Genomic DNA, 110,811 nt, shown 5'->3' with positions numbered 1-110,811 from the left:
AGTGGTGCACGAAGGGCAGGGTATCCGCTTCACCATCAGCCTCGGGGTGGCGGACCTGAGCCGGCCTTCGATCAGTCACGCCGACCTGATCGCCTGGGCGGACCACGCGTTGTACGCGTCGAAGAAGGGCGGGCGTAATCGGGTGACGGTGTACGAATAAAGGATGGGCCGCAGGTTCAGGCCCGCCGTGCCATCAACAGCACCGAGGCCGCCCCCGACAACAGCAGCGCGCAACCGCGATTGAACAGGCGCTTGCCCTTGGGTTCGGCGAACCAGCGGCGCATGTGCACGCCCATGTAGGCGTAGGCACTGATGGCGATCCATTCCAGAATCAGGAACAGGCTGCCCAATACGGCGAACTGGGCGGATACGCCCTGGGCCGGGTCGACGAACTGGGGGAGGAAGGCGGTGAAGATGAGGATGGCTTTCGGATTTCCCACGGCGACCAGGAACTCCTGGCGGGCGAGGGCGGGCAAGCTGGCCGTTGCTCGTTCCGTGGCGGCTTCGGCATCGGGGTTGGCGCGCCAGAGCTGGATGGCGAGGTAGATCAGGTAGGCCGCGCCGAGCATCTTGATGGCGTAGAACAGCAGCTCCGAGGCTTGCAGCACCACCGCCAGGCCCGCCGAGGCCAGGGCGATCATTCCGGCGAAAGCCAGCAACCGCCCCAGGCCTGCCAGGCAGGAGGTGCGAAAGCCATAGCGCGTCGAGTTGCTGACCGACAGCAGGTTGTTCGGGCCGGGGGCCATGTTCAGGGCGAAGCATGCCGGGATAAAGAGGATCAGGGTCGACAGGTCCATGGCAGGCTCCGGGATCGAGGGGCGGAAAACTCGACGATAACGTCAAGCCCTGGCCATGCGCCAGAGTGCCTGAGGCTTTGCGCATCTGTACCTGAAACTTGTCGCGCAGGTGTACCGTATCGGGTCACCGAGCGTAGGGCGATACCCGATTTACAGGGGGCGCTGGTGGCTCAAAAGCCCCCGAGAGGAGGGGACTGGGCCGTGATCAAGAATAAGTAGCTGTTTTCAAACAAATTTGTGCGTTTGGGGGCTTCCCAGGCGAAGCGAAAATTGATAAATTTCCGCCCACTCTTGCAGCGACCCTCTTCGGGTCGGCACGCTGCAAAATCAACAAGCGGGTGTCAAGCACTCGTCGCAACAGATACAGGGGCGTCGCCAAGCGGTAAGGCAGCAGGTTTTGATCCTGCCATGCGTTGGTTCGAATCCAGCCGCCCCTGCCATTTTCCTTATCTCTCGATATTCAGTCGCTGACGCATCTGCTCACTGGCTACAGGCCCGGCCTGTACGGTACTGCGGTCCAACGGCACCTGACGACCATCGGCGATATCCGCCATCATCAATTGCAGCGGTCGCCCGCTCTCGCGTTCGACGATCTGCACGCTTTCGCCTTCCGGCGCGTAGTGACGATTGCCCCACTCCACGAACGCCATGAGCACCACGCGAAAATCCTCGCCCTTGGCGGTCGGCACATACTGATAGCGCAGCGGGCGCTGGCTGTAGGGCTCACGTTCGAGCAGGCCCGCATCCACCAGCGCATTCAGGCGCCGGGTCAGCATGTTCGGGGCAATCTCCAGGCTGCGGGAGAATTCGTCGAAGCGCTTCAGGCCATGCAGGGCATCGCGCATGATCAGGATGCTCCACCACTCGCCAACCCGCTCGAGGCTGCGGGCAACCGGGCATTCGGCATGGATCAGGGTCTTGCGCTGCATGGTGGCTCCTGTAGGTCACTCGGACATTTGTGAGGCGGGTATGTTACTTTCATGTTGATAGTAACGTCCATAAGCCATTACCTCGTTCAATAACCTGAAGGAGCTGGACCGTCATGAACAAACGCATCGTCGTCACGGGCATGGGCGCGCTGACCCCGCTGGGCTGTGGAGTCGAACCGAGCTGGCAACGCCTGCTGGCCGGACTGTCCGGTATCCGGCAGTTGCCGGCGGAGTTGATCGGCGATCTGTCGATCAGCATCGGTGGCCAGGTCCCGGACCGCACACAGGACCCGGAAGCCGGCTTCGATCCGGATCAACTGCTGGCCGCCAAGGAGCAGCGCAAAATGGACCGCTTCATCCTGTTCGCCCTGGCGGCGGCGGATGAGGCCCTGGCCCAGGCCGGCTGGGCCCCCGACTCCCCAGAGGCGCAGGAGCGCACGGCAACCATCATTGCCTCCGGGGTCGGCGGTTTTCCCGCCATCGCCGAGGCGGTGCGTACCACCGACAGCAAGGGACCCAAGCGTCTGTCGCCGTTCACCATTCCCTCGTTTCTCAGCAATATGGCGGCCGGTCACGTCTCGATCCGCTACGGTTTCAAGGGGCCGCTTGGCTCCCCGGTCACCGCCTGCGCCGCGGGTGTCCAGGCCATTGGTGACGCCGCGCGGATGATCCGCGCGGGGGAAATCGATGTCGCCATCTGCGGTGGCGCGGAAGCCTGCATCCACAGGGTCAGCCTGGCAGGCTTCGCGGCAGCCCGGGCGCTGTCGAGTGACCACAACGACACTCCGCAGCTCGCCTCCCGGCCCTTCGACCAGGCGCGCGATGGCTTCGTCATGGGCGAGGGCGCCGGTCTGCTGGTGATCGAAGAGTTGGAGCATGCCCTGGCGCGTGGCGCCAAACCGCTCGCCGAGTTGGTGGGTTATGGCACCAGTGCCGATGCCTACCACATGACAGCAGGGCCCGAAGATGGCGACGGTGCCCGTCGGGCCATGCAGCAGGCATTGCGCCAGGCCGGCGTCGAGCCGTCCCAGGTCCGGCACCTGAATGCCCACGCCACCTCGACGCCGGTGGGCGACAAGGGCGAGTTGGCGGCCATCAAGGCGCTGTTCGGGACTGCGGGTGGCCCGGCCATCAGTTCGACCAAATCCGCCACGGGGCATCTGTTGGGCGCTGCGGGCGGGGTCGAGGCGATCTTCACGGTTCTGGCGTTGCGCGACCAGGTGGCGCCGGCGACGCTCAATCTGGACAACCCCGATGCCGCCGCCGAAGGCCTTGACCTGATTCGCGGCCAGGCCCGGCCGTTGCCCATGGAGTATGCGCTCTCCAATGGCTTCGGTTTCGGCGGGGTCAATGCCAGTGTGCTGTTCAAGCGCTGGGCGTAGGGATAGTTTTGCCTGAACGCTGCAGGCGCAGGGAAACCGGCGCCTGCAGGGCAACCTACCTGGAGAATTTCCTCGCGCCGGCCACGCAAAGGATCACGACCACCGTGACCCCCAGCATGCCCAGGCTGACCTGCTCGTGGAGCAGGGTCGCCGCCAGCGCCAAGCCGAAAAACGGCTGCAGCAGCTGCAACTGTCCCACGGCGGCTATGCCGCCTTGGGCCAGCCCGCGATACCAGAACACGAAACCGATCAACATGCTGAACAGCGACACATACGCCAGGCTCAACCAGGCGGGTGTGCCGATGCCCGTGAACGAGGAGGGGGCCAGCAACCCGGTCAGCGCGAGCATCACCGGCAGCGACAGGACCAGCGCCCAGGAAATCACCTGCCAGCCGCCCAGCGTCCTGGAAAGCCTTGCCCCTTCGGCATAACCCAGGCCGCAGACCAGCACGGCCAGCAGCATCAGGATATCGCCCTTGGGAGAGGCGCTCAGGCCCTGGGATACGGCGAACCCCACCACCAGCAGGCTGCCCAGCACGGAAAAGAACCAGAACACCGGCCGCGGCCGCTCGCCACCGCGCAGGACACCGAAGACGGCGGTCGCCAGCGGCAACAGGCCGAGGAACACAATGGAGTGCGCGGAGGTCACGTACTGCAACGCCAATGCCGTCAACAGCGGGAAGCCGAGCACTACGCCGATGGCCACCACCACCAGCGACAGCAACTGGCTACGGGCCGGGCGTTTTTCCCTGAACAGCAACAGCAGGCACAGGGCAAGAACCCCGGCGATGCTCGCCCGGGCCACGGTCAGGAAGACCGGGTCGAACGCCAGGACCGCCACCCGTGTCGCCGGCAGCGAGCCGCTGAAGATCAACACACCGATAAAGCCATTGATCCAGCCGCTGGTGCTTTTGGCGATCGCCGGGGTGTTCAGGGGCGAGGTACGTTCCATTTTCGATTCACGCTCAAGGTTCGGGTTGCTTGAGGCGCATGCTATGACCGACTATTGATACAATCAAAAAATTGTCATGGATACATCTCGTCATGCCTCGTTCCCGGTACAAGTCGCTGGTTGACGTTTTTGCCGCCGATATCCGCTCGGGGCGGCTGCCGCCCGGCGCCCGCTTGCCGACCCATCGCCAGCTGGCCGCCCGCCATGGCCTGGCCCTGGCGACGGCCAGTCGGGTCTATGCGGAGCTTGAGGACATGGGGTTGGTCAGTGGGGAAACCGGTCGCGGCACGTTTGTCCGGGAGACGGCCCTGCCTTCCGGCCTGGGCATCGACCAGCCCGACGTTGCCCAGGGGATGGTCGATCTCAACTTCAACTATCCCTCGTCGCCGGGACAGGCCGAACAACTGCGTACGGCCTTGCGCCAGCTGGCGTTGTCCGGTGACCTGGAGTCCCTGTTGCGCTACCACCCCCATGCCGGGCGCCTGCATGAGCGGGCGGCGGTCGCGCGTCACCTGGGGGCACGCGGGTTGAACGTATCGGCCGAGCAGGTGCTGATCGTCAGCGGGGCCCAGCATGGATTGACGGTGATCCTGATGGCGTTCCTGCAGCCCGGGGACGTGATCGCCGCGGACGCCTTGACCTACCCGGGCTTCAAGGTGCTGGCGCAGGCGCTGCACCTTGAGGTCGTGCCCATCCCCGTCACGGACGAGGGGCCTGATCTCGATGCCCTGGAAAAGCTCTGCCGCAGCCGTCCGGTGCGGGCCGTCTACAGCATGCCGACCCTGCATAATCCGATGGGCTGGGTGATGGCGGCTGACGCGCGGGAGCAACTGGTGTCGATCGCGCGCCGGCATGATCTGTTGATCATCGAGGACGCGGCCTACGCGTACCTGGCGGAGAAAGCGCCGCCACCATTAGCCGAGTTGGCACCGGAAAGAACCCTCTACGTTTCCGGCTTGTCCAAGAACGTGGCCGCTGGGTTGCGGGTCGGATTCGTTGCCGCGCCGCTGCAGCGGGTGGCGGCGCTGGAGCGAATCATCCGGGCGACCACCTGGAACACCCCGGGTGTGTTGACGGCCATCGCCACCGCCTGGATCGAGGATGGCACTGTCGCCCGGCTGGAGGCGCAAAAGCGCAAGGACGCACAGGCCAGGCAGGCCATGGCCGACGAGTTGCTGGCTGGGCTGCGCACCGTTCGCCATCCGTCTTCCTACTTTCTCTGGCTGCCCCTGCCGGAGGAGGCGCGGGCGGATCAGATCGCCATGGCGCTGATGCGCGAGCAGATTTCGGTCTCCACCGCCCAGCCTTTTGCCACCTCTGTGCAGGTGCCGCATGCGATCCGCCTGGCGCTGGGCTCCGTGGACATGGACACCCTTCGCGCCGCGCTGGTGAAAGTGCAGCGGGTGCTGGGGCCGCTGTTCTGATCCGTATTTTTCGTCGCCATCTGCCTCTGTAATGAATTCGGCCCGCAACGGACAATAGCCCTACGGATCAGCCTTCGGCGGGTGTCGAGGACTACGGCCCGTGATGTTCGGTCACTGTCTGTTTGCTCTGCTCCGTAAACTCATTACGCAACCCGCGTTATGCCCTGACCTTATAGTTGAGGAGGCCTTATGGCCAAGATGGCGATGTTCCTGGGTGGATTTCTCATACTGACGATTGCGATTGGCCTCCTGGCCACGATTTCTCCGACCTAGCGCTAGACCAGATACCGCCGGAACCAGCCCAGTGTCCTGTCCCAGGCCAGCTTGGCGGCGGCCTCGTCGTAGCGGGGTGTGGTGTCGTTGTGAAAGCCGTGGTTAACCCCGGCGTAGACATGTGCTTCATAGATCTTGCCGGCCGCTTTTAATGCCTGTTCATAGGCGGGCCAGCCATCGGTGATGGGCTTGTCCAGTTCGGCGTAGTGCAGCAGCAGCGGCGCCTTGATCCGGACCACGTCCTCGGTCTTTGGTTGACGGCCGTAGAAGGGCACGGCGGCACTGAGTTCCGGATAGGCCACGGCCGCGGCATTGGCGACTCCACCGCCATAGCAGAAGCCGGTGATGCCGACTTTCCCGGTGGTCGTGTCGTGGTTCATCAGCCACTCGATGGCGGCGAAGAAGTCGTTCATGAGCTTTTCCGGATCGACCGTCTGCTGCAGCTCCCGACCCTTGTCGTCATTGCCGGGATAGCCGCCGACCGACGACAGGCCATCCGGGGCCAGGGCGATGAATCCGGCCTTGGCCACGCGTCGGGCAACGTCCTCGATGTAGGGATTGAGCCCGCGGTTTTCATGCGCGACCACCACCGCGGGTACCTTGCCGTTGGCCTTGGCGGGGCGTACCCGATAACCGCGCACTTGTCCGTGGCCCTTGGGGAGGGGTAGGTGATGTACTCGGCGACGATGTCCGGGTCGGTAAACGACACCTGCTCGGCCAGCGCATAGTTCGGGCTCAGCGCCGCCAGGAGGCTGCTGGCGGCGAGGCCACCCAGGGTGAACTTCGCCGCTCGATCGAGAAATTCCCGGCGGTTGATCCGGCCGTGGACGTAGTAGTCGTACAGCTCAAGCAGTTCAGGGGCAAAGTCTTTCGCGGTGAGACGTTCCATCTGTGCGCTACCTTTGGCGTGGTTCGAGTACCGGTCCAGTGTAGAGCCTGAACATCGGCTCCCGGCGTTGAGTCGAATCATTAAGGCATCCTTGGAATTCATCCTGGCTTGAACAGCTTTCACATGGCAAATATCACGTCAGTGATCATGAATAAAACTTGTGGTCATCTGGATTAGAATGAGTTTGTCTCAGTATGCCCTGAGTGTCGACAATAGCTCCCATCAACTAGATTGGAGTTTTTTGTCATGGCACTGGCCCATTCCCTGGGATTTCCGCGCATTGGTCGCGACCGCGAGCTGAAGAAAGCCCAGGAGGCTTTCTGGAAGGGCGAATTGAGCGAAGCGGGCCTGCGTGCCGTTGGCCGTGAGCTGCGCAAGGCCCATTGGGACCTGCAGAAGAACGCCGGCATCGAGCTGTTGCCGGTCGGCGACTTTGCCTGGTACGACCAGGTCCTGACCCATTCATTGATGTTCGGGGTGATCCCCGAGCGCTTCCGTCCACAACAAGGCCCGGCCACCCTGCAGACCCTGTTCGGCATGGCTCGCGGCGTCGGCGACAGTTGCTGCGGCGGTGCCCACGCCGAGGAAATGACCAAGTGGTTTGACACCAACTACCACTACCTGGTGCCGGAGTTCAGCGTCGACCAGCAGTTCCAGCTCGGCTGGGATCAACTCTTCGAAGAAGTCGAGGAGGCGCGCGCACTGGGCCATAACGTCAAGCCGGTGGTCATTGGTCCACTGACCTACCTGTGGCTGGGCAAGGCCAAGGGGGGCGACTTCGACAAGCTCGATCTGCTCGATCGCCTGCTGCCGCTGTACGGCCAGATCTTCCAGCGCCTGGCTGCCCACGGTGTCGAGTGGGTCCAGATCGATGAGCCGATCCTGGTCCTGGATCTGCCACAGGATTGGAAAAACGCCTTTGAGCGCGCTTACAACCTGATCCAGCGCGATCCCTTGAAGAAACTGGTCGCCACCTACTTTGGCGGCCTGGAAGAGAACCTCGGCCTGGCGGCCAACCTGCCGGTCGACGGTCTGCACATCGACCTGGTCCGTGCGCCTGAGCAATACCCGACCATTCTCGATCGCCTACCGGCCTACAAGGTGCTGTCGCTGGGGCTGGTCAATGGTCGTAACGTCTGGCGCTGCGACCTGGAAAAAGCCCTGGCGGTCTTGCAGCACGCCCATGAGCGCCTGGGCGAGCGCCTGTGGGTGGCGCCTTCCTGCTCGTTGCTGCACAGCCCGGTAGACTTGGGACGTGAAGACCAGCTGGACGCCGAACTCAAGAGCTGGCTGGCCTTTGCGCTGCAGAAGTGTGAAGAGATCGCCATTCTGGCCCGTGCCGTCAATGAGCCGGAGGCCGCTGCGGTACTGGAAGCCTTGACCCGCAGCCGTGCAGTGCAGGCCAGCCGTGCCGCTTCGGCGCGTATCCACAAACCGGCTGTCCAGGCTCGCGTTGCTGCGATTACCGCGAAGGACAGCCAGCGCCACTCGGCATTTGCCAGCCGTATCGACAAGCAGCGCGCCGGCCTGGATCTGCCGCTGTTCCCGACCACTACCATCGGTTCGTTCCCGCAAACGGCGGCGATCCGCCTGGCGCGTCAGTCGTTCAAGCAAGGCAAGTTGAGCGAAGCCGAATACACCGAGGCGATGCAGAGCGAGATTCGCCATGCCGTGCAGGTGCAGGAACACCTGGGTCTGGACGTGCTGGTGCACGGTGAGGCCGAGCGTAACGACATGGTCGAGTATTTCGCCGAACAGCTCGACGGTTATGTCTTCACCCGCTTTGGCTGGGTGCAGAGCTACGGTTCCCGTTGCGTGAAGCCGGCGGTGATCTTCGGCGACCTGAGCCGTCCGAAGGCCATGACCGTGGAGTGGATCCGCTACGCCCAGGGGCTCACCGACAAAGTGATGAAGGGCATGTTGACCGGCCCGGTGACCATGCTGATGTGGTCCTTCCCGCGTGAAGACGTGTCGCGTGAAGTGCAGGCCCGCCAACTGGCCCTGGCGATTCGTGATGAGGTGGTGGATCTGGAAACCGCCGGTATCAAGGTCGTACAGATCGACGAAGCGGCCTTTCGCGAAGGTTTGCCGCTACGTCAGGCGCAATGGCAGCACTACCTGGACTGGGCCACCGAGGCCTTCCGCTTGTGCGCCTCCGGTGTGCGCGATGAAACCCAGATCCACACCCACATGTGCTACAGCGAGTTCAACGATGTGATCGAGTCCATTGCGGCAATGGATGCCGACGTCATCACCATTGAAACCTCGCGTTCGGACATGGAGCTGCTGGATGCGTTCGAGGCCTTCGCCTACCCGAATGAAATCGGGCCAGGCGTCTACGACATCCACTCGCCCCGCGTGCCAGATGCGTCGGAGATGGCCAACCTGCTGCGCAAGGCCGCCCAGCGTATTCCCGCCGAGCGTCTGTGGGTCAACCCGGACTGCGGCCTGAAAACCCGTGGCTGGGCGGAAACCGAAGCGGCCCTGGTGCATATGGTCAGTGCCGCTCGCCAACTGCGTAAGGAGCGGGCGTGACACGGTAGGCGCCTGCTCTGAACCTCCAGCCGGAACACGTCAGCGTGCTCCGGCTTTTTTATGGCTGCTATCGGTTCGAACGCGTAGACTGCCGAGGTTGTATCATTTTCTTACTAGAAAATTTTACAACTCGTTCCGAAACAGGAAGCCGGTTGAAATCCGGCGCGGTCGCGCCACTGTATTCGGCTGTTTGTCAGCCGTAAGCCAGACCCTGTTTCACCCACTCGCAATCCGTACTGGGACGCGTCTTCCCTGGAGGTTCACATGGCTTATAGCGCTGCTACGCAAACCGATGTTTCCCTGCCCATCATTCCACTGGGCGAAATTCTTCCCTGGGCCATTTTTGGCGGCCTGCTGTTGATGCTGGCGATCTATTTCGTCGGTGCGGAGCAGGGGGCCACGGCCTTGTTCAAGGGCATGTATGTCCATGAGTTCGTGCACGACGGACGCCACTTGCTGGGCTTCCCCTGCCACTGACTCAAGGAACACGAGATGACGGGTCAATTATTGGTTCGCGGCATGCTGGTGGGCTTGCTCGCCGGGGTGCTTGCCTTTGGTTTCGCCAAGGTGTTTGGCGAGCCGCAAATCGACAAGGCGATTGCCTTCGAAGAACACATGGCGCAGATGCACGGTGATGCTCCGGAAGAGGAGCTGGTGAGTCGCGAGGTGCAGAGCACTTTCGGTCTCTTCACCGGTATCGTGACCTATAGCGTTTCGCTGGGTGGGATCTTCGCCCTGGTGTTTGCCTACTCCCTCGGGCGTGTCGGCAAGATCGGGCCGCGTGGCTTGGCCGCGCTGCTGGCGTTGGCGGCCTTTGTGACGCTGATTCTGGTGCCGGGGCTGAAATACCCGGCCAACCCGCCGTCCATTGGTGATCCGGAAACCATCAAACAGCGTACCAAGCTGTTCTTCCTGATGTTGCTGGTATCGGTCATTGCCGGGGTGATTGCGATCAACGCCGCTCGCAAACTGATTCCCGCCCTCGGTAGCTGGAATGGTTCGATCCTGGCGGCGGCGCTGTACATCCTGATCATGGCGGTGGCCGGCTCGCTGTTCCCGACCGTCAACGAGGTGCCGCACACCTTCTCGGCGGTCCTGTTGTGGAAGTTCCGCGTGGCCTCCCTGGGCATCCAGCTGGTGCTCTGGACGACCGTGGGCCTGACGTTCGGCTGGTTGGCCGAGCGAGCGCTGAGTCTGCCCGGGTTCTCCACCCGCGCCTGAAGTTGAAGAACAGTGCCGTGCAAGCGGCACTGTTTGAACCGCGTCCTTATCCTGTTCTGTCCTCTCCAGAGTCTCGCCAGCCGCTGTGCGAGCGGTCTTTGCGTGTCTGATTCCGACTTGTGTCAAAACTGAAATAAATTGAAACAATTCGTTGACGTCATGGTTCTGTCTCTCTAGCATCGCGCCATCGTTTTGATATCAAGCTTTTCTTCGAGGGATCGAACATGTCTCAACTCGTCTTCAGGACGAGGCTGTGTCTTGCGCTGTTGTGCATTTTTGCTCTGAATACCGCTCACGCTGCCCCCCCAACTCCCGGTGACACCGACCTGATCCGTGATCGCCAGGATCGCCTGCTCGAAGAGCAGCGTCGTCGTCTCGAAGAACTCAAGGAACTGCCCGGTAAAGCGGCGGCTCCCGTGGCGCCGACGGCCCCGGCCGAGAATCGTTGTTTCCTCATCAAGAGCATCGACCTGCAAGGTGCCGACGCCCTGTCCGCGGGCGAGCGCGAACGCCTGCTCAAGCCTTACATCGGCCAGTGCCTGGGCGTTCCTCAGCTCAATGAGCTGCTCAAGGTCATCACCGATCGCTACATCGAAAAGGGTCTGGTCACCAGCCGCGCCTACTTGCCGCAGCAGGACCTGTCCACCGGCAACCTGAAGGTGCTGGTGGTCGAAGGCAAGCTTGAGGGCCTGAAGGGCGCTGACGGCAGCGGCCTGTCCGATCGCGAACTGTTCATGAGTTTTCCGGGCAAGCCGGGCGAGTTGCTCAACTTGCGCGAGATCGAACAGATGGTCGACCAGTTGAACCGTCTGCCATCGAACCAGGCGCAGATGGAACTGGCGCCGGGCAAGGCCGTGGGCGGTAGCGAGGTGTTGGTCAAGAATACCCCGCAGAAACCTTGGCGAGCCGGGCTGTCGCGCAGCAACGACGGGCAGAGAAGCACCGGCGAGCAACAGCTGGGGGCGACCTTCGATTGGGACAATCCGTTGGGGCTGGCCGATCAGTTTTCGTTGCGCGGTGGGCATGACATCGTGAGCAATCAGGAGCAGAACTCGCGCAACGCCATGCTCTATTACAACCTGCCATTCGGCTGGTGGAACCTGAGCTACACCTACAGCGAAAGCGATTACCGCTCCCTGGCCCAGGCCAACGGTTTCAACTTCCAGCAGACCGGCGACAGCCAGAATCACCAGTTGAAACTGGAGCGGGTGATCTACCGCGACGCCGTGAGCAAGACCTCGCTCAATACCGGCCTGACCTACCTGCGCACCAACAACTTCATCGAAGGCAGCAAGCTGGCCGCGAGCAGTAACCGCCTGAGCGAAGCGCAGTTCGGCATCAACCACGGTCGGCGGGTCGGCAGCGCCTTCGTCAACCTCGACCTGGGGATGCAGGACGGCATCAGCGCCTTCGATGCCCAGGACAATGGTCCGAATTTCACGCGGGGATTACCCGACGCCCGGTATCGCAAATACACCGCGACGCTCAGCTACCTGCAGCCGTTCAAGCTGTGGGGCGAGTCGTTCAGCTTCAGCAGCGTGATGACTGGCCAGCGCAGCCAGGATGTGTTGTTCAGTTCGCAGCGCATGAGCCTGGGTGGGCTGTCGTCCATTCGTGGCTACAAGGATCAGACGTTGTCGGGCGACAGCGGCGGTTACTGGCGCAATGACCTGCGCTGGAGCCGGCCGGTGACCTGGGACTGGTTGCTGCCAGTGCTCTCCGAGTACGGCACCAGCATCGGTTACGACCAGGGCGTGATCCGTCATGACCGCTACAACGCCGAACAGCATGGGCGCATGACCAGCGATTCGATCGAGCTGTTTGCCCGGGGCAAGCATGTCGCCGCCACTGTGACGTTCGCCAACTCCCTGGAACGACCGGCACCGATTGCCGAGCGCGAAGCGCCGATTTATTTCCGGATGGATTTCTTCCTTTAACTCCCTTTATCGCCTTCGTTGCATCGAGATTCCGACATGGATTTTCGTCAGTCTGGGCTTTATCGCGGCTGCTTCGATGGCCCCAATGCCAAGCCGTTCCGCCAGTCAAAAAAAGGTGTCGCCATCCAATCGGTTGGCTACCCACAACACCCGTTTGTTTGAAAGGAAGCACAATGCTCAAAATTAAAAAGTCGTGGCGCGTTTCGCTCATCCTCCTGTTCGCGCTGCTCGGTGGCTGTGTCGCCCATTCAAGCTTTGTCCCTGAGGAAAACACGCTTCACCAACAGCGGGCGCAGATTCAAAACCTCTATGTGTATTCGTTCCTTGATGCGAGGGCCGATTTCTTCGGTGATGCGTTCCTGAAGGAGCTCGAGGCGCAGATCAATCGCCGCCTGGCGTCCGAGGGAGTGAAGTCCGAATGGCTGTGGTATCAGGCGTCGACGATTGGCTCGACGAGCTCGCTACAGGAAGTCGCCTCTCAGACAGGCAGTGCCGTGCAACTGCCCGTGGCAATGACCGTATTGACGAACCTACGCGCTGAAACGCAGGCAAAAGCGACTCATCGGCTGATCATCTTTCCTCGCAGCGTAGGCCTGTCCGGCGTGCAGATCGCTGAAAGGGCTTACGCTGCAACCATTGCCTGGACATTGATCGACATCAACACCGGAAAACTCGTGCTGCGTGGCCGTTCAGACACTTGGGGCAAGCCGGTGCAGGCTGATAGCCAAATTGCGAATCAGGTTGCGGGAGTGGTCAATGATTTCATGGTCGTCCCATTTCCCGTTTCGGGGCCGGCCAAACCGTAGCGAAACGTGGTTAGCCATACGCAAGCTGGGAAGATCGCGATGACCACAAATGAGCGCAAGGCGGACCTTCACCGATTGATGCTTGAGGCGGCTGAAACCGGGCTGAGCATCAACGACATAACGCCCGTTTGTGCACAGCTAAAGGTTGACCCTCATCAGATTGTTAACGAGCTCGCACTCGCGGTGGCGAAAGGTTTTAACGCGATGACCCTCGACTTCGATTTCTGTATCCAGGTCATGAATGGCCTGGAAGGCCTTGTAGCTCAACTGGCCGTCGATGGCGAAACGCCGGAAACCGCTCTTTCGATCTATCTGGCTTTCGATGCCGGTGAGATCAAACGGTCCGGCGATCCGATAGAAGTTTGCCCTGCTGAGAAATACACCAGGCCAATGATTGAACGAATCCTGCTTGAGTCCCCGGATGATCGGGGCTGAACCACACCGTCATTGCGACTCTTTTCGCCCGCACTTGACCGGTGACAACCCCATAATCTGACTCGAGGTTCTTTAGGCATCCACTTAGCCGACAGAAAGTGCCTCGGATAAAATGACGTCTTCTGCCAACACATTGAAGGCTAAATTTTCCCCGTTGGGTCGTCCCCGTTGGGTCGAAAAATGGAACACTGACCAAGGGGGTTGCTGGTGTGGACCGTGAGTCAGGGCAGTTGATCATCGCGAAGTTGAAGTGAGGTTTGTAGCGTGAGTGTGTGGAGCACATACGGTGCGGCAGCTGCCAAGGCCGAGGCCAGGTTGGAACATATCAAGTCACATATTGAGGGTGGTTTTGATGTGCAAGGTTATGTGACGAATATAGAAAATCATCAGGGAAATCCTGCTGCGTGTGCCGAAAGGCTTTCGTCCTATGCATTTGCCCGGGGAATGCTCGCTTGGTTTGAGACCGCTGATCTTGAGGAGATGAAGCGCTGGTTCTCTGTCGCTGAGTCATTGCATCGATATCAGTTCTCGTTGCAGAGCGACAAAATGAACTTTCTTCCTAAAGCGCTAGATTTCATGAGGGCACTGGTTTCGGACAATGAAATACTCATCGATTGGTTCTGTCAGTGCCGCGATATAGTCGATGAAAAGCGAATTCAATCAACCACCACGGCAGACTTTCTGGCTTATCAGATTGTATTGGCAGCCAAGGGGGATATGAGGCGATTGAGTGAGCGCTGTCTATTAATGAGCGAAAAGCCGCCTAAGGGGGCGAAGCAGATGTTCTTGTTGGACAATGAGTTCTTCATGGCTCTAGCCAATGGTGACAAGCCTGCCATGGAGCAAGTTTTGCTTGAGTTGACGTCGGCGGCATCCATAAGAAAAAGGCTCAGTAGCGAAAACGGATATTCCGAGGGATTAATTTCAACCTTCGGCATCATTTACGCCAAAATTGCCTGGCGTAGTGGTTATGAGGTGAAATGTGAGACGCCTTTCATCCCGGCGCAATGGCTTCCGGTCAATTCACTGAACCACTATGATCCGTATTTTAGTTTTTTGAGAGCGATATGAGCGAAAAGGGGACGGATTTATTTAATTTTGCAGAAAGCCAGCAAGTATCGATAGTAGGTGGTTGAGAAAATAAATCTGTCAACTTTTGGTCGCTCTCTCGGGAGCAAAACAGAAAAAATCCAAAAATTAAGGCTAGTAATTATGACGATAGGAGATTGGCAATTTAGTGATCCTCTGAATGTCGCGGTCATTGCAAATCAGAAAATAGTTTTATCGGGTGACTGGATAGCATACGTTTCGCATGATAGCGATGATGGCGCTTGGCAGTTTCATACCAATCAGTCTGAGCCTGTCAGTGAAGAAGATGCGGTGATGGTGAGTTTGCGAAGCATCGTGGTGCTAGATCCAACTATTATGGAATTGGCTGATCTTCCGCTTGGATGGCATGCGTGGCGAGACTCCAAAGCCAGTGTTTGGCAAAGAGGGAAGATGTCGGTTTGATTGTTACTTGGTGCAAAAGGACCTGCGACCGATTTACTGTTTGGTGAAGCGAAAGTAGTAGGTGACGGAGCAGCAGCGGCTATTGGGCGTCCCCTTTGGGTCCAGACTCTGGGAATCTATTAATTGCTCGGCTGAAGTGAGAATGTGATGTCTATTGACTTTAAATATCAGGTGCGTGCCGAAAAGCGCCTGGAGCATATCAAGTCTCATGTTGAAGGCGGCTTCGATATTGATCGTATGGTTGATTTCATTTCTACCCGCACTGGCGATCCTAGAGCTTGTGCGAGCGGATTGTCTTCTCATGCATTAGCCAGTGCAATGCTTGCATGGTTTGAGGGGCATGACTTGGAGTTAATGAAAAATTGGTATTACGTGTCTGCCGAGCTTAATAGGTTTGCCTACGGCCTGGAAATCGATACGATAAGCCCATTGGCGAAAAAATTGCAGCTTTTGAAGCCTCTGTTATCGGATAATTCAGAGATCATAGATTGGTTTTCGACTAAAAATGAGGCCAGTTTTAATGTAAAAAAAATTGAAGCCAGAAATACGTTGGACTACTTTGCCTATCAGGTGCTATTGGCCATTCGAGGTGAGTGGGTACGTTTAGCTGAGCGTTGTGAAAGTATTCTTGAAAGTCCGCCCGCTAATCTAAAATTCTATGTGCCGGATTTTGAGTTCTATTTGGCACTTGCTATGGCGGATAAAGAGAGAATGCAGAAGGCTATTTTGGATATTGTATCGCCTAAGCGGATGACAGGTCGTTCAAGTAGTGAGGGTGGGTACACGGAGGGATTGATTTCAAGCTATGCTGTTATATATGCAAAGATAGCTTGGCGTCACGGTCATGAGATTGTTGTAGATACGCCTTATGTGCCAATGGAGTGGCTTCCGGTTAAACCGTTGAGTTGTTATGAGTCTCATTATGATTTTTTGAAATAACAACGAAAGGGGATCGGTATTTTCATTTGTGCCGTACGCTCAGATTCAGATTTTTGACTGCAACCGAGAACATGAAAACGGGACAGATTTATTTTTTTTTGCCGTCTACTGGTGATGCTTGGCGAATCTCAACAAAGTTAAATAAATCTGTCCCCTTTTCTCATGGTGCAAAAGGTGTAGGAGCCGCAGGCCAAAAGCTGCCATCTGCTTTACCGGATAACTTGACTGGTTATGCGAACCCGAAAGATATCCGGTTCACGCAAGATAGTGTTTCGAATACCTTCAAGGATGGCTAAACTCTCCATTCAACAATTGACGGGCTGAAATCAGGGAGAATTTCTCCAGATGACTTGCCTCCTATCCGGGTGTTTGAGAAGGGCGGAGCGGTTTACAGCTTAGGTGAAAACGGGACATGAAAACTGGACAGATTTATTTTTTTGGCCGTCTACTGGTGATGCTTGGCGAATCTCAACAAAGTTAAATAAAACTGTCCTATTTTCTCCTTCGGGGTGTATAAGTTTTATTTCAGAAAAAATGGTTTTTCCAAGTTGTAGTAGTGTGGTCGCTCAGTTTAGCTAGCGATATCCTAATATTCAATTGAATATATTTGCCATGGGGAAGTAGTGATGGCGTCCGATTTGGCTGTGGAAGAAATTTATGCGGTAGTTTCTAGGCTTTATGAAAAGGCGATATCTCAGATTTGTCTTCGGCCAGAGCAAGCTTTTGCATACGTTCAAGATGAAGCAGGCTCCCTTTGTACGTCTGCTAATGTTGGTTTGTTCGCAGTGCTGCAAACTGCAATATTTAAAGAGGGTATGAAGTATGGTTTAGAGCTATCTAAAGAAAGTCCTTATGCTGAGGATATGTTGGAAATTTTAGCTAGAGCCTATGAGGAATGTTGTGCTGATGATTTGAAAGAGGTTGGGCGTAACGGGGAACAGTTGGCGGAAATTATTGATGATATGGTCAAAGTTAGGGAAAGGTATCTGCTTTCTTGATGAGTTGGTGCAAAAGGTATAATTAAAGCAAGTGAAACAATTGGTCAGCCAGTGGAGGCCGTTATAGGTGGGCGTAAGCGTCTGTTGCGGGTTGATATCGAGCCTAATGGTAAGCTTCAAATACAGTCGGGGGGAGGGAAAGACTCTGGAAAAGGGGACAGATTTATTTTTTGGAAAAGGGGACAGATTTATTTTTAGGGCCGCTGACAGATAACGCTCGTTTTGTTGGTAAGATCGAGGGTGGTTGGTTTGCGTATAGAGTGATTTTGGAAAGGCGCCACGCCGGCTGTGTTTGAAAATAAATCTGTCCCCTTTGGGGCCGTCCCCTTTGGGGCCAAAGATAGGTGCCCAGTATGGAACGTGTGACATATGATCTGCTTTACAGTCTGCCAGCTGGCGCTGATTATGCAGTTGATGCGACAGACCTTGACGCTGAGGATATCCCTCAGTCTAGAGTCGATAGGGTTCTAGATTTGTTGCTCGGCACTAACAGCGGTATGGAGCACTTCTTGGCAGCGAGGTTGTTGACCAGCTGGGGATATCATGAGGGTCTGACTGCGCTGGAAAAGTGCATGAGTGACCGTGAGGGTATTGATGGTGCCTTCGCTCACAGAATACATGGGTATGACGATACTTACAGGCAGGTTTTGTTGGCGGTTATTAGATATTTTTCAAATGTGGCTGACCGAGGTGACGTAGATGGAGCCGGAGCTCAGGTATACGGTCCGCTGTCGAAAATTATCTCGCTGGCAAGTACGATGCCATTTGAAATATCTAATGTTTTTGATTTTGTAAGTCGCGAAGGCTTTCTTGAGTATATACCTTTGTTTGAGCAGCATTTGTTATCAATAGTTGATCAGCCAGAGGTGCATCGCTGGAAAATTAACGATGCTATTGGGTTTTTGTTGAGGTTTGATTCTGAATTTGTGTTAAGTCTTTTGACGCAAAGAGGGCAGACGGTCGATTCTTTTAAAGTCTAATTAGCAAAAAAAGGGGCGGTTGAGCCCATCTCCCCACTTTTTCTTACAGCAATACGCTGAAATACCGAATAATGTCGCACGAAACGGGGAGCCTGACTCCCCATCCCGCGCCCTACACGATGTCAGCCACTGACATCTGCCATACGCTTATCCAACACCGAGTCCACCCACAACTGCGCCAGTTCAATCAAGTGCACCACACCCATCGCCACCTTGCGATTGGCGCCGGTCTGGTTGTCGGCGTTTTCATAAGCTGTGGCCGCAGCGGATTGCAGAATGGAATACGCATTGACCAAGGCCTCTTCCTGGCTTTGCGCTTCAGGCAACAGGTCTCGTGTCGGTGTCGCACGGGTGGGTTTTGGATTGGCCCCGGGCGTCAGGTTGTAATGAGCAAAGGCCCGTTCGGCCGCTTGCGGGTCGATGGCCTCGGCACTGGATAAAGGGGGTGGATTGGGGGTGATCTTGAACATGGTGTCGCTCCTGTGTTGAAGGAGCTGCCACTCCCTGCTGTCAAACAGGATTGGGTGGCAGCTGTACGTAGGTTGACAGACCGGACACAGGATACCCGGCGCATCCGAAGATGCCCTGCGCACAGCCGCCATGACACACAACGACAGGCATGAAAAAAGCGCCTGCTACGGTGCTGGGGCGCTGTTTGGCGCCTGTGAGTTTCGGTCTGTCAAAACCGATCACTGAATTTGCAGTGACGGTATGCAGACTAGTCGTCGAGTCTGGCAGGCGCAACGGGTTGGGATTTTCTAGGAAATTTCAGTCAAGGGAAAGGGAGTTGTCCTTCCTTTACGCCTCGACAACCCCCCGTCACGTCCACCAATAGCGCACCAGATGAAAGAAAATCGGCGCGGCAAAGCACACCGAGTCCAACCGGTCGAGCATGCCGCCGTGGCCTTCGATCATATGGCCCCAGTCCTTGACCCCGCGGTCGCGCTTGATCGCCGACATGACGATGCCACCGGCAAAGCCCAGCAGGTTGATCAACAGCGCGATCAGCACCGCTTGCCAGAGCTTGAACGGGGTAATCCAGAACAGCGCGCCGCCGATCAACGAGGCCAGGGCAATACCGCCGACAAAGCCTTCGACGGTTTTCGACGGCGACAGGTTGGGCGCGATCTTGCGTTTGCCGAACAGCTTGCCGCAGACGTACTGGAGCACGTCGGACAGCTGCACCACGATCACCAGGTAAGCGATCAGCAGCAGGTTGCGGCCTTCGTAGCCGGCAATCTCCAGGGTCAGCAGCGCCGGCACGAACGACACGCAGTACACCGCGATCGTCAGCCCCCATTGGACCTTCGAGGCGCGTTCCAGGAAGTGCGTGCTGTCACCGCCCAGCGAGGCGAGGATCGGCAGCAGCAGGAACACGTAGACCGGAATGAAGATCGAGAACAACCCGTACCAGTCGCTATAGATCAGCAGGTACTGCAGCGGCAGGGCCAGGTAGAACGCCGCCACCAGCGCCGGGTAGTCGCTGCGTCGGGTCGGCGTCAGGGTCAGGAACTCGCGCAGGGCGTAGAAGGACACCGCATAGAACAGCAGGATCACCGCGCCGGTGCCGAGCCAGAAGGCGACACCGATCACCAGCACCATCACCCACCAGGCATTGATCCGTGCGTTGAGGTTGTCGATGACCGCGTTCGGGGTACCCCGGGTACGCCATTTGAGAACAAAGCCGATCAGCGAAGCCAGGACCAGGATCATGCCGATCCCGGCGAACAACATCAGGGTCTGCCTATCCATTTCAGTGTTGCTCCGGTGCCAAGGCCAGCAGCGCATCGCGGCTGCGTTGCAGGAAGTATTCTTTGCTTTCGTCTTCTTCGAGTCGCAGCGGTGTGCCGAAACTGGTGGTGCACAGCAGGGGCAGGGGCAATACACGGCCCTTGGGCATTACCCGGTTGAGGTTGGCGATCCACACCGGAATCAGCTGCGCCTGTGGGTAGGCCCGGGTCAGGTGGAAGATCCCGCTCTTGAACGGCAGCAGGCCGTCCTCCTGGTTGCGTGTGCCTTCGGGAAAAATGATCAACGAGTGGCCTTGTTCCAGCGCATCGAGCATTGGTTGCAGTGGGTTGTCCCCGGGCTCCTTGCGTTCGCGGTCGATCAGCACGCCGTTGAAGACCCGCCTGATGATGTATCGGCGCAGGGCGCTTTTATTCCAGTAGTCGGCGCCGGCGACCGGTCGTGTGAGTGTGCGCAGGGCCGGTGGCAACGAGGCCCAGAGCAGCACGAAATCGCCGTGGCTGCTGTGGTTGGCGAAGTAGATGCGTTGCACCGGATCGGGCCCGCAACCGATCCACAGGCTGCGGGCACCGGTGATCAGGCGGGCGCCGGAGGTGATGAGGGTGGCAACCACAGGTTCGAGCATGACGATTCCTTATCCGGCGAAGGGCAGCCAGGGGCTGGCCAGGATGACGATCAGTGGCAGGGAAATTTGTACGATCACCAGCAACGCCTGACGCTTGAGCAGGCCCAGCGCGCCACGGCTGCGCTCGGCCCAGGGACGGGCGGCAGATTGCCGTTGTTGCAGGCCAAGGTCTTGCAGGGCCTGGTCCAGCGCCTCGGTACGGTCGCTGAGATTGCCAGGATCCTCTGCCATCAACTGGAACAGGTCGGCGTCGAAAGCGACTCGAAAGGCCCAGTATTTTTGCAGCAGGCCCGATAGCACCAACCATGCGCTGATCACCAGGCACCACAGGCTGATCGTGCTGAAGAGCAGGGGGGCCAGGCCCAGCAGAACGCCCAGTACGCTCAGCCCCATGGAAAACTGGTCCAGCGAACGGCCGCGCCGCAGCAGGCTGGCGACCACATGCAGTTGCAGGTCAGCGGGCATCGGCGCTCCTCAGGCGAGCGGACGCTTCACCGGGCATGAGCCGGATCATGGCTTCCAGCGCCTGGCGATGCTGCGGATGCAAGACCACGCCGGGACGGGCGGCGCGAATCAGCGCCATGGCCTCATCGATCTCCGTCGCTCGGCCACTGTGCAGCAACCAGGCGGCGATCGCCGTGGCACTGCGCGAATAACCCAGGGCGCAGCAGACCAGCAGCGGTCCGTGCGGGCGCAGTTCCTCGATGCTCAGGGCGGCTTGCCGGCATTGCTCCGCTGACGGTGCGATCAGGTCCAGCACGGGGATGCTGCAATAGGCCCGGCCCTGGGGGGCCACCGGCAGTTCGGCACACAGGTCGACGATAGCCGTGAACGGGCTGGCCTGAAGTTCGCGTCGGCTTGGCAGTCGCCCCAGCCAAAGGTTATCCATGACCTGATCGGGCTGAGGATGAGACTTGGTCCAGAGTCGCGAATTGATCCAGGCACCGGCCCGGTAAGGCGCAAATAGCCAGCGTGCAGCGGGGCTCAAGCTGCCGTCGCCGCGTTTCTGGAAGCCCTGGGCGCCGAACACCGCGTAATTGAGCGCCACCAGCAACAGCGCCAGCGCCGGCCAGAGCAGCCACAACGCGACACCGGCGAAGCCGAAACCCGCGATGGCCAACAGCGCGGCCCCCAGTCCATAGCGAGTGGCCAGGGCAAGGCGTTTGTCATCGCGTGTCATGCGTGCCACGGCCAGCGGGCAGGCGCGGTCATCCGGCCACAGCCATACGCACAACCAGCCGGCCAGGGCGCCCGTGGGGACGTCGATAAAGTGGTGTTGATACGTGGTCAGCACCGACACACCGATCAGCGCGAACCAGCCGTGCACCAGCCAGCGCCCGGCGCCGGTGAAATGCCGGCGGTACATGACCCACAGAATCACCAGCAACGCGATATGCAGCGAAGGCGCCTGGTTGAAGGGTTTGTCGAAGCCCGCCAGCACCGCGAACAGCCAGCCGAACACGCCGTCCAGCGGTGGTCGGGGGAAGGTGAAGGTCAGCGGCCAGAGCAGGAAGCAGGAGACGGCGATGAACTGGGCCGTCAGCAGGCGCAAGGCGTGTCGATCGAGCTCGCGCTTGTTCCTGGGCAGCAGCAGCGACAAACCGTAAAGCAGGTCGATGGACCAATAGGGCACGATGGTCCAGGCCCAGAACGGCATGTGGCTTTCCCAGCCGAACACGTAGCTGCCGACATCGCTGCGCCGGGCCGTGTACCAAGTGGCAAAGCCGTAGCTGGCAAAGAACAACGGCGCCAGCAGGATGAGCCACAGCACGGCCCGTTTCAGCAGGCCGGCTTCGCGAGCAGGGGGGATCATCATTGCACGCGTTGCGCCAGGGACACGCTGAAGATCCCCCATTCATCGACCCGTTGGCTGATCTTGCGAAACCCGGCCGCTTCCACCAACTGGTCCATTTCCGCCTGGCTGCGCCGGCGCATGACCCAGGCCTGGCCTTGGCGGTGGCTGGTCAGGGCGCGGGCGATCAGTTCCAGCTGGGGGTGCCAGGGTTGTCCGGTGTAGACCAGGTAAGCCCCCGGTTCGCAGGCCTCGGCCAACCCGGCGAGAGAGTCGCCGACCATGCCGTTGTCGGCGAACAGTTCGTACAGGCCCGACACCACTGCCAGGCTCGGCTTGGGCTCCAGCGCGGCCAGGTCGGCGCGGTCAAAGGCATCGCCCTTGACGAACCGGGCAATATCTCCCAGGCCTTTTTCGACAATCAGCGCGCTGCCGTCACGCACGTTGATATCGCTGTAGTCGCGCAGCAGGATCGACTCGGGCAGCGGTGTCACCCCTTGCAGGGCTTCAAGGATATAGCGCCCGTGGCCGGCGGCGATGTCGACGATCCGGACTTCGCGGCCCTGCTCGCGCAACCGGGTCATGGCCAGGCGCAGCAGCTCCTCGACATGCAGTTTGCGTTGGCGGATGCCGCGCCAGCCGATGGAGTTCAGGTAGTTCCGGTCGATCATCCGGCCCAGAGCGGTGTGGCCGGTGGGGGTGTTGCGGTAGACATAGTCCAGTGTGCTGCCGGAGTCGAAACCGGTGTCGAAGCCGAGCTTTACCCCGGCCGACAGCTTGCTGCCCAGGCCCATGCTGGCGCGGGTCAGGCGCCAGTAGAGATCGCGCGGCGAGTTGCGCGGCAGGGGGGCTGCCAGTGCTTCGGATTCGGCACAGGTCTCACCGAGGCGATCCGCATCGAGCAGGGCGGGTCGGTTGACCGGCGAGAGGAAGTTCTGTTCGATAAACCGCTTGGCGCGGCTCAGGGCCAGATGCCGGTCGCGTTCGCCGAGGGTGTCGTGGAAGAAACCGGGCAAAACGTGTCGTTCTTTTTTCAGGCTGCCCAGGCGCTGGAAAAATTGTTCCTGGGGTTTGCGATGGACTACGAAGTCCGCGCCGGAAATCAGCAGCTGGGTCGGCACCTGGATCGCATTGGCATCGGCGACCACGCGGTCGGCGGCCTCGTAGAGCCCGAGCAGGACGTTCACCGAAATGGCCTTGGTGATCAGCGGATCGCTGTCATAGGAGGCAATGCGTTGCGGGTCGTGACTGAGGAATTTGGCCTTGACGTAGCTGTTGACGAAAAAGTTGCCGCGAAAGCGTCGCATCAAGGCCAGGCCCGGGCGGGCGAAAGGCACGTAGAGCTTGACCTTGAAGGCCGGGGAGGCCAGCACCAGGGCGCGGATCCTGGGGGCGTAATCGTGAACCCAGGTGGCGACGATCACCGCGCCGACGCTCTGGGCAATCACCGCGATATTCTCCTCGGCGATATCGAATGTGGCGCCGAGGTGATCGCAGAAGGTCTGCACATCGCGCACGCTGGTGGCGAAGCTCGGGCTGTCGCCGCGCGCGCCCGGCGACTGGCCGTGGCCACGGGCGTCCCAGGCGAAGAAGTCAAAGGCGGGCAGGTCGAGTTCATCCACCAGGTGGGCAATCCGCCCGGAATGTTCATGCCCCCGGTGGAACAGCAGGATGGCCTTGCGTGGCTCGCCGGCGACAGGCGCGGTGGCCGGCCAATGGCGATAAAACAGCTCGACGCCATCATGGGTGCTGAAGGTCTGGGTTTGCTCGTCGCGCATTGCAATGTCCTTTTGCCGGATCTTGGCGAGTGGGGGGCGTGAAGCCAATCTCTGTGGGAGCGGTTTCGAGATTCAGGTTATTCGGCCGGTTGTTCCGCGGTAGTCCCGGCTTCCTTCAAACCTTGTCGTACCCGGTTGACCAGCGTGACCAGCAGCAGCGCCGCCATCAGCGCGAACACCCCATTTATCCATTGGGCGTTGATCAGGCCGAAGGCAACAGCGGTGGCGATAACGCCCAGGGCGAAGGCGCGATCGCTCTTGCCCATGGGACCGTCGTAGCGCCGCGAGGCACCGATCATCGGCCCCAACACACCGGCGTATTCGCTGAACAGCGCCAGCAGGGTGACCAGCAGCACCGTCAGCAGGCTGACCTCGGGTAACAGGGCAAACGGCAGGATCAGCGCGCTGTCGGCGACGATGTCGCAGAGTTCGTTCAAGTAGGCGCCGAGCTTCGATTGCTGGCCGAACTCCCGGGCGAGCATGCCGTCGATGGCGTTCAGGGCCATGCGCAGGATCATCCACAGTGGGATGATCAGGAACACCCAGGTGTGCCCGGCGAAGGTCGCGACCACGGCGCCCACCAGCAAGGAAATCACGGCGGCGCTCAGGGTGACCTGGTTGGCGCTGGTGCCATTGTCGAAGAGGCGCCGGACCACAGGCCGCAGCAGGTTCTGAAAGCGAGGCTTGAGCTGGTAGATCGAAGGCATGGCGGCGACGGTCCTTGTCCGAGGGCGGTGAGCGGGGCCTGGGGCTCCTGCGAGCAGGGGAGACCGCTTATTGGCAAACGGATGGATTATTGCCAGAAATGACGGGGCCTGGCATCAGGTTCCGGATAAAAATGTGTGCGGTCAGGCATATTCAAGAAACAAACCGATTTTTATACGGTGGGCTCGTACGAGCATGGCCCACTCTTACCCTCTGACGTCTCGGTTCTCTTGAGCCTCTGGGCAAGGCGGCACGGTTTTATAGGTGCAGGTTTACACGACTTTCAGCCAAGGCCAGCGAGCCTGATAACTTTTCGCTTTCTGCTCGAACAAATCGGGTTCGCGATGTGCTGGATTGATACGCAGTAGGCCTTGCTCGATATCTGTCAGGCCGTAGGGTGCATAGACTTCACCTGTTGCTACATCCAGCCCGATGCAGGTTCCGGCAATGAGGTAGCGATCAATACCGTCTCTGGCTGAAGTCAACTGAGAATAGTTCCTCCCGAACCGCTGGGTGTACCAAAGGTGGACGCGGGCCTGGTTCTTGATATCGATGTTGACGTCGAGGTCCTGGAAGAGCTGTTGAGTGGCCTGGATGACTTCGTTTTCGGCTTCCCAGGAGAGGTCATTGTCGAAGTAGAAAACGTCGTAATCCTTGACGCCCCAGGCGGGCGGCAGGTCCGAATGCTGATTCCAGATAGCCTGGAACAGACAGCCCGCCGTGAGCATGCATTGACTCAAACCAAGGGAAGGCAAGCGTGAGGCTATTTGAGCGTTTACCGGGTTAGTCATTGCCAGGTTGACCAGGCGCTCGGTCGTCAATGTCATTTTCGTCCCTTTGGTGTAGATCCAGTCCAGGCCGCCGAGAATAGCTCAAAGAGTGCATCAAGCCGGGAGACTTCATCGACGATGATGTCAGGAACGCATGAAAGGGTTGCGAGGCCGGTTGTCGAGATCGTCTCTCCGTAGCCCTGGCTTACAAGCCCTGTTTGGAAAGGCTTGCCTTGAGTGCTTCGGTGATCAGGGAAATCAAAATCGGGCTTGAGCTTGACTGCATGTATTTCCCGATTTTGGATTGTCGCTCCATCACTGTGCCTGCGTATTTTGATGCGCGACCTTCAGAGGCGAGTGATGACAGTTCTTTTGGAGAAAAAGACTTCTCGTAAGCGGTAGCAAGGTTCTCGTCCCATCTAGGCTGGTACTGCGGGAGTAGCGCATTGATCTCGTTCGACAACGCGGTATTGGCGTCGGCAGCCCCCAGCTTTGCAACGAGCATCCCGTAGGTTTGCGTCTGCTTGGCGGCTGACAGTGCAATGGCGGCGAGGTCATCGCCAGCGTGCGATTGGGCAACGAAACTGCGGGCTGCTTCATGAGGCGTTTGAGCAGAGGCTGCATTCGATAGCGCGAGGAGCAATGCGAAGGCGAGGGTGGCACAAAAGGGTTTCGTCATTATCTGGCTACCTGAAGGGTTGCGAATGAGTGCTTCGTCATTTCCTGGACGCTCTCTACAACCAAGCCATCACACCGCCATGCCGTGAGCAGGTACCACGCCGGTGCAGGCTAAAACTGTAAGTCTTGTCCCGGCACTTGGCCGTGGCGCCCTGCGGCACCCGATCTGACTTGGTGTGGGCGGGACTGTGTACGGTTTTTCCGTCCTTATTCGTATACGAGCCGTGCTCGATCAGTTGCGATTCGTCGGGGGTAATTACCTGACGATCGGTATCGGACCTTGCGAAAGCGGGCTGGAAAATCAAACAGGCGGCAAGCGCCAGGTAGGTAAGTTTCATTGGCTGACCGATCCTTGGTGTACAGGGGGGGATTCATACGGGCGTGATTGCCGTATGTTCCTTTCGATTAGGATGGTAGCAATTTAGAATCAATCTTGGTGTTTCGTCGATGCAGCGTCAGGTGTTTTGGCCTGGGTATTGATCGGTTCGAATTCGGTATTGGTCTTCGCCAGCTCGCGTATTCTATAAAGCCTTTTCGTCATAAAACGAGAGGTCTTGTGAGGTAGGGATGACGGATCTGAAAAACGAACTCACGTTGAGCGAAGCGCAACCCGACGAGACCTCTTTACGTCGCCGGTCCCTCTTGGCGGCCTGTAGCGCCCATGCCGTGCATGACGGCTTGACCGACATGATCTATGTGCTGCTGCCGATCTGGCAGGCGCAGTTCGGCATGAGCTACGCACAGGTGGGGATGTTGCGCGGTGCCTATTCCGGAATGATGGCCGGTTTCCAATTGCTGGCGAGCCGGGCCGCCAGGCGCTGGGGACGCGAGCGCTTGCTGGTGGGCGGAACGGCACTGGCCGGCCTGGCCTATCTGCTCGCCGGTCAGGCCGGCGGGTTGACGGTGCTACTGTTGGCGTTGCTGCTGGGTGGGTTGGGCGCCAGCACCCAGCATCCGCTGGCCTCCTCGCTGATTACCGATACCCATGAGGCAGGCGGTGGGGTCAAGGAAGCGCTGTCGCAATACAATTTTTCCGGCGACATCGGCAAGACCCTGATACCGGGGCTGGTGGGCCTGTTGCTGACGGTCGTCAGCTGGCGTGCCAGTGTCACGCTGATGGGTGTGCTTGGCCTGGCAGCCGCCGTGTTGCTGTGGTGGCTGGTTCCGGCACGGGCGCTAACGTCGCTCGGGGCGCGAAAAGCTTCTGCGGCCGTGACGGGGAGGGGCTCTGCCAGCGGACTGCGTGCGTTGCTCCTGACGGGCACGCTGGACAGTGCGGTGCGGATGGGCTTTCTCACCTTCCTGCCCTTTTTGTTGACCAACAAGGGCGCCGGGACGGCGGGCATCGGTCTGGCGTTGATGCTGTTGTTCGTGGGTGGCGCGTTCGGCAAGTTGTTCTGCGGTTATCTGGGCGCGCGTATCGGCATGATGAAGACGGTGTGGCTGACGGAGTCCGTCACGTCGGTGTTGATCGTACTGGCGGTGTACCTGCCGCTGTCCGGCATGATGGCGATGCTGCCGCTGCTGGGGTTGGTCCTGAACGGGACGTCGTCGGTGCTCTATGGCGTGGTGCCGGAGTTGTCGGAGGCGGGCAAGCGCGAGCAGGCGTTCGCGCTGTTCTACACGGGCACCATCGGCGGCGGGGCACTGGCGCCGGTGCTGTTCGGGGGACTGGGGGACGTGACCGGAATCCCGGTCGCGGTGATGACCCTGGCGGCCACGGTGCTGATGACGCTGCCATTGTCCTGGTGCGTACAACGAGCCCTGGACCGCTGAAAGCACAGTATTCCCGCCGGGAATGCGCGCATGAAAATCGTGCATTTCATTTATGCCGTCGAATCTCGTAGCGTGTCCTTTCCCACCTATGGATATGGAGATGTGTCGTGAGTGATTCCCGCCTGAAACTGTACGTTGACGCTCAATTCACCAGCCCTTATGCCCTGTCGGATTTTGTGGTGCTGCGGGAAAAGGGCATCGACTTCGAAGTGATTCCGCTGGACCTCGACACATTGGAAAACCAAGCCGATGGCTATGCCAGCCTGTCGCTGACCCAGCGGGTGCCCACCCTCGTGCATGGCGACTTTGCCTTGTCCGAGTCCTCGGCGATTGCCGAGTACCTGGAAGAAACCTTTCCGCAGGTGCCGGTTTATCCGCAAGACCGTCAACAGCGCGCGAAGGCCCGGCAGATCCAGGCCTGGTTGCGCAGTGACCTGATGCCTATCCGGCAGGAGCGCTCCACCCTGGTGGTGTTCTATGGCATCCAGTCGGGTCCCTTGTCGCCAGTGGCCGAGGCGGCGACGCGCAAGTTGTTCGCGGCTGCACAAGCGCTCCTGGCGGATGGTCGCGAGAACCTGTTCGATCAATGGTCGATTGCCGATGTCGACCTGGCGCTGATGCTCAACCGCCTGGTCCTCAACGGTGACACCGTGCCAGCCGTGCTGGTGGAATACGCGCAGCGCCAATGGCAGCGGGCTTCCGTGCAGGAGTGGGTCAGGTTTCAACGTCCTGCGCTGTAGTGGGCAACATTGCGCAGAGCCAGCAGGAATCGGTGCTTATCGTTTCCTGACGACAAACGCTATGGCCAGGGCGCTGACAACCAGCACCAGTGCCGTGGCGAAGGTCGCCCGCAAGCCGCTGGCGACAGCCTCGGGAGACGCGTTGGCGATGTCGGCGGCCTTTGAGGCGAACGTGAACACCGCACCCAGCACCGATGCCCCGGTAATCAACCCGAGATTGCGCGACAGATTGAGCAGGCCGGAGACGACGCCTCGTTGCTGAGTGCCGACTTCGCTCATGACGGTGGTGTTGTTGGACGCCTGGAACAGGGCATAGCCGAAGGTGACAACGATCAGCGGGCTGATGTAGCCGCCCAGGCCGAGTGTTTGCGGCAACAGCGACAACGCGAGGCAGCCGACTGCCATGGCCATCAACCCGACAGCGGTCATGCGCTGTGCGCCAAAGCGATCCGCCAGCCGGCCTGCGGGCACCCCGGTCAACGCCGAGACACAGGGGCCGACCGAGAGTGCCAGCCCGACCCCTGCCGCGTCCAACCCGAGCCCTCGCGCCAGATAGAACGGGCCGACCACCAGCGTCGCCATCATCACCGTCGAGACCAGCGCACTCATGGCCAGGCTCCCGCTCAACCTGAGGTCGCGCAACATCGCCAGGTGAATGAGTGGCGAGGCGACCTTCGTCTCGGCGAGCACGAACAGGCCAAGGCCGAGGACTGCCGCGGCCAGCAGGCCGATATTGAGCAGGCCGAAGTGGCCGCGTCCCAAGGTCATGGCCAATGCATAAGTCGCCAACGTCAGCGCCAGCAGCAGCGTGCCCAATGGGTCGAAACCACTTCGTTCGGGCCGTGTCCCTTGACGATCCTCGGGCAGATGGCGGTAGCTGAGCACAAACGTCAGCACGCCCAGCGGCACGCTGATGAGGAAGAGCGCACGCCAGCCAGGCCCGGCGAGCAGGAAACCACCCAGCGACGGGCCCAAGGCGGTGCCGATGGCGGACAGGGTGCCCAGCAAGCCCATGGCACTGCCGGTCCTGGCCTTCGGCACCGTCTCGCCGACAAACGCCAGGGTCAGGGCCATCATGATTGCCGCGCCGAGGCCTTGCAGCGCCCGGGCGGCGATCAGCAGGCCCAGCGTGGGGGCGAAACCGCACAGCGTCGAGGCCAGGGTGAAGAGGACGATGCCGGCCAATAGCAGGCGGCGGCGACCGGTGAGATCGCCAAGCCGGCCAACGCTGACGATCAGGGTGGTGATCGTCAGGAGGTAGGCGAGGACGATCCATTGCACATCCTGGAAGGAGGCGTCGAACACCTGTGCCAAGGTGGGCAGGCCGACATTGGCAATGCTGGTGCCCAGGGACGACAGCAGCATGGACAGCGACAAGCCGGCCAGTGCCCAGCGCGCCGATGGTGGGTGTGGTGCATTGTCCGTCGCGAGCCCATCTTGTCCTGCAATGATCGGTTTCATCCTGACTCTCTTTCGGCCGCTCCCAACGTGGAGCTGTCAGAAATCTACGCCGACGCCTAACATGGCGGAAGGCGCAGCATTTGCACTGTACTCGTGCGTTTGACGCGCTATCCGATCAAGCCATGCCACGGAGTGGTCCATGTCCACACCCGATCTCAATCTGCTGGTCACCCTGGATGTGCTGCTGGCCGAAGGCAGCGTTGCACGCGCGGCCCGGCGCTTGCACTTGAGCCCCTCGGCAATGAGTCGAGCACTGGCGCGCTTGCGGGAAACCACCGGCGACCCACTGCTGGTCAGGGCCGGGCGCGGTCTGGTGCCCACGCCCCGGGCGCTGGAATTGCGCGAGCGGGTCGCTCGGTTGGTGCAGGACGCCGAAGCGGTGCTGCGACCTGCCGGGCACTTGGACCTCAAGCAACTGGTTCGCACCTTCACGTTGCGTACCCGTGACGGTTTCGTGGAGAACTTCGGTCCTGCGCTGCTGGCCCGGATCGGCGAAGAAGCGCCCGGGGTGCGCCTGCGTTTCCTGCAGAAGCCGGACAAGGACAGCGCGCCACTGCGCGATGGCAGTGTCGATCTGGAAACCGGTGTGGTGGGTAGCAGCCAGGGGCCGGAGCTGCTGACCCAGGCGCTGTTTCGCGATCGTTTTATTGGCGTGGTGCGCCGGGAGCATCCGCTGAGTCAGGGGGAGATCACCCCGGCCCGCTATGCGGCCGGCCAGCATATCGGCGTTGCGCGGCGGGAGCTCGACAAGGGAGCCGTCGATGAGGCGCTGGAGCGGCTTGGGCTGTCGCGGGAAGTGGCCACGTTCGTCGCCGGATTTTCGACCGCGCTGTCACTGGCCCGGTCCACCGATTTGATTGCCACAGTGCCCGAACGCCACACCGGCAACCTGCGTACCCGCATGCACAGCTTTGAACTTCCGTTCTCGCTGCCGACGTTCACGGTGGCCATGCTCTGGCATCCGAGGCTGGATGCCGATCCCGCGCATCGCTGGTTGCGCGGGTGCCTTCGGCAAGTGTGTGCGCAGCTGGAGTGAATCAGTTCAAGCTGGTTTTGATCAGCATGTCATAAGCCAGCTTGAGCACGGGAACGCTGATACAGACGAGCAGGATGCCGAGCTGCCAGCGCAGGATCTTGTTCTGTGAGTCCATTTCTGCAATGGATATCTGGAATTTTGCACCCTGTTCTGTAATGGCGGATCGCAGTTCTACACCTTGTTCCTTGATGGACGCCCGCAGTTCTGCCCCCTGTTCTTGAATCATCGTGCGAAGTTCGGTACTCACGGAACGAAGTTCGTGACTCAAGGAGCGAATCTCCACACTCTGATCCTTGATCATGCCGCGCAGCTCCGAGCTCAACTCCGTGATCGTGCCGCGCAGTTCTGAGCCCAACTCCGTAATCGTGCCACGCAGTTCCGAGCCCAACTCCGTAATCGACGCCTGCAAGTGTGTCTCGGTTCGGAGCAGATCAGATTTTGTCGCGAATTTTTCCATATCCGACTCCCAGGCATTCACAACCGCCTTGGCCTTGTTCGGGGGGACGCTGATGGCCGTCAGCGCGTCGTATAAGTTCATCGATAGCTTCATCGTATCTCCTGCAAGGGACAAGTGACCAGAAGGCACCACCTGACGGCAGGCTCCCGTCAAAAGCGAGGACTGGGCAGGCGCTGTCGAGGACAGCGGTCCGGATTCAGATAATCGACGCAAAGCTATTGAGTGGAAAGTCGGACATTTCCTATGGAATGGCAGGACCAGGCCTGGCTTTTTGAACGCCAATCAACGTGGCTGCCAGGGAGGCAGCCAGCCGCCGATCCGCGATTGAGCTTAGTCGTCGTGCAGCATGCTGGTGCCGTACTCACGGAAGCTGCTGCCCAGGTTCGAACCGCCAAAACTCTGGGTGACGGGTTTGCTGTCGTAGTGTTGATTGCAGCTTTCCGTATAGCAGGCACTGTTGGTGGTCATCGTGCTCGTACCGGAGCAGGCGCTCAACAGCAGGGCGCTCAGTGCCAGCGCGACTTTGACGAGGTTCGGCTTCATGGTTCGGTTTCCCCAGGCTGGATGCAATGTACGGATAAGGCCTTTGCCATCTTACGCCGCTTGAGCGCGCGGCTGGATGAAACATTTCGCCGGTGGGACAAAAGGCTGGCCAGGGGAGTTTTCTTCAATACCGCTGACTGTGCGCATGGGTACCTTCAGCCCGACATCCATTCATGCGGAAGGTAGACGATGAGCGTTCTTGTTTCCATGGCGGCCTTTGCGCTGGCCTCTTCCATCACGCCCGGCCCGGTCAATATCGTGGCCCTGAGTTCCGGTGCGCAGTTCGGCTGGCGCGCCAGTCTGCGACACGTGACCGGCGCGACCCTGGGCTTCACCCTGTTGCTGGTGCTGATCGGCCTCGGGTTGAATGAACTGCTGTTGTTCGTGCCGAGCCTGACCCGGGGGATCCAGTTGGCCGGCGTGGCGTTCCTGTTGTACATGGCCTGGAAGCTGGCCGCCGACGATGGCTCCCTCAATACCCGCCAACCCGGCAAGCAACCGACGATGACGCTCGGCGCGGTGATGCAGTGGCTCAACCCCAAGGCCTGGCTGGCCTGCGTGGCGGGGATGGGGGCGTTTGTGGCCAATGGCGAGGCGCGGTTGGTGTGGCAGTTTGCGGCGGTGTACTTCGTGATCTGCTACAGCTCGATTGCCTGCTGGGCGTTTGCCGGGACCTTTTTGCGTCACTATCTGGACAACCCCAGGGGCATGCGTCTGTTCAACCGGCTGATGGCATTGTTGCTGGCGCTCAGTGCGATCTACCTGTTGCTGCCTTGAGGCGGATCAGCCGCGATACTGCCCTGGTGTCGCGGCCAGGTGTTGCTTGAAGGCCCGCTGGAAATGCGCTTGGTCGGCGAAGCCGGCCTCCAGCGCGACGTCGGCGATCAGGCCGCCACGGCGCAGGCGATTGCGGGCGTACTGGATGCGTCGGTTGACGAGGAAGGCGTGGGGCGTCATGCCGTAATGCTGCTTGAAGGCACGGGTCAGGTAGGACGCCGACAACTGCGCGGCCTGGCAGATGTCCTCCAGCTTCAAGGCTTCGGTGCAGTGTTTGTGAATATAGGCCGCGGCCCGTTCGAGCTTTTGATTGATCTCCCGGGCCGGCCGTGGCGCCGGGTTCAGGCGGTGTTGCAACAGGGTGAAGAACTCGACGAGGGCACACTGTTTTTCCAGGAGCGCGAGGTCGTCGTCCACCAGGGTCTCGTACAGGCTGTTCAAGCCCGCATAGAGTGCCGGATCGGTGGTATGTGGGGTGGAAAAGGCCCGAAAATCCAGATCCTGGCTGAACCCCAGTTCATGTTGCAGTGACGTCAGCCAGGGTGTTTCGACATAGAACATGCGATAGGCCCAGGGCTGGTCGTCAATGGGGTTGCAGGCATGCACCTCGCCCGGATTCATGAGCACCACGGTGCCGGCGGCGACCCGCCATTGATTCTGCTCGTTGATATAGGTGCTCTGGCCGTGGGTGATCGCCCCGATCGAGAAGTGTTCGTGGGAATGCCGGGAATAGCAGACCTTGCGACCGTCCTGGATCGAGCGGGCTTCGATGAAGGGCAGGCGTGCGTCCCGCCAGAAGTAGGGGGCCTTGTCATCGGGAGCGGCTGGGGAGGCTTTGCTCATTTTGCGGGTCCGGTGCGGGATGTTGGGGGCAGTGACTGACCTGTAGGAGCGTAGCTGGGTCCTACAACAGAAGCCGAAGCGGTTCCGGTCTTTCCAGGGTTTGCCAAGCCTGGGCATGAGTCGCCTCGGTTGCGGTCAGCCAAAGGTCGGCATGAGGCTGCAAGGGTTCGGACGGCCACTCCAGTATCTCTTTCAAGGCGATCTTCACACGAGTACCCGGGTCGGAGCCATCCCTCAGGTCCCAATCCGCTTCGAACTGGCGCAAGTGCAGGGCGTCGGCGCCAAAATCGATGAAGTGTGGTCGGTTGCCCAGCCAGCCGGGGGCCGTGCGCAAGGTGCGTGCCTCGACGTCCAGCAGCAGAAGCTTCCAGGCGCGGCGAGTGTAACTGTCGGCGAAGTCGCGGTGGTCGAGGTACAGCCGGGTCAACGCCAGGTAGCGTCCCTTCGGCGACCAGGCCATGGATGGCGCCAGATCCGACAGGGCGCAGCCGGAGGCGGTCAGCAGGTGCCCGCCGAGGCGGGCGATATGGCCTCGGCCCAGGTCGTCGCCGTATTCGGTGGTGCTGCCGAACAGCCAAGCGGCGTCCTGGCCGGTTGGGGATGGCTGGATAAAGTCGCCTTCGGCGGTGGCGATCTGTGGCTGGTGAACCTGCCGCCAAGCGGGCAAGTCTTGCAGGCCGTCCGCAGCGACTTGCAGCCTGTGCAGTTCGTAGTAGAGGCGCGAGTCTTCTCGGTACCGGCAGAACTCGGCGGCTTGGGACGCTTCAGGGGCGGCTTCGGTAAACCGTTGCAACGGCGTGCTGGCGACGTCCCGGGGCAGGCGTCCGACAATCACCGCTACGCTCAACATCGCGGCGCGGAAATCCACCAACCCGGCTACCCGCATCGGCGGGCTGTCGATCAACCGACGTTGCCGGGGATCGGCGACCACCACACGGTCGGGTATCGCAGGATGCGGGGAGAACGGCACCAGCGCCAGGTAGCGGGAACAGTCGCTGACCCGATGGTCCAGGCGCCAGAGGCCGGGCAGGGTCCAGTCGCCGATCCGGCACTGATAGCCGACGGACTCGTCCTGATCGACCTGTTCCTGGCTGAAACAGGCCCGTAGGCCATCCAGCAGCGGCTCCGACTCGATTGTTACGCTCGCCTCGCTCCCGTCGCTGTCCAGCGGCAGGACCAGGCGGGTGCGAGGCCGCTTCCATTCGGCATTCTGCTCGCGGCCCAGAGGGTCGTGGCCGACCAGGATTTGCGAGTCGCTGTGGATACCCTGTAACTGGTAGCCGAATCGCCCGTTGTCGGGTTGCGACAGGGGCAGGTAGCTCTCCAGCCAGACCTGTTGCCCGTCCAGCGCCAGCGGATCGCTCCAGTATCCGCCGGGGCCTCGGTCATCGCTGCTCCAGGGACTGCGCAGTGCCCGCCAGCCGCGATCCTGCTGCCAGAGCCAGAGTGGTCGGTGCGGCTCTGACGGTTCGAGCGTGCGGGCGATACACACCAGGCTGCGGCTGTCGGCGCTCCAGACGATCGCTGTCTGGGCGGTGATCAACAAGGGGGCGGGGACGCCGTCCAGGCTGAGCCGGTAATCGGGATGGTTGATCGGTGCGGTCGGCTGGTCCAGTTCCCGCAGGCTGACAGGCAGGGTCAACTGGCCCTCCAGCAGATGCCGGCCATCGGGGGAGCGAAATTCGATCTGTTGCCGGGCCAAGGCCTGTTGCCAGTTCGCGGGCTCCAGCCAGAGATCGCTGACCGGCAGCAGGTCGATGGCTTCGGCGTCTTTCAACAGGTCCTCTAGGGAATGCTGGTGGGCGCCATTGTCCACCAGCGGGCTGTAACGCCCGCCCAGGCCTTGCTCGTTGAAGGTGTCCAGTTCCCAGAACTGGTCGGCCCGGCAGCGATAGAGGCGCCGCAAGGGACGATCGAGGATCACCAGGCCCCAGTTGCCGCGCGACGGAATGGGGGCGGCGAAGTAGCGAGCGTCGCTGGAAAAGCGTGCCGAGGCGCCCAGCCCTTCGAGCAGGATGCCGTCGGGAAACAGGTAGTCGCACATCACCGGGCCACCCATGGCGATTTCGCCCTGGTTGAACACCCTGATCGGCTCGCCTTCGGGCGTCAGCGTCGGTTCCTGGCCGCCCCAGGCGCTGGCACCGTTGCCCGGGATCGGGTTTTCCGTGGTGGGCGTCACCAGGCCCAGGCGTCTTTCCCAGAGGCTCACGCAAGCCAGCCCGGGGAGAATCGCCAGGAAGGCGGCCGCGATACTCCAGTATTCGGGCAGTGCCCGCCCGAGGCTGAAGCCCAGGCCGAAGACCGCCGAGATCATCAGTCGGGCAAAGGCCCGTCCGCCCTTGGGCCAACCGAGCTTTACGCAGGCCCACATCCCTGCGGCGCAGGCGAAAACCACGGCCAGGGCGAGGGCGGGGGGAAGGATCGTCACGAAGAAAATCGGCACCAGCAGAACCAGGAGCAGCCACAGCAGCTCGAGCAGCAGGCGGCCGATGTTCTTGTTCTCGCGGGTAGGGTTGCGTGCGGCGCTCACGGATGACGTCCTGTACGGCGGAGGCGGAGCGCGATTATGCAGGTTTGGGTGCGCGGCGGCACCTGCGGGCTTATGGCGGCGGGTTTGACTCCGCTTGCGGCGGATCGAGTAAGGCCGTCGAGGTCACATCACTGCCAGCGAGGCAGACCGGCGGACCCAGTTCGGCCATGTGATAGACCCGCACGAACAGGCACTCAAGCACAACAGCACGTGGCCCGAAGAGTCGGGCCACGGTATCAGGGCTTACTTTGCCGCTTCGGCGCGGCTCTTGAGGTTCTTGTCAGCCTTGTAGCGCAGGGCCACATCCGGCACTTCGCCGCTCTTGCCGGTTTCTATCCAGTTGCGGATCCGGCTGGCATCGGCGAAATGGGTGTACTTGCCGAAGGCATCGAGAATCACCAGGGCCACCGGACGGCCGCCCATGCTGGTCACGAGCACCAGGCAATGACCGGCCTGGTTGGTGAAGCCGGTCTTGGTGATCTTGATGTCCCAGTTGGCTTTATTGACCAGGTGATCGGTGTTGTGAAAGCCCAGGGTGTAGTTGGGCTTGCGGAACGCCACGGTCTTTTCCTTGGTGGTGCTCAGCTCGCTCAGCATCGGATAGTGACGTGCGGCCATCAGCAGCTTGCTGAGGTCGCGGGCGGTGGAGACGTTGTGGATCGACAGGCCAGTGGGTTCCACATAGTGAGTGTGGAGCATGCCCAGGGACCTGGCCTTGGCGTTCATCGCCGCGATAAAGGCTGCATAACCGCCCGGGTAATGGTGGGCGAGGCTGGCCGCCGCACGGTTTTCCGACGACATCAGGGCGATCAGCATCATTTCCTTGCGCGACAGCTCGCTGTTGAGCTTGACCCGGGAGAACACACCTTTCATTTCCGGGGTATCGGCGATGTTCACCGAGATGTACTGGTCCATCGGCAGCTTGGCGTCCAGTACCACCATGGCGGTCATCAGCTTGGTCACCGAGGCGATCGGCACGACCACGTCCGGGTTGCTGGAGTAGAGGGGCTGGTTGGTCTGCAGATCGATGACCAGGGCGCTACCGGAAGCGATTCGCAGGTGATGGGGGTCACGGGAGGTGGAGCCAGTTTCGCGGGCTTCTACGTTGGGGGTGATAACGGCGCCTGCCAAGACAAAAAACAGGCCGAAAATGGAATGACGAATGTTCACGCGGGTGGACTCGCAAAAATATGATGGGTAAGCCGTTGGCAACGGGTCGTTCTGAAAAAAATCGTTACATTTTATGAATATAGTTCAGAAACTTGCCACACCTCTGTAGATCCTGGGCTTAACTGACACAAAATTTACGCTTGTATCGTCGAACCCATTCTCTCTTCGAGCTTTCCGATCTCCGTCCAATCCGTGGTTGAGTTCAGCCAGCGCGCATAGGCTGACAAAAGGACCTGAATGCTGTGCCCTAGCTGGCCGGCAATGAAGGTTGGGTCGGTGCTGGCCATGAGACATATTTTAGCTCAGGTAGGGCGGCGGTTGTATGGATTGCAGCCCTTATTTTCAGGGCTGCAGCGCCTGATTGTGTATCCGGCTTGACATGTTGTGGTGCCAACCTTGTGCACCGATTAGCATCGGGTCAATCCAATGATTCAGGAGTCCGGCAATGCCGAAGAGTTTGATCAGCAGGGATTACCTGCCCATGGTGGCCTGGGCGGGGATGGTGGCGGTCCTGTTGCTGGGATTTGCATTTTTTCCGAAATCGGCGGACTGGTATGGCTGGGTCCAGGCGGTGGGCTTGATTGTTGGCCTGATGATGGCCATCAGTGTGCCGGCGATCCAGCGCAAGCAGGAGTTCCAGGAACAGCGTAAGCAACGCCGTGAACACGACGTGGGCTATGCGCGGCGGCTGCACTATTTCGGCATCGAGCTGCTGGATCTGCTGGGACGCATCAGTGCCAATCTGGCTCACTTGCGGGCCACGGATCGGCATCGCTGCCAGCGCAACCTCGAGGATTTCCTGCACCGTCTGTTCGAGTCGCACAAGCATGACCTGAACGACGATCGGATCGTCATCAATCACGAACTGCGCCAGGTGACCCAGGCGCTGATCGATGAGCTGGAAAGTGGGCGCAGCGACCGCGTGGTGATGACCGAGCTGGAAAAGCGCCTGCAGAAGCTCACCCATCGTGCCCAGGTCAATGCCGCACTGGCCGAGCGCGGCTGATGCGCGCGAGCCCATAAAAAAGCCCGCAACGAGTGCGGGCAAAGGGGTGTGCGGAGCAACGCACGTTTCGGGAATCTTGGCGCGGTCAGGCGCTCAGGGCATGCAGGTCCAGGCTTTGCGACGAAGCCTTGGCCGCCGGCAGCGAGGTGAACGGTCCGCTGACCGGGACACCGTCTCGGACCAGGTACCAGCAGGCGAGCAGGCCCAGCTCTCTGAGCGAGGCGGGAACGGCGCTGCCGATAACGGACATGATTTGAATCTTGGCCATGAGGACCTCCATCGATCTATGGAGCTACCTTATAGGCCCGACCGTGTTCGAGGAAAATCATCGCGCTCGATAGTGGACATCGACGAGATCGACAGGCGGTAAAGAGGGGGACGTCAGTCGACGACCTGATCCAGCATCTTCAGCACTTCCTGCTCATTGAGCAGCCCCTTGCGGACCAGGTTTTCGGCCAGCAACGAGAGAAATTTGGCCGTGCGGTGGCCTTCGAGCTGCTTGAGTTCGGTGAGGGCGCTATAGACCTTGCTCGAGGTGCAGAGTCCAGCGGTGCGATGTGGGTGCTGCGTAGGCATGGCTCGTCCTTGTTCTTATCATTTAGCCTGATCTTGCTGATCAGGTATGGCATAAATATGACAATCGTATTAACGCCCGTCCTGGGCGACGACAGGTTACATCATGCCTTTTATCGAGGGCGCGTGGTTGTCTTGCCTGCGACCTTTGATGGTGTAATTCAGACATCGCAAAAAAAGCCCCACTCTTGCGAGCAGGGCCTGGGTATTGCGACTGTCGATTACCAGCGTGGGCCGTCGTGCCAATGATGCCGGTGTTCGTAGTACACCGGACGGCCATAGTAGCCGCCCTGGACGTAGACGGGAGCCGGCTGGACATAGACCGGTGCGGGTTGGACATAGACCGGAGGCGGCTGTTGGACATAGACCGGAGCCGGTTGTACATACACCGGCTGCTCGACGTAGGCCGGGCGGCTTACCATCGAACCGACGATGGCTCCGCCGATCACGCCACCCAACAAGGCAGGGCCGACCCAGTTGCCGCCGTGGGCAGAGGCCTGACCTGCGACAGCGAGTGCACCAACGAGCAAGGCTATCTTGGGGATTGTACGAATCATGATTATTCCTCGGGTTCCAACCCCAGCGCTTGTTGTCTGCAATAGACTCAAGGACTGTCGCGGGGATACTTCTATGACAACGACTTTTTGAAAAACTGCGAAGTCGTTGAGTAAATTTTATGTAAGGTTCCTGGCGTGGCTTCCATACAGCTGTCCGAGGCAGGTGCCAGAGCCTTGCAGCGGGCGTCTATGATCGACGAAAGTTGGGTAAATGCCTAATCCCATTTGTCCGAAACACCCTTCAGGAGATGAAACATGCAGATGAACCCCAACAAAGACACCCAATTGTGCATGTCGTTGTCGGGGCGCCCCGGGAATTTCGGCTTGCGTTTCCACAATCACCTTTATGAACAACTAGGGCTGAACTTTTACTACAAGGCTTTCAGCAGCCAGGACCTGCCCGGTGCGGTCGCTGGGATCCGGGCCCTGGGCATTCGTGGCTGTGGGGTGTCGATGCCGTTCAAGGAAGCGTGCATCGCCCTGGTGGATGAGTTGGATGCGTCCGCCGCGGCGATCCAGTCCATCAATACCATCGTCAACACCGCCGGCTACCTGAGGGCCTACAACACCGACTACATCGCCATTGCACAGTTGCTCGACAGCCATGCGGTGCCCAAGGAGATCACCTTTGCGCTGCGGGGCAGCGGTGGCATGGCCAAGGCCGTGGCGTCGGCCCTGCGCGACGGCGGTTACCGCAATGGCGTGATAGTGGCCCGCAACGAAGTGGCGGGCCGGGCGCTGGCACAGAGTTGCGGCTATGAATGGCAGGCGCAATTGGGGGCGTTGCGCCCACGGATGCTGGTCAATGTCACGCCGATCGGCATGAGCGGTGGTCCGGAGGCGGATCAATTGGCGTTCGAGGCCGCGGCGGTGGACGCCGCCGAGACGCTGTTCGACGTGGTCGCGGTGCCCTCGGAAACCCCGCTGATTCTGCGGGGCAGGGCCCAGGGCAAGCATGTGATCACCGGGCTCGAGGTCATTGCCATCCAGGCGTTGGAACAGTTCGTGCTCTACACCGGTGTGCGACCCAGCGAGGAGCAGTTCCAGAAAGCCGTGGCGTTTGCGCGCAGTTGAAGACCGGCGGGCGGGTTACTCCAATCGTGCCAGACGCTCTTCAAGCGCCGCGATCCGCGCTTCCAGTTCTTCGATGCGCTCCACGGACACGGCGCCGCTCGCACTGCGTTCCGGTCCTTGCTGACGGGCCGCGAGGATCGCCTCGATATCCGCCGGGTCGCCCAGGGCGTGGGTGTAGCGGTCTTCCCGCTGCCCGGACTGGCGTGGAATCAGCAGGGCCAGGCCACGGGCAATCAGGCGCTCCAGCTGGTGCACGACCTGCTCGCTGTCTTCGAAGTCATGCATCCGGCTGCTGCGGGTCAACAGTTCGTTGACCGTTTGTGGACCCCGCAGGAACAGCAGGCCGATCAACACGACCTGGGCCGGCACCAGTTCCAGCGTCTTGTCGACCCGGTGTTCCCAGCGGTCTGCGCGGCTGCCCATCACCAGGCGAGTGAAGCCGCGGCCTTCCAGGGCTCGCAGGCTCTGGCCGACCTGGCCCTGGCTGAGGTTTGTCACGGGCTCGCGGCTGGTTTTCTGGTTGCAGGCCAGGACCAGGGCATTGAGGGTCAGGGGATAGGTTTCCGGGCTGGTGGCCTGTTTTTCGATCAGGGAGCCCAGGATGCGAATTTCCGTGCTGTTCAACTGGGGTTGATCGACGGAAGTCTCTTGCTCGCTGCCCATTGTGCGTTTCCCTTTGCGTAGAAAGGTCACCAGCGTAGGGCCTTCACCCGTAAAAAGACAAGCCGCGATGAGCTTCACCCTGGCTATAATCGTGCGGCTTCACTCCTGCCATTTTCACTGCGAGATCCTCATGACCATTTCCCTGTACGCAGCTTCCATTCCGGTTTTCAAACAAATGCTCAATGCCTTGAGCGACGTTCTGAACAAGGCCGAAGCCCACGCGGCGGCGAAGAACATCGATCCGAGCGTTTTCGTACAAGCCCGCCTGGCCCCTGACATGTTCCCGCTGAACCGTCAGGTGCAGATCGCGGTCGATTTCGCCAAGGGCGTTTCCTCGCGTCTGGCCAAGATCGAAGTGCCGTCCTACCCGGACACCGAAACCACCTTCGCCGAATTGCAGGCGTTGATCAGCAAGGTGCTGGCTCACCTCGACAGCATCACTGCGGCACAGATCGACGGCAACGAAGGCATCGAGATCGTGACCCGTCCGGGCACCCCGAAAGAGAAGCGCTTCAGTGGCCAGGCCTACCTGCTGAGCTACGGCCTGCCGCAGTTCTTCTTCCACGTGACCACTGCCTACGCGATCCTGCGCCACAACGGCGTGGAAATCGGCAAGCGTGACTACATGGGCGCGTTCTGATTTCGTTGCCGGTTCACTTCTGACTCACCGGTAATCTTGTGGCGAGCGGGCAAGCCCGCTCGCCACGAACCTTCTGTTACAGTGATCGCTTCCCCTCTGTTTGCACCTCTTATTCAGCGGGCCTTCGGGCTATCGCTGGCGTTGTCGTTTCTGGAGTGATTCATGTTGTTGCCCATCCTGCTGTTGTCAGCCGCCGGATTCACCGTGCTGACGACGGAGTTCGTCATTGTCGGCCTGCTGCCGTCGATTGCCCGTGACCTTGACGTCAGCATTCCCCAGGCGGGCTTGCTGGTGACCTTGTTCGCCTTTACCGTCGCCGCGTTTGGACCCTTCCTGACCGCGTACTTTTCGCGTTTCGAACGCCGGCGGCTGTTCATCAGCATCCTGGTGATGTTCGGCCTGGCCAACACGCTGGCGGCGCTGGCGCCGAATATTGGCGTCATGGCCATCGCCCGCCTGCTGCCGGCGCTGGGGCTTCCGGTTTTCTGGGCCCTGGCCAGTGAAACGGCGGTGGACATCGTTGGCCCCGACTACGCCGGGCGTGCGATCGCGAAAATCGGTTTCGGCATCGTCTGTGCGACGGTGTTCGGGATTCCTGTCGGCACCTTGATCTCCGACGCCTGGGGTTGGCGCAGCGCCTTTGCGATCCTGGCGGGGGTGGCCCTGGTCAAGGCCCTGCTGCTCTGGCGTTACCTGCCGGCCACGCGCCTGCACCTGGAGCAAGTGTCCTTGCGTTCGCAGTTCGGCATCCTGCGTCGTCCGCTGATGATCGGCCATGTGCTGCTGTCGATCCTGGTGTTCTGCGGCATGTTCACGGCCTACACCTACCTGGCCGACATCCTCGAGCGCCTGGCCGGTTTCAACGGTACGGTGGTCGGCTGGTGCCTGATGGGCTTCGGTGCGGTGGGGCTGATCGGCAACTCCCTGGGCGGGCGCATGGTCGACCGCCATCCGCTGATCGCTTCGATGGTGTTCTGCGCCTTCATGATCGGTGGCATGGTGGCCCTGGTGCCGAGCATTCACTCTATCCTTGGCCTGGCGGCCGCCCTGGGCGTCTGGGGCGTGACCCAGGCGGCCCTGTTCCTGATCAGCCATGTGCGCCTGATGAAGGCCGCGCCCCATGCGCCGGCCTTCGCGGCGTCGCTGAACATTGCCGGTGGCAACCTGGGGATTGGCCTGGGGGCAATGGTCGGCGGTCGGGTGATCGACAACCTGGGTCTGGGCAGCCTCGGTTTTGCCGCCGCCGGCTTTATCCTGCTGTCGATCCTGCTGGCGCTGGCGCTGATGGGGGCCAAATCCCGTACGGTCTGCGCCTAGTTCTCCAGCGTTGTAAAAAGCTCGCGTCGAGCCCCCTCGGTGATGGCGACAATGCCGGGGTGCTTGACCTTGCGTTCCACCGAGATCGCGTAGAACGACTCGCTCACCGCCTCGGTCTGGCCGATCAGTTCGACGCCGTACTGCCGGCACACTTCCTCGGCGATCACGCTCGGTGCGATGAAGATCCCGCTACCGGATTGGCCGAACGCCTGCATCAGGGCACTGTCGTCGAACTCACCGACTATCCTCGGATGCAGTTGCTGTTCGGCGAACCAGCGCAGGAGGCGGCTGCGAACCACGCTTTCCTGCCCGGGAATCAGCAGCGGTGCGCCGTGCAGGCAGCGCGGAAAATCATCGGCATGCCGCGCTGCCAATGAGGACGTGGCAAAAAAGCTGACCCCGCATTCCCCCAGTTTCCGGCTGTAGCCCTTGATGTCCAGATGGCTGGGCATGGGGCTGTCGGAAATCACCAGGTCCAGGCGCTGGATCGCCAGGTCGGCGAGCAGGCGTTCGAGCTTGTCTTCGCGACAGGTGATACGGATCGGCTCATCCAGCTCCATGGTCGGCGCGATCAGGCGATAGACGATGGATTTGGGCACCACATCCGCAACCCCGACCCGCAGCAGCCGCTGCTGTTCGTTCGGCTGGGTCTGCAGCATGGCTTCCAGTTCGTTGCCCAGTTGGAACATCTGTTCGGCGTAGGGCAGGACCCGGCGCCCGGCCTCGGTCAGCTCCAGTTGCCGCCCGGCCTTGCGAAACAACTCCACGCCAAAGGTCTGTTCCAGCAGGCTGATCTGGCCACTGATGGTCTGCGGCGTCAGGTTCAACTGCTCACAGGCCCTGGCAATGCTGCCGGTCCTGGCCACGACCCAGAAATAGTGAAGCTGGCGATAGTTGAGCATGGAGGGCATCAGTTCGTTAAAACCGAAGTATAGCGCTTAAAAATACGAATTTTCCTGAAGTGTCTGCTTCCCTAGAATGCGTTGCTATCGGTGGGCCAGCACGTGGCCGCCTCACCCCGGAATCAGGACTGAAGCATGGAATACCTGTTGCAACTCGCCGTCAGCCCCACCGCCTGGATTGCCCTGGCGACGCTGATCATCATGGAAATCGTGCTGGGCATCGACAACCTGATCTTCATTTCGATCCTGACCAACAAGCTGCCGGCGCAGTTTCGCACCAAGGCCCGGCGCATTGGTATTGGCATGGCCCTGATCCTGCGCCTGGGCCTGTTGAGCACCATCGCCTATATCGTCCAGCTCACCGCGCCGGTGATCGAGCTGTTCGGCCAGGCGTTCTCCTGGAAGGACATGATCCTGATTGCCGGCGGCCTGTTCCTGGTCTGGAAGGCCACCACCGAGATTCACCACAGCATGGACCCCGAGGCCAAGGAGGCCGAAGACAGCAGCGCCGGTGTATCCCTTGGTTTTGCAGCGGCGATCGGCCAGATCCTGATGCTCGACATGGTCTTTTCCATCGACAGCATCATCACGGCCGTGGGCATGACCGAGCATCTGCCGATCATGGTGGTCGCAGTGGTGGTGGCGGTCCTGGTGATGTTGCTGGCGTCCGAGCCGTTGGCGAAGTTCATTCACGACAACCCGACGGTGGTGATGCTGGCGCTGGGCTTCCTGATCATGATCGGCATGACACTGATTGCCGAAGGTTTCGGTGCCCATGTGCCCAAGGGCTATGTCTACGCGGCCATGGCTTTCTCCGCGGTGATCGAAGGCTTGAACATGCTGGCCCGACGTGCCCGGCACAAGCGTCAGCTGGCAGAAGCCTGATACTGGCCGCATGATGAAAAGGCCGCCTGGGTTCAGGCGGCCTTTTTCGTGGCGTTTTCGTGAAAAACCGTCAGTGGGCGGTGGCGGTACGGGCCTGGGACTTTTCGCTGGATTTGGGCTGCGCAGGCAGGGCAGGGGTGTGATGCCGACGGGAGACTCTCAGGACTCCCCATAACATGGCCGCCGCGACGGTTACCCAGCCGAGCACCAACAGTACAATGATCGCTACAAGGCTCATCAGTGCCTCCTTCGCCCGTTCGGGCTCACTCACTTCGTCCGTCTTCCTGCAAATCCAGTCTAGACGTTGCTGTGTTGCAGTCCATTGACCAAAGGTCGTGGGGGTGCAGTCATTTCGCTCTATCGCGCCAGGCAATCTGCAACGAAAGGCTATACCCTTGTTCACCTGCGACCTATGATCAGGGGCCCTGCCAGGTGTTGAGCGGCCTGGCGATTGACCAAGAGAGTGAAGATGTTCAAGGGATCAACAGGTTTGCAAAGGGTACCGGGGCGGCGCTTGTGGCTGGTGGGCGCGTTGTTGCTGGGATTGGGCGGTTGTGCCGGCGGTGTTGCGCCGGACGTCCAGCGCCTGCCGGAGCGGGTTGAACTCAATGCCGTGCCGTTCTTCCGTGGCGAAGCCTATCAAGGCGGCACCATGGCCCTGGCCAGCATGTTGTCGCAGCAGGGCGTCAGCGTGACGCCGGGGTTGCTGGAGAAACCGCTGAAATTGCCGGGCGCCGAGGACGGTCTTGAGCGAAACATGCAGGTCCTGGCGCGTGAGTACGGCATGGTGGTGTACCCGCTGGATCCTGACTTGTCGGCGTTGCTGGCTCAGGTCGCGGCCGGGTATCCGGTGCTGGTGCGGTTCAACGAGGGCCGGGTGTGGTCGACCCCGCGCTATGCGGTACTGGTCGGTTACAACCGGAGCAAACAGACCGTCCTGCTGCGCTCGGGTATGAATCGCCGGATGCTGATCACGTTCTCGGCCTTTGCTTCGGCCTGGAAGGATGCCGGCAGTTGGGCGGTGCTGGTCCAGGCGCCGACGCAATTGCCGGCGCAGGTTGATCGGCAGCGCTGGTTGAAAGCCGCCAACGACCTGGCCCAGGCCGGTCAGGAGCAGGCGGCGGCCCAGGCCACGAAGGCATTGGTCGGACATTGATGGCAAGGTCTGCAACAGGCTGGGGTGTTCAAACCCCCAGCTTGTCCCGCAGCGTGTAATACCAGGCGCCCAGGGCGGTAAATGGCGTGCGCAGCAACTGGCCGCCGGGGAAGGGATAGTGCGGCAGGTCGGCAAAGGCGTCGAAACGCTCGGCCTGGCCGCGCAGGGCCTCGGCCAGCACCTTGCCCGCCAGGTGGGTGTAGGTCACGCCGTGACCGCTGCAGCCCTGGGAGTAGTAGATGTTGTCGCCCAGACGACCGACCTGCGGCAGGCGCGACAGCGTCAGCAGGAAGTTGCCGGTCCAGGCGTAGTCGATCTTCACATCCTTGAGCTGCGGGAAGGCCTTGAGCATTTTCGGCCGGATGATCGCCTCGATATTGGCCGGGTCCCGTGCGCCATACACCACGCCGCCGCCGAAGATCAGGCGCTTGTCACCGGAAAGACGGTAGTAGTCCAGCAGGTAGTTGCAGTCCTCGACGCAGTAGTCCTGGGGCAGCAGCGATTTGGCCAGTGCATCGCCCAGGGGCTCGGTGGTGATCACCTGGGTGCCGCAGGGCATCGACTTGGCGGACAGTTCCGGCACCAGGTTGCCCAGGTAGGCGTTGCCGGCGACGATGATGAACTTGGCCCTGACCTTGCCCTGGGGCGTATGCACCACGGGGTTGGCGCCGCGTTCGATGCGCACCGCCGGAGACTGCTCGTAGATCGTCCCGCCCAGCGACTCGACCGCGGCCGCTTCGCCCAGCGCCAGGTTCAACGGATGAATATGGCCACCGCTCATGTCGAGCAAGCCGCCCACGTACTGGTCGCAGCCGACCACTTCCCGAATGCGCCGCTCGTCCAGCAGTTCGAGCTGGGTGTGGCCGAAGCGCTCCCAGAGCCGCTTCTGGGATTCGAGGTGACCCATCTGTTTCTTGGTAATGGCGGCGAATACACCGCCGTCCTTCAGGTCGCACTGGATATTGTACTTGGCCACGCGTTCGCGAATGATCCGACCGCCTTCGAAGGCCATCTGCCCGAGCAACTGGGCCTGCTTGGGGCCAACGCTGCGTTCGATGACATCGATATCGCGGCTGTAGCTGTTGACGATCTGCCCGCCGTTGCGCCCCGACGCGCCGAAACCGACCTTGGCGGCCTCCAGCACCGTGACCCGGAAACCGTTCTCCAGCAGGAACAGTGCGCTGGACAGCCCGGTATAGCCGGCACCGATCACGCACACATCGGTCGTGACGTCATCCTGCAGGGCAGGGCGTTCCGGTACCGGATTCGCCGAAGCGGCGTAGTAGGACTGGGGGTAGGGCGTGTTCGCCATCCTGCAACCTCTGTTTTATATTTTTTACGATTGGCCTGATCCTACCTTAGATGAAATACCCCCGCCAGCCACCCCGGGAAAAAGCCGGCGTTTGCAGAACTCAGTAAAAAATATGCATATTCAAAGAGTTAGCAAAATAAATGGGTTGACACTCGCGAGAAAATCCGCAAAATACCGCCCCACAGCAGGCACGTAGCTCAGTTGGTTAGAGCACCACCTTGACATGGTGGGGGTCGTTGGTTCGAGTCCAATCGCGCCTACCAAATAAAATCCGCTCTGCTGGGCGGTCAGAAAGGGTCAACCGAGAGGTTGGCCCTTTTTTGTTTTCGGGTGCTTACTAAAAAATACGCATATTCATAGGCTTAGCGGAAAGAAAAGGGGTTGACACTCCTTCGAAATTCCGTAGAATGCCGCCTCACAGCAGGCACGTAGCTCAGTTGGTTAGAGCACCACCTTGACATGGTGGGGGTCGTTGGTTCGAGTCCAATCGCGCCTACCAAACAAAATCCGCTCTGCTGGGCGGTCAGAAAGGGTCAATCGAGAGATTGGCCCTTTTTTGCGTCTTGGGTTCAGCAAGTGTTCTCGGCTCATCAGATCCGTACTGGCTGGACTGTCATCTGTGGCGGCTTGACGGTCGATCCGCAGCATTCTTGAAATACCGCCACACATTCAGTCGATTGACCTTCCTCCCTCTTTTCCCGAACATCCGGCCTCAAGCGCTGGGCTTTTATTCACCCTCAATGGACTTCAGGTGGTGGGCGTCAGGGCAGAGTTGTTGAGTGTCACGCTGTTCATCACGAGTCTTTTTTGTTTTGTCTTCTCTTATGTGTGTGCAATACAGGAGGTGGGGCAGTGAAAGCCACAATCGTTCTCCTTTGGCTGGCGGGTATCGTTCTGCTGATGACCGTTGCCATTTATCGCGGTCGCAAGCAGGGGGCTTCCAATGAGCTGTCCGTGCCATCTGATCGTGAGCTGCTTGATCGAGCGACGACCGAGTTGCAGGCGCTCAGGGCAGAGGTCAATTATCTCGGTAGAAAAATTGAAGGCAGGCAGGACGCTGACTCAAGGGATACCGACAGTGCAGGCTTGAAGCTGCAAACTTTGGGGGCAAAGCTCTAGTCTCTGTTTCAGCCCTGGCCGATATGCGTGGACTCCCGGACAATGCGCTCATGAGTGCTGAGTTTCCAAGCGCCCGCCATTGAGCGGGCTTTTCTTTCCAGGGCGTTTTGGTTGTAGCGGGGATATCAATGGTACGGATACTGGCAATTTCCGGGAGCCTTCGGGCAGCCTCTTCAAACGGCTCGCTGCTGCGCGCCGCCGAGAGACTCAGTCCTGAGGGGGTGTCGATCCAGCATTATCTGGAGGTGGGGCAGCTACCTCATTTCGACCCGGACTTGGCTGACCATCCTCCGGCGATCGTTGTGGCGTTGCGCGAGCGGATCGGTCGGGTGGATGGCATCCTGATTTCGTGCCCTGAGTATGCGCGCGGCATTCCGGGATCGTTCAAGAACGCGCTGGATTGGCTCGTTGCCAGTCACGAGTTTCCCGGCAAGCCGGTGGCGCTGTTCAATGCATCGCCACGGGCGAGTCATGCGCAGGCGGCGCTCAGGCTGGTGCTGGATACGATGTCGGCGAATCTTGTCGAATCGGCATCGATTACGGTGAATTTGCTGGCTAAAGAGATGGGGGAGGCGGAGATTGCCGCGGACCCGCAGATTCGCCGGCAAATCGTTTCAGCCCTGGAAGCCTTCAAGGGTTGGATCGATGAGAAAAGTCGGGTCCCGGAGAAGCAGCCGGTCGACGTCTGATGGCTCGCGATGAGCCTGAGGGCGTCATCCTTGACGCCCATCGCGAGCAGGCCTGCTCCTGCAGTCAGTCGGACTTGCGGTCCTGCCGGGCATCGATGAAGGGCAGGGAGCCGCTTGGCAGCACTGTTGTCGGCAGCACGCCGTTCCAACGCTCCGCCTTGGTCAACTCCACCAGGTTCTGGTTGCTCGCCAGCGCCTGGGCCCGGGCCTTGATCGCCTCGGCTTCGGCCCGACCGCGCAGTTCGGTGGCCTGGGCATCGGCCTTGGCCTGCGCCAGTTGCGCATCGGCTTCGGCTTGTGCCTGGGTCACGCGGATCTGCGCCTGGACCTGTTCGGTCGCCAGTTGCTGTTCGCGGGTCTTGACCTGGACTTCGGCGGCCATGCGCGCCTCGATGGCTTTCTCATAGGCGTCGCTGAAGTCGATGTTCTCGACCTGCACGCTGTCGATAATCACTGGTCCTGTGATCGCCGCCTTGATCGCCATGGAAATGTCACTGACCAGCTGGACGCGGTTCTGCACGGCGGCCACGGCGTTGAACTGGCCGAAGACGTTCTCGACCTGGGTCGGTACCTGACGACTGATCAGGCGGTCGCGGATGCCCTCGATATCCTTGAACTGGGTGTACACCTTGGCGACATCGGAGGGTGCGACGTGCCAGGAGACCGAGACCTTGAGCTGCGCCGATTGCTGGTCCTTGCTGTAGGCCTGGAGGTTTTCGTACGCGGATACCTGGCTCTGGGTGCTGATCAGCTTCACCGTTTCAATGAACGGCGTCTTGAACGACAGTCCCGGGTCCACCACGCCGACGAGCGCGCCGTTTCTCAGGAGCACGCCGCGCTCGGTTTCATCCACGGTGTACCAACTGCCAAAAAACACGATGAGCAGGATCAATGCAGCTGCACCACCCACCGCGCTGCCGATCATATTACGGGTCATATTTCGTTCCTTTGATGAACGGGCAAGCCATCCCTGGACGCGCTGCCGGCGTGTTCAGGGACTGCTCCCCGTTAACATGGCCAATGGTTTCGCAGGCGGTCTCGCTGACCGCAATGGTCCCGGACACCTGTCGGGCCGCCCTTGTCGGCGGCCCGACATGATAACCATTTGACCGGTCTCATTCTGAGAAACCACTCTCAGACCAGAGCGCAAACCGTCGTCGGCGGGCTATCCCGTCTGGGCCACCGTGACCTGGCAGTCATTTTTTTTGGTGATATTGAAAAGCCATATTGACCCATTGTCGGACAATCTGTAGATTGCGCGGCCTGTGTCAAGGAGCGACAAAAATGGCTAATGGAATAGTCCAGCCTACCTGTTTGTGTCTGTTCGAAAAATTCGCTACCCATTCTCATTCTCGTCAAACGACTGTTCTGACGCAGGATGCGGCTGTCTCGATCAACCACTGCGAATTACTCGAGCGCGTTGCGCAAGTGCGCAGCGTGCTGCGTCAACGTGCCCTCCAGCGTGGGCAGGTGGTTGCCATTGCCTTGGCGTCCGGCTTTGACGTGCTGTCGATGACACTGGCGGCCTGGGCCGAAGGCCTGGCCATTTCCCTGCTGCCCCATGAACTGGGCACGTCTTCCGGCAAGCCCGATGACGGTCGTTTGAATGGCATGCTCGAGTTGATCGAGCCGGCCCTGATTCTCGCCAGTGAGCCTGTCCGGCAACAGTTGTCCCGGGAGTGGGCGAGCCGGGTCCTGACGGATGTCGCGCTGGGCGAAGCACTTGGCAGCGGGCCAGCGCTGCATGAGCCAGCGCGTTGTGTCCCCGCCGACCTGGCCATTCTGCAGTTCACTTCCGGCAGCACCGGACTGCCCAAGGCCGTGTGCATCAGCCAGGCAATGCTCAGTGCCAATTGCCAGGCGATTGCCGAACGGGTCGCGGTCAACCCGAGCGACCGGATGGTCAGCTGGCTGCCGTTGCACCACGATATGGGCCTGTCGGCGATCACCCTGGCCTGGTGGTGCGGCATCGATCTGGTCCTGATGCCGACGCGTGAATTCTCCCGGCAACCGCTCGCCTGGCTGCAGGCGCTATCGCGCTATAAAGGCACCTTGTCGCCGGCGCCGACATCGGCCTTTGCCTTGCTCAATCGCCTGGCGGGGCGGGTGCGTGACGGTGAGCTGGATCTGTCCGCCTGGCGTTACGCCTGGGTGGGGGCCGAGCCGGTGTTCCATGACCATCTGCGCCAATTCGAAAGCGCATTCGCCTGCCATGGCCTGCAGTCCGGGGTGTTGCAACCGGCCTATGGCATGGCCGAAGCCGTGGTGGCGGTTTCCCTCAATCCGCCGGGGCAGTCGCTGCGCGTACGTTGGCTGGATACCCGCGCCTTGCATGCCCTCGGAGAAGTCATCGAGCTGGGCGAAGGGGCTCCCGGTTCCGCCGCGTACCTGGGTAACGGCAAGGTGGTCGATGGGGTCGAGTTGCGCATCGCCGATGAGCACGGGCTCGCGCTGGGCGAGGGTAGCCTGGGTCATATCGAAATTCGCGGAAGCTCGGTGATCAGCCAGTACCTGAAGGTCGAGCCGGTACGTCGCCAGGGCAGCGACTGGTACAGCACCGGCGACCTGGGCTTCCTGCTCGACGACGAAATCTATATCACCGGGCGCACCAAGGACCTCATCACGCGCGCCGGCGTGAACGTCAGCCCGCAGATCATCGAATGGGCCCTGGAAAGCTCGCTTGGGCTGGCCGCGGGCTCGGTCGCCGCCTTTTCCTGCATCGACGGTCGCCTGGCCAGGGAGAGCGTGGTGGTGGTCATGGCGAGCAACGCGCTGGCCGGACGCGAACTGGACGATCTGCGTCGCGAGGTGGCCCGTACGGCGGTCCGGCATGCGGGTGTCCAGGTCGATGACCTGGTGCTGATCCGGCGCGCGGATTTCCCCAGGACCACCAGCGGCAAGATTCAACGCCAGGCCCTCTGTCGACGCTACCTCGGTGGCGAGTTGAGCAGCGTCGCCGCAACCCAGACCCCTCTTTCCGTTTAACCCACCCAGCCGCACGGATTGCATGCGTGCAAGGAGCACTTGTGTTCGACGTTATTTGCCAGACGATTCGTAGTCTTTCGCTGCAAGGCATTCTGCCGGCCCATTTGAGCAGTTTGCCCTTGCAACCCGATGACGCCTTGCTCGATCTGGGCCTGGACTCCCTCAGCCAGCTGACCTTGCTCTCCGAGCTGCGCGGGCGCCTGGAGATGAGCATTCCGGCCGAGCCCATCGACGGTCTGACCACCTTGGGCGAGCTGGCGGAACTGCTCGACGAGGCGAACGTATACGAGCTGTCTCCAGCCATCTGAGGGGCGGCGAACATGTCCAGTATTCCCAATAAAGCGCCTGGTTGGTTCCTCAGTGCCAGGGCCGATACCTTGGCCATCCTGATCGGTGGGCCGCTGATTTCCGTGGCCTTGTTGCTGGCGATCCTGCACGGTCCGGCCTTTCTGATCGGTGCCTTGCTGTTCGCCCTGTTCCTGGATGTGCCCCATGTGCTGCACACCCACGTGCGGCTGCTCGCCGAACCGCTGGAATACCAGCGACACAAGGTGCGCTTCTGGGCCAGCCTGGGGCTGATCAGTGCCCTGTGTCTCGGGCTTTATGCGTTCGGTGCCTTTGCCTGGCTGGTGGCGATCTGGGTGTACTGGCAACCGTATCACGTGTGTAAGCAACATTTCGGCGTCGCCGCGCTGTATGCGCGCAAGTCCGGCTACCGGCATTCGACCACGCCGATCCGTACGATGGTGCTGGCCGGTTTCGCCGCGCCCCTGTTGTACCGGATCAGCCATGGCGGCTTTCATTTCGGTGACTACCGGCTCTTCGGGCAGGCGTTGCCCTTCGCCAATATCACCATCCCCACGCCACCGATCGGGCCGATCTGGGCCGTCCTGGCCTATGCCGTGTTCGCCGTCGTGACCCTGCGCTTCATCGTCATGCAATGGCGCCAGGGCCTGCGCGGCGAGGCCTTGCCCAGGTTCGTGCTGGTGATGCTGGCGGTCTCGCTGGGGCTGTACAACGCGGCCTACCTGCTGGTGGGCGATCTTTACGCGCTGATCCTGATCGGTACCAGCATCCATGCCTTGCAATACCACCTGGTCTGCGCCTCGACCGTGCAGGCCGGTTTGCGCAGGACCAGCGACCAGCCGGTGCCGGCGGGTCTGCTGGGCACCGGCCATCGCTGGGTCAGGCAGATGGGCGAGCGGCCCTGGATCTGGTTCGCCAGCCTCGGGATGGCCAGCCTGTTGGTCCTGAGCCTGGAAATGCCTTCGGTCGGCCTGCTGCCCTTGATCGTCGTTCTCCACCACTTCTATCTGGACGGTGTGATTTGGAAACGTCCTTGAAACGCGAACCGGCAGCGAGCGGGCAGGGCGAGCGCGGCTTTATCGAGTCCCTGCGCCCGCTGGTCGAAGACCTGCGCCCTCATCAGCCCTGGCGCTACTGGTTGGACTTCGGGGTGAACATCGCGGCTTTCTGGGCGGCATTGTCCTTGCTGGAGATTGCCAGCCCGTGGCTTCAGGCCGGGTGCTACCTGGTGGCGGTCTTCACCCTGTATCGCTGCGCGATGTTCATCCATGAGCTCAGCCATATGCCCAGGCGCGCGGTGCGCGGATTCAACCTGGCGTGGAACCTGACCTGTGGCATCCCCTTGTTGCTGCCGTCGTTCCTCTACCTCAGCCATATGGATCATCACACGCTGGCCCGCTACGGTACCCGCCAGGACCCGGAATACCTGCCGTTCGAACAGCGCTTCGCCAGCAGCATGGTGACCTTGGCGCTGGGCACGCTGTTGACCCCGTTGTTGCTGTGGGTGCGCTTCGCCCTGGTCGGTCCGCTGTCCTGGTGCCTGCCGGCGTTGCGGCGGCTGGTGGTCGAGCGCTACAGCGCCGTGACCTTGCATGCCGCTTACCGCAACAACCCGGCGCGGCTGTCCGCCCGCCAGGCTTACAACCGCCTGCTCGAAGGCCTGACCAGCCTGTATGCCTGGACCCTGGTGGTCACCGCGGGCAGTGCGTGGTTGCCCTGGGAGCGGATCGGTTGGTTCCTCGCGGTGATCTACGGCGTGCTGTTCATCAATATGTTCCGCACCTGGTTGGCGCACCGCTACGCCTCGCCCGGTCATCCCGTCTCACTGCAATGGCAATTGAGCGACTCCACCACCCATGCCCGCCAGGGCGGCTGGATCGAGTTGTTCGAACCCCTGGCCCAGCGTTATCACGCGATGCACCACCTGTTCCCGGCGTTGCCCTATCACGCGCTCAAGACCGCCCATGAGCGGGTCATGGCGGCAGACGGCGTGGCCGCCGACCTGTACCGGCAGACCGCTTCGGCGCACCCGGCACCGACTTCCATTTCCTTCCCGACAGAGAATCCTTCATGAGCCGCTGGCAAGCCATCAGTCCCTTCGAACAGCATGTCAATCCGGCCATCGGCGAACTGATCCGCCGGGTCGGGCTCGACAAGACCTTTGTCCGCGGTGAGGGCTGCTATCTGTATGACGCGCCAGGGCGGGCCTATCTGGATTTCCTCGGAGCCTATGGGGCGTTGCCCTTCGGCCACAGTCCGGACGCATTGCTGGCGGAGCTGGCGAGCTTCCAGCACAGCCGCGAGCCGATCTTCGTCCAGCCCTCATGCCTGGCGGCCAGTGGCCTGTTGGCCCAGCGCCTGCTGGAGTTGGCGCCGGGCAAGTACCGCAGCGTGACCTTCCAGAACAGCGGGGCGGAGACGGTCGAGGCGGCGTTGAAAGCCTGCCTGGTGAAGACCGGGCGCAAGCGCATCCTGTCGACGCACCACAGCTTCCACGGCAAGACCCTGGGCGCGTTGTCCGCCACCGGCTCGGATAAATACCAGGAAGGCTTCCAGGCACCGCTGCCGGGTTTCGACTTTGTCGACTACGGCGACATCCAGGCCATCGAAGCGCAATTGCAGCGCTATCCGGGCGCCTATGCCGCGATCATCGTCGAGCCGATCCAGGGCGAGGGCGGCATCAACCTGCCGCCGGCCGATTACCTCCAGGCCGTTCGCGCGGCGTGTGACCGCCACGGAACGCTGTTGATCATCGACGAGGTGCAGACCGGGCTCGGGCGTACCGGCAAGCTCTTCGCAAGCGAAGGGGTGCAGGCCGACTGCCTGCTGCTGGCCAAGGCCCTGGGTGGCGGGGTCATGCCGATCGGTGCCTGCCTGCTGGCCGAAAGCGCCTATAGCGAAGACTTCCAGAACAAACACTCCTCGACCTTCGGCGGCAACACCCTGGCCTGCCGTATCGGCCTGAAGGTGCTGGACCTGTTGCGCGACCAGCCCGAGTTGCTGGACAACGTCCGGGACAACGGCACTTATCTGCTGGAGCAACTGCAGGGACTGGCGCAGCGTTACCCGAGCTTCATCCGCGAGGTGCGGGGCGCCGGTTACCTGATCGGCATCGAGTTCACCCTCGACCGTAGCCATTACCCGCAGTTTCACGGCGGCTTCACCGGCATCATGGGCGAACAGGAAAGCCTGGTCCCGGTGCTGGCCAGCTACCTGTTGAATGTCGAAGGCGTGCGGGTGGCACCGACGCTCAATGGCGCCAGCGTCATGCGCGTGGAGCCGCCGCTGATTGCCGGACGCGCCGAGTGCGAACACTTCCTGCAGGCCCTGGCGCGGACCCTGCAGCTGGTGGCCGAAGGTCGCACCGGCACCTTGCTCGCGCACCTGCTGGAGGCCGATGCCGGCTCCCCGGGTCCCGACGACCTGCCGTTGCACTCGGCACGCTTCGACGAGCCGGTCGCTGACGATCATTTCGCCTTCATCCTCCATCCGCTGGAACTGGAGAACTACGCCGAGTTCGATGAAAGCCTCAGTCATTACTCGCGCCATTCCCTGCAACTGCTCGAGGAGCGTCTCAACCCGCTGCTCGATCCGTTTTTCGTTTCCACGGTCGAACTGACTTCGCCGGCCACCGGCCGCAAGGTCAGCGGCGACCTGATCATGGTGCCGCGTTCAGCGGCGCAGATGGCGGCGATGCCGGTGGAAGAGTCCTGTGCCCTGATCGGCCAGGCCATCGACATGGCCAAGGGGCGCGGTGCCAAGCTGGTGGGCCTGGGCGGGCATACCTCGATCGTCACCGGCGGCGGCCTGCGTCTGCTGGACAAGGGCATCCCCCTGACCACGGGCAACACCTACACCTTGCTCACGGCGGTCGAGGCCGCCTGTCGTGCGGTGCACCTGACCGGGCGGCGCATGCAGGACATGCGGGTCGCGGTCATCGGCGCCACCGGCAGCATCGGTTCGGCCATTGCCCGGCTGATCGCCGGCCAGGCCGGCCAGTTGACCCTGGTCGGCAACCCCAAGAGTGCTCGCTTCAATACGCCGCGCTTCGCCTCGGTGATCACCCAACTGGTGGCCTATGGCGCGCAGAGCGTTGCGGCGCAAGGCAGTGTCCTGGCGGCGATTGCCCGGCGTCTGGAGGGGCAGGACGCCGCCGAACTGGGCCGTGCGCTGCTGGACGAAAACGGCAGCCAGACGCCGCTCAAGTGGAGCAACGATGTCCAGCAGTCGCTGGCGGATGCTGACCTGGTATTGATCGCGACCAACAGCGCCGAGCGTTTCATCAGTGCCGACGATATCGCCGTCGGCACCATCCTTTGCGACATCTCGCGGCCGGCCAATGTCAGCCAGGACATCGCGGCCCGCCGGCCCGATGTGCTGGTGCTCGACGGTGGCATCGTCGAGATGCCGGGCGACGCGCGATTGGGTTCGCGCTACGGGATCCCCGACGACCTGGCCTATGCCTGCATGGCCGAGACCATGATGCTCGCCCTCGAGGGCGAATGGCGTCATGCCAGCCTGGGACTGGACCTGAGCAATGAAGACCTCGAGCTGATCGAAGGCCTGGCGGGGCGCCACGGTTTCAAGCTGGCGGGCTTGCGCAGTTTCGACAAGGCCCTGGACCCACAGGCCTGGAAACGTTACGCCGAACGTTTCCAGCCGGTCGCCGAACCCATTTGAAGAGAGAGCACGCCACATGCCCGTATTGGAAAAGACCACATTGATCAAGGGGCGCAGTTGCGCCGAAGTGTTCGACTTCTGCCTGGAAGGGGCCAACTTCCCGAAGATCTTCCCGGAGCCTGTCACGCCGCTGGGCAAGATCGACATCGCCGACCTGCGGATCGAGCAGGGGCGCGAGTTCCGCTTCCGGCACTGGATGTTCGGTTTCATTCCGGCCAACTGGACCGTGCGCATTCGCGAGGTCAAGGACAACCAGCACTTCATCGACGAGATGGTCAAGGGGCCGCTCAGTGCGTTTCGCCATGAGCACCTGGTCAAGCCTGCCGAAGGCGGCACGCTCTACACCGACCGGGTCACCTACCGGGCCATCGGCGGCGCACTGCTGGAGCGGCTGTTCGTCAATGCCTACATGAACCGCATCTTCGAGGCGCGCCATCGCAACATGCAACAGTTGTTGGACGTCGTCGCATGATCAGCATTCAAACCGTCGACAGCCCCAAGCGCCTGAAGCAGTTCATCGAGTTGCCGTTTCGGTTGTATGCCGATGACCCGTTGTGGATTGCGCCGCTGCGCAGTGACATGAAGCGCCTGCTTTCGCCGCGGCACAACCCGTTTTTCCGCGAAGCCGAGATCGAGCATTTCCTCGCGGTGGATGCGCAGGGGCAGGTGCAGGGCCGGATCAGCGTGAGTATCCATGCCGCCTACAACGAGCGTTTTGGCGATGAGCATGTGTTCTTCGGTTTCTTCGAGGTCGCGCCGGATCCTGCGGTTTCCCGCGCCTTGTTCGAGGCCGTGGGCAACTGGGCCAGGGCACGCGGCAAGTCCCGCCTGCTGGGGCCCTACAGCTACACCTCGACCCAGGACGCGGCGCTGCTGCTGGAGAATATCGACGGACGTGCGCCGACGCTGCTGCAAACCTACAACCCGCTCTGGTACGCCGACACCCTCAAGCAACTGGGCTTCGAGCTGGCCTTTACCTTCAGCACCTATGGCGTGACCGCCGAGCAGTACCGGGTACGGCGCAAGGCCAGTCGCAGCGACCGGGTGATGCCGGGCAGCCAGTTCAGCGTGCGCACCGCCACCCGCGCCGATTTGCGCGACAACCTCGATGAAGTCCGTTGCCTGTTCAACAGCGCATTTGCGGAGAACTACGAGGTGGCGCCGATTTCCGCGGCGAGCTTCAAGTTCCAGATCGACAGCGTCAAGACCTTCATCGACCTGGAGGGCATCAAGCTGATCGAGCTCGAGGGGCGTGCCGTGGCGTTTTTCCTGATCCTGCCGGACCTCAACCAGATCCTCGACAAGCTCAAGGGCAGCCTGGGGCTGTTCGACCTGCTCAAGCTGGGACGCTACAAACGCGGCGTCGATGGCGCGGTGATCGCGCTGATCGGTGCCGATCCCAGCGTGCAGGGCAGTGGCCTGGGCCGCTTGATCGGCGACGAGATCGGGCGTTATGCCGAACCGCGCTTCGGCCGCCTGGACACCATGTGGATCGATGACCGCAATCCTTCCAGCTATGTGCTGGCGCGCAACCTGGGCATGCGCCGGACCAAGCGCTATGGCGTGTTCGGGCTCGATCTCGTTGAAACATCGCTCTGAAACGGAGTTGCAAACCGGATGGATACACCCCTGATTTCCCTCGCGGGACTGAAGAAGTATTACCCCAGCGGCGACGGTCGCAGCCTGGTGCTCAACCATATCGACCTGGATATCGCGCGGGCCAGCATGACCGTGATCCGCGGCATCTCGGGTTCGGGCAAGACCACGTTGCTCAACATCCTCGGCGGCCTGGACCGGGTCGACGAGGGCCGGGTCCGGGTCGGCGATGCACTGCTCGACTCGATGGACTTTGCCGCATTGACGCGCTTTCGCGCCGAGCGGGTCGGGTTCATTTTCCAGTTCCACAACCTGATCCCGACGCTGACGGTCAAGGAAAACGTGTTGACCGGATTGGAGCCGATCCGCACGGTCACCGCCCAGGACCATCGGCGGGCCGAAGAGTACCTGCACAAGGTCGGGCTGCTGGAGCACGCCGAGAAGTTTCCCGCCAAGCTCTCCGGCGGGCAGCAGCAGCGCGTGGCGATTGCCCGTGCGCTGATCAAGGAACCGCAACTGATCCTCGCCGACGAGCCGACCGGCAGCCTGGATGAGGACACCGGGATGCGGGTGTTCGAGTTGCTGCGCCAGATGCAGGAAGAGAAACAGGTGACCGTGGTGATCGTCACCCACAACCCGGCGTTGGGGCAGCATGCCGACCAGGTCTACGAAATGCGTTCCGGTCACCTGCACAGGGCCGCCCAATGAATATGCTGGTCCGGCATGTGCTGCGTTCGATCCTGGTCATTCGTTACCGGCTGCTGACCATCGCCTTGATCTGCGCTTCGACCTTCGGCGTGCTGGTGGGCGCCTACTCGGCGATCGACAGCCTGTTCAATACCGTGGAAGACATCCAGTCGTCGGCCTCGATGGCCGGGTTTGAAGTGATCTTCGCCCCGGACGAGCAGATCAACCTGCCGACGTTCGACGACATCCCCGGGGTGAGCGCCACCTACCCGCGGCTGTTGATGCCCGGGCTGGTGCCGCTGGGCGGCGAGCAGCCGGTGGCGGCGCTGATGATCAGTTCGCCGGCGCAGGATTTCTCCACGGTCAACCGGCTCAAAGTGCTCGACGGCCGCTTGCCTGAGGCGCAGGATGCCGCCGGCGTGGTGCTGGAGCGCAACTGTGCCGAGTTCCATGGCAAGCGGGTAGGGGACCGGTTCAATTTCGTTTCCGGCCATGCCGATTACCCGGTCGAGGTCGTCGGCATCGTCGAAAGCCCGGAATACCTGGTGGCGCCGTTGAATCCCAGCGTCTATGTGCCAAGCAACGGTTCGTTGTGCGTGGTGTTCGCCGACCAGGCGCTGATGCGCCAACAGTTGGGCTTCGCCGCGGTGAACAGCCTGCTGTTCGGCCTGTCGGCGGATGCCGACCTGGGCCGGATCAAGCAGGCCGTGACCGAGCGGGCACAGACCCGCCTGGCGGTCGATTATGTGCTGCCGCGCCAGGAGCAGTTCAGCCAGAAATTCCTCGAGCTGGACCTCAACACCTTCAAGGTGTTCCTGCCCACGGTGGTGCTGATCTTCGCCCTGTCGTCGACCCTGGTGGTGTTCTTCCTGATGTACCAGTGGGCCAAGGAAGAGCGGCCACTGATCGCCATGTTCCTCACCCTCGGCTATACCCGTCGGCAGGTCGCCTGCGCCTACAGCCTGCCGGCGTTGATGCTGATCGCGGCGGCGCTGCTGCTCGGTTGCGGCTTCGCCCTGTTCGACATGTACGCGTTCGGCCTGAACTACGCGCGGGCCATCGGCATGCCGAAACCGCACTTGATGTTCCAGCTGCCTTATCTGTGGCGCGCCGGCCTGGTGCTGTGCGGCACCGTGGCCCTGGGCATGTACCTGCCCATGCGTTCGATCCTGGGCATCACGCCGATGGACGCCCTGCGCGACGTCGGCGCCGGCCAGGAGCAGCCCCTGGCCCAGCGCATGGTCGCCTGCTTGCGGCATATCGGCGGCCCGTTCTGGTTCCGTTACTCCTTGCGCAACCTGCTGCGCAGCTGGCGCATCAGCCTGGTGACGGTGCTCGCCATGGCGGCGAGCATCGCGATCACCATCGCCTTCTACATTTCCCTGACCTCCATGGAACGCACCGCCATCAACAACGTCGAGCGCGACAACTGGAGCCGCGTGGTCGACCTGGATGTGCCGTGGTGGGATGAGGATATCGCCCGTCTGCAGGCGCTGGCGCCGGGCAGTCGCTGGTCGACCTTCGTCAAGGGCGGCGCCCAGGTCAGTGGCCGCGGACGGTTGGACAATGCCAGCCTGTTGGGGATCGAGCCGGCCGACGGCGTGCGCCATGTCAACCTGATGCAAGGCCGCATGCTGCTGGACGGCGATCGCGATGCCGTGGTGATCGAGCGGCGCATCGCGATTGCCCAGGGTGTCGGTCCCGGTGACCGGCTGACCCTCAAGGTCCGCGGCAACGACTATCAGGCGAGGGTCGTCGGGGTGTTCTCCGGGGCTTTGCCGGGCGAGGTGATCACCAGCAAGGACTACGCCCGGCGCATGCTGGCGCTGGATGAACAGTTCACCGGGGCCTATCTGGTCGACACCGGTGCGACGGGCCTGGAAGACGCGCGGATCTATGCCGTGCCGGGTGTGGTGCGGGTGACCTCCAAGCAGGACATCGTCGCCGCCATCCTGGAAATCAGCTCGCATATCTGGGTGATCATCCATATCTCGGCGCTGATGAGCATCGCGATCGCCTTGCTGTTCGCCGTGACCAGCATGAACTTCAGCATTGTCGGTCGACGCGGCGAATACGGGGTGCTGCGCATCCTCGGTTTCAGCGACCGCAACGTGTCGCTGATCATGCTCTGCGAAACCTTCAGCATCGCCGTGGTGGCCGGATTGGTGGCCATTCCCCTGGGCTACGGCCTGGGCGCGGTGCTCAACCATCGCCTGACCGATGTCTGGTTCAAGATCAACACCGACCCGGCCTCGAGCGATTTCCTGCGGGTGATCCTGCCCGCCCTGTTGATCATTCCCTTCGCGGCGATGCCCGCCATTCGCCATGTGTTGCGCATCCCCGCGGTCGACACCCTCAAACTCAGGAATTTTGGATGACTCGCCGATTGCTTGCCGTTTTACCCGTGTTGCTGACCTGTTCCTGGCCGGCGCTGGCCGACGATGCCCTGTCGATCATGCAGGACTCCGACCGGCGCATGAAGGCCCAGGATGAACAGATCGACTACCGCATGGAGCTGTTCGAGGCCGACCACCTGACGTTCACCCGCCAACTCACGCGGCTGGACAAGCGCATGAGCGACCGCACCGGTACGCTGGTGCGCTTCACGGCGCCGGCGGCGGTGAAGAACGTCGCGCTGCTGATCGAGGACAGCGGTGCGGCGACCAACGATATCTGGTCCTACACCCCCTCGACCAAGAACCTGCGGCGCCTGGCCGGTTCGCAGAAACAGAACTGGTTCATGGGCACCGACTTCACCTACGAGGATTTCGAGGACTACAAGCTGGCCAGCTACCAGTTCGCCAGCCTGGGCAAGCCCGAACCCTGCCTGAGCTGGCCGGCCTGTCGCCGGATCGAAGCCCGCGCGCAGACCGAAGAGGCGCGCATCTCGGGCTATTCGCGCAAGGTCTACTACCTGGAGGAGAGCAGCCGCTACCCGGTGCAGATCGATTACTTCGATGCCCAGGGCACGCTGGTCAAGCAGCTCAAGACCGATGGCCTGCAGGTGGTGGGCGGTTTCAGCCGACCGACCGCGCAGACCATGTTCAACCTGGCCGCGAACAAGAGTACGCGGATGATCGTCGAGAAGGTCAGCATCAATCCCGGCATCGCCGAGGCCAATTTCACCCAGCGTGCCCTGCGCACCGAACATTGATCCGAGTACCCATCATGTCGACTCAATCCCTGGAAACCGTGGTGCTGGAACTGCTGGCCACGACCCTTGAACTGGACATCACCGAGCTGGACATCCAGCTCAGTGTCGACGAACTGGGGCTCGACTCGCTGGACGTGCTGAAGCTGACGTACGCCATCGAGAAGCGCTTCCAGGTCAATCTGTCCAGCTACAGCCACACCGACATCAGTTCGGTGGCCCGCCTGATCGAGATACTCGCCGAGCAACTGGCGAGCCTGCGAGTCGCTTCATGAATGAGGTCGTGATCACCGGCGTCGGCTGTGTGTCGCCCTTCGGTATCGGTCGGCAAGCCTTGTGGGACGGTCTGACCCAGGCGCGCTGTGCGATTGCCCCGGTGCCGTGGCTGCCGGGGCAGTGCAATGCCGGCGCGCTGCCCGAACAGGCGCTGGAGGGCTGCTTCAGCGCCAATGAGTTGCTGATGTTCGACCGCTCGACCCAGTTCGCCCTGCTGGCGGGCCGCGAGGCGCTGGACATGGCGGCGCTGGACATGGAGGCGGTCGACCGCCATCGGTGCGCGGTGTACATGGGCACGGCGGTGGGCGGCAGCGACTCGCTGCACAGCGCCTACCTGGATCTTTATCAGGCTGGCAGCCAGACCCTGGCCCCCTGGACCGTGCCCCGGGTCATGGCGAATGCCGCGGCCAGTCACCTGAGCCTGCGCTACGGTTTCAAGGGCCCGGCGATGACGTTGAGCACCGCCTGTGCCTCTTCGACCCAGGCGGTCGGCGAGGCCTATCGGCTGCTGCGCCAGGGCGATGCCGACATCGTGCTGGCCGGTGGCACCGATGCCTGTCTCAATCTGTTGGTGTGGAAAGCCTGGGAGGCGTTGCGGGCCATGGCGCCGGACACCTGCCGACCGTTTTCCGCCGGCCGCCGCGGCATGGTGCTGGGCGAGGGCGGGGGCGTCCTGGTCATGGAAACCCTGGCCCATGCCCGGGCGCGTGGTGCGCGGGTGTTGGCCCGGGTGCTGGGCTACGGCGTCAACAGCGATGCCGGGGACCTGATCAAGCCGTCGGTGGAAGGCCCCGCGCTGGCGATGCGCAAGGCGATGGCCGACAGCCGGCTGGCGCCCGAAAGCTTCACCTACATCAATGCCCATGGCACCGGCACCTTGCTCAATGACCGCTGTGAAACGGCAGCCATCCGCCAGGTGTTTGCCGATCATGCGGACCGCTTGCAGGTGTCCTCGGTCAAGTCGGCCATCGGCCACCTGATGGGTGCGGCCGGTGTGGTGGAGTTGATCGGTGGGCTGATGGCGACCTTGCAGGACCGGATCCCACCGACCCTCAATTACCAGGCGGCGGATGCCGAGTGCGATCTGGACTACGTCACTGAAGGCGCTCGCCCGGCCCGGGTCGAGGCCTGGTTGAAGAACTCCTTCGCCTTCGGTGGACTCAATGTCTCCCTGGCCCTGGGGCGAGCCGGGGAGGGTGAGCAATGATCCTGGTGACGGGGGCCAGCGGCTGCCTGGGCAGCCACATAGTGCGGGCCTTGCTGGCGCGCGGGGAGGCGGTCGCCGTGCTGGTCCTGGCGAACGATCCGGCATCGGCCCTGGTGTCGGTGAGTGACCGGGTGTCCTGGCGCGTGGCGGATCTGCTCGATCCGGCCAGCCTCGAACGGGCACTGGACGGTGTCGACCAGATCTATCACGCCGCCGGCCTGGCGCTGCCTTATGAAAGCGCCCGGGCGCGGATGTTCGCGGTCAATGTGCAAGGCACGGTCAACCTGCTGCACGCCGCGCGTCGCGCTGGCGTGCGGCGGGTGCTGCATGTGTCGTCGATTGCCGCCGTGGGCTATCCGGCCGGCGAGGCGGATGAACACATGGCCTACAACGGCGCGGCCTTCAGGCTGGCCTACATGCACAGCAAGCGTGCGGCCGAGGAGCGGGTGCGGCAGTTTTGCGCGGAGGGCATGGACATCGTGATCGCCTGTCCGTCGGCCGTCATCGCACCGAATTGCGATGTGCGGCATGGCTGGGGCAAGGTCATGCTGGACCTGCGTCAACGGCGCCTGCCGTTCATCCCGCCCGGCGGGATCGCCGTGATCGGTGCCGAGGACCTGGTGCAAGGGCTGCTGGCAATCATGGACAAGGGCCGGCGCGGCGAGCGCTACATCCTCAGCAGCCTGAACGTCAGCTATCGCGAACTGTTCACCGGCATGGGCCGCGCGCTGGGCGTGTCCGAGCCGCGCTGGCAACCGCGGGGCTCGACCCTCAAATGGATCGTGGCGCTGTTGCGGCCGCTGGATCTGCTGACCTCGCTGATCCCCTTGCGACTCTCGGCGGATGTGGTCCGCCTGCTGGGGATGAACGTCTACTACCGCACCCACAAGGCCCGTCAGCAGGTGGGCTTCGCGCCCCGGCAGACGCTGGAGCAACTGGTCGGCGAGACGGCCCGTTGGCTGTTGGCCCGACAGGAGATTGAGCAATGAATGCATGGACGGCATTTGCCCAGGCGGCACGTCCCGACACCCCGGCCGTCACCGAACTGAACCAATGGTTGCAGGATTGGGCCGGGCGCCTGGATTTCCGCCTGATGGACGCGCGCCGCTGCCTGCCGCCGCACCTGGTGCTGGCCCTGGGCAATCGCGGGGTGTTGGGCATGCAGGTTGCCGAAGCCCAGGGCGGCCTGCTGGGCTTTTCGACGTTCGAACTGCTGCGGGTGCAGCGCCAACTGGGGGCCATCGACCTGACCCTGGCGTTTTTCGTCGGGCTCAACAACGGCCTGGGTATCCGTCCGATCCAGCGCTTCGGTTCAGCCGCCGCGAAGGCCCGCTACCTGCCCCAACTGGCCACCGGGCGGATGCTTGCCGCCTTTGCCCTGACCGAGCAGGGGGCCGGTTCCAACCCGCTGAACCTGGCGGCGACGGCACGGCGCGAGGGCGATCATTGGCGTCTGGACGGGCGCAAGTCCTGGTGTGGCTCTGCCGCCTGGGCCGGGGTGATCTCGGTGTTTGCGCGGCATCTGGACGAGCAGGGGCGCGAGTGCGGTTTTATCGGTTTCTGCCTGGATGCCGACCAGCCGGGGCTGCGCCAGGGCAGCGAGGCGCTGACCCTCGGTCTCAAGGGCATGGTCCAGAACCAGGTGCATTTCGACGCCGTCGAGGTCGGCGCGGAGCAGGTGCTGGGCAGCCAGTTCGCCGGGATGGCGGTGGCCAGCGACACCATGGTCTTCGGTCGCCTGGGCATTGCTGCCACCTGCATCGGCGCCCTGTGGCGCTGTGTGCAACTGATGACCCGCTACAGCACGCGCCGCTCCCTGGGCACCCATCGACTCTGGGATCACGAGCACACCCAGGCGCAGATCGGCGGGGCTATCTGCGCGGCAACCGCCCTCGGCGGTTGGGTCGATGACCTGGCCACGGGCCTGGACCAGGGACAGCCCGCGCCACCGGCCGAGGTGCTGGCGGCGGTCAAGTGGCTGGCCAGCGAACTGCTGGGCGAAGTCAGCGACAGCGCCTTGCAGATGCTCGGCGCCCGCGGCTACTGCGATAACAACCCCATCGGCCAGCTCTGGCGCGATGCGCGCATCACCCGTCTGTTCGAGGGCCCGTCGCAGACCCTGGCGGCCTTTATCGGGCAACGTGTGCTGGAGCAGCCGGCCGTGATCAAGGCGTACCTGGCGTTCATGCCCCACGGCCAGCTGGCTATCCAGCGACTGGACGCCTGGCTGTCCAGCGAGCGGTTGCAGCCACGGGACAATGATCGCTTGTCCGAGCAGGTGCTCCAATTGGGGCAGTGTGTCGCCTGGCTGATGCTCTCGGCCCAGGCGCTGGAAGAGCATTGTCGTCCCTGGGTGGCGTCGCGCCTGGAGAAGGCTGCGCGCGACTGGGAGCATCTGGCCTCGCCGCGTTTCACCCTGGCCGGGCTCGGTGAGTGGGTCGATGCCCGGATCGGTGCTTTCGACCGGCAGCGTGCCGACGAGGAGGTCGCGCTCGATGAGCTGCTGGTGTGTGGGGATGACGCATGATCAACAGAACCTTGGGCCTGGGTGCGCTGTTGTTGTTCAGCATCGACAGCCAGGCCAGTGCGCTTGATGCCGTGGATTTCAATGGCCGGCTGGAGACCCGCCAGGCCGTGACCCGCGAGGGCGAGTGGGGGCTCGACGAATATTCCGCGTTGCTGGGCGGTGCTTGGCAAGGGGAGTCGGGCTGGCGGCTGAAGGCGCAGGTCAGGGCGCTGCAGGAGAACAAGCTCGACGGTGATTACCACGAGATCGAGCCTCGCGAGCTGTTCGCCGAATACCAGGGCGAACGCTGCACCTCGACCCTCGGTGTGCAACAGGTGGTGTGGGGCAGCGCCGACCGCTTGCGGGTACTGGATGTCATTCATCCTTTCGACCGGCGCGAAGGTTTCTTCGGTGACTATGTCCAGCAGCGCCGCCCTCTGGCGATGCTCAACAGCGAGTGCTCGGTGTTCGAGGACCAGTCGTTGCAGATGTTGCTGATCCCGCAGACCCGCAAGGACCTGCTACCGTCCAGCGACGGACGTTTTGCCGAGCCCCGGGTCGGCGATCTGCTCACCGGCATCCCCCGAAGCGAAGCATCGGACCCGGACTGGCGCAAGCCGGCGGACTGGACCCCGGCACTGCGCTGGAGTGGCAATGCCGCAGGTGTCGACTATTCCCTCAACGCCTGGCATGGCTGGCAAACCGAAGACACCCTGAGCCCGGAGCTCACGCGCAGCGGCCTGAGCTATCGTGAGCAGTTGCAGCGGCGTACCTTGTTCGGCGGCTCCTTTGCCGTGCCTGTCGGTCCGGTGGTGGTCAAGGGTGAGGCGGCGCTGACCCCGGATGACTATCGCTACTACCGGGCGCCGACGGGGATCGTCGATGTGAAGAAGAACCGGCAGCGGCAATTGTTGCTGGGCGTCGACTACCTGACCGGAGACTGGTTCTTCGGCGTGCAGTACTACAACCAGTGGAAGGACGCTGTCGACCAGGCTTTTGACCAGGATCGTTCGGAAATCGTCAGTCTTGCGATACGCCGGGAAATGCTGCAAGGACGGCTCTACCTGACGGCATACGTCGCCCAGGACCTGAGGCAGTCCGCGCAGTATGCCGCCCTGGAAATGCGCTATGACCTCGATGCCCACTGGCAACTGCGCACCGGGCTGGATGTGTTTGCAGGCGATCGGAGCAGCTTCGGTTACTTCGAGGAGCAGACCCGCTGGGTCAATGCCGTGCGTTACTCGTTCTGACTTTCAGGCGGCCAGGAATCAGCACGTCGGTGGTGGAACCTCTTTGGGTGAAACGAGTCATAGCTATGTGCCATCTCGGCACTTCACAAGGATGACAAGTGATGCTCGCTCGTTTCAAACCCTCTTTCACGATTCCCGCTACCGGCTTGCTTGTACTTCTGCTCGGCGGTTCAGCGCTTGCGGCTCAGGCCGCGGTGAATGTCGAAGACCTGGATGCCGGGCGCTTCGATCGTCTCGCCGCAACCCATGGCGATACGAGCTCCGGGTACTCACTGCGCAACACCGATTTCACGGTTGATGATTTTCAGAAGATGAAGGAACTGCAGAAGCGCAATGCCGACGAACTGGAGAACCTGAAGAAGATCATCAATGACCAGGCTCGTGTCATCGAGGAGTTCAAGCGCAATAGCAGCTCGAGTTCCAACTCGAACAACAGCGATCTTTCCGGCCTCAAGCGCAGCGTGAGCGATCAGGATCGCAGTATCGACAAGCTCAGTCGCGAAGTGGACGATCTCAAGCGCAGCTCAGGTTCGAGCTCCAGTTCGAATTCCAGCGAACTGTCCAGCCTCAAGCGCGATGTCAGTGATCAGAAGCACGATCTGGATAGCCTGAAACGTAGCGTCGATGACCTGGGTAGAAAGGTGAAGTGATGACAGTCCCCAGGCTGCTCATTTAAGTCCAGGTACCTGCCTTGAACGTTCCCATGCTCCCGCGTGGGAACGCTCAATCCGTCAGGAGACGGCCGACTTCGGTGGGCGTCGGGTTCTTCCTGGCTTGCCGGCCGAAGCCTTGCGCTTCTTCTTCCAGGGCGCCGCGCCTTGTCCCGCCATCCCGGTCGGCAGGGCGATCTGCAACTTCAACTCGACACAGCGTCCCACCTGCTTGCTCATCCAGGCGGCCTGCTTGGCGACAAACTCTTCCAGGCTCATCTCGCCGCTTTGCACCATGTCCAGGGCCTGTTCCCAGATCGCCGTGGTGCCCGGGTCGGCAATCGCCCGCGGTACCGCATCGATCAGGCTGAAGGCCGCCGGGGTCGCTGACAGGCTTTTGCCGTGCTTGACCAGGTAACGTCGATCCAGCAAGCCCTGGATGATGCCTGCACGAGTGGCCTCGGTGCCGATGCCGGTGGTGTCCTTGAGTTTCTGCTTGAGGCGCGGGTCCTCCACATAGCGGGCGACGTTTTTCATCGCCTTGATCAGGTCGCCTTCGGTAAAAGGCTTCGGCGGCTGGGTCCAGAGGTCCTTGAGCTCGACCCGGCTCACCGCGCACTCGGTGCCTTCGCGCAGTGCCGGCAAGGCCTGTGGCTCGGGGGATTCACGTCCCTTGGCCGGTGCCAGGGCTTCAGGCAAGGCACGTTTCCAGCCGGGTTCGACGACCTGCTTGCCCACGGTCCGCAGCGCCTGTGCCGCGCAGTCGAAATCGGCCTGGGTGCGGTCGTATTCGTGATGGGGCAGGAACTGCGCCAGGTAACGGGCGCGAATCAGGCTGTAGACGGCTCGCGGCTTGCCCTGCAAACGGTCGAGGCTGGCACCCGTGCCCGTCGGGATAATGCCGTGGTGGGCCGTGACCTTGGCATCGTTCCAGGCTCGCGAGCGGCGCGTCGGATCGAGATACGGCGCCAGTTTGCCCAGGCTCGGATCAGCCCGTTCCAGCGCCGCCAGTACCCGGCCGGCATCGCCGTGCTGGCTCAGGGGCAGGAAGCCGCAATCGCTGCGCGGGTAGGTGATGACCTTGTGGGTTTCGTACAGCGCCTGGGCAATATCCAGTGTCTCCTGGGCGCCCAGCCCGAGCCTTTTCGAACACACTTCCTGCAGGGTGCCGAGGTCGAAGGGCAGGGGCGCGGGCTCGCGAATCCGCTCGGTCTTGAGCTTCACCACCGTGGCGCCGGACGCCGTGCCCATGGCGCTCGCGGCCTGTTGGGCGAGGGCCTGGTTGAGGCAGCGGTCCTGATCGTCGCAGGCGTCCTGCGGGGCGCGCCACTGGGCGACAAAGGGCTGGCCGTCGTGCAGCAGGTGCACATCGATCGCCCAGTAGGCCACCGGCACGAAGTCGGCGATGCTGCGGTCGCGGTCCACCACCAGGCGCAGGGTCGGGGTTTGCACGCGCCCCACCGGCAGCACGCCCTGGTAGCCGGACTGGCGGCCGAGCAGGGTGAACAGGCGACTCATGTTCATGCCGATCAGCCAGTCGGCCCGCGAGCGTCCCAGGGCCGAATGATAGAGCGAAAAGGTTTCGCCGCCGGGCTTGAGCACCGCCAGCGCCTTGCGGATCGAGGCGTCGTCCAGTGCCGACAGCCAGAGCCGCTGGATCGGCCCGCGATAGCGACAATGTTCCACCAGTTCGCGGGCGATCATTTCCCCTTCGCGGTCGGCGTCGGTGGCGATCACCAGTTCCCGGGCTTCGCCCAGCAGGCGCTTGACCGCCTTGTACTGGCTGGCGGTCTTGGGCTTGACCTGCATCTTCCATTTTTCCGGAACGATGGGCAGGTCGGTCAGCACCCAGCGTTTGTAGCGGGCGTCGTAGGCATCCGGCGGGGCGGTTTCCAGCAGGTGGCCGATGCACCAGGTGACCGTGGCATTCGGGCCCACCCAGCAGCCGTCGCCACGGCGCGTGGCACCGAGCACCGCGGCAATGTCTTTGGCCTGGGAAGGCTTCTCACAGAGGAACAACCGCATAACCACCTTGTTTCGTCAGCGCCTGGCAAGGGCTACAGGATGCTCAGTGTTGGCGCGTCGGGCAACCTTTATATGTATAAATATACAGTTTTGTTGCCGAAACGTTGGTCAGGATCAGGGGCCGAGCTGTCGAAGTGCTTTACCGAAGTCGATGGGAAGGGTAAATAATGGCGCGCTTTTTTTCATCTGAGGCGACGCCATGATTACCTTCAAACAGCTGGAAGCCATCTACTGGATCGTCGAACTGGGCAGTTTCGAAGCGGCCTCGCTGAAACTGAACATGTCCCAGTCGGCGATTTCCAAGCGTGTCCAGGAGCTGGAGGACGCCTTCGACGTGCCGATTTTCGACCGCTCGAAACGCAGCGCGCGGTTGACGGAAAAAGGCACCGAGCTGTTCGAGCATGCGGCCGAAATGCTCCGCCAGCGCGACTATCTGCTGGAGCGCATCAGTTCCCGGGAGGTGCTGGTCAGGCGCTTCCGCCTGGGGGTGACCGAACTGACAGCCCTGACCTGGTTGCCCGCCCTGGTGGAGCAGATTCGCGAAGCCTACCCCAAGGTGGTGCTGGAGCCTTCGGTCGAGCTGAGCTCCGAGCTGTTCAAGAAGCTGGAGAACGATCAGCTCGACCTGATCATCGTGCCGGATGTCTTCGACGACGCACGCTTTGTCGCCACGCCGCTCAAGACCGTGGAAAACGCCTGGATGTGCGCGCCGGACTTGTATCGCGAATCCGCGCCGATGGACCTTCAGGCCTTGTCGGCCTATACCGTGCTGACCCAGGGCGGCAGTTCGGGTACCGGCCTGGTCTACGAGCGCTGGCTGGCGCAGCACGATGTCCGCCTCAATCGCACCTTGATCAGCAACTACCTGGTGGCCCAGATCGGCCTGACCATTTCCGGCGTGGGCATCAGCTACCTGCCTCGGCAATGCCTCGCGCCCTTGATCGCCCAGGGCCGATTGCGGGTGATCGAGACCCGTCCGGGACTGCCGCAGATCCGCTATGCCGCCGTGCATCGGGCCGATCGCCTGCAGGGCCTGAGCGTGGAAGTGGCGCGCCTGGCACATCAGTGCTGCGATTTTGGACGTCTGCTGCTGCAGGCATGAGCCGACTCGTCTTTTCCAATTTTTATGAATAAAAGCGATGTTTTTCAATAGAAAAATATCGCTAAAAGTATTGGCTGGCCTTTCTTAAGATCGATCCAGGCCCACACGGGTTTCTTCGTTCAAGGAGGTCATCATGTCTTTCCCCGGTTCGCGCATTCTCACCTCGCCAGCCCTGGCGTCCGCTTCGCTGGTCGAGGCCTTTCGCAACGTCGTCACCCCGCATATCAGCGACAACCTCGGCCGGCATATCGGCGCCCGCGGCCTGACCCGCTACAACCGTAGCGGCAAGCTGGTCGGCACGGCGCTGACGGTCAAGACCCGTCCCGGCGACAACCTTTACATCTACAAGGCCCTGACCCTGCTGGAGCCCGGCCATGTGCTGGTCATCGATGCCCAGGGCGACAGCAACAACGCGGTGATCGGTGAACTGATCAAGCTCTATGCGCAGCAGCGCGGCTGTGTCGGCTTTATCGTCGACGGTGCCATCCGCGATGTCGCCAGCTTCGAGGACACGCCGTGCTACGCCCGCAGCGTGGTGCATTGCGGGCCCTACAAAAGCGGTCCGGGGGAAATCAACGTGCCGGTGTCCATTGGCGGGATGATCGTCAATCCGGGCGACCTGATCGTTGGTGACGAGGACGGTCTCGTGGCGTTTTCCCAGGCGGATGCCGAACAGGTGCTGGTCAAGGCGCGCCAGCACGAGGCCCACGAAGAACAGGTCAAGGCCGAGATCGCCAGCGGCGCGATCGACCAGTCGTGGCTGGACAAGGTGCTGGAAAAAGCCGGCCTGGCGAACTGAGGAGAAGACCCATGAGTCAATCATTGCTGTCGAACCGCGTCCTCGCCATCGAGCCGTCACCGAGTATCGCCGCCAACGCCCTGGTCACGCAGTTGCGTGGTGAGGGCCGGGACATCGTCAACTTCACCATCGGCGAACCGGACCTGGACACGCCACGGCATATTCTCGAAGCCGCGCAACAGGCGATGTTCAGTGGCGAAACCCATTACACCGGTACCCCGGGAACGCCGGCGTTGCTCAAGGCCATCGTGCAGAAGCTGGCTCGCGATAATGGCCTGAGTTACCGCGACGACGAGGTGATCGCCGGGTGTGGCGGCAAGCACATCATCTACCATGCGTTGGCGGCTACCCTGAACCCGGGCGACGAGGTCATCGTCCACACGCCGTACTGGGTGTCCTACCCGGATATCGCCCGGCTCAACGAGGCGACCCCGGTGATCATTCCCGGTGACGAATCCAACGGCTTCAAGCTGCTGCCCCAGGCGCTCGAACAGGCGATTACACCACGGACCAAATGGGTGATTCTCAACACCCCCAACAACCCCAGCGGGGCGGTGTACAGCGAAGCCGAATTGCAGGCGCTGGCCGAGGTGCTACGTCGGCATCCGCAGGTGTTGATCATGTCCGACGAGATCTACGAACACTTCGTCTATGGCACTGCCCGGCATGTGTCTTTCGTGGCGGCGGCCGCCGATTTGCAGGCACGCACCCTGATCGTCAACGGTGCTTCCAAAGGCTATGCCATGACCGGTTGGCGCCTGGGCTTCGCCGCCGGCCCGCGGTGGTTGATCGCGGCCATGGGCAAGTTGCTGTCGCAGACCACCACCTGCCCCAGTTCGGTCAGCCAGGCGGCCGCCGTCGCGGCGTTTGCCGGCGACCAGGCGCCCATCGCGCAGATGCGCGAGCTCTATGTCGAGCGGCGCCGGCGGATGCTCGAACTGCTGGCCGACATCCCCGGGATCGGTTGCACACCGCCCGACGGAGCGTTCTATGTCTTCGCCAACGTTTCAGGCCTGATAGGCAAGGTCACGCCGGACGCTCAACGCCTGGAGAGTGACGGGGATGTGGTGGCGTATTTCCTGCGCGAGGGCGGGGTCGCCACGGTGGCGGGCAGCGCCTATGGCCTGTCGCCGTATGTGCGGCTGTCGTTCGCCAGCGCCATGGAGGTGATCGAGGAAGGTTGCCAACGGCTTCGACGCGCCTGCCAGGCGTTGCGCTGATTGACCGCAGAGTCGACGGCGTCGCCGCGTTGAAGCGGCTTACAACAACAAACACTGCCCGAAACAGTCCTGGTTTTTTTCAGAGGCATTCCATGCAAAAGCCACGTATTCCCCTCGTCCTGCAAATCCTCATCGGCCTCGCCGCCGGCATCCTGGTGGGGGCGCTGTTGCACCGGTTTCCGGAGTCGCGTCCCTGGTTGATCGACAATGTGCTGCAACCGGCGGGCGATATCTTCATCCGGCTGATGAAAATGATCGTCGTGCCTATCGTGTTCGCCTGCATGGTGGTGGGCATCGCCGGCAACGGCGACGGCAAGTCCCTTGGCCGCATCGGCGTGCGGACCCTGCTGTATTTCTTCACCATCACCACCACCGCGATCATCGTCGGGCTGGTGCTGGGCAACCTCTTGCAGCCGGGCGCCGGAACCGACCTGGCCAGCCTGAAGGCGGTGGCGGTCAACGTGACGCCGGCCAGTGCCAGCGGACATGGGCTGGGGCAGATCCTGCTCAATATCATTCCGGACAACGTGATCGATGCCATGGCCAAGGGCAGCCTGCTGCCGGTGTTGTTCTTCGCGGTGATGTTCGGCCTGGGTGTCTCGGGGCTCGGTGAAGAACGCAAGCGGCCCTTGATCGACGCCTTGCGCGGGGTATCGGAAGGGATGTTTCGCGTGACCTCGATGATCATGGCCTATTCGCCCATCGGCGTGTTCGGGATGATTGCGGTGACGGTGGCAAACTTCGGTTTCAGCTCGTTGTTGCCGCTGATCAAGCTGATCCTGGTGAGCTACATCTCGATCATCGTCTTCGCGCTGGTGGTCCTGGGCAGTGTGGCACGGTTGGCCGGGGTGCCGTTCTTCGGGCTGATCCGGCACATCAAGGATGAGTTGATCCTGGCGTTTTCCAGCGCCAGTTCCGCCGCGGTGATGCCGCAACTGATGGCCAAGCTGGAGAGCTTCGGCGCACCGCGTTCACTGGTGAGTTTCGTGGTGCCGGTGGGGTATTCGTTCAACCTGGACGGTGCCTCGCTGTTCCTCGGCATCGGCACCTTGTTTGTCGCCCAGCTCTACGGGATCGACCTGAGCATCGGCGAACAGGCGCTGCTGGTGGTGACCATGGTGCTGACCTCCAAGGGCGCGGCGGGCGTGCCCGGGTTCATGTTCGTGATTCTCTCGGCGACCCTGGCCAGCGCCGGCCTGCCCCTGGAGGGCATTGCCTTTATCGCGGGCGTCTACCGCCTCATGGATATGCCGACCACCGCCCTGAATGTGTTGGGCAACGCCCTGGCGCCACTGGTCATTGCGCGTTGGGAGCAGCGCACGCTGGCGTCTCGGGCCGCTGCGGCGAAGCCGTTTGCGCCGCCACGGTGATGACGGGCACGGGTAGACAACAAGGCGATTCAGGATTGTCCCTTAAATAGAATCAATTATTCTCGATTTTAGGTAATTGTTCCTTTTTTCTTCGTGGCCTAAAGTTCATTCCAAGCCGGCAGCACAGACATCCAAGCGGATGAAGCGCCGAGCTTCCGGACTACTCAGACCTTCGACAGCCAAAAGGAACTCGCCATGTCTATTCGTGAACTGCTCAACCCAACCAACTCCACCCTGATCCTGATCGACCACCAGCCGCAGATGTCCTTCGGCGTGCAATCGATCGATCGCCAGACCTTGAAGAACAACACCGTGGGCCTGGCCAAGGCGGCGAAGATCTTCAACGTGCCGACGATCTACACCTCGGTGGAAACCAAGAGCTTCAGCGGCTACATCTGGCCTGAGTTGCTGGCAGTGAACCCGGGCGCACAGCCGATCGAGCGCACCTCGATGAACTCCTGGGAAGACAAGAAGTTCGTCGAAGCGGTGAAGGCCACCGGTCGCAAGAAGCTGATCATGGCCGCACTGTGGACCGAGGTGTGCCTGAACTTCCCGGCCCTGGAAGCCTTGGCCGAAGGTTTCGAGGTGTACATCGTCACCGACGCTTCCGGCGGTACCACCCAGGAAGCCCACGACATGTCGGTGCAGCGGATGATTCAAGCCGGCGCGGTACCGGTGACCTGGCAGCAGGTACTGCTGGAGTTCCAGCGTGACTGGGCTCACAAGGAAACCTACGACGCGGTGATGGACCTGGTGCGCGAGCACAGCGGCGCCTACGGCATGGGCGTGGACTACGCCTACACCATGGTCCACAACGCGCCAGCGCGTCAGGTCAAGTAATGACGTGAGTCGGGCGCGCCAGCCGCGCCCGACGCCTCATTGCCTCGAGCCTTAGCCAGGAGAGCTGAGATGATCGCCACCCCCTTGTTGCCCTCGCGTACTTCGGCTGACTGGGCACTGCTCTGGTTGCGCCTGAGCGGTTCGGCCCTGCTGTTGCGGGTCCATGGCCTGCCCAAGCTGCTGGACTTCCAGCACCAGTTGAGCTTGATCGAAGACCCTTTCGGCCTGGGGGCGCACCTGACCCTGAGCCTGGCTATTTTCGCCGAAGTGTTGTGCCCGTTGCTGATCATCCTCGGCCTGCTGACGCGCCTGGCCACGCTGCCGGTGCTGTTCCTGCTGCTGGTTTCACTGGTGTGGGTACACCCTGAGTGGAGCCTGGCCGAAGGGCAGTTCGCCTGGTTGCTGGTGATTGTCTTCGCCGCCTTGCTGATCGGTGGCTCAGGAGCCTTCTCTTTGGATCGGTGTTTGGCACCGTTCACTCGCCTGGGGAGTCAACGCCCATGAATATCGAATTGCTGGATGGCGTGGTGACCCTGCTGGTCCGCCACCGGATCAAGCAGGGCCAGGACCAGGCCTATGAAGTCTGGCTGCGCCGCACCATCGCCATGGCTCGCAGTTATCCGGGGCACCTGGGCATCGATGTGGTGCGTGGGCACAGCCACGGCCAGACGCTGTTTACCAGCGTGCTGCGTTTCGCCTCGACCGATCAACTGCAACACTGGCTGGACTCCGACGACCGCCGAGGGTTGGTGGAAGAGGCCCAGCCCATGCTGGCCGACGGTGACCAGACCGAGGTCAACGCCGAGCGCGAGTTCTGGTTCACCCCGGCCGAAGTGGGTTCGCCCAGTCCGGTACCGCGCTGGAAACAGGCCAGCGTGACCTTCCTGGTGATCCTGCCGCTGAGTTTCCTGGTGCCGATGTTGTGGCGCCCACTGTTTGCCCGGTTGCCCTGGCTGGGCGGCTACGTGCAAGCCAATGTGCTGATCACCCTGAGCATCGTGTTGCTGGTGGTCTATGTATTCATGCCCCGTGTCACCCGTTTGTTCAGCCGCTGGCTGCAACCGGCCAACCACTGATTTCGCTGACCGTTACATTCCGTCAAGCAAGGAGAACTGATATGAGCAATGTGATCGCTGACCTGATTCTGCACAACGGCCGCCTGCACACCGTCGACCGCGCCCAACCCAAGGCCACGGCGGTGGCGATCAAGGACGGTCGCTTCATCGCCGTGGGCAACGACGCCGAGGCCATGGCCCTGCGCGGCAGCGCAACGAAGGTGATCGACCTCAAGGGCCGCACCGTCATCCCCGGCCTCAACGACTCGCACCTGCACCTGATCCGTGGCGGCCTGAACTACAACCTGGAACTGCGCTGGGAAGGCGTGCCTTCGCTGGTGGATGCGTTGCGCATGCTCAAGGACCAGGCCGAGCGCACTCCGGCGCCGCAATGGGTGCGGGTGGTGGGGGGCTGGAACGAATTCCAGTTCGCCGAAAAACGCATGCCGACCCTGGAAGAACTGAACAAGGCGGCGCCGGACACCCCGGTATTCGTCCTCCACCTGTATGACCGCGCCTTGCTCAACCGTGCGGCGCTGCGAGTGGTGGGTTACAACCGCGACACGCCGAATCCGCCGGGTGGCGAGATCGTCCGTGATGCCCGGGGCGAGCCGACCGGCATGCTGATCGCCCGGCCCAACGCGATGATTCTCTACTCGACCCTGTCCAAGGGGCCGAAGCTGCCGCTGGAGTATCAGGTCAACTCGACCCGCCAGTTCATGCGTGAACTCAACCGCCTGGGCGTCACCAGCGCCATCGATGCCGGCGGTGGTTTCCAGAACTACCCGGACGACTATGAAGTCATCAACGAACTGGCGGCCAAGCAGCAACTGACGGTACGGATCGCCTACAACCTGTTCACCCAGAAACCCAAGGAAGAGCTGGCGGACTTCAAGAACTGGACCAGCAAGGTCACCTACGGCCAAGGCGACGACTTCCTGCGGCACAACGGGGCAGGGGAGATGCTGGTGTTTTCGGCGGCGGATTTCGAGGACTTCCTCGAACCCCGTCCGGACCTGCCGCAGACCATGGAGCAGGAACTGGAACCGGTGGTCCGGCATCTGGTGGAGCAACGCTGGCCGTTCCGCCTGCACGCTACCTATGACGAATCCATTTCGCGGATGCTGGATGTCTTCGAGAAGGTCAATCGCGACATTCCGTTCAATGGCTTGCCATGGTTCTTCGATCACTGCGAAACCATCACGCCGAAAAATATCGAGCGGGTGCGGGCGCTGGGCGGCGGTATCGCCATTCAGGACCGCATGGCGTTCCAGGGCGAATACTTCGTCGAGCGTTACGGCGCCAAGGCCGCCGAGGCCACTCCGCCGATCAAGCGCATGCTCGCCGAGGGCGTGCCGGTGGGTGCGGGCACCGACGCCACGCGGGTGTCGAGCTACAACCCCTGGACCTCGCTGTACTGGATGGTCAGCGGTCGCACCGTGGGCGGGCTTGAGCTCTATCCCGAGGGCCTGTCGCGGGAAACCGCGTTGGAGCTGTACACCCATGGCAGTGCCTGGTTTTCCTCGGAGCAGGGCAAGAAAGGCCAGATCAAGGTCGGGCAACTGGCTGACCTGGTGGCGTTGTCGGCGGACTATTTCAGTGTCGAGGCCGAGGCCATCAAGTGGATCGAGTCGGTGTTGACGGTGGTCGACGGCAAGGTGGTGCACGCGGCGGGTGACTTCGACAAGCTGGCGCCGCCCATGCTGCCGGTGACCCCCGACTGGTCGCCGGTGGTCAAGGTGCCGGGACACTGGCGGCCGAACTCGCCGTTGCAGGCCCAGGTGCACCAGTGCAGCGGTCCTTGCGGGGTGCATGCCCACGGTCATGAACGGGCACGGATGTCGAATGTGCCGGTCAGTGACTTCCAGGGTTTCTGGGGTGCCTTTGGCTGTTCGTGTTTCGCGTTCTGAGTCCAGGCAAAGTGTCCGTATCGCCGAAGGTATTTCGGCGATACGGCGACCTTAAACGATTCGATCGTCAGCTCTCCGGCGATCAGCACACCACCGGAAATCTCCATCGGCTGGAGTGTCACCGCGCCGTAGACCACCAGTTTGCCTTTCGGGCTCAGTACCTGTAGCAGGCGGCCGGCGTAAGCCCCGCCCAATACGTCGAGGCCCAGGCGCACGTTCAGTCCCTGCAGGCGCTGCTTGGCCAGTGCAATGTCTTCGCCCTCTACGATCACATGGTCGCAACCACGGGTCTCCACGCCTTCAAGGCGGCGGACCAGCCCCACCGTCTTCAAGCCCTTTTCTTCGCCAGCACAAACAGCCACTGTGATAAGCCCGAAGTTGCCGAGTTGAGGGCAATCGCATCGCCCGGCTTGAGGTCCACGTATTCGCTGAGCAGTAGAGAGGCGGCCGGGCTGACCCAGGGGGCTTTTTATGCCCACTTCAAGTCCAAGGAAGCCTTGGCCACGCAAGCTCATCGTTACCTGCAACAGGGCAGCCGGGATCGATTCATGGAGGCCAGGCGGGTGTCGGGGGATGACTTGAAGGCCTATGTCGATCTTTACGTATCCGAGGCCAATCGTGACGGTTCGACAGGTTGCCCGATGGCGGCCTACGCAGGAGAAGTCTGCCGCCAGGGACGGGAAATACAGGAGCTCTTCACTGAAGGGTTGGAAGGGATGATCAATGCCCTGGAGGCGACATTACCCGAGTCGTTGACTGCGGACGAAGCCCGGCGCAAGGCGATTACACTGGCGGTCACGAGGGTGGGGGCCGTGACGCTGGCGCGTGTCAGCCGCCATTCACCGGCGTTGTCCGACGGGATTCTCTCTTCGGTCAGGCAGGAGCTGCTGGGCGAAGGCTCCTGATAGTGCGTGTTGACGGACGCTGGAGCCTTTACGTCGGGTTGCCGATCAGCCGTGCTGGCAAGCATTGCCCAGGCGGATGAAGTTCATTTCGTGGCGCACGCCCTGGTTGTCGACGTAGACCACGTGCCCTTGCACCGGGCCACAGTCGGACGCGGCGGCGCTGTCGGCGCGCACGGCCTTGGCGAGGTCGAGGTCTTCGGAATAGTCGTAGGGTTCGGCGCTGGTGCTGACGGTCGCCCCCTGGACGGGGTGCGTGGCCGGCGCGTTGCCTTGGGCGGTCGCGACCAGGCTGAACAGCGACAACAGGATAAACAGAAGATATTTCATGGCGGTCTCCGGGAAGACATCCCCTCACCGTGAAAGTGGCGAGGCAGTGGGTGTCATCTTACGAAGCCCTTCGGCACTGGCGGAACGGATCCTTGCCAATAGCGAATATCAGCGTGATCGATACTGGGGGGAACACGGATTTTGCAGCAGCAGGGCTTGCCCCTGTGGAGACCTTGGAAACGCCACGAAACCTTGTAGGAGCCAGCTTGCTGGCGATGAGGCCGGTAAGTCCTGCTGGACTATCCGGCCTATCGGTGGAACACCGCCCGCAGCAAGCCGGCGCCTACAAGCTGACCTTACTTGCCGCCCAGTGCGCCACCGGCTGCGCCGCCGAGGCCGGCACCGATGGCCGCGCCGGTCTTGCCGCCCAACTGGTTACCCAGCAGCGAGCCACCGGCTGCGCCGAGGCCACCGCCAATGGCGGCCTTGGTTTTCTTGCCTTTCTTGGCGGCCACCGCGCCACCGGCCGCGCCACCCAGGCCCGCGCCGACCGCTGCGCCGGTGCTGCCGCCCATCTTCTGACCCAGGACGTTGCCCAGGGCGCCGCCCAGACCACCGCCGACCGCGGCCTGTGTGCCGCCTGCGGCCATGGCGCCTTGGGCAAACAGGGCGCTCAGGGCCAGGACGGTAAGTGCTTTACGCATGTTGCAAACCTCGAAGGAAAATGGAGCGGCAATTGTCGCCGTCCCGGGTTGGCGAAGCAAATACTGTTGTCGGTGATATCAAGCTATCCGACGGATCGTTTCTGGAATAAGAAACGGCTGTTTGTGCCCCATCATGGCTCACGCCAAACCATGAAAAACATGTGGTTATTGAAGGACTTATGTCAATAAGCCATTGAAAAAATTCTTGTTACATATTGTCGCAGTGGGGTAATATGCGCCCCGCGTTCACCTACCACGGTTTATGCATTTTTGAGCCCCAAGCGTCCATCAGCCGCTTGGGCTTTTTTTTGCCTGGGGTTTGCCTGCCGGCTTCATCGTGCAGTGGTGGCACGCGTGGGAGAGGGAGTCTAGGGCTTACCTTGACCGCAGCACCCTCCAACCCGCTCTGTCGAGGCGGCTTTTCTCTTTGTGACATGGATCGTTATGACTCACTACCCCTCAGTGCATTGGACGGCCGGTCCGAACGTACTCTCAGCAAAAAATGCAGAGCATCTGTCAGGTAAGTGCAGTGCCGACTCAGGTGTCAATACCAACGAATGGTCAGCTCCCAACGCCTGACCCATGTTGAACGTACAGCAGACCGCCGTCCTGCAGGCCACTGTCGCTCAGGGTGAAGTCCGGCGGAGGATCTTATAAATGACAAGGAGGATAGGATGCGGGTTCTTGGTTGGTTGAAATTTATATTGATGGCCATCGGATTCATTGCGGTTTTTAAATATAGCTTCATGGCATTGATCCCCTTTGGCAGTGATTCTGATGATGACCTATCTATCAAGGTTTATCCGTCTCCAAACGGAGGGTACAGCGCTGCCCATGTCTGGAAGGCGGGAGGGGGAGCGATAGCGCCGTATTGTTCGGATAGAATTTTTGTTTTCAATAGTTTGTTGGATGTCGGTGAGGTTGTTAAAAAACCTGACTATCAGGTTTATTCAGCCGAGTGTGATACTTTTTCTGATCATGAGGCATCTCCGAAAATACGCTGGGAGTCTGATCATGATCTTCAGGTCGATTTCGCGATTGCTGCGACGCGAATGTACAGCCGCCAAGTGGATCTGCGGGGCTTTGACGCAGCGGGGGCCATACGGATAAAGTTTTCTGCTTATCGCTGACAGTGGATTTCAAATGATGAGCGATTGCACACAAGGCTCAGGTTACTGAAAGGTTGGCCGATAACCGATTGCCACTTTTTCGGCGACCTTATGCCAGCCGATACCAAGTTGCCCCTTGGGCCTTCGATACCGAATCGGCTGTTCAAAGTATTACCCTCCAACAGGAAGTTGAAATGCCTCAACGAAAGTTTCCCATCAAAGTGTTCCCTTTGCTGTTTAGCGCTGCGGTACTGCTGGGCGGCGTGCCGGCCTTCGCCGCATCCTCCTTGAATGACTATGTCGCCTGTGACAAACACTCTCTTTCCGTCATTGAGCAGCCGCTGTTCAAGGGTTTGATCCCCACAAAAACCGAGAACGGTTTCACCCAACCCGTGGGCGGAACCAAAAGCCAGCTGGGCCAGCGTTGGATGTTTGACAAGCCCGTCACCCTCGACGGCGTGAGCCTGACCGGCTTTTACGCCGAAGACATGGACATGATGGGCTCTCGCCTTATCAGTTGGGGCTTCTATACCGAGCAAACGCCCAAGGAGCTGTTCGAGGTACTCGAAAAGCACCAACACACGGGGGCGGCGGACGCGGGCGGGGTCTATGCACGTGCTGAAATCTGGTCGCATACGCAACGTGCCTGGGAGCCGGAGAGTCCTCAGAGCAATTCGGGGAAGCTGGTGATCGATACAGCCGAACGGGTGTTCCTGATCGAACCGGCTTCCAGTGACTTGCCCAAGACCAGCAAAGGCATGTTGACCTGTTCGATTCAGGGCAATGTCATCGAGCCGATGCTGGTGGATAGCCGACCTGACCTGATCGCACACGCTCACTAGGTTTTTACTGGCATCTTCATCGTGTTATTACGGGAAAATTTCGAGCAGAAAACCTGACTTCCACGGATGCTCGTGGCCGGGGTCCAGCCTCGGCCATGGCCCGTTCCCCAAACAACGGCGAGGCCATTACAAAACCTCATACCCCCATGACTTTTAATAGTTACAGACCCCGCCAACCCCAGTGATAAAAAAGCGCAAACACCCGCTCATTCATAACAACAAAGAGCATTTGCGCCATGATCATGAAAGAACAAGACCTGTATATCGGCGAAGGTTTCGAAGGCCCCGGCGTGAACGCCGCCCATATCAATATCCTGATCGGCCCGCGCAACGGCCCGGCCGGCCAGGCCTTCGCCAACAGCCTGGCGTCGCCGAGCCAGGGCCATTGCCCGTTCATGGTGATCGCCCAGCCGAATATCCCGGTCAAGCCCATGACCCTCTACGTCAACAAGGCCGCCATCGGCAGCGACTTCCACGGCAATGCCACCTGGGGCGCGTCCCAGGCCGGGATCGCCAAGGCCGTGCTCGAAGCCTTGCTCGACGGCACCCTGCCGGCCGAAGCCGAGGACCAGTGGGCCATCGTCACCGCCAACTGGGTCAACCCTTCGTGCGATGACCTCGATGCCGTCTACCTGAACAACTACAACGCCTGCCGCACAGCAATCCGCGCCGCCCTGAACGGCCTGCCGGTGCGTGCCCAGCTCGCCGATGTGGTCGATCACGTCGCCAACCCTTTCTATACCCCGAAAGCCTGAGGGCCGCGCCATGCAATACATTCGTCTGGGCAATTCCGGCCTGCAGGTGTCCAAACTGTGCCTCGGCACCATGAACATGGGCACGCCGGACTGGAAGCCGTGGATCTTCGATGAGAAGAAAAGCGAACCGATCGTCAAGCACGCGCTGGACAACGGGGTGAACTTCATCGACCTGGCGGACTTCTATTCCGCCGGGGTCGGCGAGGAAGTGGTGGGGCGCATCCTCAAGCGCCTGACCCGCCGCGAAGACATCGTGGTGACCACCAAGGTCGGCTACGGCACCCGCAGCGGGATCAACGCCGGCGGCCATTCGCGCAAGCACATCATGGACAGCATCGACGCCTCCCTCAAGCGCCTGGACATGGATTACGTCGACATCTTTATGCTGCATTACTTCGACGTGAACACCCCGGTCGAGGAAACCATGAACGCCCTGAACGACATCGTGCGCTCCGGCAAGGCTCGCTATATCGGGGTCTCGACCATGCTCACCGGGCAGTTGGCGAAGATCCTCATGGCCTGCGAACGCAACGGCTGGGTCAAGCCGATCAACATGCAACTGCAACTGAACTGCGCCTATCGCGAAGAAGAGCGCGAGATGCTGCCGTTCTGCCGTGACCAGGGCCTCGGGGTCTCGGTCTTCAGCCCGCTGGCCCGTGGCCTGTTGACCGGCGACGTGCAGTCGACCCGCAACCAGACCGACTTCTTCACCCAGCAGATGTACAGCGACGAAACTTCCTTCGAAATCGCCCATTCGGTGCAGCGTGTCGCCCGCCGTCGCGGTGTGTCGAATGCGCAGATCGCCCAGGCCTGGGTGGTCAATCACCCGGGCGTGGATTGCATGCTGGTGGGCGCCGACACCACCGAGCAGTTCGACAGTGCCCTGGCGGCCCTGGAGACCCGGCTGGATGCCGACGAGCTGTACGAGCTGGAACGCAACTACACCCCCTGCGACGTGATCAACGACTACACCGCCGGCAAACGTATCCTGCGCTCGGCCCGTCCGGCCCAGCCAGCCTTCAGCTTGACCGAGGTCGTGGCATGAGCGAACTGATCCGCACCGGAAACTACATCGACGGTCAATGGACCCGTGGCGGGCCGACTTACCCGGTGCTGAACCCGGCCAATGGCGAGTTGATCGTCCAGGTCCAACGCGCCGGTGCCGAGGCCACCGAGCAGGCCATCGCCGCCGCCGAGCGCGCCTTGCCGGCCTGGCGCAAGCTGACCGCCAAGGAGCGCAGCGTGCGCCTCAAGCGCTGGAGCGAACTGATGCTGGGCAACCAGCGCGAGCTCGCCACCTTGCTTAGTCGCGAGCAGGGCAAGCCCCTGGCCGAAGCCATGGGCGAGGTGGTCTATGCCGCAAGTTTCCTCGAATGGTTCGGGGAAGAGGCCAAGCGGGCCTATGGCGATGTGATTCCGAGCCACAAGGCCGACGCGCGGATCATCGTCACCAAGGAAGCCATCGGCGTCGTCGCGGCGATCACCCCGTGGAACTTCCCGCTGGCGATGGTCACCCGCAAGGTCGGTCCGGCCCTGGCCGCCGGTTGCACGATGATCCTCAAGCCTTCGGAGGAGACGCCGCTGTCGGCCTTTGCCCTGGCGGTACTGGCGGAGCAGGCGGGGATTCCGGCCGGGGTGTTCAACATCGTTTCCGGCGATGCGGTGGCTATCGGTGGTGCGTTGCAAGCGTCATCGGTGGTGCGCAAGCTGTCCTTTACCGGCTCGACCCGCACCGGCAAGCTGTTGATGCGCCAGGCGGCCGACACCTTGAAGAAGGTTTCTCTGGAGCTGGGCGGCAATGCGCCCTTCATCGTGTTCGACGACGCCGACCTGGACGCGGCGGTGAAGGGGGCGATGGCCTCGAAGTTCCGCAACACCGGGCAGACCTGTGTCTGCGTGAATCGCTTTTTCATTCAGGACGGTGTCTACGAGGCCTTCACCGCCAAGCTGGCGGAAGCGGTCAAGGCGCTGCGGGTCGGCAGTGCGCTGGACGGTGAGACCGAGCAGGGGCCGCTGATCAACAGCGCCGCATTGGGCAAGGTCGAGCAGCATGTCGGCGATGCGCTGGAGAAGGGCGCCAGGCTGCTGTGCGGCGGTCGTCGCCATGCCCTGGGCGGGACCTTTTTCGAACCGACCATTCTGACCGAGGTCGCTGACGGCATGCTGATCGCCCAGGAAGAGACCTTCGGTCCGGTGGCGGCGTGTTTCCGCTTCAGGGACGAGGCCGAGGTGCTGCGTCGGGCCAATGACACGCCATTCGGTCTCTCGGCGTATTTCTACAGCCGCGATATCGGTCGCGTCTGGCGCATGGCCGAGGGGCTCGAGGCCGGGATGGTGGGGATCAACGAAGGGATCATCTCCACCGAAGTGGCACCGTTTGGCGGTATCAAGGAGTCGGGCCTGGGACGTGAAGGCTCGCATTACGGCCTGGACGACTACCTGGAAATCAAATACCTGCTGATGGGCGGCCTCTGAGGAGTCCTTGCAATCCCTGAAAAATTTCAGGGATTGCTCACCAGGCCCAACCACTCGGTAAACAAGTGCACTTTCGACAGCCCCTGCTTGTCGTTCGCCACATCCAGCCAATAGCCATACGGCCCCACCACCTCCACCGGAGTGATGGGCAGCAGGCTGCCATTGGCCAGTTCCTTGACGATCATCTGCCGGTCGATCACCGCCAGTCCACCACCGGCCAGCGCGGTGTTGATCACCTGGTCCAGGGTGCTGAACTCCAGTCCTTGCCGGGCATCCACGTCCTCGCGGCCCATGGCTGCCAGCCAGTTCTCCCAGACCTTGAGGCGCTTGCCGTCATGCAGGATATGCAGCAGGGGAAAACGGCGCAGATCCGGTGCTTCACCCTGTTCGAACAGTTCCGGACTCGCCACGGCGATATGCCGTTCCATCACCAGCAACTGGCTGCTGCAATGCGACGCTGCCTCCAGGCCGAAACGGATCTGGCAATCGACCTCGGCCAGGCTGTCATGGCTGGCCTGGTTGGTCACGCTCAGGCTGATCTCCGGGTAACGCTGACAGAAGGCCCGCAGGTGCGCCGACAGCCAGCGGCTGGCCCAGGTCGGTGGCGCGAGGATGCGCAGGCGCTGGCGCAAGTCGGGCACCCGCACGGCTTGCAGGGCGCGTTCAACATGGTCGAAGGCATCGCCCAGCTGAGGCGATAGCGCCATCCCCGATTCGGTCAGTGACAAGCCCCGCGGCGTGCGCACGAACAAGGCGACGCCGAGGTAATCCTCTAGTTGCTTGATCTGTCGGCTGACCGCGCCCTGGGTCACGTTCAGGGCGGTGGCGGCCTGGTTGAAGCTGCGATGCCGGGCGACTTCCTCGAACACGCGCAGCATGTTCAGCGGGGGCAATTGACGCATGGAATAGAGACTCCGGATCGACTGGCGTGGAAGGAAAAAAGTGGGAGCGCGCAGGCGCGCTCCCACAAGGATGCGCAATGAAATGGCGAGCTAAAGAACAGTCAGAAGTAGTAACCGATGTTCATGTACAGCTGGTTTTTCCAGAGGTCGGTACCGCCGGCTGCCAGGCTCTGGGTGTAGCTGCTGCCACCGATGTAGGGATCGTTCTTGCCGATCAGCCATTCGGTGGCGACCCAGAATTTGCTGACTGAAAACGAGGTACCGAGGATCAGCCGCTGCGAGGTCTTGAAGTCTTCCGCGGATTTGTCGAAGGCGCTGTAGTTGGCGTACAGCTTGATCCCGCTGATCTGGTCGAACAGGTACTTGCCGTCGACGTCGTAGCTCAGGTCGGCCACATAGAGATTGCCGCGGCTGGCGACGTTGAAGGTGCCGTCGTAGCCACCGAAGGTCACCACCTCGTTGCTGCCGGGATTGCGTGGCGACATCTGCTGGCGCGCCGCCTGCAATTGCACGCCCCACGGGCCGTTCTTGCCCAGGTAGTGGATGGCCACGGCATTACGCCGGCCGTCCTCACGGGTATCGCGGTTCTCCAGGGTCGAGGTCAGGCCCGAGATCCCCACCTCGGATTTCCAACCACCCAGCTGCATGGCTTTCGCCAGGCGCACCACCGAGGTGTTGTGTTCCTGGTTGCTGCTGCCATCGGCCACATAGCTGTCGGCCCGGGACACGACGGTGGAGTAGGTGTCGCCATTGCTGGTGCCGCGTCCTTGCAAGGCCGGGCGCAGGTAGAAGCCGGCTTGCAGGTTCCAGTCGCCGCTCTGCTGGATGTACTTGGCCCCGACCTGTTCCACGTCTTCCAGACCGACGACGTTGCCCAGGGTTTCAAAGAAGGTGCTGCCGAAATACGGCTGCAGGCCGAACGGTATCTGGTTCAGGCCGACCTGCACCTGCTGGTCCGGGTTGAATTTGTAGCCGACCCAGGCGGTCTCGGCGAACTGGATCGCGCCAATGCGGTTGGTGTACTGGTAAGGGTAGGAGCGCCCGTAGAAACGGTACTTGGCGGCGGCGATCCAGGTGTCGGAGTTGTACTTGGCGGTGAGGAATGCGGTGTCGAAGTCGAACTTCTGGATATCGCGATCCGGGGCGTAGTCCCAGCGGTAGCGGATGGCGCCGCCCAGGTCCAGGTTGTCGGTGACCTGGATGGCCATCGCGGGGGTAGCAAGGGCGCCCAGCAGCGCCAGCGGGGGTAACGAGCGCAAGGCCCGGGTGGTCTTGAAGTTCATGGTCGCTCCGTCTTTCTAGGTTTATTGTTGGCAACAGCCATCCCGGCCACGGCAAAAGCGTGGTCTGGATGAAAGGGGTAAGGCCCGCTACGGCGTAGGCGCTGGCAAAGGCGTGAGCAGCGCCCCAGCGGTAGCGGGCCGGGAGGATCAGCCGCTTACAGCGCTCAGGCCCGGTCCCGCCTGTGGCGGTGGTTGCACCGAAGCCCCGGGCGCGGCGGCCAGCAGGGTCTGGGTATAGCTATGCCGAGGCTTCAACAGCACCTGTTCGGCGCTGCCGTATTCCACCACTTCACCCTGGCGCATCACCGCGATGTGATCGCTGATCTGTGCCGCCACCCGCAGGTCGTGGGTGATGAACAGGATGCTCAGGTTCAGCCGCTGCTGGAGTTCGGTCAGCAGTTCCAGCACCTGTTTCTGCACCGAGACGTCCAGCGCCGAGACGCTTTCATCGGCAATCAGCACCTGCGGGCGCATGGCCAGGGCGCGGGCGATGCCGATGCGTTGGCGCTGGCCGCCGGAGAACTGCCGAGGCTTGCGTTTCAGGGCGTCGCGCTTGAGGCCGACCTGTTCTAGCAGGTCGCCGGCTTCGTTCCAGGCGTCCTTGGCCGACAGGCCCCGCAGTTGCGCGGCGCGGGCGATGATGTCGCCGACGCGATGGCGCGGATTGAGCGAGCCGTAGGGGTCCTGGAAAATCATCTGGATCTGCCGCCGGCCCCGGGTCAGCGCCTCGCCCTTGAGCGCGAGGAAGTCGCTGTCGCCGAGCCAGACATGGCCGCTGTCGCTGTCCACCAGGCGAATCGCGGCCTTGACCAGGGTGCTCTTGCCCGAGCCGGACTCGCCGACAATCGCCAGGGTCTTGCCCCGTGGTAGCTGCAGCGACACATCCTTGAGCGCACAGACCTGGCGGCCTTCGACGTGGTAGGTCTTGTTCAGGTGTTCGATACGCAGGGCCATCTCACCGTCGGCGCAGGGTGCGTGCAGTTCCGGGTTCAACGCCGGGACCGCGGCGATCAGCTTGCGCGTGTAGGGGTGGCGGGGCGCCTGCAACACCTGGTCGCGCTCGCCGATTTCCACCAGCCGGCCACCTTCCATCACCGCGATGCGGTCGGCGATTTCCGCTACCACGCCGAAGTCGTGGGTGATGAACAGGATGCCGTGCTGGCCGCGCCCGCGCAGTTCACGGATCAGCTTGAGCACCTGGGCCTGGGTGGTGACGTCCAGGGCGGTGGTCGGCTCGTCGGCGATCAGCAGGTCCGGGTTCATCGCCAGGGCCATGGCGATCACCACCCGCTGGCATTGGCCACCGGAAAGTTGATGGGGAAAGCTGTTGGCGATCCGTGGCGGTTCCGGTAGCTGGGTCGACTCGAGCAACGCGAGCATGCGTTCGCGACGCTCGGCCGGGGGCATGTCCGGGGCGTGGATCTCGAAGATTTCCTCCACTTGCCGACCGATGCGGATCGCCGGGTTGAGGGCCGCCATGGGCTCCTGGAAGATCATCGCGATGCGGTTGCCGCGCAGGTCGCGCAACTGCGCCTCGGCCATGGCGCAGATGTCCTCGCCGAGGAAGTCGATACGCCCCTCGCTGTGGCACAGGCCCTTGGCGTAGTCGCCCATGATGGCCCCGGACAGCACCGACTTGCCCGAGCCGGACTCGCCGATCACGCAGAGGATTTCGCCCTTGCGCACGTCCAGGTCGATCTTCTGGACCGCATGGCTGCGGTCCGCGCCCGGCGGCAGTTCGATGGACAGCCCCTCGACGCGCAATACGGGTTGGCTGCTCATATTCAACTCCTTGTGCCTTTCTGGGCGTGTTCGTCCAGGCCATCCGCCAGCAGGCTCAGGCCGAGCATCAGGGTGGAGATGGCAATGCATGGGAAGATCACCAGGTGGGGGAAGGCGATGGCCATGCTGCGGCCTTCGTTGATCATGCCGCCCCAGTCCGGGGTCGGCGGTGGCAGGCCGAGGCCGAGGAAACCCAGGGCGCCGATCATGATCGCGGTGTAGCCGATGCGCAGGCAGAAATCGACGATCAGCGGGCCGCCGCAGTTGGGCAGGATTTCCACGGTCATGATCCGCAGCGCGCCTTCGCCCTGGGTGATGGCGCTGAGCACGTAGTCCCGGGAACGCAGGTCCATGGTCAGGGCGCGCATGATCCGGAAGATCGCCGGGGCGCTGGTGAAGGTCACCGCGATCAGGATGTTCAGCGCCGAGGCGCCGAGGGCGATGATGATCACGATGTACAGCACCAACACCGGGAACGACAGCACGGTGTCGGCGATGTAGGACAGCACCGAGTCGACCCAGCCATTGAAGTAGCCGGCGCACAGGCCCATGGCGATGCCGACGGCAAAGGCGGTGAGGGTCGCCAGGGTCGACCAGAGCAGCACCGTGCGGGTGCCCCAGATCAGCCGCGAGAGAATATCCCGGCCCAGCACATCGGTACCCAGCAGGAAGGTCTGGCCGCTGCCGTCGTCGCTGAACGGCGTCAGCAGCGGGGTGAAGCTTTCCAGCGGGTCGTGGGGTGCCAGCCAGGGGGCGAAGATCGCCAGGACCACCCAGCCGCCCACCAGGCACAGGCCCAGGGCCGCCAACGGATTCTTGAACGCATGCAGAAGGTTCATCGGGCACTCCCGCCAAGGCTGCGCAGGGTGATGCGCGGGTTGAGCCAGGTATAGGCCAGGTCGGAGACGATCTTGGTCGCGCCCACCACCAGCGCACTGATCATGGCGCAGGCCTCGATCAGGTAGACGTCATGGTTCAGCGAGGCGGTGTAGAGCAGCGAACCGAAGCCCTTGTAGGCGAAGAACACCTCCACCACGATGACGTTGGACAATAGCCACGGGATGTACAGCATGATCACCGTGACCGGCGCGATCAGCACATTGCGCAGTGCATGGCGCAGCACGATGCGTCGGGTCGAGGCGCCCTTGAGGCGGGCGGTGCGGATGTACGGCGCCTGCATCACCTCGACCATCGAGGCCCGGGTGATCCGTGCCAGGTAACCGACGCCGAACAGGCACAGCACCATCAGCGGCATCGCCAGTTGCAGGGCGCTGAAACCGTCGCTCATGCTGCTCACCCCGGGAAGCCAGTTGAGCCAGAACACGAAGATCGCCGAGACGAACACCGCACTGGCGAAGTCTGGAATCGAGGTGGTGACGATGGACAGGCACGACACCAGCCGGTCCATCGGCGAGCCCTGGCGAATCCCGGCCAGCACGCCGAGGGTCAGTGCCACGGGTACCATGATCAGCAGCGCGAGACCGGCCAGCATCAGGGTCTGTCCCAGGTTGGGCAGCAGCAGGTCCATCACCGGCTCGCGAAAGTGCACCGAGGTGCCCCAGTGGCCGCTGACAAAGTCCTTCAGCCAGACCAGGTAGCGCCACAGGAACGGCTGGTCGTAGCCGTGCTCGGTGAGCCAGGCGGCGCGTTGGTCGGCGGCGGAGTAGGGACCCAGGACGTTGATCGCGACGTCCTCTATGTTCAGCTCCAGGGCGAAAAAAACGATCAATGACACCGACAGCAAGGTCGCTGCCAGCGCCAGTAGCTTGCGCCACAGGAAATCAGCCATGTTTGTAGGCTCCGGCTAATAGAGTTGCCGGCTCGCCGCACCAGGGTGGGCGAGCTCATTGTTTCAACGCTCGGATCAGGCGCTGAGCCAGGTTTCGTTCATCGGGTAGAAGTCCGATGGGTGGACCTGGAAGCCCTGCACCTTCTGTGAGGTGGCGGTGAACTTGTCGGCCCAGAACGGCTGGACCATGACGCAGGCGTCCTGGAGGATCTGCTCCACGCTTTGCATGGCCTGGGCACGCTGTTTCGGATCGACGATGCCCATGGCCTTGTCCAGGGCGGCATCGAAGGCCGGGTCGTGGTAATGGCTTTCGTTCCAGGCGCCGCCGCCGCGGTAGGCCAGCTCCAGGGACATCACCCCCAGCGGGCGGTGGGCCCAGTAGGTGAGGCTGAAGGCGGCCTTGTCCCAGATCGGCCAGTACTGGGTGGCGGGAATCACCTTGAGGTTGATGCGGATGCCGGCCTCCAGGCAGTTCTGCTGGAGGATCTGCGCGGTGTCCTGCTCGTAGCGGCCCTGGGTGTTGCCGACGATCAGGTCGATGTCGATGCCCTTGGGATACCCGGCCTCGGCCAGCAGCGCCTTGGCCTGGGCCACGTCGCGGGCACGCTTGGGCAGCGGGCAGTATTCCGGGTGGGAGGGGGCGACATGATGGTCCTCGCCCAAGGTGCCCATGCCGCGATAGGCGATCTTGAGCATTTGCGCGTTGTCGGCACAGAGCGCCACTGCCTTGCGGATGCGCAGGTCGTCGAACGGCTTCTGGTCCACGGCCATGCGCATCACCACGGTCTGTGCCGACTTGCAGGTCAGCAGCTTGGCGTTGGGCAGGCGCTTGGCCAGGTCCAGTTCGGCTACGGTGACGCGGTACAGCACGTCGACTTGCCCGGCTTGCAGGGCGGCCAGTTGAGTGGACACGTCGGTGCCCATGTCGACATAACGCAGCTCGTCCAGGTAGGCCGGCTTGCCCCAGTAATCGGCGCGCTTGGCGAAGGTGGCTTGCTTGTTCACCGAGAACGCGGCGAGCTTGAAGGGACCAGTGCCCACGGGTTTTTTCGACCAGTCGTCACCGGCCTTGAAGCTGCGATGGACAATGGCGCAGGTGAAGGCGTTGAGCATTTCCGGGATCGCCAGGATCGGTCGCTTGAGCACCAGCTTGAACTGGTAAGGCCCGAGTTTTTCGAAGGAGGCGATGTCCTGGAACGCGGTGCGGTTGACCGACTTGGAGTCGGCGCCGGTCCAGCGTTGGAAGTTGTGCTCGACGTCATCGACGTTGAAGGCGTCGCCGTTGCTCCACTTGACGTCCTGGCGCAGGTTGAAGGTCCACTCCTTGAGATCGTCGGAGGGCTTCCAGCTTTCGGCGAGGTAAGGATGGGTGATGTTCTGGGCATCGACCCAGGTCAGGTACTCCAGGCTGTTGCGCATCAGGTTCGAGGCTTCGATCCAGGTGATCAGCATCGGGTCCTGGATTTCCTGGATGGCGCAGGCAAAGCGCAGGCTGCCGCCGTTGCGTGGGCTGGAAACTTCAGCGGCCTGGGCCGAATCACCGAGCAGCACCGGGCCGAGGAAACTGCCGGCGCTGGCGGCGGTGATGCCCAGCAGGGTGGCGGTATGGAGGAATTGCCGGCGGCTGATCTGGCCACGCTTGGCTTGGGTGCACAGGTCATCCACGGCTGGATGCGGCGCGGAGCCGTCCAGGGTCGTCAGGTCTTTCATGAGCGGCTCTCGTGTTGTTTTTATTTGAGATGCCCGCAGTCTTGTCATCTGGCGTCGGATGAACAAACGATAAATTCAGCGTGGGAAAATTCCTAAAACGCACGTTACTGATGATCTTCCCGTTCCAGACACACTGCTGAGGGTTGTACCCGGCTCCTACAGGTGGTGTTTGGCCATATTTCGCGGTTCGGGGACTTCGGTTTTTTGTAGGACGATGAACAAAAAGGCATGTTACCCATCCCCGGCCCCATGCGATGCTTGGGGCTGTCCGACCCTTGGTGAGTGCCTTTTCTTGAAACGCAAAATGCCCGCGCTCAATGCGCTCAAAGCCTTCGAAGTGGCCGGCAGCACCGGCAGCTTTACCCGCGCCGCCGAGCTGCTGAACGTGACCCAGAGTGCCGTCAGTCGCCAGGTTCGCCAGCTTGAGGAGCAACTGGGCGAAAGCCTGCTGGAGCGGCGTCATCACCATCTCGAATTGACCAGTGCCGGGCGGGTGTTGCTGCGCGCGCTGCATCAGTCTTTCGACAAGATCGAGATGACCGTACGTGGCATCCAGGAGAAGCATCACGCCAACCGCCTGCGCATCAACGCACCGCCGACCTTTACCAGCCGCTGGTTGCTGCCGCGCCTGGGGCGCCTGCGCCAGCAGCATCCGGGGCTGGAGCTGAGCATCACCACGCGCCTGCAGGACAGCCTGGCCGAAACCAGTACCCTGGATTGCGCGATCCGCTTCGGCGACGGTGAATGGGATGGCCTGGACAGCTCGCTGCTGATGCACGAGCGGCATATCGCCGTGTGTTCGCCGAGCCTGTATGCCCGCGAGTTGGGCGGGCGGGAAGAGATCGACCTGAACCGCCTGACCTTGCTGCATGTGCTGGCCAAGGAAGACCAGCGCTACCTGACCTGGAAGCACTGGCTGGACGCGGCGCGGATCAGTGGCGTCGATACCTTGAGCGGCTATGAGTTCGACCTGCTGGACCTGGCGATCCGCGCGGCCATCGACGGCTTGGGCATCACCATCGCCGACTGGCACATGGTGGCCGGCGAGCTGGCCTGCGGGCAGTTGACCCAGGTGCTCAACGTGCATGTGGACGGGCATCAGTCCTACTGGCTGGTGACGCGCCAAGGGCAGTCGCAGATCCCCCAGGTACAGGTTTTCAGCCAGTGGTTGCAGGAGGAGCTGGAGTTGGCGCGGCGGCAGTTGGAGCCGTCGACGGCAGCGCCGATGCCGGAAATCTGAAGGCGCAGCGGTAACCTGCATTTTTTGAATGTTTGCCACCTGAATTAATCGTTTGTCCATCCCGCGCCGGATGACAAGACTGCTGGCTTCTCAGATAAGAAAAGTACGAGAACCAGTACATGTCCACCCAGCGCAATTTTGTCGACGGCCAGTTCGTCGAGCCCGCCGGCACGGCCCGGATCGCGGTCTACAACCCGGCCACCGAAGCCTTGATCGGTCATGTGCCGGCCGCCACCTCGGTCGAGGCGATCGAGGCCGTCGAGGCCGCCGCCGCTGCCCAGAAAACCTGGGGCAAGCTCACCAGCATCGAGCGCGCCGAGCACCTGCGCAGCTTCGCCAACGCCCTTGAAGCCCGCGCCGGACAGATCGGCCAGGCCCTAGCGGCGGAATCCGGCAAGAGCGTCGAGGACGCCAGCAACGAAGCCCGCTATGCCGCGCAGATCACCCGCTACCACGCCGAATGGGCGCGGCGCATCGAAGGCGAGATCATTCCCAGCGACACCCCGGACGAAAACCTGTTCCTGCAGCGCGAGCCCATCGGCGTCGTCGCTTGCCTGATTCCGTTCAACTACCCGGTCTATACCCTGCTGCGCAAGATCGCCCCGGCGCTGATCGCCGGCAATACCGTGGTGGTGCGCCCGAGCAACAACACACCGATCTCGGCGTTTGAAATCGCCCGGGCCGTGCAGCAATCCGGCCTGCCCGCCGGGGTGGTGAATATCCTCACCATGGACCACGACACCGCCGCCAGCGTCTGCACCCACAAGGCCGTCGGTCTGATCACCCTGACCGGCAGCGTCAACGCCGGGCGCATCGTGCTCGACTACTGCAAGGCCAATATCGCCAAGCCCTCCCTGGAACTGGGCGGCAAAACCCCGGCGATCATCGAGGCCGACGCCGACCTGGAACAGGCCGCCAGCGCCATCGTCGCTTCCAAGACCACCCATTGCGGCCAGTTGTGCACGGCGGTGGAGCGGGTCTATGTCCACGAAAGCGTGCACGACCGCTTCCTCGCGTTGCTGAAGGAGAAGATCGGCGCGGTGCGGTTTGGCGACCGGGTCACGGATGCCAGTTTGATGGGGCCGTTGGTCAACGCCAGCTCGCGGCGCAACATCCACGCTATGGTCGAGCGCGCCGTGGCCGAGGGGGCGGTGCTGGAAACCGGGGGCGTGATCCCGCCAGGTGCCGGGCATTTCTACCCGCCGACCCTGCTCAGCGGTTGCCGCCAGGACATGGAAATCGTCCAGGAGGAAATCTTCGGCCCGGTCCTGCCGGTACTCAAGTACCGTGATATCGACGAGGCGCTGGCCATGGCCAACGATCACCAGTTCGGCCTGTCCTCGGTGCTCTACACCGAGAACTACCGCACGGCGATGAAGGTGGCGAATGCCATCGAATCCGGCGAGCTCTATGTCAACCGTACCCCGGCCGACCCCTACCAGGGCTTTCACGCCGGCTGGAAGCGCTCCGGCCTGGGCGGCGATGACGGCAAGCACGGCATGCTCGAATTCACCCAGACCCGACTGGTGGTCATGAAGTACTGAAACAGGCTGCAAGCAACACGCTATTCCAATAACAACAATCGATAGAGAAGGGCGACCGTGCACCGCCGGATTGCCCGAGGTCCCCGTTCATGTCCAAGCCTGCTGCTGTTCAGGTCCATGCTGCCGCCACGTCCGCCCGAAGCGACAAGGGCAGCCGTTATTTCCAACTGATGTTGCTGGTGCTGGCCGCCGGGGCGATCTACCCGATCCTCTACCTGCGCCAGGTCTACCAGACGACCATGCTCGAAGTGTTCCATATCAACCACAGCGAGCTGGGCTACCTGTACTCGATGCTCGGTACGATCTTCCTGCTCAGCTACCTGCCCAGCGGTTGGCTGGCGGACCGCCTGGCGCCGCGCTTCCTGATCTTCTTCTCGCTGGTGGCTACCGGGCTGCTCGGGCTCTGGTATTCCACCGCGCCGTCCATGACCGGGCTGATGATCATCTTCGGGTGCTGGGGCCTGAGCACCGGCCTGACCTTCTGGGCCTCGGTGCTCAAGCGGGTCAAGATGATCGCCGAGGCGTCCGAGCAAGGGCGTTTCTTCGGCATCCTCGACGGCGGTCGTGGCCTGGTGGAAGCCATGCTCGCCACCGTGGCGCTGGGGCTGTTCGCCTACGCCACCGAGACCCGCGGCGAGTCGGCGGCCGAAGGCTTCAAGCATGTGGTCTACCTGTATTCCTTTACTTGCATCGCCATCGGTTGCGTGCTGGTGTCGCTCAAGGACCCCAAGTCTGTTGCCGCCGTTGATACCCAGGAGGACAAGGGCTCGCACAGTCTGCTCAGTGACCTGGTGTTCCTGGTGAAGATCCCCGAGTTGTGGCTGGTGACGGCCATCGTGTTCTGCGGCTATCACATCTTCTGGGCCACCTACAGCTTCTCCGACTACCTGCAAGGCAGCGGCATGACCGCGGTCATGGCCGGCACCATCACCACCATCAAGTTGTGGATGCGTCCCATCGGCGGCCTCGGCGGCGGCTACCTGGGCGACAAGTTCTCCAATGTCTCGGTGTTGATCCTCGCGCTGCTGCTGGCGACCCTCGGCATCCTCGGGCTGATCGTCTTCCCGGCGCTGGGCAGCATCGGCGTGCTGGTGGCCACGGTGATCTTCATCGGCCTGATGACCTACGCCATTCGTGGCCTGTACTGGGCGATCCTCGACACCTGCCAGATCCCGCTGCGGATCACGGGCCTGGCCATTGGCATCGTCTCGGTGGTCGGCTACCTGCCGGATACCTTCATCCCGTTGATCAACGGCTATCTTACGGAAAACTTCCCCGGCGCCCTCGGTTACCAGCTCTATTTCGGCTACATCGCCGTTATCGGCGGACTTGGAACCCTGGCGGCCCTGGCGCTGCGCGCGCTGGTCAATAAAAAGGCAGGTGCCTGATATGAAAATCGTCTCCCTGGAAACCCATATCGTTGCTGTACCGCCACCGCATATCGGCGGCATGTACTGGCTGTTCGTCAAGCTCAAGACCGCCTGCGGCATCGAAGGCGTCGGCGAGATCTACGCCGCCACCTTCGGCCCCAAGGCCATGGTGCCGATCATCGAGGACGTGTTCGAACGCTACTTGCAGGACCAGGATCCGCATCATATCGAGCGTTTCTTCCGCCAGGCCTATTCCAGCGGCTTCACCCAGCGTCCGGACCTGACCATGATGGGCGTGGTCAGCGGCCTGGAGATGGCCTGCTGGGACATCATCGGCAAGGCGGCGAACAAGCCGGTCTATGAGCTGCTGGGCGGCAAGGTCAACGAGCGCCTGCGCTCCTACACCTACCTGTACCCGGTCAACAGCCGGGGCGAGTACGACTACGACGACCCGGACCTGGCCGCCGAGTGCGCGGTGGAAAACATGAAGCTGGGTTTCACCGCCGTGAAGTTCGACCCGGCCGGGCCTTACACCGCCTATTCCGGGCACCAGGTTTCCCTGCAAGTGCTGGAGCGCTGCGAAACCTTCTGCCGCAAGATCCGCGAAGCGGTGGGCGACAAGTGCGACCTGCTGTTCGGTACCCATGGGCAGATGGTGCCGTCGTCGGCGATTCGCCTGGCCAAGCGCCTGGAGAAGTACGACCCGCTGTGGTTCGAGGAGCCGGTACCGCCGGGCCAGGAAGAGGCCATGGCGCAAGTGGCGGCCAAGACCAGCATCCCGATTGCCACCGGCGAGCGGCTGACCACCAAGTACGAGTTCTTCAAGCTGCTGCAGGCCGGCGGCGCGTCGATCCTGCAAATGAACGTGGCCCGTTGTGGCGGCCTGCTGGAAGCCAAGAAGATCGCCAGCATGGCCGAGGCCTACTACGCGCAGATCGCCCCGCATCTCTACAACGGTCCCATCGGCGCGGCGGCCAGCTTCCAGCTGGCGACCTGCACACCGAATTTCCTGATCCAGGAAAGCATCATGACCTGGGGCGGTTTCCATGCCGAAGTGCTGACCAAACCACTGCAATGGGAAGACGGCTACATCATCCCGTCCAGCGAGCCGGGGCTGGGGGTCGAGCTGAACATGGACGTGGTGCGCAAGCATTCGCCCTACACCGGACAGCGGCTGCACCTGCAAATGGCGCCAACCCCCGCCGATGTGAAAGACACGTCGCCGGCCAAGGGCTGAGCCATCCTGCCGCCCTGGGCAGGGCGGCGTTTTCAACGAATCAGCGGTAACCTGCATGACATACGACTACATCATCGCCGGCGCGGGCGCTGCCGGTTGCATCCTCGCCAACCGGTTGTCGGCTTCGGGCCAATACTCGGTCCTGTTGCTGGAGGCCGGCGGCAAGGACGCCTCGTTCTGGTTCAAGATCCCGGTCGGTTTCGCCAAGATGTATTACAACCCGACCTTCAACTGGATGTACTACAGCCAGCCGCAGAAGCAACTGCACAACCGGGCAATCTACGCGCCCCGGGGCAAGGTCCAGGGCGGCTCGGGTTCGATCAATGCCATGATCTATGTGCGCGGCCAGGCCCATGACTTCGATGACTGGGCGGCCAACGGCAATGACGGCTGGTCGTTCAAGGACGTGCTGCCGTATTTCCGCAAACTGGAAAATCACCCGCTGGGCGACACCGAGTATCACGGCGGCAGTGGGCCGATCAGCATCACGCCGATGCAGGGGCATACGCACCCGATCTGCGATGTGTTTCTCGAGGGGTGTGAACAGCTGGGCTATCAGCGCAGCGATGACTTCAACGGGCCGAAGTTCGAAGGCGCGGGGGTCTATGACGTCAACACCCGCAATGGCCAGCGCAGTTCCAGCAGCTTCGCCCACCTGCATCCGGCCCTGGGGCGGTCAAACCTTACCGTCGAACACCATGCCTTGGTGGACCGGGTGCTGTTCGACAACGACCTGCGGGCCATCGGCATTTCCATCAGCCAGCACGGCGTGGCGCGTTCGTTCAAGGCCAACAAGGAAGTGATTCTGTGCGCCGGAGCGGTGGACACGCCGAAGATCCTGCAACTGTCCGGGGTCGGCGATCAGAAACTGTTGAGCGAACACCGGGTGCCGGTGGTCAAGCACCTGCCGGCCGTGGGGCAGAACCTGCAGGATCACCTGTGCGTGAGCTACTACTACAAGGCCAATATCCCGACCTTGAACGATGAACTGAGTTCGTTGTTCGGCCAGCTCAAGCTGGGCCTGCAATACCTGCTGACCCGCAAGGGCGCGCTGGCCATGAGCGTCAACCAGGCCGGCGGGTTCTTTCGCGGCAATGAAGAGCAGGCGCATCCGAACCTGCAGATGTACTTCAACCCCTTGTCGTACCAGATTCCGAAGAACAACAAGGCCAGTCTCAAGCCGGAACCCTATTCGGGCTTCCTGCTGTGCTTCAACCCGTGCCGGCCGACCAGCCGCGGCAGCGTGCGGATCGCCTCGAAGAACCCGGCGGATGCGGCGCTGATCGACCCGAATTACCTGAGCACCGAGAAGGATATCGACGAGGTGTTGCAGGGCAGTCGGCTGATTCGCAAGATCATGCAGGCGCCGGCGTTGCGGGCGATTACCGTCGATGAAGTGTTGCCGGGGCCGGCGGTGAATGACGATGCGGCGATGCTGGAGTATTTCCGCGAGAACAGCGGCTCGATCTATCACCTGTGCGGTTCGTGCGCCATGGGGGCGGATCCGCGGGTGTCGGTGGTCGACAAGCGGCTGAAGGTCCACGGGATGAAGGGGCTGCGGATTGTCGACGCGTCGATCTTCCCCAACGTGACGTCGGGCAATACCCATGCGGCGGTGCTGATGGTGGCGGAGAAGGGCGCAGACCTGATTCTCGAGGATGCCTGACCCCTGCTGATTCTGTGGGAGCCGGCTTGCCGGCGATGGACGTCAACGATAACGCGGGGAGTCTGGATCACCGCGTTGCTCTTGCGCCCATCGCCGGCAAGCTGGCTCCTACAGGTTTTGCGTTTCAGGGGCAGGAGCGGGTTACTTCTGCGGATGCTCCAGCAAGAATTTTCCCAGCGCCTCGAACGCCGGCAAGGTCACCGGGTCGTTCGCCGAGTTGCTCGCCACTGGGTGAGAGGCATAACGCACGATCACCATCTCGGCCTTGGGGTCGATATAGATCCGTTGGCCATGGACGCCTCGGGCCATATAGGCGCCATGGTCGTTATGGGTGACCCACCACATGTCGCGATAGCTCCAGCCTTTGAGCAGCGAATAGCCGGCCTTGGCGAATGCCGCCTTGTCGGCCCCGCGACGAATATCCTCGACCACGGTCGCGGGCACGACCTGCCGGCCGTTGACGCGGCCGTCGTTGCGCAGCATCTCGCCGAAGCGCGCCAGGTCCCGCAGGCCGGTGTTCAAGCCACCGCCGGCAAAGGGGGTGCCAATCGAGTCGACGGTGAAATAGGCATCCTGCTCGGCCCCCAGGCGGCTCCAGATCCGCTCCGACAGCACCTGCGCAACGTTATGCCCGGTGGCCCGGGCAATCACCCAGCCGAGCACGTCGGTGTTGACGGTCTTGTAGGCGAAGGCACTGCCGTGCTCGCCTTCGGGTTGCACGCTCTGGAGGAATTCGTAGTAGGTGCGCGGGCCCTGGTAGTCGGCGGGCTTGGGCAGCGGGTTGCCGGCCTGGGCGTGGGCCCAGACGGCGGCGTTCGGGTCGCCATAGTCCTCGCTGTAGTCCAGTGCCGTGGTCATGTCCAGCACCTGGCGCACGCTGGCATTGCCGAAGGCCGACTTCGCCAGTTCCGGCACATAGTCCTTGACCGGCCTGTTCACATCGATCAGCCCTTCGGCCACCAGCGTCGCGCCCAGGGTGCCGATCACCGACTTGGTCACCGACATCGCGGCGTGCTGCCCCTGGGGCTTGAGCGAGCCGAAGTAGCGCTCGTACACCACCTTGCCACGGTGCAGCACCAGGATGCCATCGGTGTAGGTCGCCGCCAGGGACTGCTCCCAGCTCATCGGCGTTTTCGTGTCGAGGGGAGTGAAGCGCAGACGGTCGATATCGCTGCGCAAGGCGGCTGGCAATGCGGCGGGGCTCTCCAGGCCTCGGGACACATTGGTGGTGGGCATCAGCTGGCGAAAGTGCGAGACGCTCCAGCGCAGGGCGGGGAAGTGGAAATAGCTGCCATCCTCGAAGCGCAGGATGCGGTCGGCCGGGGGTGGGGCGCCGATCATCCAGCCGAGTTTCGCCGGGTCGCTGGCGTCGGCGTCCGGGAAGGCCGGGGCTGTTTCGGCGAAGGCCGTGGCGCCGATCAGTGCGGCGAACAGCAGGCACAGGCCCGGCTGGGCCCGTTTGAAATACGTCTTGAGCATATGAGCCATCCTTGAATCACTGGACTGAGCTTGGACAGCCTGTCGGGTTTGCGCAACTCGATGCAGCGTCGCAGGCGACTGGAGGGGAGGGTCGCCAGGCGAGGGGGACAGCTGCGCCGGGCAACGGGTTAGCTTTCGCGCAGTAGTGATTCGTATTGAGCGGCCACAATGTTAAAGTCGCTTCTTTTTTTCGGCAGGGAACGGTCATGCGGATGTTAATCGGGACGTTGGCGGTAGTGGCGTTGGCAGGCTGCATGGGCCCCGGCATGAACCAGGCTCGCACCACCGGTCCGACCAAGAGCTTCACGTCGAGCAAGGCCGGGGATGCCGTTGCCGAGTGCATCCAGTTCTCCTGGCAGGACGAGGCGGTGTTCGGTGTGGATGCAGCGGCCTATCTGCAGCCCGGCTACAAGGGCGGTACGACCGTTTATACCCGGAGTTCGGAGTTTTTTGCCGATGTGCGCCATGAAGGCTCGGGCACCGTGGTCGACTACTACGCGACCAACAGCAAGCCGATTGGCGCAAGAAGGCTGGCGGCGGTAGCGACCTGCCTGTAACCACCGTATCTTGAAGACAGCAAAACCCCTGTAGGAGCCGGCTTGCTGGCGATGGACGTCAACGATAACGCAGGGTACCTGAAACCACGCGGCGCTCTTGAGCTCATCGTCGGAACGCCGCCCGCAGCAAGCTGGCTCCTACAGGGCCGGTTTGACCAGCGCGCCCTTGACCGCTCCCAGCGCGATGTTGTGCATCAACGCCCGATAAGTCGCCGAGTCCAGTCCGGCCTCCTCGGTCCAGGCCGGCAGGTTGTTCAGCAGGCAGAGGAAGGTGCGCACGGTGGTCAGGGCCAGGGTGTCGTCGGTCGACAGTCCCAACGGCGTCAGCAACTTGATCAGATGACTTTCATAGCGCCGGCGCAACACCAGGATCGCCGCCTGATGCGGCGCTTCCAGGCAGTGGAACTCATGCTCGGCGACGCGGAAGAAATCCCCCTTGTCGCGATGCAGGTCCAGGTGCGCGGCGATCAACTCGTTCAGGCGCTTCTCCGCCGAGCGCGCGCTACGCACTGGCTGCGTGACGATCCCCAGCAACTCCAGGTGCAGGCTCTCGATCAGCTCGAAGAGCAAGGCCTGCTTGCTCTCGATATGGTTGTAGAGCGAGCCCGCCTGGATGCCCAGGTGCCCGGCCAGCTCACGCAGGCCCACCTGGGCGAACCCGCGCCGGGCAAACAGCGCCACGGCCTTTTCGCGGGTTTCCAGGTGACGCGAGGTCCTGGCCTGAAGCTCGGCTTCAGGCACGACGGCGGCGAGGGCGCTCCGGGGCATGGTGATCAGCGCTCGTAGGTATAGAAGCCGCGACCGCTTTTACGGCCCAGATAGCCGGCGGCGACCATTTCCTTGAGCAGTTGCGCCGGACGGTACTTGGGCTCGTCGAAGCCCGAGTGCAGGCTCTCCATGATCGCCAGCAGGGTGTCCAGGCCGATCAGGTCCGCCAGGGCCAGCGGGCCGATCGGCTGGTTGCAGCCCAACTGCATGCCGGCGTCGATATCCTCGGCGCTGGCGAGGTCTTCCTGGAGCACGAAGATAGCTTCGTTGATCATCGGGCAGAGGATGCGGTTGACCACGAAACCCGGGCGGTTGCGGGCGGTGACCGCGGTCTTGCCGATCTGCCCGGCCAGGGCCATGGCCTGTGCGTGGGTGGCATCGCTGGTCTGCAGGCCACGGATGACTTCCAGCAGGCCCATCATCGGCACCGGGTTGAAGAAGTGCAGGCCGATAAAACGTTCCGGCTTGCCGATGGCGGCCGCCAGCTCGGTGATCGACAGCGACGAGGTGTTGGTGGCGATAATGCATTCGGCACTGGCCACTTCGGCCACCTGCTTGAGAATGCGCTTCTTCAGTTCGAGGTTTTCCGTCGCCGCTTCGATCACCAACTCGGCCTGGGCCAGTACCGCATAGTCGGTGCTCAGGCTGATGCGCTCGAGAGCGGCCTGCTTATCCTCGGCTGAAATCACCGCTTTGCGCACTTGCCGGTCGAGGTTGCCGGTCAGGGTCGCCAGGCCTTTGTCCAGGGCCTGCTGCGACACGTCGATCAGTGACACTTCAAGGCCGGCCACCGCGCAGACCTGGGCAATACCGTTGCCCATGATGCCGGCGCCGATCACGGCGATACGTTGAATACTCATGTTCTGCTGTCCTTAAACCCGTTCGAAGATGACGGCGATGCCTTGTCCGCCGCCGATGCACATGGTGGCCAGGCCGTAGCGGCCGCCGGTGCGGTGCAGTTCGTGAATCAGCTTGGTGGCGATGATCGCGCCGGTGGCACCCACCGGATGGCCCAGGGCAATACCGGAACCGTTGGGGTTGACCTTGGCCGGGTCGAAGTCCAGTTCCTGGCTGACGGCACAGGCTTGCGCGGCGAAAGCGACGTTGGCTTCGATCACGTCCAGGTCGGCCACCGTCAGGCCGGCGCGCTTGAGGGCCAGGCGCGTGGCGGGGATCGGGCCCAGGCCCATCAGTTCCGGTTCGAGCCCGGCGTGGGCGTAGGCCACCAGGCGGGCCAGGGGTTTCAGGCCGTCGCTCTGGAGCGCGGCGCCGGTGGCCAACAGCAGGGCGGCGGCGCCGTCATTCAGGCCCGAGGCGTTGCCGGCGGTGACGGTGCCATCCTTCTTGAAGGCGGTTTTCATCTGCGCCAGCTGTTCCAGCGAGGTCGCCCGCGGGTGCTCGTCGACGCTGAACAGTTGCGTGCCCTTGCGGTCGCGCACCTCCACCGGGACGATCTGCGAAGTGAAACGGCCTTCATCGATGGCGCGGCGGGCGCGCAGCTGTTCTTCCAGGGCCAGGGCGTCCTGCATCTGCCGGGTGATGCCATTGCGCTCGGCAATGTTTTCGGCGGTGATGCCCATGTGGATCCCGTGGAACGGGTCATGGAGAATGCCCAGCATGTAGTCGATGGCCTGGACATTGCCCATGCGCGCGCCCCAGCGGGCCGAGGGCAGCAGGTAGGGGCCACGGCTCATGGATTCGGCGCCAGCACCGATGGCGATGTCGGCGTCGCCCAGCAACAGGGTCTGAGCCGCCGAGATGATCGCCTGCAGGCCCGAACCGCAGAGGCGGTTGACGTTGTAGGCCGGGGTTTCCTTGGGAATGCCGGCGTTGATGGCGGCGACCCGGGACAGGTAGGCGTCCTGGGTGTCGGTGGGGATCACGTTGCCCATCACCACATGGCCGACCCGCGCCGGGTCCAGGTCGCTGCGTTGCAGGGCGGCCTTGACCGCGGTGGTGGCCAGTTCACTCAAGGGAACGTCTTTCAGCGAGCCGCCGAAGGTGCCGATGGCGGTACGGGCGGCGCTGACGATATACACTTCGGGCTTTGACATGGGGGCAGTCCTGATTATTGTGCGGATCAGCTTGCATGATCCTTGTAGGGGCGCAGGTGATGTATCCAATGATGTAAGTCTAGGACTTGCCCATCCACTCGGCCTATGCCGAAACTGCTCAGTAAACCTGTGATTTTTTGCCATACGCAGCTTGGGATTCATGAAAGAAAAACATTCGGTGTCGTCCTACTTCATCAAGGCCCTGCTGGCGCGCTTTCTCGACCGCCCGGAGCGCATTGCCGAGCTGTTGCAGGCTTCGGGCTTTGCCGAGCGCTCGCTGGACGAGCTGGGCGAGCGGGTCGCCCCCCGGCTGCTGGCGCAACTCTGGCTGACGGTGATTCGCGAACTGGGCGACGAGTTTTTCGGCTTCGACTCCCACGGCATGCCCATCGGCAGCTTCGCCCTGATCTGCCGGGGACTGATCCAGGCGCCGACCGTGGGTAAGGCGCTGGGCCTGTCGCTGGAGTATTTCGCGCTGTTCCTGCGCGATATCCAGGCCCAGGTGCAGGTCCGTGGCAAGCGGGTGGTCGTAGTGATGCGTACCGTTACGCCGGACCCTTACCTGCAAGCGGTGATCACCGAAACCTTCCTGATCCTGATCGTCGGTTTGATGTGTTGGCTGGCCGGGCGGCGCATTCCCATCAGCCGTGCCCGTTTCGCCCATGCCCGCCCGCCCCATGGCGACGAGCACCTGTTGTGGGGCGCCTATGTGGAGTTCGATGCGGCGGTGACCGAGATCGAGTTCGAGCGCGAGTACCTGCGCTTGCCGGTGTTGCAGGATCGCAAGTCGCTCTACACCTTCTTGCGGGATGCGCCGCAGTCGGTGTTTATCCGTTTCCGTAATCGCGAGGGTTTCAGCGCCCGGGTGCACCAGCGCTTGCGTGCCTGTGGCTATGACCATTGGCCGACCCTGGAGCAACTGGCGGTGGAGTTCGATATCCACTTGGCCAGCCTGCGCCGGGCGTTGCAGCGTGAGGGTTTTTCCTATCAGGAAATCAAGGACGAGGTACGCCGGGCCATCGCCTTCGAGCGTTTGCGCACCACCACCATGAGCATTGCCGCTATCGCCCAGGAAGTCGGCTTCCGCGAGCCCAGCGCCTTTCACCGCGCCTTCAAGCAGTGGACGGGGGAGAGCCCAGGGAGTTTTCGTTTACGTGGGGTGCAAGGATAAGCACTGCGCGGACGGATTCAGCTATAACCTTTGTTTCATTCATCGCTGTCCATCAACCCGAGGAGCCGTTTATGTCGTCCCAGCATCTCATTGAATACGAAGACGCCAATCCGGAAGTTCGCGCGGTCTACGACGACATCATGCACACCCGCCAGGTCGAGCAGGTCAACAACTTCTGGAAGTGCCTGGCCGGGCACCCGCCGACCTTGCGTCGCACCTGGGAGAGCCTCAAGGAGATCATGGCCCCCGGTGCGCTGGACTCGCTGACCAAGGAACTGATCTACGTCGCTGTCAGTGTCACCAACAACTGTCCGTACTGCATCGCCTCCCACACCGCCGCCGCGCGCAAGGCGGGAATGACCGACGAGATGTTCGGCGAGTTGCAGGCGGTGGTCGGCATGGCCAACGAAACCAATCGCCTGGCCAACGGTTATCGCGTGCCGCTGGACGAGGCGTTCAAGCTGGATTGATCAGGCATGTGTGGTTTGCCTGTGAGGCTCAGGCGTCATTGAGATCGCCATCGCTGCGGTGCGGCGTCCCGACAAGCCGGCTCCTACAGGGACGGCGTCGACCTTAGCATCTTGATCCACTCGGCGGCCAAACGATGGCAATCTCCTGGCCAGCGCGCCGTCAGCAGATTGCCGTCGCGAACCACGAAGCCACGGCCCGGCTTGGTCGCGGAGTCGCGCAGCAGCGCCGGCGGGCCCTGGGAGAAGTCTTTCGGACTGGCCAGCGCGGCCTTGATCTCGGACTCGACGGTTTGCGGATAGGTCCGGTAATAGCGCCCGAGCCACGGTGCGGTGATCAGCCAGGCAGCCAGCTCCATGGTGGTGGACAGCAACGCGGTGACCTTGCGCCCGTGGAGCACCGAGCGCCCGCTGTCGGGGTCGAGGGTGCGGGCCAGCAGTAGCGGACCGTGGCACACCGAAGCCACCGGTTTGCCGGCCTTGAAGAAGTGCAGGACGATGCGTTTGGCCTCGTCCGATTCCAGCAGGCTGCGCATGCCCTCGGCATGTCCGCCCGGTACCAGCAGACCTTCGAACTGCTCGGGGTCGACATCGGCGTAGGCCAGCGGCTGGCGGAAATGCGCGTCGGCGAGCATCGCGTTGTAGCTTTGCAGGTCGCTATCGCGGGTCATCAGCATGGGGTTCAGCAGGCCGAAGCCGTGCTCCACCAGACGTGGATCGGCATAGGCCGGGGCGCCCAGCGGGGTGGCGAAGCGCACCTCGATCCCGGCCCGGCACATGGCCTGCCAGGGGACGCTGCTCTCGGTGGGATCGTAGTCGGAGTGGGGAAGCAGGATCAGGATCATGCAGGCGGCTCGATTGCTACGGGGGTAGAGATCGAGGATAGCAGCAGGATCGTTATCTGGCCGGGCGGGATAAAACCATGAAACCTGTAGGAGATGGCGTATCAATACTGTGCGCTGATACGCCAACTCCTACGGATTGGAACTAGCGCTCGATCGCCAGCGCCACGCCTTGCCCGCCGCCGATGCACAAGGTCGCCAGGCCTTTCTTGGCATCGCGCTTGATCATCTCATGCAGCAGCGTCACCAGCACCCGGCAACCCGAAGCACCGATCGGGTGACCCAGGGCAATCGCGCCGCCATTGACGTTGACCTTGGTCGCGTCCCAACCCAGCTCCTTGCCCACCGACAACGACTGGGCGGCAAAGGCTTCGTTGGCTTCGATCAGGTCCAACTGGTCGAGGGACCAGCCGGCCTTGTCCAGGCACCGACGGGTGGCGCTGACCGGGCCGATGCCCATGATCGCCGGGTCGACGCCCGCGTTGGCATAGGCGGCGATCTTCGCCAGCACCGGCAGGCCGAGGGCCTCGGCCTTGGCGGCGCTCATCAGGATCACGGCGGCGGCGCCGTCGTTCAGCGACGAGGCGTTGCCGGCGGTGACCGTGCCGTCTTTCTTGAACGCTGGTTTGAGCTTGCTCAGCGACTCGGCGGTGGTGCCGGCGCGCGGTTGCTCGTCGGTAGCGAAGGCCACCGGGTCGCCCTTGCGCTGGGGAATCAGGATCGGGGTGATCTCGTCGACGAAACGCCCGGCCTCAATGGCGGCCACGGCTTTCTGTTGCGACGCGGCGGCAAAGGCATCCTGGGCTTCACGGCTGATGTCGTACTTGGCCACCAGGTTCTCGGCGGTGATACCCATGTGGTAATCGTTGAACGCATCCCACAGGCCGTCGCTGATCATGGTGTCGACGATCTGGGCGTGGCCCATGCGCAGGCCGGTGCGGGCACCGGGCATCACGTAGTTGGCCAGGCTCATGTTCTCCTGGCCACCGGCAATGATCACCTCGGCATCGCCGCAGCGAATGGCCTGGGTCGCCAGGTGCAGGGCCTTGAGGCCCGAGCCGCAGACCTTGTTCAGGGTCATGGCCGGCACCGCGTGGGGCAGGCCGGCCTTGATCGCGGCCTGGCGCGCGGGGTTCTGCCCGGCGCCGGCGGTGAGCACCTGGCCCATGATCACTTCATCGACCTGCGCACCGTCCAGGCCGGTCTGGGCCAGCAACTGGCGAATTACCGCCGCACCGAGGTCCACGGCCGAGATGTTCGCCAGCGAACCCTGGAAACTGCCCACCGCCGTACGGGTGGCAGCGACAATCACTACATCTTGCATCGCTTCATTCCTCATCAGGAAAACTGCATTTCAGGCACGTGGTCGGGAACAATCAGTTTACCCGCGGTCTTGCTGACAATCTCTTCGACGCTGACGCCCGGCGCCCGCTCCTTGAGAATGAACGCACCGTTTTCGATTTCCAGGTAGGCGAGGTCGGTCAGCACGCGCTTGATGCAGTTCGCGCCGGTCAGCGGCAGGCTGCAGCGCGGCAGCAGTTTCGACTCACCGTCCTTGGACGCATGGGTCATGGTGACGATGATGTTGTCCGCGCCGGCCACCAGGTCCATGGCGCCGCCCATGCCCTTGACCAGCTTGCCGGGGATCATCCAGGAGGCGATGTTGCCGTGCACGTCGACTTCAAAGGCGCCCAGCACCGTCAGGTCGATATGGCCGCCGCGAATCATCGCGAAGGATTCGGCGGAGGAAAAGATCGAGGCGCCGGTGCGAGCGGTGACGGTCTGCTTGCCGGCGTTGATCATGTCGGCATCGACTTCGTCTTCGGTCGGGAAGGCGCCCATGCCGAGCAGGCCGTTTTCCGATTGCAGCATGACTTCCATGCCGGCGGGGATGTAGTTGGCGACCAGGGTCGGAATGCCGATGCCCAGGTTCACGTAGTAGCCGTCCTGCAGCTCGCGGGCGACGCGCTGGGCCATTTGTTCGCGGGAAAGTGCCATGTTCTTGTTCTCCGTTAGTCGAGTAGGGGGCTGGCGATCACTTGCGCACGGTGCGCTGTTCGATGCGCTTCTCGAACGTGCCGCAGATGATCCGGTCGACGTAGATGCCAGGGGTATGGATCTGCGTCGGGTCCAGCTCGCCGGGTTCGACGATTTCCTCGACTTCGACCACGGTGATCTTGCCGGCGGTTGCGGCCAGCGGGTTGAAGTTCTGGGCGGTGTGGCGATAGATGACATTGCCGTAGTGGTCGGCTTTCCAGCCTTTGACGATGGCGAAATCGCCGGTGATGGACTCTTCCATCAGGTACGGACGGCCGTGGAATTCACGGGTTTCCTTGCCGTCGGCGACCGGGGTGCCGACTCCGGTGGCGGTGAAGAAGGCCGGGATACCGGCCCCGCCGGCGCGCATTTTTTCCGCCAGGGTGCCTTGCGGGGTCAACACCACCTCGATTTCACCGCTGAGCAGTTGCTTCTCGAAGAGGGCGTTTTCGCCGACGTAGGAGGCGACCACCTTGCGGATCTGCCGGTCTTCCAGCAGCACGCCGAGGCCGAAACCGTCGACGCCGCAGTTGTTGGAAACCACGGTCAGGTCGCGGGTGCCCTTGCGCTTGATCTCGGCGATCAGGTTCTCGGGGATACCGCACAGGCCGAAGCCGCCGCTGATGACCGTCATGCCGTCCTCGAGCCCGGCCAGGGCCTCTTCGTAGGAAGACACGCGTTTATCGAAACCTGCCATATGCACCATCCTCTTGTTGTTTGTCGGACTCGCCGTTGGAGGTGAGTGTTGCTCCGGGAGATATATTTGTTAAGTTGATTTTTAAGGTCGATTGATTGATAAAGCTCAAGAGTACCCGTTTATCCAGTAGAGACCTCGTCCATGACTGTTAAACAGCTTAGGGCCTTTCTCGCCGTTGCCCAGAGCCTGAGCTTTGCCGTGGCGGGCGAGCG

111 protein-coding genes, 3 tRNA genes and 1 pseudogene (2 of these 115 running past the window's edge) are annotated in these 110,811 nt (G+C 62.1%); 69 read left to right on the top strand and 46 right to left on the bottom strand.

What is annotated here, in order from left to right:
- Positions 1–160, top strand: partial view of a diguanylate cyclase gene (locus NUH87_RS07005; protein WP_338525372.1) — the 3' end only. Its footprint begins 794 nt before the window's first position; only the last 160 of its 954 coding nucleotides appear in the window; the start codon falls outside the window, past its left edge; its stop codon occupies positions 158–160.
- 16 nt (positions 161–176) lie between these two features.
- Here NUH87_RS07005 and NUH87_RS07000 read toward each other — a convergent pair whose 3' ends face one another.
- Entirely contained in the window at positions 177–797 is a 621-nt protein-coding gene (locus NUH87_RS07000) for a LysE family translocator (RefSeq protein ID WP_338525371.1), read from the bottom strand.
- Positions 798–1,162: 365 nt separating this feature from the next.
- On the opposite strand from NUH87_RS07000, the gene NUH87_RS06995 reads away from it, so the two are divergent.
- Positions 1,163–1,237 (top strand) — tRNA-Gln (locus NUH87_RS06995).
- Between the two features lie 6 nt (positions 1,238–1,243).
- Here the strand turns inward: NUH87_RS06995 and NUH87_RS06990 are convergent.
- A complete protein-coding gene (locus NUH87_RS06990) occupies positions 1,244–1,726 on the bottom strand; it encodes a helix-turn-helix domain-containing protein (protein WP_338525370.1) in 483 nt (160 codons plus the stop codon).
- A gap of 113 nt (positions 1,727–1,839) precedes the next feature.
- Here NUH87_RS06990 and fabF point away from each other — a divergent pair, with 113 nt between their 5' ends.
- Complete coding sequence (fabF, locus tag NUH87_RS06985; protein ID WP_338525369.1) at positions 1,840–3,108, top strand: beta-ketoacyl-ACP synthase II; 1,269 nt, start codon at positions 1,840–1,842, stop codon at positions 3,106–3,108.
- A 55-nt stretch (positions 3,109–3,163) separates the two neighbouring features.
- Here the strand turns inward: fabF and NUH87_RS06980 are convergent, their stop codons facing one another.
- Positions 3,164–4,060 (bottom strand): DMT family transporter, encoded by an 897-nt coding sequence (locus NUH87_RS06980; protein WP_338525368.1) that lies wholly within the window; start codon positions 4,058–4,060, stop codon positions 3,164–3,166.
- 92 nt (positions 4,061–4,152) lie between these two features.
- On the opposite strand from NUH87_RS06980, the gene NUH87_RS06975 reads away from it, so the two are divergent.
- Positions 4,153–5,484, top strand: a complete 1,332-nt coding sequence (locus NUH87_RS06975; RefSeq protein ID WP_338525367.1) for a PLP-dependent aminotransferase family protein — start codon at positions 4,153–4,155, stop codon at positions 5,482–5,484.
- Between the two features lie 275 nt (positions 5,485–5,759).
- Here the strand turns inward: NUH87_RS06975 and yghX are convergent.
- Positions 5,760–6,646, bottom strand: a pseudogene (gene yghX / locus NUH87_RS06970) (YghX family hydrolase).
- Between the two features lie 246 nt (positions 6,647–6,892).
- On the opposite strand from yghX, the gene metE reads away from it, so the two are divergent.
- From metE to NUH87_RS06910, 12 genes are all read left to right on the top strand, one after another.
- Complete coding sequence (gene metE, locus NUH87_RS06965; RefSeq protein ID WP_338525366.1) at positions 6,893–9,181, top strand: 5-methyltetrahydropteroyltriglutamate--homocysteine S-methyltransferase; 2,289 nt, start codon at positions 6,893–6,895, stop codon at positions 9,179–9,181.
- Positions 9,182–9,445: 264 nt separating this feature from the next.
- Positions 9,446–9,658 (top strand): CbtB domain-containing protein, encoded by a 213-nt coding sequence (locus NUH87_RS06960; RefSeq protein WP_338525365.1) that lies wholly within the window; start codon positions 9,446–9,448, stop codon positions 9,656–9,658.
- A 15-nt stretch (positions 9,659–9,673) separates the two neighbouring features.
- The gene (locus tag NUH87_RS06955; protein ID WP_338525364.1) at positions 9,674–10,402 is read left to right on the top strand and encodes a CbtA family protein; all 729 of its coding nucleotides are present in this window, start codon (positions 9,674–9,676) and stop codon (positions 10,400–10,402) included.
- A gap of 224 nt (positions 10,403–10,626) precedes the next feature.
- Positions 10,627–12,339 (top strand): ShlB/FhaC/HecB family hemolysin secretion/activation protein, encoded by a 1,713-nt coding sequence (locus NUH87_RS06950; RefSeq protein ID WP_338525363.1) that lies wholly within the window; start codon positions 10,627–10,629, stop codon positions 12,337–12,339.
- A gap of 36 nt (positions 12,340–12,375) precedes the next feature.
- Entirely contained in the window at positions 12,376–12,501 is a 126-nt protein-coding gene (locus tag NUH87_RS06945; protein WP_338525362.1) for a hypothetical protein, read from the top strand.
- An 11-nt stretch (positions 12,502–12,512) separates the two neighbouring features.
- Positions 12,513–13,145, top strand: coding sequence for a hypothetical protein (locus NUH87_RS06940; protein ID WP_338525361.1), 633 nt, complete (start codon positions 12,513–12,515; stop codon positions 13,143–13,145).
- Between the two features lie 39 nt (positions 13,146–13,184).
- A complete protein-coding gene (locus tag NUH87_RS06935) occupies positions 13,185–13,580 on the top strand; it encodes a hypothetical protein (protein WP_338525360.1) in 396 nt (131 codons plus the stop codon).
- Between the two features lie 264 nt (positions 13,581–13,844).
- On the top strand, positions 13,845–14,651 hold the full coding sequence (locus NUH87_RS06930; protein WP_338525359.1) for an Imm49 family immunity protein: 807 nt from the start codon (positions 13,845–13,847) through the stop codon (positions 14,649–14,651).
- A gap of 57 nt (positions 14,652–14,708) precedes the next feature.
- Positions 14,709–15,092 (top strand): hypothetical protein, encoded by a 384-nt coding sequence (locus NUH87_RS06925; RefSeq protein ID WP_338525358.1) that lies wholly within the window; start codon positions 14,709–14,711, stop codon positions 15,090–15,092.
- 147 nt (positions 15,093–15,239) lie between these two features.
- Entirely contained in the window at positions 15,240–16,031 is a 792-nt protein-coding gene (locus tag NUH87_RS06920; protein ID WP_338525357.1) for an Imm49 family immunity protein, read from the top strand.
- Between the two features lie 626 nt (positions 16,032–16,657).
- Positions 16,658–17,029, top strand: coding sequence for a hypothetical protein (locus NUH87_RS06915; protein ID WP_338525356.1), 372 nt, complete (start codon positions 16,658–16,660; stop codon positions 17,027–17,029).
- 353 nt (positions 17,030–17,382) lie between these two features.
- On the top strand, positions 17,383–18,009 hold the full coding sequence (locus NUH87_RS06910) for a hypothetical protein (RefSeq protein WP_338525355.1): 627 nt from the start codon (positions 17,383–17,385) through the stop codon (positions 18,007–18,009).
- Positions 18,010–18,131: 122 nt separating this feature from the next.
- Here NUH87_RS06910 and NUH87_RS06905 read toward each other — a convergent pair whose 3' ends face one another.
- From NUH87_RS06905 to NUH87_RS06860, 10 genes are all read right to left on the bottom strand, one after another.
- The gene (locus tag NUH87_RS06905; RefSeq protein WP_338525354.1) at positions 18,132–18,479 is read right to left on the bottom strand and encodes a DUF6124 family protein; all 348 of its coding nucleotides are present in this window, start codon (positions 18,477–18,479) and stop codon (positions 18,132–18,134) included.
- Between the two features lie 349 nt (positions 18,480–18,828).
- Entirely contained in the window at positions 18,829–19,761 is a 933-nt protein-coding gene (locus NUH87_RS06900) for a phosphatidate cytidylyltransferase (protein WP_338525353.1), read from the bottom strand.
- A 1-nt stretch (position 19,762) separates the two neighbouring features.
- A complete protein-coding gene (locus tag NUH87_RS06895) occupies positions 19,763–20,383 on the bottom strand; it encodes a lysophospholipid acyltransferase family protein (RefSeq protein ID WP_338525352.1) in 621 nt (206 codons plus the stop codon).
- Positions 20,384–20,392: 9 nt separating this feature from the next.
- Positions 20,393–20,848: a hypothetical protein gene (locus NUH87_RS06890; RefSeq protein WP_338525351.1), complete on the bottom strand. Its 456-nt coding sequence runs from the start codon at positions 20,846–20,848 to the stop codon at positions 20,393–20,395.
- On the bottom strand, positions 20,838–22,199 hold the full coding sequence (locus NUH87_RS06885; RefSeq protein WP_338525350.1) for a phosphatase PAP2/dual specificity phosphatase family protein: 1,362 nt from the start codon (positions 22,197–22,199) through the stop codon (positions 20,838–20,840). Before NUH87_RS06885 ends, NUH87_RS06890 begins: the two co-directional genes overlap by 11 nt.
- Positions 22,196–23,953 (bottom strand): bifunctional alpha/beta hydrolase/class I SAM-dependent methyltransferase, encoded by a 1,758-nt coding sequence (locus NUH87_RS06880; RefSeq protein WP_338525349.1) that lies wholly within the window; start codon positions 23,951–23,953, stop codon positions 22,196–22,198. Before NUH87_RS06880 ends, NUH87_RS06885 begins: the two co-directional genes overlap by 4 nt.
- Before the next feature lie 77 nt (positions 23,954–24,030).
- Positions 24,031–24,660: a CDP-alcohol phosphatidyltransferase family protein gene (locus NUH87_RS06875; RefSeq protein ID WP_338525348.1), complete on the bottom strand. Its 630-nt coding sequence runs from the start codon at positions 24,658–24,660 to the stop codon at positions 24,031–24,033.
- 270 nt (positions 24,661–24,930) lie between these two features.
- Complete coding sequence (locus tag NUH87_RS06870) at positions 24,931–25,485, bottom strand: nucleotidyltransferase family protein (protein WP_338525347.1); 555 nt, start codon at positions 25,483–25,485, stop codon at positions 24,931–24,933.
- A 148-nt stretch (positions 25,486–25,633) separates the two neighbouring features.
- On the bottom strand, positions 25,634–26,107 hold the full coding sequence (locus NUH87_RS06865) for a hypothetical protein (protein WP_338525346.1): 474 nt from the start codon (positions 26,105–26,107) through the stop codon (positions 25,634–25,636).
- A 55-nt stretch (positions 26,108–26,162) separates the two neighbouring features.
- Positions 26,163–26,444 carry a DUF3761 domain-containing protein gene (locus NUH87_RS06860; protein ID WP_338525345.1) on the bottom strand — a complete coding sequence of 94 codons (282 nt, stop codon included), beginning with the start codon at positions 26,442–26,444 and terminating at the stop codon, positions 26,163–26,165.
- 229 nt (positions 26,445–26,673) lie between these two features.
- Here NUH87_RS06860 and NUH87_RS06855 point away from each other — a divergent pair, with 229 nt between their 5' ends.
- Together NUH87_RS06855 and yfcF are read left to right on the top strand one after the other, a co-directional pair.
- Positions 26,674–27,882: an MFS transporter gene (locus tag NUH87_RS06855; RefSeq protein ID WP_338525344.1), complete on the top strand. Its 1,209-nt coding sequence runs from the start codon at positions 26,674–26,676 to the stop codon at positions 27,880–27,882.
- Positions 27,883–27,989: 107 nt separating this feature from the next.
- A complete protein-coding gene (yfcF, locus tag NUH87_RS06850) occupies positions 27,990–28,622 on the top strand; it encodes a glutathione transferase (protein WP_338525343.1) in 633 nt (210 codons plus the stop codon).
- 36 nt (positions 28,623–28,658) lie between these two features.
- On the opposite strand, the gene NUH87_RS06845 is transcribed toward yfcF, so the two are convergent.
- Positions 28,659–30,083, bottom strand: a complete 1,425-nt coding sequence (locus NUH87_RS06845; protein ID WP_338525342.1) for an MFS transporter — start codon at positions 30,081–30,083, stop codon at positions 28,659–28,661.
- 139 nt (positions 30,084–30,222) lie between these two features.
- Here NUH87_RS06845 and NUH87_RS06840 point away from each other — a divergent pair, with 139 nt between their 5' ends.
- A complete protein-coding gene (locus NUH87_RS06840; protein WP_338525341.1) occupies positions 30,223–31,119 on the top strand; it encodes a LysR family transcriptional regulator in 897 nt (298 codons plus the stop codon).
- A 1-nt stretch (position 31,120) separates the two neighbouring features.
- On the opposite strand, the gene NUH87_RS06835 is transcribed toward NUH87_RS06840, so the two are convergent.
- Together NUH87_RS06835 and NUH87_RS06830 are read right to left on the bottom strand one after the other, a co-directional pair.
- A complete protein-coding gene (locus tag NUH87_RS06835; protein ID WP_338525340.1) occupies positions 31,121–31,669 on the bottom strand; it encodes a DUF503 family protein in 549 nt (182 codons plus the stop codon).
- A gap of 237 nt (positions 31,670–31,906) precedes the next feature.
- Positions 31,907–32,119, bottom strand: a complete 213-nt coding sequence (locus NUH87_RS06830; RefSeq protein ID WP_338525339.1) for a hypothetical protein — start codon at positions 32,117–32,119, stop codon at positions 31,907–31,909.
- 189 nt (positions 32,120–32,308) lie between these two features.
- Here NUH87_RS06830 and NUH87_RS06825 point away from each other — a divergent pair, with 189 nt between their 5' ends.
- Positions 32,309–32,896 (top strand): LysE family translocator, encoded by a 588-nt coding sequence (locus NUH87_RS06825; protein ID WP_338525338.1) that lies wholly within the window; start codon positions 32,309–32,311, stop codon positions 32,894–32,896.
- A 6-nt stretch (positions 32,897–32,902) separates the two neighbouring features.
- Here the strand turns inward: NUH87_RS06825 and NUH87_RS06820 are convergent, their stop codons facing one another.
- The 3 genes from NUH87_RS06820 to pbpG all read right to left on the bottom strand — a co-directional run bounded on the left by NUH87_RS06820 (position 32,903) and on the right by pbpG (position 37,439).
- On the bottom strand, positions 32,903–33,739 hold the full coding sequence (locus tag NUH87_RS06820) for an AraC family transcriptional regulator (RefSeq protein WP_338525337.1): 837 nt from the start codon (positions 33,737–33,739) through the stop codon (positions 32,903–32,905).
- A 61-nt stretch (positions 33,740–33,800) separates the two neighbouring features.
- Entirely contained in the window at positions 33,801–36,269 is a 2,469-nt protein-coding gene (locus NUH87_RS06815; protein WP_338525336.1) for a hypothetical protein, read from the bottom strand.
- 243 nt (positions 36,270–36,512) lie between these two features.
- Positions 36,513–37,439 carry a D-alanyl-D-alanine endopeptidase gene (pbpG, locus tag NUH87_RS06810; protein WP_338525335.1) on the bottom strand — a complete coding sequence of 309 codons (927 nt, stop codon included), beginning with the start codon at positions 37,437–37,439 and terminating at the stop codon, positions 36,513–36,515.
- Between the two features lie 445 nt (positions 37,440–37,884).
- Between pbpG and NUH87_RS06805 the strand changes: the two genes are divergently transcribed.
- Positions 37,885–38,445 (top strand): hypothetical protein, encoded by a 561-nt coding sequence (locus NUH87_RS06805; RefSeq protein WP_338525334.1) that lies wholly within the window; start codon positions 37,885–37,887, stop codon positions 38,443–38,445.
- Positions 38,446–38,530: 85 nt separating this feature from the next.
- Here the strand turns inward: NUH87_RS06805 and NUH87_RS06800 are convergent, their stop codons facing one another.
- The 3 genes from NUH87_RS06800 to NUH87_RS06790 form a co-directional block, all read right to left on the bottom strand.
- On the bottom strand, positions 38,531–38,713 hold the full coding sequence (locus tag NUH87_RS06800; protein ID WP_338525333.1) for a hypothetical protein: 183 nt from the start codon (positions 38,711–38,713) through the stop codon (positions 38,531–38,533).
- A gap of 113 nt (positions 38,714–38,826) precedes the next feature.
- Entirely contained in the window at positions 38,827–39,021 is a 195-nt protein-coding gene (locus NUH87_RS06795) for a hypothetical protein (RefSeq protein WP_040069612.1), read from the bottom strand.
- 218 nt (positions 39,022–39,239) lie between these two features.
- Positions 39,240–39,575 carry a hypothetical protein gene (locus NUH87_RS06790; protein WP_338525332.1) on the bottom strand — a complete coding sequence of 112 codons (336 nt, stop codon included), beginning with the start codon at positions 39,573–39,575 and terminating at the stop codon, positions 39,240–39,242.
- A gap of 255 nt (positions 39,576–39,830) precedes the next feature.
- On the opposite strand from NUH87_RS06790, the gene NUH87_RS06785 reads away from it, so the two are divergent.
- Positions 39,831–40,649 carry a shikimate 5-dehydrogenase gene (locus tag NUH87_RS06785; RefSeq protein ID WP_338525331.1) on the top strand — a complete coding sequence of 273 codons (819 nt, stop codon included), beginning with the start codon at positions 39,831–39,833 and terminating at the stop codon, positions 40,647–40,649.
- A 15-nt stretch (positions 40,650–40,664) separates the two neighbouring features.
- On the opposite strand, the gene NUH87_RS06780 is transcribed toward NUH87_RS06785, so the two are convergent.
- Positions 40,665–41,312 (bottom strand): YceH family protein, encoded by a 648-nt coding sequence (locus NUH87_RS06780; RefSeq protein ID WP_338525330.1) that lies wholly within the window; start codon positions 41,310–41,312, stop codon positions 40,665–40,667.
- A gap of 130 nt (positions 41,313–41,442) precedes the next feature.
- Between NUH87_RS06780 and NUH87_RS06775 the strand changes: the two genes are divergently transcribed.
- Entirely contained in the window at positions 41,443–41,952 is a 510-nt protein-coding gene (locus tag NUH87_RS06775) for a DUF1993 domain-containing protein (protein WP_338525329.1), read from the top strand.
- Positions 41,953–42,114: 162 nt separating this feature from the next.
- Positions 42,115–43,269, top strand: a complete 1,155-nt coding sequence (locus tag NUH87_RS06770; RefSeq protein WP_338525328.1) for an MFS transporter — start codon at positions 42,115–42,117, stop codon at positions 43,267–43,269.
- Here NUH87_RS06770 and nhaR read toward each other — a convergent pair.
- Positions 43,266–44,171: a transcriptional activator NhaR gene (gene nhaR, locus NUH87_RS06765; protein ID WP_338525327.1), complete on the bottom strand. Its 906-nt coding sequence runs from the start codon at positions 44,169–44,171 to the stop codon at positions 43,266–43,268. The two genes, NUH87_RS06770 and nhaR, sit on opposite strands and share 4 nt — an antisense overlap.
- 135 nt (positions 44,172–44,306) lie before the next feature.
- Between nhaR and NUH87_RS06760 the strand changes: the two genes are divergently transcribed.
- Entirely contained in the window at positions 44,307–45,056 is a 750-nt protein-coding gene (locus NUH87_RS06760; protein ID WP_338525326.1) for a TerC family protein, read from the top strand.
- A gap of 70 nt (positions 45,057–45,126) precedes the next feature.
- On the opposite strand, the gene NUH87_RS06755 is transcribed toward NUH87_RS06760, so the two are convergent.
- Positions 45,127–45,294 (bottom strand): hypothetical protein, encoded by a 168-nt coding sequence (locus NUH87_RS06755; RefSeq protein ID WP_338525325.1) that lies wholly within the window; start codon positions 45,292–45,294, stop codon positions 45,127–45,129.
- A 231-nt stretch (positions 45,295–45,525) separates the two neighbouring features.
- Here NUH87_RS06755 and NUH87_RS06750 point away from each other — a divergent pair, with 231 nt between their 5' ends.
- On the top strand, positions 45,526–46,212 hold the full coding sequence (locus NUH87_RS06750) for a PA2778 family cysteine peptidase (RefSeq protein ID WP_338525324.1): 687 nt from the start codon (positions 45,526–45,528) through the stop codon (positions 46,210–46,212).
- A 28-nt stretch (positions 46,213–46,240) separates the two neighbouring features.
- On the opposite strand, the gene NUH87_RS06745 is transcribed toward NUH87_RS06750, so the two are convergent.
- A complete protein-coding gene (locus tag NUH87_RS06745; RefSeq protein ID WP_338525323.1) occupies positions 46,241–47,524 on the bottom strand; it encodes an FAD-binding oxidoreductase in 1,284 nt (427 codons plus the stop codon).
- A gap of 186 nt (positions 47,525–47,710) precedes the next feature.
- Here NUH87_RS06745 and NUH87_RS06740 point away from each other — a divergent pair.
- The 4 genes from NUH87_RS06740 (at position 47,711) to NUH87_RS06725 (ending at position 49,332) form a co-directional block, all read left to right on the top strand.
- Positions 47,711–47,787 (top strand) — tRNA-Val (locus NUH87_RS06740).
- Positions 47,788–47,946: 159 nt separating this feature from the next.
- Positions 47,947–48,023: transfer RNA gene (locus tag NUH87_RS06735), tRNA-Val, on the top strand.
- Positions 48,024–48,376: 353 nt separating this feature from the next.
- Entirely contained in the window at positions 48,377–48,643 is a 267-nt protein-coding gene (locus NUH87_RS06730; RefSeq protein WP_338525322.1) for a hypothetical protein, read from the top strand.
- A gap of 128 nt (positions 48,644–48,771) precedes the next feature.
- Positions 48,772–49,332 carry an NADPH-dependent FMN reductase gene (locus NUH87_RS06725; protein ID WP_338525321.1) on the top strand — a complete coding sequence of 187 codons (561 nt, stop codon included), beginning with the start codon at positions 48,772–48,774 and terminating at the stop codon, positions 49,330–49,332.
- 64 nt (positions 49,333–49,396) lie between these two features.
- Here the strand turns inward: NUH87_RS06725 and NUH87_RS06720 are convergent, their stop codons facing one another.
- The gene (locus NUH87_RS06720) at positions 49,397–50,269 is read right to left on the bottom strand and encodes an SPFH domain-containing protein (RefSeq protein ID WP_040069594.1); all 873 of its coding nucleotides are present in this window, start codon (positions 50,267–50,269) and stop codon (positions 49,397–49,399) included.
- Positions 50,270–50,616: 347 nt separating this feature from the next.
- On the opposite strand from NUH87_RS06720, the gene NUH87_RS06715 reads away from it, so the two are divergent.
- The 16 genes from NUH87_RS06715 to NUH87_RS06640 all read left to right on the top strand — a co-directional run bounded on the left by NUH87_RS06715 (position 50,617) and on the right by NUH87_RS06640 (position 68,626).
- Entirely contained in the window at positions 50,617–52,317 is a 1,701-nt protein-coding gene (locus NUH87_RS06715) for an AMP-binding protein (protein WP_338525320.1), read from the top strand.
- 41 nt (positions 52,318–52,358) lie between these two features.
- The gene (locus NUH87_RS06710) at positions 52,359–52,625 is read left to right on the top strand and encodes a phosphopantetheine-binding protein (RefSeq protein ID WP_338525319.1); all 267 of its coding nucleotides are present in this window, start codon (positions 52,359–52,361) and stop codon (positions 52,623–52,625) included.
- 12 nt (positions 52,626–52,637) lie between these two features.
- On the top strand, positions 52,638–53,660 hold the full coding sequence (locus NUH87_RS06705; protein WP_338525318.1) for a hypothetical protein: 1,023 nt from the start codon (positions 52,638–52,640) through the stop codon (positions 53,658–53,660).
- Positions 53,657–54,697 carry a fatty acid desaturase gene (locus NUH87_RS06700; RefSeq protein ID WP_338525317.1) on the top strand — a complete coding sequence of 347 codons (1,041 nt, stop codon included), beginning with the start codon at positions 53,657–53,659 and terminating at the stop codon, positions 54,695–54,697. The genes NUH87_RS06705 and NUH87_RS06700 overlap by 4 nt, the downstream gene beginning before the upstream one ends.
- Entirely contained in the window at positions 54,694–57,303 is a 2,610-nt protein-coding gene (locus NUH87_RS06695; protein WP_338525316.1) for an aminotransferase class III-fold pyridoxal phosphate-dependent enzyme, read from the top strand. Before NUH87_RS06700 ends, NUH87_RS06695 begins: the two co-directional genes overlap by 4 nt.
- A gap of 16 nt (positions 57,304–57,319) precedes the next feature.
- Positions 57,320–57,775, top strand: a complete 456-nt coding sequence (locus NUH87_RS06690) for an SRPBCC family protein (protein WP_338525315.1) — start codon at positions 57,320–57,322, stop codon at positions 57,773–57,775.
- Entirely contained in the window at positions 57,772–58,902 is a 1,131-nt protein-coding gene (locus tag NUH87_RS06685) for a hypothetical protein (protein ID WP_338525314.1), read from the top strand. Before NUH87_RS06690 ends, NUH87_RS06685 begins: the two co-directional genes overlap by 4 nt.
- 18 nt (positions 58,903–58,920) lie before the next feature.
- A complete protein-coding gene (locus tag NUH87_RS06680) occupies positions 58,921–59,607 on the top strand; it encodes an ABC transporter ATP-binding protein (RefSeq protein WP_338525313.1) in 687 nt (228 codons plus the stop codon).
- Positions 59,604–61,964 carry an ABC transporter permease gene (locus NUH87_RS06675; RefSeq protein WP_338525312.1) on the top strand — a complete coding sequence of 787 codons (2,361 nt, stop codon included), beginning with the start codon at positions 59,604–59,606 and terminating at the stop codon, positions 61,962–61,964. The genes NUH87_RS06680 and NUH87_RS06675 overlap by 4 nt, the downstream gene beginning before the upstream one ends.
- Entirely contained in the window at positions 61,961–62,740 is a 780-nt protein-coding gene (locus NUH87_RS06670; RefSeq protein ID WP_040069577.1) for an outer membrane lipoprotein-sorting protein, read from the top strand. The genes NUH87_RS06675 and NUH87_RS06670 overlap by 4 nt, the downstream gene beginning before the upstream one ends.
- A 14-nt stretch (positions 62,741–62,754) precedes the next feature.
- The gene (locus NUH87_RS06665; protein WP_040069575.1) at positions 62,755–63,012 is read left to right on the top strand and encodes an acyl carrier protein; all 258 of its coding nucleotides are present in this window, start codon (positions 62,755–62,757) and stop codon (positions 63,010–63,012) included.
- On the top strand, positions 63,009–64,220 hold the full coding sequence (locus tag NUH87_RS06660; RefSeq protein WP_338525311.1) for a beta-ketoacyl-[acyl-carrier-protein] synthase family protein: 1,212 nt from the start codon (positions 63,009–63,011) through the stop codon (positions 64,218–64,220). The genes NUH87_RS06665 and NUH87_RS06660 overlap by 4 nt, the downstream gene beginning before the upstream one ends.
- A complete protein-coding gene (locus NUH87_RS06655; protein WP_338525310.1) occupies positions 64,217–65,209 on the top strand; it encodes an SDR family NAD(P)-dependent oxidoreductase in 993 nt (330 codons plus the stop codon). The genes NUH87_RS06660 and NUH87_RS06655 overlap by 4 nt, the downstream gene beginning before the upstream one ends.
- The gene (locus tag NUH87_RS06650; protein ID WP_338525309.1) at positions 65,206–66,747 is read left to right on the top strand and encodes an acyl-CoA dehydrogenase family protein; all 1,542 of its coding nucleotides are present in this window, start codon (positions 65,206–65,208) and stop codon (positions 66,745–66,747) included. Before NUH87_RS06655 ends, NUH87_RS06650 begins: the two co-directional genes overlap by 4 nt.
- Positions 66,744–67,976: a hypothetical protein gene (locus NUH87_RS06645; RefSeq protein ID WP_338525308.1), complete on the top strand. Its 1,233-nt coding sequence runs from the start codon at positions 66,744–66,746 to the stop codon at positions 67,974–67,976. The genes NUH87_RS06650 and NUH87_RS06645 overlap by 4 nt, the downstream gene beginning before the upstream one ends.
- 101 nt (positions 67,977–68,077) lie before the next feature.
- On the top strand, positions 68,078–68,626 hold the full coding sequence (locus tag NUH87_RS06640; protein ID WP_338525307.1) for a hypothetical protein: 549 nt from the start codon (positions 68,078–68,080) through the stop codon (positions 68,624–68,626).
- Positions 68,627–68,707: 81 nt separating this feature from the next.
- Here NUH87_RS06640 and NUH87_RS06635 read toward each other — a convergent pair whose 3' ends face one another.
- Positions 68,708–70,651: a DNA topoisomerase III gene (locus NUH87_RS06635; RefSeq protein WP_338525306.1), complete on the bottom strand. Its 1,944-nt coding sequence runs from the start codon at positions 70,649–70,651 to the stop codon at positions 68,708–68,710.
- Positions 70,652–70,850: 199 nt separating this feature from the next.
- Here NUH87_RS06635 and NUH87_RS06630 point away from each other — a divergent pair, with 199 nt between their 5' ends.
- The 8 genes from NUH87_RS06630 to NUH87_RS06595 all read left to right on the top strand — a co-directional run bounded on the left by NUH87_RS06630 (position 70,851) and on the right by NUH87_RS06595 (position 78,947).
- Positions 70,851–71,753 carry a LysR family transcriptional regulator gene (locus tag NUH87_RS06630; RefSeq protein WP_338525305.1) on the top strand — a complete coding sequence of 301 codons (903 nt, stop codon included), beginning with the start codon at positions 70,851–70,853 and terminating at the stop codon, positions 71,751–71,753.
- A gap of 133 nt (positions 71,754–71,886) precedes the next feature.
- Positions 71,887–72,552, top strand: a complete 666-nt coding sequence (locus NUH87_RS06625; RefSeq protein WP_040069559.1) for an RraA family protein — start codon at positions 71,887–71,889, stop codon at positions 72,550–72,552.
- 11 nt (positions 72,553–72,563) lie between these two features.
- Positions 72,564–73,772: a pyridoxal phosphate-dependent aminotransferase gene (locus NUH87_RS06620; protein ID WP_338525304.1), complete on the top strand. Its 1,209-nt coding sequence runs from the start codon at positions 72,564–72,566 to the stop codon at positions 73,770–73,772.
- A gap of 92 nt (positions 73,773–73,864) precedes the next feature.
- Positions 73,865–75,142: a cation:dicarboxylate symporter family transporter gene (locus tag NUH87_RS06615; protein WP_338525303.1), complete on the top strand. Its 1,278-nt coding sequence runs from the start codon at positions 73,865–73,867 to the stop codon at positions 75,140–75,142.
- A gap of 195 nt (positions 75,143–75,337) precedes the next feature.
- Complete coding sequence (locus tag NUH87_RS06610; RefSeq protein ID WP_040069652.1) at positions 75,338–75,982, top strand: hydrolase; 645 nt, start codon at positions 75,338–75,340, stop codon at positions 75,980–75,982.
- Positions 75,983–76,051: 69 nt separating this feature from the next.
- Complete coding sequence (locus NUH87_RS06605) at positions 76,052–76,486, top strand: DoxX family protein (protein ID WP_338525302.1); 435 nt, start codon at positions 76,052–76,054, stop codon at positions 76,484–76,486.
- A complete protein-coding gene (locus NUH87_RS06600; RefSeq protein WP_338525301.1) occupies positions 76,483–77,058 on the top strand; it encodes an antibiotic biosynthesis monooxygenase in 576 nt (191 codons plus the stop codon). The genes NUH87_RS06605 and NUH87_RS06600 overlap by 4 nt, the downstream gene beginning before the upstream one ends.
- A 50-nt stretch (positions 77,059–77,108) precedes the next feature.
- Entirely contained in the window at positions 77,109–78,947 is a 1,839-nt protein-coding gene (locus NUH87_RS06595) for an amidohydrolase (RefSeq protein WP_338526743.1), read from the top strand.
- On the opposite strand, the gene NUH87_RS06590 is transcribed toward NUH87_RS06595, so the two are convergent.
- Positions 78,860–79,279 carry a hypothetical protein gene (locus tag NUH87_RS06590; protein ID WP_338525300.1) on the bottom strand — a complete coding sequence of 140 codons (420 nt, stop codon included), beginning with the start codon at positions 79,277–79,279 and terminating at the stop codon, positions 78,860–78,862. The genes NUH87_RS06595 and NUH87_RS06590 overlap by 88 nt on opposite strands.
- Before the next feature lie 78 nt (positions 79,280–79,357).
- Between NUH87_RS06590 and NUH87_RS06585 the strand changes: the two genes are divergently transcribed.
- Positions 79,358–79,852 (top strand): TetR/AcrR family transcriptional regulator, encoded by a 495-nt coding sequence (locus NUH87_RS06585; RefSeq protein WP_338525299.1) that lies wholly within the window; start codon positions 79,358–79,360, stop codon positions 79,850–79,852.
- Positions 79,853–79,897: 45 nt separating this feature from the next.
- Here the strand turns inward: NUH87_RS06585 and NUH87_RS06580 are convergent, their stop codons facing one another.
- Together NUH87_RS06580 and NUH87_RS06575 are read right to left on the bottom strand one after the other, a co-directional pair.
- A complete protein-coding gene (locus tag NUH87_RS06580; protein WP_338525298.1) occupies positions 79,898–80,179 on the bottom strand; it encodes a DUF2790 domain-containing protein in 282 nt (93 codons plus the stop codon).
- 296 nt (positions 80,180–80,475) lie between these two features.
- A complete protein-coding gene (locus NUH87_RS06575) occupies positions 80,476–80,823 on the bottom strand; it encodes a hypothetical protein (protein WP_040069550.1) in 348 nt (115 codons plus the stop codon).
- A 674-nt stretch (positions 80,824–81,497) separates the two neighbouring features.
- Here NUH87_RS06575 and NUH87_RS06570 point away from each other — a divergent pair.
- The 5 genes from NUH87_RS06570 (at position 81,498) to NUH87_RS06550 (ending at position 86,004) form a co-directional block, all read left to right on the top strand.
- A complete protein-coding gene (locus NUH87_RS06570) occupies positions 81,498–81,953 on the top strand; it encodes a hypothetical protein (protein WP_338525297.1) in 456 nt (151 codons plus the stop codon).
- A gap of 173 nt (positions 81,954–82,126) precedes the next feature.
- Entirely contained in the window at positions 82,127–82,774 is a 648-nt protein-coding gene (locus tag NUH87_RS06565; RefSeq protein ID WP_338525296.1) for a hypothetical protein, read from the top strand.
- A 242-nt stretch (positions 82,775–83,016) separates the two neighbouring features.
- Complete coding sequence (gene fae, locus NUH87_RS06560; protein ID WP_338526742.1) at positions 83,017–83,529, top strand: formaldehyde-activating enzyme; 513 nt, start codon at positions 83,017–83,019, stop codon at positions 83,527–83,529.
- 10 nt (positions 83,530–83,539) lie between these two features.
- Positions 83,540–84,574: an aldo/keto reductase gene (locus NUH87_RS06555; protein WP_338525295.1), complete on the top strand. Its 1,035-nt coding sequence runs from the start codon at positions 83,540–83,542 to the stop codon at positions 84,572–84,574.
- The gene (locus NUH87_RS06550) at positions 84,571–86,004 is read left to right on the top strand and encodes an NAD-dependent succinate-semialdehyde dehydrogenase (protein WP_338525294.1); all 1,434 of its coding nucleotides are present in this window, start codon (positions 84,571–84,573) and stop codon (positions 86,002–86,004) included. The genes NUH87_RS06555 and NUH87_RS06550 overlap by 4 nt, the downstream gene beginning before the upstream one ends.
- Positions 86,005–86,030: 26 nt before the next feature.
- Here the strand turns inward: NUH87_RS06550 and NUH87_RS06545 are convergent, their stop codons facing one another.
- The 6 genes from NUH87_RS06545 to NUH87_RS06520 form a co-directional block, all read right to left on the bottom strand.
- Positions 86,031–86,906, bottom strand: a complete 876-nt coding sequence (locus NUH87_RS06545) for a LysR substrate-binding domain-containing protein (protein WP_338525293.1) — start codon at positions 86,904–86,906, stop codon at positions 86,031–86,033.
- Between the two features lie 101 nt (positions 86,907–87,007).
- Entirely contained in the window at positions 87,008–88,189 is a 1,182-nt protein-coding gene (locus tag NUH87_RS06540; protein ID WP_338525292.1) for a hypothetical protein, read from the bottom strand.
- A gap of 147 nt (positions 88,190–88,336) precedes the next feature.
- Positions 88,337–89,971: an ABC transporter ATP-binding protein gene (locus NUH87_RS06535; RefSeq protein WP_338525291.1), complete on the bottom strand. Its 1,635-nt coding sequence runs from the start codon at positions 89,969–89,971 to the stop codon at positions 88,337–88,339.
- A 2-nt stretch (positions 89,972–89,973) separates the two neighbouring features.
- Positions 89,974–90,810: an ABC transporter permease gene (locus tag NUH87_RS06530; RefSeq protein WP_338525290.1), complete on the bottom strand. Its 837-nt coding sequence runs from the start codon at positions 90,808–90,810 to the stop codon at positions 89,974–89,976.
- Entirely contained in the window at positions 90,807–91,760 is a 954-nt protein-coding gene (locus NUH87_RS06525) for an ABC transporter permease (protein WP_338525289.1), read from the bottom strand. The genes NUH87_RS06530 and NUH87_RS06525 overlap by 4 nt, the downstream gene beginning before the upstream one ends.
- Before the next feature lie 75 nt (positions 91,761–91,835).
- On the bottom strand, positions 91,836–93,470 hold the full coding sequence (locus NUH87_RS06520) for an ABC transporter substrate-binding protein (protein ID WP_338525288.1): 1,635 nt from the start codon (positions 93,468–93,470) through the stop codon (positions 91,836–91,838).
- Between the two features lie 292 nt (positions 93,471–93,762).
- Here NUH87_RS06520 and NUH87_RS06515 point away from each other — a divergent pair, with 292 nt between their 5' ends.
- From NUH87_RS06515 to NUH87_RS06495, 5 genes are all read left to right on the top strand, one after another.
- A complete protein-coding gene (locus tag NUH87_RS06515) occupies positions 93,763–94,710 on the top strand; it encodes a LysR substrate-binding domain-containing protein (RefSeq protein ID WP_338525287.1) in 948 nt (315 codons plus the stop codon).
- 119 nt (positions 94,711–94,829) lie between these two features.
- Positions 94,830–96,254 carry an aldehyde dehydrogenase gene (aldA, locus tag NUH87_RS06510; protein ID WP_338525286.1) on the top strand — a complete coding sequence of 475 codons (1,425 nt, stop codon included), beginning with the start codon at positions 94,830–94,832 and terminating at the stop codon, positions 96,252–96,254.
- Positions 96,255–96,343: 89 nt separating this feature from the next.
- Positions 96,344–97,642 carry an MFS transporter gene (locus NUH87_RS06505; protein WP_338525285.1) on the top strand — a complete coding sequence of 433 codons (1,299 nt, stop codon included), beginning with the start codon at positions 96,344–96,346 and terminating at the stop codon, positions 97,640–97,642.
- A 1-nt stretch (position 97,643) separates the two neighbouring features.
- Positions 97,644–98,861, top strand: a complete 1,218-nt coding sequence (locus NUH87_RS06500; RefSeq protein WP_338525284.1) for a mandelate racemase/muconate lactonizing enzyme family protein — start codon at positions 97,644–97,646, stop codon at positions 98,859–98,861.
- Between the two features lie 55 nt (positions 98,862–98,916).
- Positions 98,917–100,527, top strand: coding sequence for a GMC family oxidoreductase (locus NUH87_RS06495; RefSeq protein WP_338525283.1), 1,611 nt, complete (start codon positions 98,917–98,919; stop codon positions 100,525–100,527).
- Between the two features lie 141 nt (positions 100,528–100,668).
- Here the strand turns inward: NUH87_RS06495 and NUH87_RS06490 are convergent, their stop codons facing one another.
- Complete coding sequence (locus NUH87_RS06490) at positions 100,669–102,006, bottom strand: serine hydrolase (protein WP_338525282.1); 1,338 nt, start codon at positions 102,004–102,006, stop codon at positions 100,669–100,671.
- A 206-nt stretch (positions 102,007–102,212) separates the two neighbouring features.
- Here NUH87_RS06490 and NUH87_RS06485 point away from each other — a divergent pair, with 206 nt between their 5' ends.
- Complete coding sequence (locus NUH87_RS06485) at positions 102,213–102,563, top strand: hypothetical protein (RefSeq protein WP_040069548.1); 351 nt, start codon at positions 102,213–102,215, stop codon at positions 102,561–102,563.
- A gap of 138 nt (positions 102,564–102,701) precedes the next feature.
- Here the strand turns inward: NUH87_RS06485 and NUH87_RS06480 are convergent, their stop codons facing one another.
- From NUH87_RS06480 to NUH87_RS06470, 3 genes are read right to left on the bottom strand one after another with little or no spacing between them, the layout of a single operon-like run.
- Entirely contained in the window at positions 102,702–103,331 is a 630-nt protein-coding gene (locus tag NUH87_RS06480; RefSeq protein WP_338525281.1) for a TetR/AcrR family transcriptional regulator, read from the bottom strand.
- A gap of 5 nt (positions 103,332–103,336) precedes the next feature.
- A complete protein-coding gene (locus tag NUH87_RS06475; RefSeq protein WP_338525280.1) occupies positions 103,337–104,191 on the bottom strand; it encodes a 3-hydroxybutyryl-CoA dehydrogenase in 855 nt (284 codons plus the stop codon).
- A 12-nt stretch (positions 104,192–104,203) separates the two neighbouring features.
- The gene (locus NUH87_RS06470) at positions 104,204–105,385 is read right to left on the bottom strand and encodes an acetyl-CoA C-acyltransferase family protein (protein WP_338525279.1); all 1,182 of its coding nucleotides are present in this window, start codon (positions 105,383–105,385) and stop codon (positions 104,204–104,206) included.
- Positions 105,386–105,545: 160 nt separating this feature from the next.
- Here NUH87_RS06470 and NUH87_RS06465 point away from each other — a divergent pair, with 160 nt between their 5' ends.
- Both NUH87_RS06465 and NUH87_RS06460 read left to right on the top strand, forming a co-directional pair.
- Positions 105,546–106,556, top strand: a complete 1,011-nt coding sequence (locus NUH87_RS06465) for an AraC family transcriptional regulator (RefSeq protein ID WP_338525278.1) — start codon at positions 105,546–105,548, stop codon at positions 106,554–106,556.
- 71 nt (positions 106,557–106,627) lie between these two features.
- A complete protein-coding gene (locus NUH87_RS06460) occupies positions 106,628–107,026 on the top strand; it encodes a carboxymuconolactone decarboxylase family protein (protein WP_040069535.1) in 399 nt (132 codons plus the stop codon).
- 83 nt (positions 107,027–107,109) lie between these two features.
- Here the strand turns inward: NUH87_RS06460 and NUH87_RS06455 are convergent, their stop codons facing one another.
- From NUH87_RS06455 to NUH87_RS06440, 4 genes are all read right to left on the bottom strand, one after another.
- Positions 107,110–107,868, bottom strand: coding sequence for a DJ-1/PfpI family protein (locus tag NUH87_RS06455; RefSeq protein ID WP_338525277.1), 759 nt, complete (start codon positions 107,866–107,868; stop codon positions 107,110–107,112).
- A 142-nt stretch (positions 107,869–108,010) separates the two neighbouring features.
- Positions 108,011–109,189, bottom strand: coding sequence for an acetyl-CoA C-acetyltransferase (locus NUH87_RS06450; protein ID WP_338525276.1), 1,179 nt, complete (start codon positions 109,187–109,189; stop codon positions 108,011–108,013).
- A 14-nt stretch (positions 109,190–109,203) separates the two neighbouring features.
- Positions 109,204–109,863, bottom strand: coding sequence for a CoA transferase subunit B (locus NUH87_RS06445; protein WP_040066419.1), 660 nt, complete (start codon positions 109,861–109,863; stop codon positions 109,204–109,206).
- A 37-nt stretch (positions 109,864–109,900) separates the two neighbouring features.
- Positions 109,901–110,599: a CoA transferase subunit A gene (locus tag NUH87_RS06440; protein ID WP_040066422.1), complete on the bottom strand. Its 699-nt coding sequence runs from the start codon at positions 110,597–110,599 to the stop codon at positions 109,901–109,903.
- A gap of 141 nt (positions 110,600–110,740) precedes the next feature.
- On the opposite strand from NUH87_RS06440, the gene NUH87_RS06435 reads away from it, so the two are divergent.
- Positions 110,741–110,811, top strand: partial view of a LysR family transcriptional regulator gene (locus NUH87_RS06435; protein WP_338525275.1) — the beginning only. The gene runs 832 nt beyond the window's last position; the window shows 71 of its 903 coding nt (coding positions 1–71); it begins with the start codon at positions 110,741–110,743; its stop codon lies off the right edge, out of view.

The sequence above is a fragment of the Pseudomonas batumici genome (assembly GCF_036585405.1).
Lineage (GTDB): Bacteria > Pseudomonadota > Gammaproteobacteria > Pseudomonadales > Pseudomonadaceae > Aquipseudomonas > Aquipseudomonas batumici.
Note: the sequence above shows the minus strand (reverse complement) of the source record. Positions and strands in the feature narration are given on the sequence as shown.

What these genes read in the sequence shown, in the direction of transcription:
- NUH87_RS06485 (WP_040069548.1), top strand. Translation starts at nt 102,213, where the DNA reads ATGCGGATGTTAATCGGGACGTTGGCGGTAGTGGCGTTGGCAGGCTGC.
- NUH87_RS06875 (WP_338525348.1), bottom strand. Translation starts at nt 24,660, where the DNA reads ATGCCTTCGATCTACCAGCTCAAGCCTCGCTTTCAGAACCTGCTGCGG.
- NUH87_RS06660 (WP_338525311.1), top strand. Translation starts at nt 63,009, where the DNA reads ATGAATGAGGTCGTGATCACCGGCGTCGGCTGTGTGTCGCCCTTCGGT.
- NUH87_RS06715 (WP_338525320.1), top strand. Translation starts at nt 50,617, where the DNA reads ATGGCTAATGGAATAGTCCAGCCTACCTGTTTGTGTCTGTTCGAAAAA.
- NUH87_RS06860 (WP_338525345.1), bottom strand. Translation starts at nt 26,444, where the DNA reads ATGAAACTTACCTACCTGGCGCTTGCCGCCTGTTTGATTTTCCAGCCC.
- NUH87_RS06685 (WP_338525314.1), top strand. Translation starts at nt 57,772, where the DNA reads ATGATCAGCATTCAAACCGTCGACAGCCCCAAGCGCCTGAAGCAGTTC.
- NUH87_RS06750 (WP_338525324.1), top strand. Translation starts at nt 45,526, where the DNA reads ATGTTCAAGGGATCAACAGGTTTGCAAAGGGTACCGGGGCGGCGCTTG.
- NUH87_RS06980 (WP_338525368.1), bottom strand. Translation starts at nt 4,060, where the DNA reads ATGGAACGTACCTCGCCCCTGAACACCCCGGCGATCGCCAAAAGCACC.
- NUH87_RS06795 (WP_040069612.1), bottom strand. Translation starts at nt 39,021, where the DNA reads ATGCCTACGCAGCACCCACATCGCACCGCTGGACTCTGCACCTCGAGC.
- NUH87_RS06675 (WP_338525312.1), top strand. Translation starts at nt 59,604, where the DNA reads ATGAATATGCTGGTCCGGCATGTGCTGCGTTCGATCCTGGTCATTCGT.
- metE (WP_338525366.1), top strand. Translation starts at nt 6,893, where the DNA reads ATGGCACTGGCCCATTCCCTGGGATTTCCGCGCATTGGTCGCGACCGC.
- NUH87_RS06695 (WP_338525316.1), top strand. Translation starts at nt 54,694, where the DNA reads ATGAGCCGCTGGCAAGCCATCAGTCCCTTCGAACAGCATGTCAATCCG.
- NUH87_RS06455 (WP_338525277.1), bottom strand. Translation starts at nt 107,868, where the DNA reads ATGATCCTGATCCTGCTTCCCCACTCCGACTACGATCCCACCGAGAGC.
- NUH87_RS06680 (WP_338525313.1), top strand. Translation starts at nt 58,921, where the DNA reads ATGGATACACCCCTGATTTCCCTCGCGGGACTGAAGAAGTATTACCCC.
- NUH87_RS06830 (WP_338525339.1), bottom strand. Translation starts at nt 32,119, where the DNA reads ATGAAGCCGAACCTCGTCAAAGTCGCGCTGGCACTGAGCGCCCTGCTG.
- NUH87_RS06495 (WP_338525283.1), top strand. Translation starts at nt 98,917, where the DNA reads ATGACATACGACTACATCATCGCCGGCGCGGGCGCTGCCGGTTGCATC.
- NUH87_RS06910 (WP_338525355.1), top strand. Translation starts at nt 17,383, where the DNA reads ATGGAACGTGTGACATATGATCTGCTTTACAGTCTGCCAGCTGGCGCT.
- NUH87_RS06625 (WP_040069559.1), top strand. Translation starts at nt 71,887, where the DNA reads ATGTCTTTCCCCGGTTCGCGCATTCTCACCTCGCCAGCCCTGGCGTCC.
- NUH87_RS06950 (WP_338525363.1), top strand. Translation starts at nt 10,627, where the DNA reads ATGTCTCAACTCGTCTTCAGGACGAGGCTGTGTCTTGCGCTGTTGTGC.
- NUH87_RS06450 (WP_338525276.1), bottom strand. Translation starts at nt 109,189, where the DNA reads ATGCAAGATGTAGTGATTGTCGCTGCCACCCGTACGGCGGTGGGCAGT.
- fae (WP_338526742.1), top strand. Translation starts at nt 83,017, where the DNA reads ATGAAAGAACAAGACCTGTATATCGGCGAAGGTTTCGAAGGCCCCGGC.
- NUH87_RS06905 (WP_338525354.1), bottom strand. Translation starts at nt 18,479, where the DNA reads ATGTTCAAGATCACCCCCAATCCACCCCCTTTATCCAGTGCCGAGGCC.
- NUH87_RS06635 (WP_338525306.1), bottom strand. Translation starts at nt 70,651, where the DNA reads ATGCGGTTGTTCCTCTGTGAGAAGCCTTCCCAGGCCAAAGACATTGCC.
- NUH87_RS06705 (WP_338525318.1), top strand. Translation starts at nt 52,638, where the DNA reads ATGTCCAGTATTCCCAATAAAGCGCCTGGTTGGTTCCTCAGTGCCAGG.
- NUH87_RS06935 (WP_338525360.1), top strand. Translation starts at nt 13,185, where the DNA reads ATGACCACAAATGAGCGCAAGGCGGACCTTCACCGATTGATGCTTGAG.
- NUH87_RS06785 (WP_338525331.1), top strand. Translation starts at nt 39,831, where the DNA reads ATGCAGATGAACCCCAACAAAGACACCCAATTGTGCATGTCGTTGTCG.
- NUH87_RS06975 (WP_338525367.1), top strand. Translation starts at nt 4,153, where the DNA reads ATGCCTCGTTCCCGGTACAAGTCGCTGGTTGACGTTTTTGCCGCCGAT.
- NUH87_RS06580 (WP_338525298.1), bottom strand. Translation starts at nt 80,179, where the DNA reads ATGAAATATCTTCTGTTTATCCTGTTGTCGCTGTTCAGCCTGGTCGCG.
- NUH87_RS06475 (WP_338525280.1), bottom strand. Translation starts at nt 104,191, where the DNA reads ATGAGTATTCAACGTATCGCCGTGATCGGCGCCGGCATCATGGGCAAC.
- NUH87_RS06665 (WP_040069575.1), top strand. Translation starts at nt 62,755, where the DNA reads ATGTCGACTCAATCCCTGGAAACCGTGGTGCTGGAACTGCTGGCCACG.
- NUH87_RS06600 (WP_338525301.1), top strand. Translation starts at nt 76,483, where the DNA reads ATGAATATCGAATTGCTGGATGGCGTGGTGACCCTGCTGGTCCGCCAC.
- NUH87_RS06690 (WP_338525315.1), top strand. Translation starts at nt 57,320, where the DNA reads ATGCCCGTATTGGAAAAGACCACATTGATCAAGGGGCGCAGTTGCGCC.
- NUH87_RS06775 (WP_338525329.1), top strand. Translation starts at nt 41,443, where the DNA reads ATGACCATTTCCCTGTACGCAGCTTCCATTCCGGTTTTCAAACAAATG.
- NUH87_RS06840 (WP_338525341.1), top strand. Translation starts at nt 30,223, where the DNA reads ATGTCCACACCCGATCTCAATCTGCTGGTCACCCTGGATGTGCTGCTG.
- NUH87_RS06825 (WP_338525338.1), top strand. Translation starts at nt 32,309, where the DNA reads ATGAGCGTTCTTGTTTCCATGGCGGCCTTTGCGCTGGCCTCTTCCATC.
- NUH87_RS06770 (WP_338525328.1), top strand. Translation starts at nt 42,115, where the DNA reads ATGTTGTTGCCCATCCTGCTGTTGTCAGCCGCCGGATTCACCGTGCTG.
- NUH87_RS06890 (WP_338525351.1), bottom strand. Translation starts at nt 20,848, where the DNA reads ATGCCCGCTGACCTGCAACTGCATGTGGTCGCCAGCCTGCTGCGGCGC.
- NUH87_RS06655 (WP_338525310.1), top strand. Translation starts at nt 64,217, where the DNA reads ATGATCCTGGTGACGGGGGCCAGCGGCTGCCTGGGCAGCCACATAGTG.
- NUH87_RS06520 (WP_338525288.1), bottom strand. Translation starts at nt 93,470, where the DNA reads ATGAAAGACCTGACGACCCTGGACGGCTCCGCGCCGCATCCAGCCGTG.
- NUH87_RS06440 (WP_040066422.1), bottom strand. Translation starts at nt 110,599, where the DNA reads ATGGCAGGTTTCGATAAACGCGTGTCTTCCTACGAAGAGGCCCTGGCC.
- NUH87_RS06480 (WP_338525281.1), bottom strand. Translation starts at nt 103,331, where the DNA reads ATGCCCCGGAGCGCCCTCGCCGCCGTCGTGCCTGAAGCCGAGCTTCAG.
- NUH87_RS06615 (WP_338525303.1), top strand. Translation starts at nt 73,865, where the DNA reads ATGCAAAAGCCACGTATTCCCCTCGTCCTGCAAATCCTCATCGGCCTC.
- NUH87_RS06465 (WP_338525278.1), top strand. Translation starts at nt 105,546, where the DNA reads ATGAAAGAAAAACATTCGGTGTCGTCCTACTTCATCAAGGCCCTGCTG.
- NUH87_RS06525 (WP_338525289.1), bottom strand. Translation starts at nt 91,760, where the DNA reads ATGGCTGATTTCCTGTGGCGCAAGCTACTGGCGCTGGCAGCGACCTTG.
- NUH87_RS06990 (WP_338525370.1), bottom strand. Translation starts at nt 1,726, where the DNA reads ATGCAGCGCAAGACCCTGATCCATGCCGAATGCCCGGTTGCCCGCAGC.
- NUH87_RS06805 (WP_338525334.1), top strand. Translation starts at nt 37,885, where the DNA reads ATGCCGAAGAGTTTGATCAGCAGGGATTACCTGCCCATGGTGGCCTGG.
- NUH87_RS06445 (WP_040066419.1), bottom strand. Translation starts at nt 109,863, where the DNA reads ATGGCACTTTCCCGCGAACAAATGGCCCAGCGCGTCGCCCGCGAGCTG.
- NUH87_RS06940 (WP_338525361.1), top strand. Translation starts at nt 12,513, where the DNA reads ATGCTCAAAATTAAAAAGTCGTGGCGCGTTTCGCTCATCCTCCTGTTC.
- aldA (WP_338525286.1), top strand. Translation starts at nt 94,830, where the DNA reads ATGTCCACCCAGCGCAATTTTGTCGACGGCCAGTTCGTCGAGCCCGCC.
- NUH87_RS06920 (WP_338525357.1), top strand. Translation starts at nt 15,240, where the DNA reads ATGTCTATTGACTTTAAATATCAGGTGCGTGCCGAAAAGCGCCTGGAG.
- NUH87_RS06855 (WP_338525344.1), top strand. Translation starts at nt 26,674, where the DNA reads ATGACGGATCTGAAAAACGAACTCACGTTGAGCGAAGCGCAACCCGAC.
- NUH87_RS06530 (WP_338525290.1), bottom strand. Translation starts at nt 90,810, where the DNA reads ATGAACCTTCTGCATGCGTTCAAGAATCCGTTGGCGGCCCTGGGCCTG.
- nhaR (WP_338525327.1), bottom strand. Translation starts at nt 44,171, where the DNA reads ATGCTCAACTATCGCCAGCTTCACTATTTCTGGGTCGTGGCCAGGACC.
- NUH87_RS06490 (WP_338525282.1), bottom strand. Translation starts at nt 102,006, where the DNA reads ATGCTCAAGACGTATTTCAAACGGGCCCAGCCGGGCCTGTGCCTGCTG.
- NUH87_RS06820 (WP_338525337.1), bottom strand. Translation starts at nt 33,739, where the DNA reads ATGAGCAAAGCCTCCCCAGCCGCTCCCGATGACAAGGCCCCCTACTTC.
- NUH87_RS07000 (WP_338525371.1), bottom strand. Translation starts at nt 797, where the DNA reads ATGGACCTGTCGACCCTGATCCTCTTTATCCCGGCATGCTTCGCCCTG.
- NUH87_RS06570 (WP_338525297.1), top strand. Translation starts at nt 81,498, where the DNA reads ATGCGGGTTCTTGGTTGGTTGAAATTTATATTGATGGCCATCGGATTC.
- NUH87_RS06800 (WP_338525333.1), bottom strand. Translation starts at nt 38,713, where the DNA reads ATGGCCAAGATTCAAATCATGTCCGTTATCGGCAGCGCCGTTCCCGCC.
- NUH87_RS06760 (WP_338525326.1), top strand. Translation starts at nt 44,307, where the DNA reads ATGGAATACCTGTTGCAACTCGCCGTCAGCCCCACCGCCTGGATTGCC.
- NUH87_RS06610 (WP_040069652.1), top strand. Translation starts at nt 75,338, where the DNA reads ATGTCTATTCGTGAACTGCTCAACCCAACCAACTCCACCCTGATCCTG.
- NUH87_RS06575 (WP_040069550.1), bottom strand. Translation starts at nt 80,823, where the DNA reads ATGCGTAAAGCACTTACCGTCCTGGCCCTGAGCGCCCTGTTTGCCCAA.
- NUH87_RS06620 (WP_338525304.1), top strand. Translation starts at nt 72,564, where the DNA reads ATGAGTCAATCATTGCTGTCGAACCGCGTCCTCGCCATCGAGCCGTCA.
- NUH87_RS06640 (WP_338525307.1), top strand. Translation starts at nt 68,078, where the DNA reads ATGCTCGCTCGTTTCAAACCCTCTTTCACGATTCCCGCTACCGGCTTG.
- NUH87_RS06780 (WP_338525330.1), bottom strand. Translation starts at nt 41,312, where the DNA reads ATGGGCAGCGAGCAAGAGACTTCCGTCGATCAACCCCAGTTGAACAGC.
- NUH87_RS06845 (WP_338525342.1), bottom strand. Translation starts at nt 30,083, where the DNA reads ATGAAACCGATCATTGCAGGACAAGATGGGCTCGCGACGGACAATGCA.
- NUH87_RS06720 (WP_040069594.1), bottom strand. Translation starts at nt 50,269, where the DNA reads ATGACCCGTAATATGATCGGCAGCGCGGTGGGTGGTGCAGCTGCATTG.
- NUH87_RS06500 (WP_338525284.1), top strand. Translation starts at nt 97,644, where the DNA reads ATGAAAATCGTCTCCCTGGAAACCCATATCGTTGCTGTACCGCCACCG.
- NUH87_RS06900 (WP_338525353.1), bottom strand. Translation starts at nt 19,761, where the DNA reads ATGGATAGGCAGACCCTGATGTTGTTCGCCGGGATCGGCATGATCCTG.
- NUH87_RS06895 (WP_338525352.1), bottom strand. Translation starts at nt 20,383, where the DNA reads ATGCTCGAACCTGTGGTTGCCACCCTCATCACCTCCGGCGCCCGCCTG.
- NUH87_RS06670 (WP_040069577.1), top strand. Translation starts at nt 61,961, where the DNA reads ATGACTCGCCGATTGCTTGCCGTTTTACCCGTGTTGCTGACCTGTTCC.
- NUH87_RS06470 (WP_338525279.1), bottom strand. Translation starts at nt 105,385, where the DNA reads ATGTCAAAGCCCGAAGTGTATATCGTCAGCGCCGCCCGTACCGCCATC.
- NUH87_RS06945 (WP_338525362.1), top strand. Translation starts at nt 12,376, where the DNA reads ATGGATTTTCGTCAGTCTGGGCTTTATCGCGGCTGCTTCGATGGCCCC.
- NUH87_RS06645 (WP_338525308.1), top strand. Translation starts at nt 66,744, where the DNA reads ATGATCAACAGAACCTTGGGCCTGGGTGCGCTGTTGTTGTTCAGCATC.
- NUH87_RS06725 (WP_338525321.1), top strand. Translation starts at nt 48,772, where the DNA reads ATGGTACGGATACTGGCAATTTCCGGGAGCCTTCGGGCAGCCTCTTCA.
- NUH87_RS06960 (WP_338525365.1), top strand. Translation starts at nt 9,446, where the DNA reads ATGGCTTATAGCGCTGCTACGCAAACCGATGTTTCCCTGCCCATCATT.
- NUH87_RS06745 (WP_338525323.1), bottom strand. Translation starts at nt 47,524, where the DNA reads ATGGCGAACACGCCCTACCCCCAGTCCTACTACGCCGCTTCGGCGAAT.
- NUH87_RS06790 (WP_338525332.1), bottom strand. Translation starts at nt 39,575, where the DNA reads ATGATTCGTACAATCCCCAAGATAGCCTTGCTCGTTGGTGCACTCGCT.
- NUH87_RS06865 (WP_338525346.1), bottom strand. Translation starts at nt 26,107, where the DNA reads ATGACGAAACCCTTTTGTGCCACCCTCGCCTTCGCATTGCTCCTCGCG.
- NUH87_RS06605 (WP_338525302.1), top strand. Translation starts at nt 76,052, where the DNA reads ATGATCGCCACCCCCTTGTTGCCCTCGCGTACTTCGGCTGACTGGGCA.
- NUH87_RS06505 (WP_338525285.1), top strand. Translation starts at nt 96,344, where the DNA reads ATGTCCAAGCCTGCTGCTGTTCAGGTCCATGCTGCCGCCACGTCCGCC.
- fabF (WP_338525369.1), top strand. Translation starts at nt 1,840, where the DNA reads ATGAACAAACGCATCGTCGTCACGGGCATGGGCGCGCTGACCCCGCTG.
- NUH87_RS06880 (WP_338525349.1), bottom strand. Translation starts at nt 23,953, where the DNA reads ATGCGCGACGAGCAAACCCAGACCTTCAGCACCCATGATGGCGTCGAG.
- NUH87_RS06835 (WP_338525340.1), bottom strand. Translation starts at nt 31,669, where the DNA reads ATGAAGCTATCGATGAACTTATACGACGCGCTGACGGCCATCAGCGTC.
- NUH87_RS06565 (WP_338525296.1), top strand. Translation starts at nt 82,127, where the DNA reads ATGCCTCAACGAAAGTTTCCCATCAAAGTGTTCCCTTTGCTGTTTAGC.
- NUH87_RS06870 (WP_338525347.1), bottom strand. Translation starts at nt 25,485, where the DNA reads ATGACATTGACGACCGAGCGCCTGGTCAACCTGGCAATGACTAACCCG.
- NUH87_RS06555 (WP_338525295.1), top strand. Translation starts at nt 83,540, where the DNA reads ATGCAATACATTCGTCTGGGCAATTCCGGCCTGCAGGTGTCCAAACTG.
- NUH87_RS06955 (WP_338525364.1), top strand. Translation starts at nt 9,674, where the DNA reads ATGACGGGTCAATTATTGGTTCGCGGCATGCTGGTGGGCTTGCTCGCC.
- NUH87_RS06915 (WP_338525356.1), top strand. Translation starts at nt 16,658, where the DNA reads ATGGCGTCCGATTTGGCTGTGGAAGAAATTTATGCGGTAGTTTCTAGG.
- NUH87_RS06755 (WP_338525325.1), bottom strand. Translation starts at nt 45,294, where the DNA reads ATGAGCCTTGTAGCGATCATTGTACTGTTGGTGCTCGGCTGGGTAACC.
- NUH87_RS06550 (WP_338525294.1), top strand. Translation starts at nt 84,571, where the DNA reads ATGAGCGAACTGATCCGCACCGGAAACTACATCGACGGTCAATGGACC.
- NUH87_RS06535 (WP_338525291.1), bottom strand. Translation starts at nt 89,971, where the DNA reads ATGAGCAGCCAACCCGTATTGCGCGTCGAGGGGCTGTCCATCGAACTG.
- NUH87_RS06545 (WP_338525293.1), bottom strand. Translation starts at nt 86,906, where the DNA reads ATGCGTCAATTGCCCCCGCTGAACATGCTGCGCGTGTTCGAGGAAGTC.
- NUH87_RS06630 (WP_338525305.1), top strand. Translation starts at nt 70,851, where the DNA reads ATGATTACCTTCAAACAGCTGGAAGCCATCTACTGGATCGTCGAACTG.
- NUH87_RS06885 (WP_338525350.1), bottom strand. Translation starts at nt 22,199, where the DNA reads ATGATGATCCCCCCTGCTCGCGAAGCCGGCCTGCTGAAACGGGCCGTG.
- NUH87_RS06650 (WP_338525309.1), top strand. Translation starts at nt 65,206, where the DNA reads ATGAATGCATGGACGGCATTTGCCCAGGCGGCACGTCCCGACACCCCG.
- NUH87_RS06540 (WP_338525292.1), bottom strand. Translation starts at nt 88,189, where the DNA reads ATGAACTTCAAGACCACCCGGGCCTTGCGCTCGTTACCCCCGCTGGCG.
- NUH87_RS06460 (WP_040069535.1), top strand. Translation starts at nt 106,628, where the DNA reads ATGTCGTCCCAGCATCTCATTGAATACGAAGACGCCAATCCGGAAGTT.